This is a genomic window from Undibacterium sp. SXout7W (assembly GCF_049339385.1).
Taxonomy (GTDB): domain Bacteria; phylum Pseudomonadota; class Gammaproteobacteria; order Burkholderiales; family Burkholderiaceae_D; genus Undibacterium.
Genome location: NZ_JBMPPF010000006.1, coordinates 57,672 through 173,014, shown reverse-complemented (window position 1 = coordinate 173,014; position 115,343 = coordinate 57,672). Strand labels below are relative to the sequence as shown.

Genomic DNA, 115,343 nt, shown 5'->3' with positions numbered 1-115,343 from the left:
GTCGAATGTGACGATTTCCGTCGCGCAATGGCTGATTCCAGTGGACGTGACCTGACTCAGTTTGAACGCTGGTATAGCCAGGCAGGTACGCCGCGTGTGCAGGTGCAAACCACTTATGATGCCGCACAACAAACCTATGACATTCAGTTGACGCAGTCATGTCCGGCGACTCCGGGGCAGGCCGAGAAATTACCTTTCCATATTCCGGTAGCGATGGGATTGCTTGGGTCTGACGGACAGGATATTCCTTTGTATTCCGAAACGTATCCGACGAATGCAGGACAGACCAATCTGGTGTTGGAACTGACGGAAGTTGCTCAGACTTTCCGTTTTACGGGCGTTGCAACGAAGCCCGTGCCGTCGTTATTGCGTAATTTCTCTGCACCAGTCGTGCTGGAAATTGATTACACCGATGAAGAATTGGGTTTATTGCTGGCGAACGACAGTGATCCATTCAATCGCTGGGAAGCAGGTCAGCGACTGATGATGCGCCGACTGGTCAAACTGACAAAAGCAGTGCAGTCTGGTGAGCCACTCGAACTCGATACCATGCTGATCGAAGCCCTGCGTGCAACGCTGAATAACCAGCATCTCGATCCTTCATTCCGCGAACTGGTGTTAACTTTGCCGTCAGAAGCCATGATTGCCGAAGAGTTTGCGGTAGTTGATCCACAGGCGATTCATACCGCCCGCCAGTTTGTCCGCGCCACTCTGAGCCGCTATCTGCGAACTGACCTATTTCAGGCGTATGAGCATAATCTGACGCCAGGGCAGTACAGTCCCGATGCGCAATCCATGGCAAAACGTGGCCTCAAGAATCTGGCCTTGTCCTATTTGCTTGAGTCCTCAGATGAGCAGACTTTCTCTTTGGCTAAAGCACAATTTGACGAAGCAGAAAATATGACAGACAGGCTTGCTGCGCTGACGGCTTTAAGCAATTTCAGTGGCACCGAAGAGCAGCAGGCGGTGGCGTTGAAAGCTTTGCACAAGTTTTACAAGAAGTTCAAAAAAGAAGCATTGGTCATCGACAAGTGGTTTATGTTGCAGGCAACAGCACGGACAACCGATGTTGCAACAGTACGTGAACTGATGACGCATCCGGCATTTACGTTAAGCAACCCGAACCGTGCGCGTAGCCTGGCGTTTAATTTCTGCAATGCCAATCCTGCACGTTTCCATGCTGCAGACGGCAGCGGATATCTATTGTGGGCTGAACTGGTGATTGCGTTGAACAAAATAAACCCACAAGTAGCCGCACGCCTGGCGCGCAGCCTTGATCGCTGGAAGAAATACCCTGAGAGTTTGCAGATACCAATGAAAGCTGCGTTAGCAAAAGTGGCTGACACCCAAAAACTCTCAAAAGATGTGCTGGAAGTGGTGAGTAAAGCTTTGGCATCCTGATTAAAACCAACAGGATTAAGGCAAAACAGTCCTGGCGGCATGATGGCTTCTTGTTGTAAAGGTTTTGTATCAGCTACGTACAAGCCTGCACCGCCTTCGTCGTCATGCCTTGCCGGGGCAATTTTGTGTAAGTCCTAACCAAAAGGAAAATGATGAAACGTGTAAGTCTGACCCAATACCTGGTCGAAGAACAGCGTCTGAATAACTCAATACCGGCAGAATTGCGCCTGTTGATCGAAGTTGTCGCTCGTGCCTGCAAAACCATCAGTCACGCAGTAGGTAAAGGTGCTTTGGGTGAAGTTCTGGGAACTGCTGGCAGCGAAAATATTCAAGGCGAAGTACAAAAAAAGCTCGATATTTTATCGAATGAGATTTTGCTGGAAGCGAACGAATGGGGCGGTCACCTGGCTGCCATGGCGTCGGAAGAAATGGAAAGTATTCACCCTATCCCTAATCGCTATCCGATGGGCGAATATATGTTGTTGTTCGATCCACTGGATGGTTCCAGCAACATTGATGTGAATGTGTCTATCGGTACTATATTTTCTGTACTGAAAGCACCGGAAGGCATGGGAGTGCCAACGGAACAGGATTTCCTACAGCCGGGTAGCAAACAAGTTGCTGCCGGTTACGCCGTCTATGGCCCACAAACTGTGCTGGTACTGACAACAGGCAATGGCGTCAACTGTTTCACTCTTGACCGTGAGATGGGCTCATGGGTGCTGACTCAGCGCAATATGCAGATTCCTGAAGATACAAAAGAATTTGCGATTAACGCATCGAATACACGCCACTGGTATCCGCCGGTGACGCGTTATGTTGACGAGATGCTGGCTGGTAAAACCGGGCCGCGTGGTAAAGACTTTAATATGCGCTGGATTGCATCAATGGTGGCGGATGTGCATCGTATCCTGAACCGTGGCGGCATCTTTATGTATCCTGCGGATCAGCGTGAACCGGATAAAGCAGGTAAATTGCGTCTGATGTACGAAGCAAATCCTATGTCTTTCATCGTTGAGCAGGCTGGAGGCGCATCCACTGATGGCAAACAGCGCATGATGGATATTCAGCCAGAAAAACTGCATCAGCGTGTTGCTGTATTTATCGGCTCCAAAAATGAAGTGGAACGGGTAACGAAGTATCATCAGGAATAATGAAATCATCCCTCTTCCGTTGGCAATCGGAAGAGGGTGACTCAGAATCCTCGGTGATGACAATCAAGGATTGTTGACTTCACCAATCTGAATGCATTCGTTTGAATTGTGAATAAAACGCGAGGCGATTTGCTTCGCGTTTTTTTTGATCAGGACTGACGTAAAACCACCTGGCGGCGTGATGACTACTTGTCGCACAAGCGACGTATTCGTCACGTGTAAGTCCATGCAGCCTGCACCGCTATACCTTGCTGGAAATTGTATAGAAGTTTTTTTGATAAAAAATTAAGAGTAAATAAAGATGACTTTACTTCAACTCATATATTAATTAGATTAATTATGACGATATTCGATATTTGACATATCACTATAAGCAAGGCAATCTTGCTACTTACTTTAACTGACTGATTTTTTCGGAGCCGCATCATGCCAGAATACCGTTCACGTACCACTACTCATGGCCGCAATATGGCGGGCGCACGCGCATTATGGCGCGCAACTGGAATGAAAGATGGCGATTTCGATAAACCTATCGTTGCCGTTGTTAACTCCTTCACGCAGTTCGTTCCTGGCCATGTTCACTTGAAAGATCTTGGTCAGATGGTTGCGCGTGAAATTGAGGCGGCAGGCGGCGTGGCGAAAGAATTTAATACCATCGCGGTGGATGATGGCATCGCCATGGGACACGGCGGTATGTTGTATTCGTTGCCTTCACGTGAATTGATTGCTGATTCTGTTGAGTACATGGTCAACGCGCATTGTGCTGATGCAATGGTCTGCATTTCTAATTGCGACAAAATTACACCGGGAATGTTAATGGCCGCCATGCGCCTGAATATTCCTGTTGTGTTCGTCTCAGGCGGTCCTATGGAAGCAGGCAAAGTGCTTGAAACTTTGCATCCAAAACAGACTGGCGAACAAAAAATCATGAAAATCGATCTGGTCGATGCCATGATTAAAGCTGGTGATAGCAATGTCAGCGATGAAGAAATCGGACGCATCGAGCGCTCCGCATGTCCGACTTGCGGTTCCTGCTCAGGCATGTTTACTGCCAACTCCATGAATTGCCTGACGGAAGCACTGGGTTTGTCTCTGCCAGGTAATGGCACGATCCTGGCAACACATGCCGATCGTAAAGAACTGTTCTTACGCGCTGGTCGCCTGGTCGTAGAATTGGCGAAGCGTCACTACGAGCAGGACGATTATTCTATTTTGCCTCGTTCTATTGCCAATAAAGCGACCTTTGAAAATGCCATGGCACTGGACGTGTCTATGGGCGGTTCAACGAATACCGTTTTGCATTTGCTGGCAGCCGCTCATGAAGCTGGGGTTGATTTTACGATGGCGGATATTGATCGCATTTCACGCAAAGTACCTTGCCTGTGCAAAGTGGCGCCGATGACAGATAAATACCATATCGAAGACGTACACCGCGCTGGTGGCATTATTTCTATTCTCGGAGAATTGGCGCGTGCGGGTCTGTTGGATACGTCCCGCCCGACAATCCACAGCCTGACGATGGCGGATGCGATTGCTGCCAATGATATTGCCGTGACTGATGACGCTGCTATTCGCCAGTTATTCAGTGCGGCACCAGGTGGCGTGCCGACACAAACAGCATTTTCCCAAAACAAGCGTTTCGACAGTCTGGACACAGACCGTGTCGCTGGTTGTATCCGTGAGAAAGCGCATGCTTATTCGCAGGATGGTGGTTTGGCAGTGCTTTACGGCAATCTGGCAGAAAAAGGATGTATCGTTAAAACTGCAGGCGTTGACGAAAGTATTTTGAAATTCACAGGCAAGGCTCGTGTATTTGAAAGTCAGGATGCTGCTGTTGAAGCGATTCTGGGCGATACCGTTCACGAGGGCGATGTGGTGATCATTCGTTACGAAGGCCCTAAAGGCGGCCCAGGTATGCAGGAAATGCTATACCCAACGTCTTACATTAAATCTAAAGGTCTGGGCAAAGCCTGCGCTTTGTTTACTGATGGGCGTTTCTCTGGCGGATCCTCTGGGCTGGTGATCGGTCATGCATCGCCAGAAGCTGCTGAAGGTGGTGCAATTGGCTTGGTGGAAGAGGGCGATATCATTGAAATCGATATCCCAGCGCGTACTATCCATCTGAAACTCAGTGATGCAGATTTGGCAGCGCGCCGTGTAGCGATGGAAGCGAAAGGTGCCGATGCATGGCAGCCTGTCAATCGTGATCGCTTTGTATCGCAAGCATTGCAAGCGTATGCTGCGTTGGCGACTTCTGCTGATCGTGGCGCGGTCAGAGATATTTCTCAACTCAAGCGTAAGTAATTTTAATCGCTGTATCTATGACGAAAACGGCGGCTTGTGCCGCCGTTTTGTATGAGATAGGAAGTATTGAACATGAATACTTCATATCTCATATTTCATGTTTATTACTTATATTGTCTACATCGCTTATCTGGTTTGTACATCAGATTTGATCACTTTGCTTGCTTTTTTCAACAATGCCCCTATCTGAATGGCTTACATAAAGTGATGTCGGGCGATCTTGCCACGCATTCGCTGAAATAATGTCGATAATGTTGCCGTAGTCAAAATAGAGTGAGCGTTCGCTTCTTTGGCGATGATCATGGCAGGTCGTTTATACTGCTGGACTATCAAAGTGTCGATAGCGACGAAGTAAACATAGTATTGATGAATCATTGGCGCTGTATATGGGCGATGTTTTTGCCCATCAAGGAACATAGTCTCTTCGCGGAGTGAGTTCCCCTGGCGCGATGATTACTTTTAAACAGGATTTGTCGGATAAATTGAGCCGGGATATGGCTATCATATGGCAGTATTGTTCAGCCATATAGCGCCGGTATCTCTAGTCTGTCCGACAACAAAATTCGCGAGAACTGTATGTCAAGCAATCCTCAGCAGGCTGATCAGCAACCACTATTGGAATATGTTGATTCCTGTCATTTACCGACCACATGGGCTCATTTCCGTATGCACGCCTTTGTTGAGCCTGCCACAGGGAAAGAGCACATCGCCCTTACCTTGGGCGATGTGGCTGATGGCCAGCCCGTATTGGCGCGTATCCATTCAGAATGCCTGACAGGGGATGCCTTGTTTAGTCAGCGTTGCGATTGCGGTCCGCAGCTGGAAATGGCGTTGCAAAAAATTGCGCATGAAGGACGTGGTGTGCTGATGTATTTGCGCCAGGAAGGGCGTGGTATCGGCTTGTTAAACAAGGTTCGCGCTTACCACTTGCAGGATCTGGGCGCTGATACGGTAGAAGCCAATCAGCAACTGGGGTTTGCGGCGGATTTGCGCAATTATGGTTTATGTGACCCGATGCTTAAACATCTGGGGATCAGCGCTTTAAAACTGATGACGAATAACCCACGTAAAATCGCGGCAATGCAGGGATTAAATGTCACGATTGCTGAACATGTACCGCTCATTATTCAACGTAATCCGCACAATGACCGGTACCTGACCACCAAGGCGACTAAGCTTGGACATTTGATACAGACAGATCTGTAACGACAAGCCTGAGTGCGTAAAAAGTAGTGCCGGCACTCAGCGATTTTCCTCGCGATGTGCTTCAATTCGCTGCATTTAATTGGCACTCAGATGCACTCAGATGTAATCAGATATCGACCTGCGTATTCAGCTTGTCAAATTCAATCTGTACTTCTGCCAGCACCTCCGTCAGTGCGGCCTGATCCATACCCAGACTTTCCCATGAGAGTGCGCTGACTTCGGGTCGCACATCCTCATCATCATCGGATGCGGTCGCTTGCAGGGCATGTGCGATTCCGTTGGCTACATGGATGATGGTTGCCAGAAAGCCGAGTCCCGGCTCATCGGGTTGATGATGTCCGGCGATCGCTTTTTTCATTTGATCTGAAAAATTCCACTCTTCCGCCAACGCATTGCCGACTGCCGCGTGGTCAATCCCCAGCAAGCGGCGCTCTGCTTCAAACTGGGTACATTTTTGTTCCTGTGCGTAGGTGATCGCTGCTGCATATTGTGCGCTGTGATAAGTCACCAGAACCAACGTGCCGATGTCGTGCAATAAACCCGCAGTGAAAGCGACATCCTGATTCAGATTCAGACGACGTGCCAGAATCTTGGCTGCGATCGCCACGGCATTGGAATGACGCCAAAAATCTTTATGATTAAATCCAGGGCAATTATTTTCTGGAAAGCAACCCGTCAACGCAGCTGTGGTAATGATTTGTCGGACAGTCGTCAGACCCAACAGCGAAATCGCTTGTTGTATGGTCGTTACCTTGATCAACGTTGAGTAATAAGCAGAATTTGCATAGCGCAGAGTTTTTGCTGTCAATGCGCTGTCATGTGTGACCTTCAATGCCAGTTCGTGCGTATCAACATCGTCGTTATCAAGACTGTTCAGTAACTCCATCACTACGGCGGGTAACGTAGGTAAATCTTTGACGTCTTCAATAATTTGTTGAATGGCGATAGCGGTCATGTATTACTCCATGTTTTTTTGAAGTATTACTTAAATTGCATAAAAAAACTATCAGTATCAAGGAATGAGAAAGACAATATCGACGACGTATCTTTTTGCCGACGACATCGTGCTGTTGCGCCAAGAAATAGCGATAAAAAATTTCTGATGGGCAATGTCAGACTTTAGAATCCAGGCGTTTTTCGCTGATACTGATTTTGGCTCTCTCCAGCATATCGATGGCGGCAGGTCCTCGCATCAGTGTCACTGCGACAGCCAATGCATCGATGTATGTCAGATGAGCAAGGCGCGATGTCATCGGTGTATAAATGTCCGGATCTTCCTCTACGTCAACACCGATATGCACATCGGCCAGTTCTGCCAATGGTCCTCCGCTCGCGCAAAGCACTAGCACTTTTGCTCCGGCATTTTTCGCGAGTTGCACGCTGTTGATAATGTCGCGTGTACGACCTGTGCGCGAAAAGGCGACGACGACGCAATCACTATTTAACAGAGAGGCTGATTGCGCTTGCAAATGGGCGTCGCAGAATACGGTAGTCGGAATACCAAAGCGGAAAAATTTTAATTGCGCATCAATCGCCAGCGCACCGGAATAACCCAGTCCGTAACATTCGATGCGTCTGGCGCGCGCCAGCAGATTGACTGCGGCTTCAAAGCTGGCCGTGTCCGCATTATTGCGCGCTTCCATCAGTGCTGCGATGGTACGGTCGAATACTTTGGGGAGTACATCTTTAACCTGATCTGCCTGATTCACATCCAGATGCAGATAGGGAATACCTGTGGCCAGGCTTTTGGCAAAAGCGAGTTTGAAGGTTTTGAAACCATCAAATCCCATACTTTGCGCGAAACGGGCGACGGTTGGTTCACTGACATCGCATGCTTGCGCCAGAACCCGGATCGACATTTCCAGTGCGTCATGCGGCTTTTGTAAAAGAAATTCGGCCACCTGACGTTCTGCACGGCTTAACGCTGTACTGGCTGTTCTTATACGTGCCAGCAAACCTTTTTCAGAAGGTGTGGAGGGTTTGATGTCAGAAAAAGGATTTGCCATAGTGTGCATGTTTCTTCGCAGTTGTTCCGCTGTGAGTACCAATATCAGTACAAATATTAGTACTGATATTAGTACTGATATTTGTGATTAAGGGCACCAAAAAACATCAATGGTACAACCTGCCTGATGCAGTAAGGAAGCAACAGGTAAATTTTGTGCTGTTGCTGTGTCGAGTATTTTGCGCTTTTCTGTGCCAGTGATCACCAGCCAGATGCGCTCTGTGTTGAGCAAGCGTGGCAGCGATAAAGACATACGACTTTGACGGGTTTGCGGATGTAGCGCGGCAAGGCAGCTCAGATCGTCATGCTGGGTCGGCGCACCGGGAAATAAAGATGCGATGTGTCCGTCAGTCCCCATTCCCAATAACACTGCGCTGAACGCTGCCGGGAACTGTTCTGTCAGGCGAGCATGAATCGCCTCCGTCGCTATTTCCGGTGTACTGGCGGTATTTTTCAGCGATACCAGTTGCCACTGATGCGCTGGTGCCGACGTGGAAAGACAGCGGCGGAACAATCCCTCGTTACTTTGCGCATCCGCATCTGCCACCCAGCGCTCGTCGGTAGCGACCAGTTTTATCGGGTGTTGTAACGATGTTTTGCTCAATCGCTGATCCAGCCGTTGATAGATGGGTGCCGGCGTCGAGCCTCCCGCCAATGCAAAGCTGGTTTCTGCCGGCGCTTGTTGAATTACATCAAGCCATTGCTGGCTTAACGCTTCGCTCAGAGAAGAAAAATGATCGAATGTATGAAATTGCATGTTCATGATGATGTGATGATTAGCCTTCAACGAATTCTTCGCCCCAGGCGGCACCATGCTGTGCCAGCAAATAGCTAGACGCAGATGGTCCCCAGCTACCGGCAATATAAGATTTCAGACCTTCACTATCGTTTTGCCACGCGCTCATAATCGGGTCTATCCATGCCCATGCTGCGCTCAGTTCATCGTCGCGGACAAACAGTGTCAGATCACCATGCATCGCATCAAGCAGCAGGCGTTCATAGGATTCCACGCGGCGTGAATTCGATACTTCAGCAAAATCCAGATTCAGTGCCACATCTGACAGACGGATACCTTCGCCCGGTTCTTTTGCCTTCATATACAACTGCACACTTTCTTCCGGTTGCAGAGAAATGACCAGACGATTTGAACGCAGTGGTCCCTGGTTTTTACCAAAAATCGAATAAGGAATCGGTTTAAAGTTGATCGTAATTTCTGCACTACGGCTGGCCATACGTTTGCCTGTGCGCAGATAGAAAGGAACGCCAGCCCAGCGCCAGTTATCAATCTCGGCACGGATGGCGACAAATGTTTCGGTACGCGACGCTTGTGGCACGCCGGGTTCTGCCTGATAACCAATCACTGGCTTGCCATCAACGGCGCCAGCACGGTATTGACCGCGCACGGTTTTTTTACTGACTTCATCGGGTGTAAATTTATGCAGGGCGCGTAATACTTTTACTTTTTCATCGCGAATAGCATCTGGATTGGCATTCACAGGTGGCTCCATCGCCACAATCGAAACCAGTTGCAGTAAGTGATTTTGTACCATGTCGCGTAGCGCGCCAGTACGGTCATAAAAATCCCCTCGGGATTCCACACCGACCTGCTCGGAAATCGAAATATGGACATCTTGTATCCATTTACGATTCCACAAAGGTTCCAGAAACGAATTGGCAAAACGCAGTGCCAGCAGGTTTTGCACCATTTCTTTGCCGAGATAATGATCGATACGATAAATCTGATGCTCGTCCAGATAAGTGCGCAGGGAATGGTTGATTTCTTTGGCAGATTGCGCATCGCGACCTAATGGCTTTTCTACGACAACACGGGCATTGCCCTCAACCAGACCGTGTTTTGATAATTGCTCAACGACAGGAATAAAAATATCCGGGCCAGTGGCCAGATAGAACAGCGTGGCGTTTTGAGCCGAGGTGTGAATGGCGGCCTTCAGCTTTTCAAAATCTTCAGGAACGCGTGCGTCAATTTTGGCGTAATTTGTCAGCGTCAGGAACGCTTCCAGCTTTTCAGGCGTGCCGCCGCTGACTTTGGACGCGTATTGCGCCACGCTGTCGCTGACACGCTGGCGGTATTCATCATCTGTTAAACCTTCACGGGCCGCACCGATAAATTTGAAATGATCATCCAGCCTGCCGTTCACAAACGCGCTGTATAAAGCAGGGATGATTTTGCGCTTGGCAAGATCGCCAGTGCCGCCAAATAAAACAAATGTGGTCATGCTGACTCCGTGAAATATTCTGATTAGTCTGGTTGTGTTCTTTTGCTGGTATTAGCTGGTATTACATTGCATTACTAGAGCGGCAATACTATGTCTGCAATACTACGGCGGCATAACAGCGGCGGTGCTGCTGGTGAGGTGTTTGCTACCACTTCATTTGCTGATTTCATGCTGTAAAGAGAGCTGCCATTGCCGTATGGTGGCTCCGCATGTTGTCCGGTGTGATCCGCCCTGGCTTGCGCTTTGGCTTCTATGTGCAATGCCATTCACTCTGCGATTTCCGCCCCATCTGCCACATCGGTAGCATTGCTTTGCCTGTAACTTCTTCTGCAAAGTTACAGTGCACGCGACAATATGACATGTTCCAATTATGCCTGATTTTAATCAAAAATGTAGTTTCATTACGATAAATTTGATTGTTGTGATTAAAAAATAAGCTGAATAATAAAAATATGAAAGTTTGTTACAGAAAAAGAAGATTTATGCTATCTTTGCCGTCATCCCAGTATTTCGTTTATTCCTCTTATTGTGAGTATTCCGAGTATTCAGTTGCTCAGGCGCAGTCTCTGATCTGTGCAGGCATTTCCGGTAAGTGCTGTTGCTGACGACGCGTCGCATCATCAGCCTGCCGATGCAGAGTGCCCCAGATCAGCAGGCTGTACTGAAACGAAACCGCTTTCTTATATCGTGTGATTATTTTGCTCTTCGCGAGCAACAGGTGAGTTTATGACGACATCTCCTTCCTCTGCCCCAGTGGCGTTACATCCCGTCATTGATCAGGTGACGCAACGTATTGTGGAGCGCAGCCGTTCGTTGCGCAGTAACTATCTTGCCCAGCTTGAAAAAATGCGTGGCCGTGGTCCGCGCCGCGCCAGTTTGTCTTGTGCGAATCAGGCACATGCGAATGCGGCAATGGATAGCGGCACCAAAATCTGGCTGAATCAGGCGCAGAAGCCGAATATCGGCATTGTGACTGCTTACAACGATATGCTGTCGGCACATCAGCCTTATGAATCCTATCCGCAGCAGATTCGTGAAGCAGCGCTGCGTTTCGGCGCAACGGCACAGGTGGCAGGTGCAGTACCTGCTATGTGTGATGGGGTGACGCAAGGTCGGCCTGGCATGGAACTGTCGCTGTTTTCGCGTGATGTGATTGCACAGGCAACCGCTGTAGCGCTGTCGCATGATGCGTTTGATGCGACGGTATGTCTGGGCATTTGCGACAAGATCGTGCCGGGTTTGCTGATCGGTGCGCTCGCATTCGGTCATTTGCCCACCGTATTCATTCCCGCCGGACCGATGGGTTCTGGCTTGTCAAATAAAGAAAAAGCCGCTGTGCGCGAACGGTATGCGCAAGGCAAGGCGACCAAGGAAGAATTGCTGGCTGCCGAAAGCGCGGCTTACCACAGCGCCGGTACCTGCACGTTTTACGGCACCGCCAATAGTAATCAGATGTTACTGGAAGCCATGGGGCTGCATCTGCCTGGTGCCGCATTCGTGCATCCATCCGATCCTTTGCGTGGCGCATTGACCGATGCAGCGGTAGAGCGTGTGCTGCAACTCACGGAACAAAGTGGCAACTACAAGCCAATTGGTCAACTGGTCAATGAAAAAACCATCGTCAATGCCGTGATCGCGTTACTGGCCACCGGTGGCTCCACCAATCATACAATTCACTGGATCGCTGTGGCGCGCGCTGCTGGCATTCTGATTGACTGGCAGGATTTTGATGAGCTGTCTTCCGTTGTGCCTTTGCTGACCCGCGTGTATCCCAACGGTACTGCGGATGTGAATGCATTCGAAGCGGCGGGCGGCCCGACGTTTGTGATGCGTGAATTGCTGTCGGCCGGCCTCATGCATGGCGATGTGATGACGGTGTATGGCGATCAGGGCTTGCATAGCCACACCGGACGCCCTGTGCTGACCGAAGCAGGCCAGGTCGCATGGGAGGCATTGCCCGCCCTATCGACTGACACTGCGGTCATGCGCAATGTGACTGAGCCATTTGCTGCAACAGGTGGTCTGCGCTTGCTGCAAGGCAATCTGGGACGTGCGATTGTGAAAGCTTCTGCCGTACCGGAAGACGCATGGATCATTCAGGCTCCCGCCAAAGTATTTTCCTCGCAGGACGCACTGGTGAATGCCTATAAGGCTGGCGAGTTGAATCAAGACTTCGTGGCCGTCGTGATTTTCCAGGGGCCGCAGGCCAACGGCATGCCTGAGCTGCATCATTTCACGCCGGTGCTGGGCAGTCTGATGTCGGCTGGCTACAAGGTGGCGCTGGTGACCGATGGCCGCATGTCCGGCGCTTCCGGCAAAGTACCAGCAGCCTTGCATGTCAGTCCGGAAGTGGCGCAGGGTGGGCCATTGGGCAAAGTGCGCGATGGTGATCTGATTGAGCTGAATGTCCATACCGGTGAATTGCGCGCGTTGGTTGATGAGCACGAGTGGGCGCAGCGTGATGTGCAGGCATTGAACAAAGAAGAAGTTTTCGGCTTTGGCCGCGATTTGTTTGCTGCGCAGCGTCGCGTGGTAACAGCGCCGGAACATGGTGCATCAACACTTTTTATTGATTAATTGCTGAATGACTGAATGACTGAATAGATGAATGAATCGATTCAGTCATTGAGCCATTCGTCGATTCATTCGTCGATTCATTTATTGATGATGAGTAGAAACAACGAAGCAGAAGCAAATCGCAGCAGCAATTGAATAGCAGGATGAGTATCAGAAAACATTAAATCAGAAGAAATGATGATGACCGAAGCGACTGAATACAAGCAGAAACAGATGGCATGAGTGTGATGCAGGGCATGCTCTGATGTTGGCAACCCTGCTCACCATCACGCTCACTATCAAGCGCACAGGCAAACTCAACACCAACTTCGATCTGACTTGTAAGCGCAGCAGTCGCATCTCCCTTGTATATGAGAAACAACTAAAGAGACCAATATGAGACACACACAACAAAGCATCATCACCCAGCTGGAACAGATCCGTGTTTTGCCAATTCTGGTGACAGATGATGTCGATCAGGCGATACGCTGCGTCACGACGCTGGCGCAAAACGGTTTGCCAGCGGTAGAAATCACCTTGCGCACGCCAAACGCCATGACTGTCTTGCGTGAAGTCGTGAATGCCTGCCCGACAGTGACGGTCGGTGCTGGCACGATCCTGACGCAAGCTCAGCTGGATGCTGTTCGTGATACCGGAGCGGCATTTGGTATCAGCCCTGGTATTACGCCTGCATTGGCGAAAGCGGCTGCGGAGTCGGGCTTGCCTTATTTTCCGGGCGTCGGTGGCGCCAGCGATCTGATGTTGGCGTTGGAACATGGTTTTAACGTGGTCAAATTATTTCCATCTGACATTGTTGGTAGTACCAAAATGGCGAAGGCGCTCGGCGGCCCGTTCCCGGATGTGCGTTTTTGCCTGACCGGTGGCGTGACGGTGGAAGCTACTCCGGCTTTGCTGCAACAATCCAATGTGCTGTGCGTGGGCGGCTCCTGGATGTGTCCTGCATCGCTCATCAATGCGGGTGACTGGGCGGCCATCGGCAGCCTTGCCAGTGCCGCTGCGGCTGCTGGTAAGTAAAAATATACTGGGGGTAGTATATTTTTACCCGCCTTTAAATACGGCGAGAGTAATGCGAAAATTGAATATACTCCCTTAAATTTCACTAATTTTAGTAAATTAAAGCAAGATCATGGCTACTTCTGTTTCCCGTACTCCGCTCTGGGTGTTGTTGCAGCAACGCGCTACCAACATGCCCAGCCTGAAAGAATTGTTTCGCGCTGATCCGCAGCGGTTCACGCATTTTTCTGCGTCTGCCTGCGGTATTTTGCTCGATTATTCCAAGCAGCGAATGGATACCACGGCGAAACTGAATCTGCTGGCGCTGGCGCGTCAACAGGATGTCGAATCCCGCCGCGATGCCATGTTGCGTGGCGAAGCCATCAATCACACCGAAAACCGCGCAGTATTGCACACAGTCTTGCGCCTTCCCCGAGGTGAAGCATTTAATCTGAACGGTGAAAACATTGCCGCTGACGTGCATCAGGTGTTGGCGCAGATGCGAACGTTCAGCGATGCTGTGCGCGAAGGGCGCTGGTCAGGCTATACCGGCAAAGCCATCCGCACTATCGTGAATATCGGCATCGGCGGCTCCGATCTTGGCCCGCAGATGGCATGTATCGCGCTGGCTCCGTGGTCGCAGAAAAATCTCTCGCTGCATTTTGTCTCGAATGTCGATGGCCGCCACGTCGCCGACGCGTTGGCGAATGCCGACCCCGAAACCACTCTGTTTGTGGTGGCTTCCAAAACCTTCACCACGATGGAAACCCTGACCAATGCGCGCACCGCACGTGAGTGGATGCTCTCTCATGGTTGCCCCGTGGACCAGATTCGCCAGCATTTTGTAGCGCTGAGCACCAATGTGAAAGCGGCGGCAGAATTCGGTATCGCTGAAGAAAATGTGTTTCCGTTCTGGAACTGGGCGGGTGGACGCTATTCGATGTGGAGCGCGATCGGCCTCTCGATTGCGCTGTATGTCGGCGCAGATCGCTTCGAGGAAATGCTGGCGGGCGCACATGAAATGGATTTGCATTTTGCGCAGGCGCCCTTGGAACAGAATTTACCCGTGCTGATGGCGCTGATTGGCGTTTGGAATATTAATTTCATGGGCCTGCAAGCCTTATCCATCGCCCCCTACCACCAGCGCATGACACGCTTGCCAGCCTACCTGCAACAGCTGGAAATGGAGAGTAACGGTAAATCCGTGACGCGTGCAGGGCAGCGGGTGGATTACACCACGTCGCCGATTTTATTTGGCGAAGCGGGCACCAATGGTCAGCATGCGTATTTTCAATTGCTGCATCAGGGCGCAACCATTATCCCGACTGACTTTATCGTCGTGGCGGACGACGATGCCGGTTTGCCGGGACACAACCAAGCCTTGTTAGCGAACTGTTTTGCCCAATCCAAGGCAATGGCGTGGGGTAAAAATATCGACGAAGTCCGCGCCGAATTAGGAGATTTGCCAGAAAAGATGCTGGCGCCACGCGTGTTTGAAGGCAACCGCCCGACATCTACCGTGCTGCTGGATTCACTCACGCCGCGTTCTCTTGGCGCCTTGATTGCCCTGTACGAACACAAAGTGTTTGTGCAGTCCGTGATCTGGGACATCAATGCGTTTGATCAGTGGGGAGTGGAGCTGGGAAAATCATTGGCGCAGCAATTAATCAGCCTCGATCCTGCGGCAGTCAAGGAAGACTACGACAGCTCGACCAAAGGTTTGTTGCATGCCGTTAAGCGCAGTCATCAGATCAAGAAAGTTGCCTGACCATATCTGGTCGTGTAACAGCCACACCCAAAATAGCAACACGGAAATTGCATTAAAGAAATTCTAGCGCAACATCAGCATCTACCTGTATTTAGCAGCACTTATCAGTATCTGTCAGTGTTTGTCAGTGTCTGTCGGTGTTTGCATAGACGCTGATGGTCGCTCCATGATCAACAATGATGGTTGCGCTTGATATTGCAACAAGATATTTCATCAATCAAATACGATCCATCGCTTAAAATTTGTCAGCATGAATGCCCACTTGAATGCCTATCTCCTACTACCATCAAAAATGAACGACATCAGCGACGACAAAGACCAGAGCCTGCGGGAAGATATCCGCAGATTAGGCAGACTACTTGGCGATACCGTCAGAAATCAGCACGGAGACGAGATCTTCGATCTGATTGAACAGGTACGCCAGAATTCCATCCGGTTTCGTCGCGATGCTGACGAAGCGGCCAGAGCCGAGCTGGAAACAACACTCGACACGCTGACCAACGATCAGACCACGCAGGTCATTCGCGCCTTCAGTTATTTCTCCCATCTGGTGAATCTGGCAGAAGACCAACATCATATTCGTCGTACGCGCGCCCACCAGATTGCTGGTTCTGCGCCACGTCAGGGTAGTCTGGCGCACACCATCGAGGCCCTGTATAAGACCGGCCACAGCACGCAACAGTTACTGGATTTTTTTGAGACTGCGCAAGTGTTTCCGGTACTCACCGCGCACCCGACCGAGGTGCAGCGTAAGAGTATCCTGAATTGTCAGATGGTGATCACGCGCTTGCTCGACGAGCGCGACCGGATGCAATTAACACCAGAAGAGTCCGCTGCAAACGAAGAAGCACTGGCGCGTGCCGTGCTGACTCTGTGGCAGACACGGATGTTACGTACGTCTAAATTGTCGGTGTTGGATGAAGTGGAAAATGGTCTGAGCTTTTACGACTATACCTTCCTGCGCGAATTGCCTCATCTGTATGCAGGTCTGGAAGACTTGCTGGCAAGCAAAGATCCCGCTGTGGCAAACACAGAATTACCCAGTTTCATGAAAATGGGTAGCTGGATCGGCGGTGACCGCGACGGCAATCCGTTTGTGACCGCCAGTGTGCTGGAAAAAACACTGGCAATGCAGGCAACGCGTGCGTTTAAGTTTTATCTCGATGAGTTACACACTCTGGGTTCGCAGATTTCGATGGCGAATCTGTTGGTCAGTGTGTCTGATGAATTACTCGCACTGGCGCAACGTTCCCCCGATCATTCACCCCACCGTTCTGATGAACCTTATCGGTTGGCGATCAGCGGCATGTATGCCCGCCTGGCAGCAACTTCCAGACAATTGCTGGGTCTGGAGCCAGTCATACACGCCAGCGGCGACGCGCCAGCCTATCAGACTGCCGAAGAGTTCGCTGCCGAGCTCGATATTGTTCATCAGTCTTTGCTGACCAATGGTTCTGCGGCGATTACCCGTGGCCGTCTGCGTCATTTGCGCCGTGCCATCCGCGTGTTCGGCTTTTATCTGGCACCGGTGGATTTGCGCCAGAATTCTGATGTACATGAGCGTGTGGTCGCCGAATTATTGCAAGCAGTCAATCCTGAATTGCGTTACCTGGAACTGAACGAAGATCAGCGCATTGAGGTTCTGGTCAAAGAAATCAGCTCAGCGCGTCCGTTGGCATCACCTTATCTGACGTATTCTGAGGAAACCCAGTCTGAGTTGGCGATTTATCGTGCCGCAGCCACTGCGCAGCAGCGTTATGGCAAAGGGGCAGTACCGAATTGCATTATCTCGAAAACAGATGGTGTGTCCGATATGCTGGAACTGGCGCTCTTGCTGAAAGAGTCCGGTCTGTTGCATCCGGCGGAAGCGCGTCTGGATGTCAATATTATTCCTCTGTTTGAAACCATCGGCGATTTGCAAAACAGCGCACCCGTCATGGATCGCTTATTTGCTTTACCCGCCTATGCGAGATTGTTGAGCAGCCGTCATCATGCGCAAGAGGTCATGCTTGGTTACTCTGACAGTAACAAAGACGGTGGCTTCCTGACTTCTGGCTGGGAATTATATAAAGCAGAGCTGGACCTGATCGATATTTTTTCCAAACATCAGGTACGTTTGCGCTTATTCCACGGACGTGGCGGCTCGGTTGGACGTGGCGGTGGCCCTAGCTACCAGGCGATTCTGGCGCAGCCCGCAGGCGCGGTGCAGGGACAGATTCGTCTGACCGAACAAGGTGAAGTGATTACGGCCAAATACGGTAATCCAGAAGTCGGCCGTCGTAATCTGGAAGTATTGGCTGCTGCGACGATGGAAGCCAGTCTGCTGGCACATACGGAAGCTGCGCCACGCCCCGAGTTTTTGTCTGCGATGGAAGAACTGTCTGATCATGCGTTCAAGGCCTATCGTCATCTGGTTTATGAAACGGAAGGTTTTGAGCAATATTTCTGGGAATCGACCGTGATTTCAGAAATTGCCGGATTGAACATCGGCAGCCGTCCTGCTTCCCGTAAAAAATCTACTGCTATCGAAGATTTACGGGCGATCCCGTGGGTATTCAGCTGGTCGCAATGTCGTCTGATGTTACCGGGCTGGTTCGGTTTTGGCGCTGCTGTGCAGTCTTATTTGCAGGCGCATCCGGACAACGGTCTGGCAACATTGCAGGCCATGTTCAAGGAATGGTCTTTCTTCAGCACCGTTCTTTCCAATATGGAAATGGTGCTGGCCAAGAGTGATATCGGCATTGCCAGTCGCTATGCGCAACTGGTCAAAGATGATGCCTTGCGCCAGAGAATTTTCCCGAGGATTCAACAGGAGCATGAAACTACGATTGCTGTGTTGAAGGCTATTTCCGGTCAGGATGAACTGCTGGCAGCCAATCCTTTATTAAAGCGCTCGATCCGCAATCGCTTCCCTTATCTGTCGCCCTTGAATCACGTACAGGTGGAGTTGCTGGAGCGCTATCGTCAAGGTGACGAGGATGAACGTGTGCGCCGGGGTATTCATTTGTCGATCAATGGTATTGCGGCGGGATTACGTAATAGCGGCTGATCAGCGTATTACTTAAGACGAGTAGCACCTGGATGAAGGCATTGAATCTAGGTGCCAAACAAAAAGCCCTCTGTCCGTAAGGAAGAGGGCTTTTTTTCAGGGGAATAATTATTTTATCTGCCAGCTTAAAATAACAGTCCGCCCCCTTTTTTGAACAAGGCCATTTCCACGAAATTGGACATATGCTGGTTATTGCTGGAAGGCATAATCATCATTCCACCCAGATCAAGCAATCCTTTTTGCGCTGCCAATGCCTGTAAGCCGTCTTTACCGGATTTGGATAATTGAATCGCTTTCACCAGTGTTTTGGCGACAGCAAATCCTTCCAGAGTCAGAGAGGAGATATCCTCATCCCGAAATTTTTTCATCATATTGCTATGATCAATCTGAATTGGTGATTTTTTTGCCAGCGGATTGGGTACGACTTGTGAAAAGACCGTCCACTCCAGCGATTTTGCACCGGCGACTTCAGCCAGAGTATCAAGATTGATCAATGAAATACCTGCGACAAAGGTTTTTGGGGCATATTTGCGAAATTCTTTCAAAAACATGCCTGTACCCAGTGTGTCAGCGACAGTGATCACAACATTTGGATTGGCTTTGGCGAGGGCGTTGGATTCCTTGTCTATGCTGGCAGGGGAGTTACCAATATGAACGGTACCACTCAGAGTCATGTTGCGTTTGCGCAACTCTGTCGTAACGTATTGCACCAGATCCTGATTCAAGGCTGACTCCTGAACAGCGATGCCTACACTCTTGATTCCCAGTTTATCGAAGTAAGAAAAAATATATTGCATCTCTTGCTCAGGACTTGGACGCCAGAAAAGCACGTTCGAGCCATAGGATTTGACCGAGCCGATCAGCGGGGCAAACAATGTGTGACCACTCTGAGCAAATTTCGGTGCTGCGATGACCGCGTCCGTTACCGCAGCACCAATTCCACCGAGCAGATATTCGGCTTTGTCTTTCTCCAGCAATTCAGTCACTGCCTTGGCTGACTGCGCAGGGATTCCCTGATCATCGCGCGCCAGATATTTGATGCGTTTGCCGTTGATGCCGCCGCTGCTGTTAATGCTATCGAAATACGTCGTGATACCGGCAACATAATCGCGCCCTATACTGCCATTCGGGCCTGATAAATCGATTGCTTGCCCTACGACGATCGCATTACTCTCTGCCATGACATCGCACTGGAACACCAGTAAGAGTATAGGAAGTAATGTGCGAAAATATTTCAGAATAGTGGTAGTCATACTTAAGGGTAAAATTGTTGCGATGCAACAAGTCTGACACTCAAATATGACGAAGGAATGACGAAAGAACATTACCAGAGCATAGAAAGAACACAGGCAGAGCGTTGCCAGGACATCGAGGTACAACATTGAAATGCAGTACGGACAATATCAATCCTGATGTGATCGAATAGCGCTCTGATGTTGAGACAGAGTAACCAACGCAGAACAGAGATGACATCTGAACGGATACAGAAAATGACAGAGCAGATACTAGGGGTAGTAGGGTGGTCGGGGAGTGGGAAAACGACTTTGCTGGAATATCTTGTCAGAGGGCTGGTGACTTCTGGCAGGCGAGTCAATATGGTGAAGCATAGCCATCACGATATTATTACCGAGCCACCGCAGAAAGACAGTGCGCGCCTGCGCATGGCTGGTGCGTCCGAAGTGTTGCTGGCATCTCCCTATCGCTACGTGATTACCAGCGAATTACGGCAAGATATCGAACCACCTTTGACAACACTGATGAGCCGTCTGTCACCGGCGGATATCACGCTGGTTGAGGGGTATAAATGGGAGAGCATCCCGAAGCTGGAAGTGTATCGCCCATCAATGGCGCGGGACGCTATTTATGTCATGGACACACATATTGTTGCGGTTGCGTCAGATGTGATCGCACCGGACAATTTGCCATCGGAAGTGGTATGGCTGGACTTGAATCAGCCCGAAAACGTATTGAATTGGCTTATTAATGGATTGCAGCAAAATTTATTTTCAAAAAAAATAGAAAATCCCTAAAGAATTCCTCAGGATCAACCGTTAACAAAATTGTAGATAAGGGGAATTGTCATGGATGTTACCGGTATAGCAAATACAGCAACAACATTAGCTGATGTCGGCACCAGTCAGGCCGTCAGCATTGCTGTGTTAAAAAAAGCCAATGAAATAACTGCGGAAAGCGCGACTGCATTGATCGAAGCGGTCAGTGACAATAAATCCGTACCCAATCTGCCATCCCATCTTGGACGTAATATCAATACAACCGCTTGAATTTTCATTTCCATTTTAGGTAATCGCAATTACTCAGCGTCGCTTTTGACGATTGCCAGTAATTCAGTTCTAGTAGCATTCGGTTGAATATGACAATGCGATATGACATTGTTTCGATAAAAACTTGAACAAGTCAGACATTAAAAAACAGCGCACTCAGGTGTGCTGTTTTTTTTGGGGCAGAGTGGATTATTGGCTGATATTGTTTCTGTATCTGATGCTGCTCAAGCATGAAATAAGCTGATCAGCGATAATCTGGTCTTTATTTGTTACACGATTACAGGAGTCAATATGACATCAGCAACGTGGGGATGGTCAGATCGTCTGAGTCTCAGCTATACACCGATGGATGAAACGCACAAGGAGTTTGTCGAGTTATGTGCTGCGTTATCGGAAAACAATCCAGCGACATTTATTGAAAGGCTGGATCAGCTTATTGTTCACTCTGTTGCCCACTTTGAGCAAGAAAACCAATGGATGGCGGAAGGTAATTTCCCACCAGCCGGTTGCCATAAGCAAGAGCACGATTCCGTGCTGGAAATCATGCGCGAAGTCCGTCGCCGCGTCGAGGCAGGAGAAACAGATCTGGGTGAGCGTCTGGCAGAAGAATTGCCATTGTGGTTTGAGCACCATGTCGATACGATGGATAATATGCTCGCCCGTTTTATGGCAAATAATGCAGTGTCAAATAGCCCGGCTGAGGTTGTTGCGGGTTAATTTGCTATCTATCGTGTTTGAACTAGTTCAGAGGAAGCTCAGTCCGCCACGACTTGTATTCTGATATCCCCGATACTGACAACCTGACCAGCGCGAATTTTTGCTGTCTTGCGCAATTCTTGTTGTCCATCAACGCTGACATCGCCACTCGCGACAATGGCCTTGCCAGCACCACCACTTTCACATAAACCCACCAGTTTTAATAACTGGTTTAATTCAACGAATTCGCCTTCAAGGCTAAAGTTTACTTTTTGCATATTTTGTTCTTTCCTGCTGAATGACAAACTAAAAGGGGCGCAGCTTACACTAATTCGTTGCGATCTGGGCGCTTGCCTTGTCCAGCCATACGTCCAGATGAGCGATTAGATCACTTTGACTGAAGGAGCAACTTTCTTCCGTAAATAAGCTACCAGCTTCAAGCCTGTTCAATACATCTTCCATCACATTGCTATACCGCGTTGGTAATTTTCCGAGCAACTCAGTTTGCCCACGCCATACTTTACATAGCTCCTGCACTGACATCTGGTGAGCAGTGAAGGACTCGAGACTGTTGCGTAATTGTGAGAGCGACATAAAATAGAAAATAAAATTAGTATATAAATAACGAATGACTCAGTAATATCTGGCTTGGTTGCTAAATCCTATGGCTGAATCTTACTACTTAATCTTATTGCTGAATCTGGTCGTTGATATTGTACGTATATTATTCTGCTACATTCGTTAGTTGAATTCGCTGATCGACAATTTGCCCAAAAAAAGATTTCTCTGTGTAAGTTTTTGCTGTTTTGTTCGACTATCTGTTGTGGTACCGATTTTTCACCTTTATTTCCCCGTTATCGGGCTTATTTTTTCAGGAGATTGAAAATGAATAACAAAGCATTGATCGCAGTTGCCTTGGCAAGTCTGGTTGGTTCTTCCGCTGTGATGGCTGCCGAGCCAGCAAAAACAGAAAAATGTTTCGGTGTATCCAAAGCAGGTCAGAACGATTGCGCTACGAAGTCCGGTAGCCATTCTTGCGCTGGCCAGGCTAAAAAAGATAATGATCCAGCTGAGTGGAAAAAAGTACCCGCTGGTTCTTGCGAAAAAATGGGCGGTAAACTTGAAGCGCCCAAAGCTTCCTGAGTAATCACCTATCATCCTAAATGATGACATTGTTCTGTATTAGTCTGCATGGCGGATGTTGGCAGCAATGGTAGCTTCTTCAATGACAGCTTCTCAATATCCTGCGCTGATGCCGAAAGGTGCCGGCGTGGGTTTGCGTAGTCAGCACTATGTTGATTTTTTGCGGGCTCCTGTCGAAGTAGGATGGCTGGAAGTACATTCAGAAAATTATTTTGCTGACGGTGGTTATGACTTGCATGTACTAAAGCAATTACGTCGTGATTACCCTATCAGCTTGCATGGTGTTGGCCTTGGTCTGGGATCTGTTAAAGGCTACGATACCAAGCATGTTGCACATCTTAAACGCCTGGCGGAGACGATAGAACCCATCTTGATCTCCGAGCATTTATGTTGGGGCACGGTTGCAGGACAACATTTAAATGATTTGTTGCCATTGCCATTGACCTCCGAAACTTTAGAGCTTGTCTCTTCGCGCATCGACGATGTGCAACAAATTTTACAACGCCGGATATTGATCGAGAATGTGTCTAGTTATGTTCGTTGTGGACATGACGACATGACTGAGGCTGAGTTTTTGGCTGAACTGGTTTATCGTACCGATTGCGGCATTTTGCTTGATGTGAATAATCTGTATGTGAATCAAGTCAACCATCAGGAAGATGCATTAGCGGCACTAAGGTGTATTGCAGGATTACCCGCCGGCTCTGTCGGAGAAATGCATCTCGCCGGACATTTGCAGTCGGATCTCGTACTGATTGATCATCATGGTTGTCAGGTTGCTGATCCTGTTTGGGATTTATATCGCCATGCATGCCGTCACTTTGGCTCTCAGGTGCCAGTGCTCATTGAATGGGATACTGATATTCCTGAGTTGGATGTTCTGCTTGCCGAGGCGCGTAAAGCCGAATCTTACGCGGCTCAAGTGTTTTCGCAGTCATGAAGGGCTGATCGGCTTCGTCCTATGGATAAAATTTCACAATGGCAGCAACAATTTGCTGATGTCATGTCGTCGACAATGACGTCGAGCGACTTTGCCCCGCAACTGAAGCCTGCCAGCAATTTGTCAGATCGTCTCGCCCTGTATAGGGGAAATCAGAGTGCCATCTGGGGGGCAGCTCTGCAGCAAGCATATCCGGTCTTGTATCAGTTGGTCGGGCTGGAATTCTTTGAGCAAATGGCGCGCGCATACGGGCAGGCGCATCCTTCTCAATCTGGAAATTTACATTACTTTGGTAGCCATCTGGCGGAGTTTCTATCGAATAGTCATATTAAGGATGATTATCCTTATTTTGCAGAGGTTGCTCGTCTGGAGTGGGGCATGCATCTGGCGTATTACGCTGCCGATGCCTTACCGTTAACTTTGCCAGCTCTGATGGCTGTAGCAGCGGAGAGTGAGCACGATTTGCAGAAGGCCAGGTTGCTCTGGAATCCAGCTGCTGCTCTTTTTGAGTCCAGATATAGTGTTGTCGATATCTGGCACGCTCACCAGTCAGATGAGATTATTTTTCCTGAGACAATTGAGCAGCGTAATTACGGCATTATTTCCCGCCCTGAATGGCGAGTAAGACTTCAGTCAATCAGCAAAGCAGATCACCTTGCGCTGAATGCATTACAACATGGCTCTTTACTCGGTGATGCTCTTGACGTGGCATTGAGTGCGGATGCTGAATTCAATATTGCTCAAAGCCTTCAGACATGGTTTGCCGAAGGACTGTTTATCAGAGCGGAATTTTCACAGGATTAGATATTAACGTCTGCCAGTAACCTTATTCCGAAGATACCAATGATTCTGCCGATCATCTTCAACGCCTTCGCGAATGAAGGTGACATACAGAGTTTAGTGAAATGCATACGCTAGTGTAAGAAATGAATGTAGTTATCCGACCGATACATAGTCAATCTACGAGGAGAACAATATGAATGTATTTTTACGCCTTCACTCTTTCAGCATGCGTTTCGATCAATTGTTGAATGAGTGGGGCGGTAGCTTATTGAGTCTGGGTTTGCGCGGGTTTATTGGCTGGCAGTTTTTTAAAGCCGGGCAGCTTAAATTGTCAGACTGGTCTGCCACACTGTCCTTGTTTCGGGAAGAATATACTGTCCCTTTGTTGCCGCCGGAACTGGCCGCCTTTGCCGGGACAGGAGGAGAGGTGATTTTTTCAATACTATTGTTGATTGGTTTCTTCTCGCGTCCTGCCGCCTTGGGATTGCTGGCAGTGAATGTGATGGCAGTGATTTCGTATCCTCAGCTATGGCAGTTCGAATGTCCAGCCGCCATTAATGATCATTTTTATTGGGGAATACTGTTATTGGTGCTGATTGCTTTTGGTCCTGGCAGATTATCTTTAGACCATCTGCTCAAAAAAATGCATTGATCTGCCGTATAGCTACCAGTTGAGGTATTTTTTCAGAACGAATTTTATTCAGCGCTGATCTTTGTTGCAGATGCTGGTGACAGGTATTTATCCAGCATTGTCTTGAGATCAGCCCTGACGATGGGCTTGGAGAGATAGTCATCCATGCCGACCTCAATACAATGATCGCGCTCGTCCTGCATGGCATTTGCTGTGACTGCAATGATGGGGATATGATTCCCCGTGTCTTGCTCTTTTTGCCGTATCAGTCGTGTCGCCTCCAAACCACCCATCACCGGCATATGACAATCCATCAGGATTAATGCATATGAGTCTTGAGAAAGAATATCCAGCGCTTCCTGCCCGTTATTTGCCACCATAGTACGATAGCCAAATTTTTGAAGCATGCTGACAGCAACTTTCTGATTAATCAGATTATCTTCGACGACCAGTATCAAATTTTTGGTCTCATCAGCTTGTGCAGATGGGGTAGGTAGTGACGGTACTTGGGAGGGCTGAGGGTTTTCTATTGAAGCTATTGCCTCCTGATTTGTCTTGATTATCGAAGAAATATGTTCTGCTGCGGGCGTAGATATAAGGGCGGATGTTGCAAGCAATTCAAAGAGATTGGATTTCTTGATAGGTTGCTGCAAGACTCGATATAGATTTGGGATATTGTTTCTATTGACCACGTGAGCCGGGCTGCTTGCCAGTATGCATTGCAGATGCGGATGTGATTGCGTGATATTTTGAACGAATTCATGCGCGTCGCCATTACTCATATCTGCATCAACAATCACCAGCGGTATATCCTGCTTTTCAGTCAGGAGTTCGAGCGCTGCTTCTTTGGTATTGGCATTGACTGTTTGTATTTGCCATGAATGCAGATAACGACTCAGCAGACGATTCCAGCGTTCGCTGTTGGTCAAGATTAATACTTTTTTAAATGACGGAGTATCTGGCAGCATATTTGGTAGCGCTGCTTTCTCAGATACCGTCAATGCTGTAAGCGGAATGTCGAACCAGAAGCAAGAGCCTTTACCAACGGCACTATCGACACCGATCCGACCATGCATGAGTTCTACAAGTCGTTTGCAGATGGATAAACCTAATCCGGTTCCTCCAAAACGCCTTGTGATGGAATTATCAGCCTGTACGAAAGGTGCAAATAGAGTTTGTTGAACCTCAGGATCGATACCAATACCGGTGTCCCGTACTTCAAACCTGATATGCCACTTCCCCATTGTTTTACCCACGCCACTGACTTCCACTGAAATCTCTCCAGTGTTCGTAAATTTGATGGCGTTTCCGATCAGATTTAGTAATATCTGACGCACTCTTCCCGAGTCTGCGCTGAATATAGCCGGTAAATCTGGGTTGACATAACTCATCAATTTCAGATGTTTTCTGGCAGCGCGCTCAGACAGAATATCTACACAAGCTTCCGTCAATGTCAGCAAGTGACAATCGGTGTGCTCAATGTGCATTTTCTCGGCTTCGATTTTTGAAAAATCCAGAATGTCATTGATGATGGACATCAGCGCTGCTGCAGATTCTTCGACGGTATTGACCAGTTCAATTTGTCTGCTATCAAGAGGGGTATCTTTGAGCAAACTGTTCATGCCAATGATTCCATTCATCGGCGTGCGTATTTCGTGGCTCATCGTTGATAAAAATACGCTTTTAGCGTTATTTGCTTCTTCAGCACGTATTTTTGATAACTTCAGCTCTGTTTCAAAGCGATCACGGAGACGCATGAACCAGGTCAGTAATCCTGCGCAGACCAAAACAAAAATGGCTGCGGCAATTCCACTCCATTTCAGATTACGAGAATTCATTCGCCATTGATTTAATGCATAAGTCTCTGATAAGCCAATGACAGCGATCACTGGATAATGACGCGGGGAACGGAAGTGGATTGTATAAATATCAGGCTCAAAGACAGAGTCATTTTCTGAGAACCGGAATTGACCGAATTCTTTTTCGCTGTTGATGTCATCAAAAATCGGAAAGGTTTTGTAATTTTTACCGACAATGAAGTGTTCAGATTCTGTTGTACTGATAACGCTGCCCTGAAAATTAAACAAGCTGGCAAAGTTGATTTTTTGCCCCAGCATTTCTGTGTAATCTTCGAGGAAATAACGGGGATTGACGATAGCAAGCAAGATCAGCTTTTCGTCATGCATTTGTATTAGTTTTGCGAACGGTAGAGAGTGAGCCAAAGTGGGTGATTTGGATACACTTTTTCCATCCGGTCCCAGCTCATTGATGTCACGGATGAATAATGGGTACCCAGGTTCGAGCGTACTGTTTAATTCCCGGACAAAACCCATTTCTGTCATGTCGAGATGTTTGGCAATATTCTGACGATCTGAGCTAGCCAGCACATTGCCATTGATATCTAAAATGGAAACGGAACGCAAGTGGGTGGAATTAATCGTATTCGTCTTGAGAATTTCCCAGACTTCAGTGGCATTTTTTAAGCCGGAACTTTGATATTCCCAGTGATTTAGCGTTCCCGTGATCACATTTAGCGTATTGTCAGTTGAAGCCAGTGTGCGTGTGACATGGCTTTCGAGCATTTTGCTCAGCAACTCACCACGAGCATGAACTTCTTTGAGTACCAGAGCCTTATCACGGTTCAGTAAATAGACAGTACCTAACAGTATGCCCATGCTGAAGATGATCCCGATCAGCATCCAGAATGCGGATTTTCTGATCAGAACAATCAATTGGCTTTTCAGGGGCATGTAAGTGAAGTTGATTCAATCATTATTCTTTAATGACGATGGCATCGAGTTTGTGTTTGCGGGCAAATGTCAGCAAGCGGCCATCTTTTTTGGTGATATCGATAAACGCGTTGACTTTTTCAATCAACGATTTGTCACCAGGTGCAGTCGCATACGCATAATCAGTCAGATGAAACGGTTTTGGCGGTGCCACCAAACGTGCCCAATCGGTTGTTTCCAGCATACGGCGGCTATATGGAAAATCAGTCATAAAAGCATCTGCTCGTCCAGATTCTACCTCTTGTTCGCGCGTCATCGGCGGTTTGACTGAGAGTAACTTCGCTTGTTTAAGCGATTGCTGCATAATCGGTTCCATCAGCGTTCCCGCTTGTACTGCAATAACACGATCTGGCTTGTCAATATCCGCCCAGTTCTGGATCGCTGTACCCGCCTTGGTCGTAATGGCGTAGATGTCGCTTCTCAGATAAGGCTGACTAAATTGTAGTTTGGCACTACGTGCAGGCGTCACGCCCACTGCATGCATGGCGATGTCACACTGGTCATTGGTCAGATTATCGATCAACTGTGGAAATGAACTGTCGACGTATTTCAGTTTCACACCCAGATATTTTGCAAGTTCGCCCGACAAGTCAATGTCAATGCCTGATAAATTGCGGGTTTTTGGGTTGCGAAAGGTAATCCCGTAATAATCTGGCCAGATACAGACACGTATTTCTTTTGCATCCGTAATTCTTTGAAGCTGGTTGGGGGCCGCGACGGCATGAAGGGCCGTACCTGCGATGATGCATGCAAGAGAAATAACCGAGAATGTATTGGTGCGCATAGAGAACCTTTCTTTATCACTCAGCCAAGTGTAAATCAGATTACAGTCAAATAGCGGCAGGCTCGCTTCATAGAATCAATCATCATCACGCTTGTGACTTTTCTTAACAAAAATGATGCTGTTTTGCATATCATATGTTGCTGTATTTATTACTTAATTTGTTACTTTTTTTATATAAATTGAGAGTAAATTACTCATTGCCTCAACAGATGTGTTTAGCTTTTAAGAGGATTTACTCTAGATTGATATTAATTGCTATTCAGCTATAGGGTGTAATGACATACTAGCATTGGTTTTTGGAACGCTCGTGCCTTTTCATCTGGTCAAGATGCGGTTCTTATTTTAATAATAAATTTACGGGAGACAATAATGCGTCAATATCAAGTAGCGCTTGGTTTGCTGTCTGCGGCTGTGTTAACAGCATGCGGAGGTAATGGAAGTCCGGGGCCAACCATCGATTCCAGCGTAGCACGCGGCACGCTGGTCGCTAATCCGCCAGTGTTGGTACCAATTCCACAGGCAACGGGCCCAGCATTAACGAAATTAGATCCGGTTGTTTTTAAAGCGATGCTGGATGCAGCCAAGCCAGGTCTGACGCAAATTACGGGTGCTCCTAAGTGCGAAATCAGCACTTACTACATGAAATACACCACGGTTGGTGGTGCGAATGAGGCTACGGATGCAACTGGCGCTATTATGGTTCCTTCCGGAACTGATGCTGCGTGTACAGGACCTCGCCCAGTACTGTTGTATGCCCATGGCACAACGGTTGAGAAATCATTCAACATGGCAAATCTGCGCGATAACTCTGAGGCGAGCTTGGTAGCCGCGATGTATGCTGCGCAAGGATTTATCGTCGTTGCTTCTAATTTTGCGGGTTACGACACCTCGGCTTTGTCCTATCATCCTTACCTGAATGCAGAGCAGCAAGCGAACGATATGGTCGATTCTCTGCGTGCGGCACGTAAGGCATTCCCGAATATTGCTGCGCAGGATTCCGGCAAACTGGTGATCGCTGGTTATTCCCAAGGCGGCCATGTCGCGATGGCAACACAGCGTGCGATGCAGACAACGTATGCAAGTGAATTTAAAGTGACAGCGCTGGCAGGTATGTCGGGTCCTTATGCTATGTCTTTGTTGGGTGATGCTGTATTTGCGGGTAGTCCAAATGCTGGCGGTACGGTATTTTTGCCTATGATTACTACCAGCTGGCAAAAATCCTATGGCGGCTTGTATGCAAGTACCAATGAGGTGTACGAAGACAAATTCGCGACTGGAATTGAGGCATTGATTCCAGGTAGCCTGACTTTCACCGACTTGTTCACGACAGGCAAATTACCCGCTACCGCTTTGTTTGCCAAAGACTCCTTGCCAGGCCCATCCACACCAGCATTTGGCGCATTTTTTGGTGACGGTAATCTGATCAAAACCAGTTATCGCAATGCGTATCTGGCTGATGCACAGAAAAATCCTTGCAATGTCAATTCGGCTGATCCGCTCAATTGCGCACCTGCCAATGCGTTCCGTAAAGCAGGCGTTAAAAATGATTTGCGCAATTATGTGCCGACCGTACCAGTCATGTTGTGTGGCGGTAATGGTGATCCTACGGTGTTCTTTGCAAGCTCACAGGCGACGGCAGGGTACTTCCAAGCCAAAGGTTTGCCTGCAGCGGCATTGACCTTATTGGACGTGGACTCTACACCAACCAGCGCCGCAGACCCATTTGCGGCAGCAAAGGCCGGATTTGGTCAGGCAAAAGCCGCTGCGATCAATGCTGCCGTGGCAGCCAAACAAGATCCTGCAACAGCGGTCGCCAGTGTTTATCATGGCACATTGGTTCCTCCATTCTGTAATGCGGCGGCACGTGGTTTCTTCCAGCAAGTTCTGGCTAAATAAGAGGAGACCATATCATGAAAAAAATTCAATTTTCCGTCTGTGTGTTGTTTGCCCTTAGCTCGGCGTCTGTGTTGGCACAGGATAATACTTTCCGGGCTGGAATGATTAATCTGGGTCTTCATTCTCAATCCCCGGATTTAACCAGTAATGGGCCAGCATTTCTGACTCCGCAACCGGCGGGTGTGACGGTTGGTAATGCAACGACGATATTGTTTGGATTTACCCGCAAGCTGACAGATCATTTTGATCTTGATATCGTTATGGGTTTGCCACCTAAACATGACGTGTACGGTCGCGGTACGCTGGCAGCTTATGGAATCACTGCGAAAGTTAAGCAACGTGCACCAACTGCATTCATTAACTATAACTTTGGTGATGTGACGAACAAGTTTCGTCCATTTGTGGGTCTTGGTGTCAATTACACGCAATTTTTTGATGCAACGTCCACTCCTTTGGGTGATATCGCAACAGGTGGCCCGACTAAAATTCAGCTGAAGGAATCGTATGGTTTTGCCGCGCAAATCGGTGCCAGCTATAAATTTACTGATCGTTGGTCTATTGTTGGATCCGTTGCTACTGCTGAGGTAAAAAGTGATATGACGGCGACGACAGGCAGTATTGAGCGCAAGACGACGATTAACTTCCGTCCAGTGGTGCTGACACTGGGTATCGGTTATAGTTTTTAAATAAGTATGTAGAACGTTAAAACGGCCTCTTTGAAGAGGCCGTTTTTTTGGGGGGAATATATATGTTCTGACTGGGACTAATACTATTTATTGCTACCCGACATCATGATTCAGATCGATACCTGGTTTCTCCCACCTGCTTTTGCACGGTACAGTGCGGTGTCGGCGTTACTCATCAGCGTGGCAACATCCTCGCCTGGTTGGAGGGTGGCAACACCAAAAGAACCTGTGATATGCGGTAATGGTCGCAGGCTATCGATAAAAATTTTTGTTTTACTCAACCGTGTGCATAAGCGCTGCGCAACGCCGATCGCCGCTTTTTGCGATGTACCAGGCAAGATCACGATCATTTCTTCACCTCCAAACCGTGCGGCAAAATCGGTGGGGCGCAATCCTGCATTCAGTACTTTGGCCGCACTTTGCAGCGCATCGTCACCGCGTAAATGGCCATGTTCATCATTAAAGCGTTTGAAGTGATCCAGATCCACCATGACGATACTAAGCGGATTTCCAGTCGCATGCGCATGATCGACCATTCCGGGTAACTGATTGTTGAGCCATGCGCGGTTATGCAAACCTGTCAGCCCATCGACCATTGATAACTGGCGATAAAACTCGCCTACTTTCTGCCGGTTTCGGATTTGCGCATTGGCTGCCCGAATTCTGAAAGACAGTAATTGCAACAGGTTGCGCGCAACACCATTCGATTCGTCGATCAGCGTCCAGAGAGTTTCCGCTTCAATGACCAGCAACTCGCTGTCAGAGAGTGCCGAAATGGTGGCAGAGTGGATTTCTTCGTCCAGAACAGAAATCTCGCCAACGCATTCTCCCGGGAGATATTGAGTAATGGAGTTTTCCAGTAAATTATTGTTTTCGTTGATCTTGGTAATACCCAGAGATCCTTTTAAAACAATGAATAACCTGGCGCCTGAACTGTTTGCATCGAGGACTACTTGCCCAGTTCTGGCTTTGACGACATCACAGTCTTTGATGATGTGGGCAATGAGTTGTCGGTTATCGCTATTGATATCACGAAACAAATGAATGTCTTCAATCTGGTAGTCAGTGCTCTTGAAGTGAGTCAGGTGTTCCAAAATTGTTTTGTCCAGATACATGTAGGCGAAAATATATTTAAAGTACGATCTGATCCAGTGCTTCGAAACGCATTTCGGTTTCTCTGAAAATCGCCAGATACTCAGTTTCTGATAACGCAAGCGTATCCCATGCTACGCCTGACAGCAAGGGGACCAGATCATTTTCTTGTTGGCTTAAATCCAGTGCGTGCACAATTGCATTAGCAACGTGAATGACTGATGCCAGTGGATTGAGTCCCTCTTGTTCGGGATGGTGATGCCCGCGTATTGCGTCGCAGACAGCCTCCGAAAAATGCCACTGGTTTGCCAGTGCCACACCAGCGTCTACGTGATCCAGATGCAGAATTGCACGTTCTGCATCTATCAGTGGACAGTCCATGCGTTTTTGATAGCGATAGACTTCGCTGTAATGTTGCGGGTAGCAGTTGACCAATACCAGTCTGCCAATATCATGCAGTAATCCGGCGGTAAAGGCGAAATCATGTTTCATGTGCAGGGCGCGCGAAATCAATTCTCCGCAGATGGCAGTGGCGATACTGTGACGCCAGAAACCACGAAAATCAAATTCTGGGCAACGTGAGGCCGGAAATGACTTGCTTAGTATCGACATGCGGATCAGATTTTTGACACTTTTGACCCCCAGCATGGCGGTTGCCTGTTGCAATGTCACGACTTTAGAGTTGTTGCCATAATGAGATGAGTTAGCCAGTCGCAGCACCTTGGCAGCAATAGACTGATCCATCGCAATTTTTTCTGTAATGGCATCAAGGCTGCAATGATCGTTATCAAGATCGTTCAGCATTTCTTGCGCAACGGCGGGCAGCGTAGGCAAATCCCGTATTTGTTTGACGATATCTTCCAGCGGAACCTTCAGCTCACTCATCGCAGTCATTTGATCTCTCCCTGACGATATTGTTGAATATAGTTTTGTAGGTAGCTGGTGGGCGCATCGTACGGACCGTGACGGAAAATAACCTTGAGTCTTTCTATTTTCACTTGATGTTCTTGCTCCTGATCCGCTTCGGACGTGACTTCAGAATTGATTGAAAGCTGGTGAATATCATGTTGCTCAAGTGAATGTAGCATTTTATCTGTCAGCGTAGTTCCTGCGGGCAGCAGCACATGACCCAGCTTGTCCAGTACATCTTCAGCCAATACCATGCCTGATGTGGCTGTCGCCAGTGGCAGACGGCGGTAATGTTTGCTCATGATTTCCTCTTGGGTAATGTACGCTAAGCGCTTGATGGGGAACAGAAGAAAGATGAAATTCTCGCTGTTCCCAGCGTTCCTGTTCATAGTGTAATGATTTTTGAGGGAAATGAAATGGCTTTTGTGCAGTAGCTGTCTCCGGAATGGTAATTGAACGTAACAGTTGGTATCAGTGTATTTTTGTGTGAGTTTCTCTGATATATACTATCCCCAGTATCATGTCGTTGAATGAGATTGGCTTTTAAAACAAAGCGATAGCATCGATGATTAGCATATACTCCCCCTTAAATCAGAAAGATTGCAAATATATGCATGCTGCCAGGAAATTTTTCTTGCAACGTCCACGGTTGGCGTTGACTTTTTTTCTTGGCGTCGCCGTGGCGATTGTATTGCCAGGAAACTGGCATCTGGTGACGCGGGCGCTGATGGGCTGGAACGTCGGTGTCTGGTCTTATTTGCTGCTGATGGGGTGGCTGATGATGCGGGCTAATCATCACCGTGTAAGACAAATCGCCAGGCAAGAAGATGCCAGCGCGGTCACTGTTCTGGCATTGCTGTCTATCTCAGCCGTCATCAGTCTTGCGGCGATTGTGCACGAACTGGCAATGGTCAAAGGTGTGCCAACGGATCTGAGAATTTTAAAGTATCTGTTTACTGGTACAACCGTGCTTGGTTCCTGGGCCTTACTCGCTGTTATTTTCAGTTTTCATTACGCATTGCTTTTTTATAATGCGCCCGAAAACCAGCGCCCGCTTCATTTTCCTGATGATGAGCAAATGCCGGATTATTGGGATTTTTTATATTTTTCATTCACGATTGCTGTTGCGGCTCAGACATCCGACATTTCGGTCATGAGCAAGCAGATGCGTAAGACCGTGCTGGCGCAATCCATACTGAGCTTCTTTTTCAATGTCGCTGTGTTTGGATTTTCCATCAATATCGCCGCCAGTCTGGTCGGCAATTAAGACGGCTCACCAGCCTTCACGGCGATGCTCGCGCCACTCATGTTGATCCTCATATCTCCTGTCATACGGACGATAGTGGCGTGAATCCCTGGCTTCGCGCCAGGGGCGGCCAAAATTCTGTTCGACATAAACATGTTCCACATAGGGCCGTGCTGAATTGAGTACGATTGGTACTCCACCGAAACGCATGTCGATATTCAGGTAATACGGAAGCGCATTGCTGACTTGCCAGCCAGCGCCATTTGCCCAATACCATGTGCGATAGTCGGGCGAGTAGTAAATCTGTTGCGCAGGATAATAAATGTAGTTGTATTGACGGATAGGCTCACGTTGATACAACGGCGGATATTCTCTGCGCCATTCATGTTCGCGATCGTGTGCATTCGCAACGTCATGGATACCCGCCGCCAGGAACAGCAAAGCGATGGTATGTCTGATGGCTGGTTTCACTTTATATCTCCTTCAATTTGATGAAGATATAACGATCGGCTCTGCGACTACGCTGACACGGATATTGCCACGCTTGGTAACAACTGCAACCGGATGTTACCTGCCATTACTGGATTGGCATTATTGCTGTTATCTGGCAAAACGCGGAAATTTGTACCAGACAAACAGTGATTTCATGATAAAACGGTATCGCATTCATTTATTTTTTATAACATGGTACTTAACTATATTTGGGCAGGTTTTTTTCTGATCGGATTTGTCGCAGCGCTGGGGCAATGGTTGTTGCTTGGTGATGTCGATATATTTAAAAAAATAATAGACGGGACATTTGAATCCGCCCGCACCGGTGTAATGGATATCGCTTTGCCTTTAGCAGGTGTGATGACGCTCTGGCTAGGCATCATGAATATTGGTGAAAAGGCAGGAGCGATTCAATTTCTGGCACGGATGATTGCTCCTTTTTTTGCGCGCATATTTCCGGGAGTACCAGCAAATCATCCTGCCAATGGGCATATGGTCATGAATTTTTCAGCTAACTTGCTTGGGCTTGATAATGCAGCAACACCGTTTGGCCTGAAAGCGATGGAGAGTTTGCAGAACCTGAATCCGCGTAAAGAGGAGGCGAGCGACGCCCAGATTATGTTTCTGGTCCTGCACACATCGGGTTTAACCCTGATTCCATTGGCAATCATGGCGCAGAGAGCCGTGCTGGGGGCGCATGATCCATCTGATATTTTTATTCCCTGCCTGATTGCAACCTACGTCGCCACTGTCGTTGGTCTGATCGCCGTCGCTATATGTCAGCGTATTAATCTGTTGAATGCCGTTGTTGTGGGCTGGTTAGGGGGCGGTACGGCATTGATTGGCGGTATGGTCTGGTACATGAGTCATTATATGAGCCGTGCAGAGATAGAAACTTTCTCTAAAGTCAGTAGTAATTTATTGTTATTGACGATTATCGTTAGTTTTATCATCGCTGCAATGCGTCAGCGTGTGAATGTCTATGAGGCATTCATTGAGGGCGCAAAAGGGGGCGTACAGACATCGCTGACGATTATTCCTTATCTGGTAGGTATGCTGGTTGCGATCGGCGTCCTGCGTAATTCTGGCGTTCTTGGACTGGTCGTTTCTGCTTTTGACTGGTGTTTTGTTCAACTAGGAATGAATCACGATTTCACTCCGGCATTACCTACCGCATTAATGAAACCGCTGAGTGGCAGTGGCTCCCGGGCGATGATGGTCGATGCAATGAAGACTTATGGAGCGGATTCTTTTGTGGGGCGGCTGGCCTGTATTTTTCAGGGATCAGCAGATACGACGTTTTATATCGTTGCCCTGTATTTTGGTTCGGTAGGCGTACGCAAAACACGTTATGCGATTTCACTTGGCCTGTTGGCCGATTTTGCCGGAGTGATCGCGGCGATCTTTGTCGCATATTTATTTTTTCATTGATTTTATCGAAAATTATTTCAATCATTTTCGAATCAGAATCTCACATCAGAAACGACGCAACATTGTCCTGGCAATGTATAACGACGAAGGCTATGCGAGCTTGAGCGAGCCGTGTAGCACTGGGATTAATAACGTTACTGGGGTGATTTGGCGTCACTCCTGTAAATAAACTCAACTTGAGTCTGAGCCATTGAGAGGAGAGTCCCAATGGCTCATTCAAATTAGATTCAGTTCTTTGTACCGGAGGGGCTGATCCGTTGTTGCCACCAGTGTGCTTTGTCCTGTAATTGTCCGCAGTCCAGCGTGCTTAACACACGGTTCTGCATCAAGGCTTTACCATTGACCCAGACGTGGCTGACTTTATCTCGACTTGCGGCATAGACAATTTGCGAAATAGGATCGTAGAGCGGTTGCGTTTCCAGATCCGATAAATCAATCGCGATCACATCGGCTTGTTTTCCTGCTACCAGGCTACCGATTTGTTTATCCAGTCCCAGCGCCTTGGCACCTGACAAGGTTGCCATCGTGAGCGCCGCAGTGGCATTCAGCGCCGTCGGATTGGCAGATTGTGCTTTAGCGAGCAACGCCGCCATTCTCAAGTCACCCAACAAATCGAGTTTATTATTGCTGGCGGCACCATCAGTACCGATGCCAACGTTAATTCCTGCCGTTTGCATGTCGTGAATACGGGCGAAACCGGAGGCGAGTTTAAGATTGCTGGCGGGATTGTGTGCTACATGTACGCCTTGCTCCGCCATTAAGGTAATTTCCGCGTCGGTTGCATGTACAACGTGGGCTGCGATCAGATTAGAGCTCAGCAGCCCCAGATGATGCAGGCGCTGCAAAGGTCGCATACCGTATTGTTTCTGGCTGTCATTGACTTCATCGAGGGTTTCGTGAATATGGCAATGAATTCCCATAGCGTGCTGTTCAGACAAAGCGACAATTTTCTTGAACGTATCATCTGCTACGGTATAGGGGGCATGTGGCGCAAGACGAAAATCGATGCCGGGCTGACCTGCATAAGCAGATTTTGCCGCAATGGCTTTTTCCAGATATCCTGCGGCGTTGTCGGCATAACCGGTCGGGAATTCCAGAATGCTGCATCCGACCACAGTACGCATTCCGCTATGTAAACCGGCACGGGCAACGGCCTCATGGTGAAAATACATGTCGTTGACGGTCGTTGTTCCTCCACGGATCATTTCTGCCATGGCATATACGCTACCGTCGAAAACAAATTCGTCAGATACATGCTGCTTTTCTGCTGGCCAGATATGTAAATTGAGCCAGTCCATTAATGCCAGATCATCTGCCAGACCACGTAGCAGGCTCATCGCTGAGTGTGCATGTAAATTTACAAATCCCGGGAGCAGTGCATGACCGCTCAGTTCAATATGCTGCGCATCAGCGTACTGTTTCCTTGCATCTGCGGCAGGAAGAATGTCTAGAATTTTATCGCTTTGCATGACCAGGCAGTGGTCACGCAACACCACCGCATGCGGCTCTACGGGAATTAAAAAAGTAGGATACAGACAAGTAGCTTGGATCATCATCGCTTTCAGAAAATTTTTCTTCATTATAGCGGTCTCTGAATCTTATGTTGAATCTGGTAGGATGAAACCCTTTCCAGAAGGAGTATGTATGGCATATGTATTCGATGTTCCTTTGCCTGCATCAGTTCCGGTTATTGGGACTGATGAGGTGTTTCCCGTCCATAGAATTTATTGTGTTGGCAGAAATTACGCCGAGCATGCGAAAGAAATGGGTCACACAGGTCGCGAAGCACCATTTTTTTTCATGAAGCCAGCCGATGCCGTTCTGCCCGTATTACCCGGCATTGTTGGTGAAATGCCTTATCCTTCGATGACTGCTAATTTGCACCATGAAGTAGAGTTGGTTGTCGCGATTGGCAAAAATGGTAGCAATATTGCTGTCGCCGATGCTGCTCAATATGTCTGGGGTTATGCCGTTGGCCTGGATATGACACGACGCGATTTACAGCAACAGGCAAAAGAGCAGGGGCGACCATGGTGCACCGGAAAAGGTTTTGATTTTTCTGCACCGATTGCTCCAATTTATCCGGTAACAGGGATCAACGATATTGAGCACGCCACGATTCATCTTGATGTTAACGGGCAGCAGCGTCAGCATAGTGATATTGCTCAATTGATCTGGAGCGTGTCGGAAGTCATTGCGCATTTGTCGCAGTATTTTGTGTTAAAGGCCGGAGACTTGATATTTACTGGCACTCCCGCAGGTGTTGCTGCAGTAGTGCAAGGCGATGTATTAACTGCTGGCATTACCGGGTTGGGTGAATTAAAGCTAAAGCTGATTTAGAGCTGACTGCATACATGATTTAATAGGTGATACATGAAACTATATGGTTATTTTCGTAGCTCAGCATCGTACCGGGTGCGCATTGCTTTGAACTTAAAGGGACTTGATTATGAGCAAGTATCCGTGCATCTGGTCAAGAATGGTGGGGAGCAATTTGCTGATACATACCGCGCTTTAAATTCTGATGCCTTGGTTCCCGCTTTGGTCGATGAGCAGGGTGGGGAAGAAGTGACGCTGACGCAATCACTTGCGATGATTGAATATCTTGATGAAGTCTATCCAGAGTTTGCTTTGTTGCCATTACTTGCCGCAGACAGGGCGCATGTTCGTGCTCTCGCTTTGTCTATTGCATGTGAAATTCACCCGTTGAATAATCTTCGTGTTCTTAAATATTTAACCGGATCATTAGGTCTGAGCGAAGAACAAAAAAATACATGGTACAAACATTGGTGTGAGTCTGGTTTGGCTGCTGTTGAGACCAAACTGGCGAGTGATCCGCGAACAGGTCGATATTGCTTTGGTGATGAACCCGGTTTAGCGGACTGTTTTTTAATTCCGCAAATCGCGAATGCCCAGCGGTTTCAATGTGATTTGTCTGCTATGCCAGTCATGATGGGTATTTATGCTTCCTGTCTTCAATTGCCTGCGTTTATAAGAGCGCTGCCTGCCAATCAGGCAGACGCTGAATGACAAAAAAGGATGTCTTTGCGGACATCCTTTTTAAAATTTATGTAGAACTTGAATTGAAGTTGAATAAGGCTCGTATGTATTACGCCGACCTAAGATGGAGAAACGCTCAAGTTCTTAGTTAGGTTTTTCGTTGCCGGAGATTGATATGTTACTCAGTGTTTCATTCAATACAGAAATCAGCATTGATCTCGTCAGTTTAGATTTTGTGGTGTAGCCATCGATTGCCAATTCCTGACTGATTTGCTGCTCTGGTGCATATCCTGGTTGACCAGTACGTAATACAATGCGCAAATTCGTTAGCTTTAATTCATTGCGGATCAGCCCAACCAATTTTAGCCCTGCGTCCACAGTCTCCATCACCACATCAAGCAAAATTAACGCAATATCGGCATGTTGTTCCAGAATTAGTTGTGCTTCTTTTGCAGAATAAGCATGGAAAAACTCTAATGACCTGTTATGAATCTTGATACCATTAAGTGCTAACACTGTTGTTTCATGCACATTGCGATCATCATCTGCAATCAGAATTTTTAATGGGTGAGTCGCCAGTCCGGGATGAAAGCTCTCCGCCTCTTCATCAAGAAAATCAATGGAATCATCGCCAGCATCTGCGATTGAACATGTTAAAGATGAGAATGGTTTAAGTCCCGTCAATAAATGATGACGCTCATAAGCCACTGCATACGACGGTGCGTGATGGTATATCCCGACAGCAAAATTGCTGTTGCATGAGAATTCGGGACGTTTACTGTGTTGTATCATCAGTGTTCTCCCTGTTGCATCACACGATGCTTTCCTCCAGTTATCTTATGTGAAGCAGCTATCTTTATCAAGACTAATTGAGCGATTTGTTTTGTAAATAGATTCTCGTTGTAAAGTGCACTGTTTTTGCTCACAGAAGTGATTCCGTGAGGTATATTTTATATTCGCTGCACTTAAATAAAACAAATCAAATTCCAGTTTGATGGATTGTTATAAACTGAGTGCCTCAGAACCCGACCAGTGATGTCTCTGCCTCGCCATGCGAAGTTTGTTTTGCTGACCACGTTATTGCGATCGTCACCCACATTTTTATGTCATCCTCCTACTTACCCGTACTTCTCTCACTGATGCTGGCATCTTCAGTGCTGACGACGCTGGTATTAATGTATCTTCAATCGCTCAAAGTACATCTGCGTTCGGCTCGGTGCTGGATGCTTGCTTATGCATGTATTAGCCTCAGAAATTTGAGCGCTTTACTGGCAGTCATTAATTTGCCTTGGCTCGGTGCGTCAGTCGATTTTTTTCTGATCGCGTACGCTTGTTTTTTATGGTGTGGTATTCGTATTTTTAGCGGGCGCACAGTGTATGTCATGCCAGTCATGCTGACATTTGCAGTTTCTGTTATATGGGGGTTGATGGCATATGCAACGGAATTGCCTTTTGTATGGCGAGTGTTGCCGGCATATTTTTTTGGTGGATTTTTACTCATAGGTGCGGCAGCGACTATTTGGAAAACCCAAAGAAATACGGGATATCTTGGTTATCTATTGTTGGCGGGTTTGCTATTACTTAAAGGAATGCATGTACTGAATTATCCATTTTTACGCAATATCACCTGGTTTGCACCGATTGGGTTCGGTATCACCATTGTGCTTGATCTGGCGATAGGAATGATGTTATTGATCGCCGCTTTGCTACGGCAACAAAAAGAAGCCGAGCAGACCAGCGAACTGTTGCGTCAGGAAATTCAGGAGAGAAAGCTGGCAGAGCAGCTCTCCAGACAGCGTGAAAATCTGTTTGAAAAAGTGTTTCAGTTAGTTCCTGATGTGTTGTTGATTTGTCGTGAAAAAGATGGCTGTTTTCTCGAGGTAAATCGTCATTGGGAAAAAGTTACCGGTTACTCCAGAGCTGAATCTATCGGGCATTATTCTACGGATCTGCATTTGTGGTGCGAAGAAACCCAGCGGCGTGAGATGTTGGCGACGCTCAGAGCCAATGGGGAGGTGCATAATTTTCAAGCGGCATTTTTGCATAAACGAGGGCATCAATTTTATGTAGAAATTTCCGGTACACGTTTCGAAGTAGGGAGCGATTCCTATGTAATGTACGTGACACGTGATATCTCTGCTTTGCGTCAGTCTGAAAAAATTCAGCAACAAGTTAAAACGGCGCTGAATGAAAGAGAAAAATTATTATCCATCGTGTTTCAGCTCACTCCTGATACCTTGACTATTACCAAGCTGGCAACGGGTGAGTATATCGACGTTAATCGTAATTGGGAGCCATTAACAGGCTATACACGTGAAGAAGCGGTAGGGCATACGTCGACAGAGCTTAATTTGTGGGCGCACCCTGAGCAGCGAGCAGATCTGATTGCGCACATCAAGAATACTGGCGAAATCCGCGATGTTCCGGTCGCTTTTCACAGAAAAAATGGCGAAATTATTCAATGCCGGATATCAGGTTCTAAATTCGATTCAGATGATGAATCCTATCTGCTATTGACATCACGAAATATTGAGCATGAGTTGGCGACAGAGCGTGCACGTATGTTTGCTGAGCGTCTGCTGCGTGAGAGTGAGCAAAAATATTCTGCTTTGTTCCAGCTTTCACCGATACCTCTTGTTTTATTGGATGTGCGAGATCAGTCGATTGTTGAAGTGAATGATTTATGGCTGAAGCAGTTTTCCTACGTGCGAGAGGATGTCGTAGGTAAAAATTTCCTTCATATTAATTTCTGGGAGGATGGGGATCAGCCTGGTCAGATGCTACAGAGTCTTTTGGCTGATGTTGTACTGGATCAGGTGGAAGTTTTGGTAAAGGATAGCCTCGGTAAACGAGTTATTTGTATGATGTCTGCGCGCCTATTGACGATGAATCAGAATCGGATGTGTATTTTTTCTGTCATGGATGTCACCAGACAATATCAGGCGGAGCAAGAAATCAGAGAAATGACTGCTCAGTTGGAAGTTCGAGTCAAGCAGCGCACGTTGAAATTGGAGCAGGCAAATGCAGAGCTGGCGGAAGCGATGGATTCGCTTAAACATGCGCAGGACGAGTTAGTGCGGTCTGAAAAAATGGCGGCGTTAGGCTCTCTGGTGGCAGGTGTTGCTCATGAATTGAATACGCCCATCGGAAATAGTGTGACTGTTGCCAGCACCTTGCAGGATAAAACGCGGGAACTGTTACGAGATATCAGTGAAGGAAAATTACGCCGCTCGGTATTAGATCAGTATTTACAAAGTGCCTCAAACGGTACTGCTTTGTTGATGCGCACACTGGGGATTGCACGTGAACTGATTGGTAGTTTTAAGCAGGTTGCCGTTGATCAATCCAGTAATCAACGGCGACAATTTGACTTAAAACACGTTTTAGAAGAGGTCATTGTTACTTTAGCACCGATGTATAAAAAGGGCCCATATCAACTGACGACCGACTTCAGCGAAGGAATCTCGATGGACAGTTATCCCGGGCCACTGGGACAAATCATTACGAACTTTATGACCAATGCATTGACGCATGCGTTTGATGGACGCGATGCCGGAGAAATGCATTTGATTAGCTGCCTGATCGATCCTGATGCTGTACGCATTGTATTTTCCGATAATGGACTTGGTATTGATGAAAATGAGCAAAAGCGTGTTTTTGATCCATTTTTTACGACTAAATTAGGTCAGGGGGGGTCAGGATTAGGAATGAATATCGTCTACAATCTGGTCACCGGTGTGCTCGGTGGCGATATTCATCTTGATAGTAAGCCGGATGAAGGCACTCGATTTACATTGAATATTCCCCGTATTGCACCTGAGATCAAAACAGAGCTCAAGTCCGAGATACCATTTGAAGCCCGAACGGCTGCGAGTGATCCTGATAACAATCGTTAATTTTGCCAGAAGAAAATATTTTGGCTATTGCCAGTACATACTACCTTGATACGTATCTCAGATACTCCTGAGATATCTGCGAGAATTTCCGGGATTTTTGTAAGGCCGCCCAGAGATTGTCCTAATCATTGCGCTGGTAACGTATTGTTGCGATGCGGAACTCTGTTGTTGTGTTAATGTCAAAGCCCATTTCCGCTCTCTACAATCAACCTACCACCTACGTATGATGCCTTTGCCTAAGACCCGGTTTCACCTTACCGTTCTCTCCGTCGCCATTTTGGCTGCGATGAATTCTGCCGCTTTTGCTCAGCAAGCAGCAAGCGTTGAGTCAGTCCAGCCAGATCCTTCGGCGAAGGCCAGCAATACTCAGCAAAAGATTCAACGTGTCGAAGTTCAAGGCACTCGTAATTATGACGAGCGTCGCCAGGATACAGCAACTAAAATTGTCGTCACTCAGGAAGACATTATTCGTTATGGAGACACCACGGTAGGAGATGTTTTAAAGCGCTTGCCAGGGGTGACTATTGGTGGTGTTCAAGGACGTGGTGGCGAAATACGTATGCGCGGTCTTGGTGCTGGATACACGCAAATTTTACTGAATGGTGAGCCTAGTCCTCCAGGCTTTTCTTTGGACTCTATTTCACCGGATTTAATCGAACGAATCGAAGTCATGCGTGCTGCAACAGCAGATACCAGCACACAGGCGATTGCTGGCGGTATTAACATTGTTCTCAAAAAAACAGTACAAACCGCACAAAAAGAAATCAAAATTGGCGGTCAGATGGATGGAGGAAGATTCGGTACCAATATGAACGGACAAATTGCGGACAAACTAGGCCGCATGTCGTATTCACTATCGGGGAATCTGACACATGGGCAATATGAACGTCCTTCGGCAATGGACGAAATAGGTACAGATGCCAGTGGTAAAACTAACTTGTTGCGTCATACCGATATCGTTGGCTGGGGTACTTTCAACGCGATTGGATTTGCGCCGAGAGTGAACTGGAGCCTGGAGAATGGGGATACCGTCACGACTCAGAGCTTTATTAATGCCAACCGGTTTTCTGGATATAACAAAGAATCATCGATAACTTCTTTGGGCGTATTACCGGTCTATGTCAGCGATTTTCAACGTATTCAATCGGATTTCACTATGTTGAGAACGAATCTGAACTGGATACACAAACTCGCTGACAGCGCTAAATTAGATGTAAAGCTGGGTGTCAATTACAACAAGCGGAATTCCGATGTAAATTTCCTTGGCTATGACATTGGAAATACTCAGACGCTGGATCGAAAAGTCAGTTCGGGAGCCAGCGACAAGGGATTGACATTCAGCGGTAAATATTCTGCACCGTTTGTAGAAAATCATGCATTTGTTTTTGGCTGGGATGGCGCCTACAGTAAGCGCAACGAAAATCGCTTGCAGAATGACACGGTCACCAGCCTTGCCAGTGGTTTAAAGCCATTAAATCTGGATGAGACATTTGATGCCGATGTCACCAGGCTGGCGTTATTCGCTCAGGACGAGTGGAATATCACCAAGCAATGGTCACTGTATGCAGGCTTGCGCTGGGAGGGATTGGATACTCGCAGCGAAGGAAATACTTATAGCGAAGTACGTAATAAATCCAGTGTCTGGAGTCCCATATTGCAAACGCTATGGAAATTACCTGATAGTAAAAATGATCAGGTACGTCTGGGTCTGACACGTACCTACAAGGCTCCCGACACCAGTAAACTGATACCTCGTCGCTATATTTCGAATAATAACAGTGCCACTAACCCGGACACGATGGGTAACCCCAACCTGAAACCTGAACTTGCCTGGGGACTCGATGCTGCATTTGAACATTACCTGTCCGATGGCGGTATGTTGAGTGCCAGTGTTTATATGCGTCGCATTAACGACATTACTCGTACGCAGTTATCGAATGTCAATGGTACCTGGATCAGCATGCCTGTGAATGATGGGCAGGCAACCACCCGGGGAATTGAGTTGGAAGCAAAATTCCCGCTGCGCTCCGTGATGCAGAATGCACCGTCAATTGATTTCCGTGCAAATCTCTCGTTTAACTGGTCCAATCTTGAAACAGTACCTGGCCCAAACAACCGGATTGATTCTCAGACTCCTATCAGTGCAAATCTGGGCATGGACTATAAGCTTGATAAGTTACCGCTGACAGTAGGTGGAAATGTCAGTTTTCAGGATGGTGGCCCTGTTCGTATTTCCGTGGCACAGAGCAGTTACTCCGTACCAAAACGAGTGCTTGATGTTTATGCCTTATGGAAATTCACACAGAAGACAAACCTGCGCGTCTCGTTGGGCAATGCCTTACATCAGGATAATTTGTCGGCCAGCACATATTCGGATGCCAGTGGCTCATTACAGCAAACGACAACGACACCAACGACGACGACACTACGTATCTTATTCGAGCACAAACTTTAATAGCGGCTGAATATCTGGCGACAACGGATGTGAGTTCATTTTATCGTCTTGTTTTTATATTTTCTTTTGCGCCGACATTGATGTTATCGCCGGATAAGGTAAAAACTGGTATCGAGAAGTGCACCAGCAAATAGGGGCTTCTTCTAAAATGGATATATCTTTCCCATTTTCGGAGGAGGAGTCTTCAAACAGATTGCGGGATTTTCGTTGCTCTGGATGTAAACTTTTTCAAGTTATTGGAATTATTTAGGCTTGGGGCGACAGATCAGGGGCAAATATTCTGCTGGAACTGACGTCAGATTATTACCTTTGACTGTCATTTTTTCAGGTGCTTCTGCGTTTCCGCAGACCCATGTCACTGGTACAACAGGAGCATCTTCTACAACTGCCGGACGCAAACTAAGGATTTTTCCTTTGATGACACCATTGGCACGATTGCCAAATGTGATATGGATAACTCCATCCTGTACTGTGATAGCACTCACATAGTTATTCACGATTTTATCTGCAGCAGGAATGCCTGTGGCAGCATTATCAAGAGGGAACTTCTGATCGGATTGCCAGGCGAATGCAATCGGTTTTTTTGCGATATCAGCGAGTGGCAAAGCGATTTCTATTTGTTCTTTAACTAGTTTGATCAGATAAGAAGGGATAGCCATTGCAGCCAGAATAGCAATGACAGCAATGACAGCCATCATTTCCAATAAAGTGAAACCAGCGATTTTTTTCATGGTGTGTTGGTGAGCGGACATGTACTGACTATACCGGATAAGTTGTGTTGGTAACAATCAAACATCAGAAAAACATCAGAGAGAATCTGAAATGACATCTGCGGGTGTATCGTCGATAATGCCCCTCTTAAATAATATATGGGGTTGAAGTGCTCCAGAATAGAGAGTCCGTATGCCTGTTGTAAGCGTATCTGAAAATACGATGATGTTAGTCGTAGTCAGCTGGTGGTTGTTGCCATGAATGAATCGATTTCTGTTTTTGGATTCAGTACCTCATTGCTGGAATTATCGTCATTCATTTTGTCGGTTATCACAGTTTTCCTCAATATCAGGCAACGACATTGGGCTTGGTTATTTTCTATTCTCGCATCTGGCTTATACGCGGCAGTTTTTTTTGATGCTCGCCTCTATGGAGATATGGCACTGCAATTCGTATTTATTGGTGTGTCTATTTGGGGATGGTGGTTGTGGCTATCGGGTATCAAAGAGTCATCGGCATCTTCGCCACGATGGTTGACTATGGTGGAGCGCTGGGTCGTTGTTGTTGTTTGGATGGTGGTATTTGTGCCGCTTGCCTGGTTCCTGAAGTCGTATACAGATACGGATGTGCCTTATGTGGATGGCTTTCTGACTGCTGGTAGCCTGGTAGGGCAGGTGTTACTCTCTCGGAAAAAAATTGAAAACTGGCATGTCTGGATTATCGTCGACGTTATTTATGTTGGTTTGTATATGTATAAAAATCTGATGTTAACGGCCATACTGTATGCGATCTTTGTCGTGATGGCTGTAACGGGATTGAAGACCTGGAGTAAAGCATGCCAACAGTAAATCGTATTGCCATCCTTGGAGCAGAATCATCCGGTAAATCTGTTCTGGCTGAAGCGCTGGCGCAACGCTACAAAACGGTATGGGTACCGGAGTATTTACGTGAATTTGTTGACAGACACCAGCGCGCACCTAAAGAAGAAGAGCAGATTATGATCGCTCGGTCCCAGTTGGAGCGCGAGGCGGTGCTGACAGTTCAAGCCAATCAATGGTTGTTTTGCGATACCACGCCACTGATGACTGCAATGTATAGCCGACATTATTTCAAGCGTGTAGATACGGAACTGGCTGCTCTTGAGTCTTTACATAACTATGATTTTACGTTGGTGACTGCTCCTGATTTTCCTTGGACTGCCGATGGATTACAACGTGAGTCTGCAGCTGTTCGTGAACATATTCATCAAGAGTTGCTCCAGATGTTGGATGAGCGGGAAATTCCGTTCTTACTGGTAGAGGGGAGTCTGTCAAACAGAGTGGAGCAGGTACAGTTCGCCTTGGATTTTTTATTATTCTGATGTTATTTTGCCGCTTAACTATTTGCGTAGCATAGTAGCTTGGACTTACGCAAAATTGTTCCGTCAAGATGTGGTGACGAAGGCTTTATGGAATTGATAAGGATCCATAACACTACTGAAGTGACTTTGTAAATCGTGGTAGTGAGTACTTCGTATCAGTAAATATCTTCTTGGCACAAGATTGTGCTGAACGTCATCGGGTACGTATTAAAAAAAAAGCCTTTTGTTTCGTGTAAAAGAAACAAAAGGCTTTTTTGATAGCGTATTAATGTGGCGACTATTACTACTATTGCGCCTAACGCATTAGCTACTTTCCATTAAACTCTTCAGGTGGTCTGCCCGAGCTGGATGACGCAGTTTTTTCATCGCCTTGGCTTCGATCTGACGAATACGTTCGCGGGTTACTTCAAACTGTTTACCAACTTCTTCAAGAGTGAATTCGCTGGTGGTTTCCAATCCGAAGCGCATTCGCAAGACCTTAGCTTCGCGCGGGCTCAGTGAGTCCAGCGCTTCTTTGAGCTTTGTCTGTACTGACGCCTGCATCGCCGCTGCCATTGGCGACAGATTCATACTGTCCTCAATAAAATCACCTAATTGCGAGTCACCGTCGTCGCCGATAGGCACATCCAGTGACACTGGTTCTTTGGCAATTTTCAGAATTTCACGTACTTTACTTTCTGGCAATCCCATTTTTTCGGCAATCGCTGCAGGTTCGGGTTCGAGTCCACTTGCTTGCAATAATTGGCGTTTGACACGATTCATCTTATTGATGGTTTCTATCATGTGTACAGGCACGCGTATGGTACGCGCCTGATCCGCGATAGCGCGTGCAATTGCCTGCCTGATCCACCAGGTTGCATAGGTAGAGAACTTATAGCCGCGACGATATTCAAATTTGTCGACAGCTTTCAATAACCCGATATTGCCTTCCTGAATCAGATCCAGGAACTGCAGACCACGATTCACATATTTTTTTGCAATAGAAATGACCAGACGCAAGTTTGCTTCTGTCATTGCGCGTTTAGCTTCGCTGGCACGTTTTTCACCAGCAATCATCTGCTTGTTAATATCGCGCAGATCGCTCAACGGCAATGTCACGCACTGTTCCAGATCGATCAGTTTTTGTTGCAATTCTCTCGCTGCATGAATGTGACGCAGAATCAGCGTTGCATAGGGTTGTGTGCATTGTGACGCTTGCTCCAGCCATGCGGTGTTCGTTGCATTGATGCGGAAGTGTTCAACAAAAAATGCGCGTGGCATACCGCATTTGTTGACCAGTAAATCCATCATCTGCTTTTCAGCAGTACGCATTTCTTTCATCTGCTTGCGCAAGGTGTCACATAATTTTTCTGCTGTTTTGACAGTAAAGCGCATGCCTTGCAATTCGCGCGTGATGGCTTCCTGCGCGATATTGTAAGTGTTTGATTTATAGCCATCACTCACACGTGCTGCTTGCATTTGCTCGAAGTGCTTTTGTACGACAGCAAATTTCTGTAACACAGTTGCTTTTAACTGCTGTAATTGTTCATCGCTGATGCCACTGCCTTCTGCTACATCATCATCGCTGACATCGTCGTCGTCCAGATCGTCTGCATCAGTAGCAATGACCAGTGCGACATTGTCTGTATTCCGGTCAACGAGTCCGTCGATGATGTCATCAACACGGACTTCATCTTTAGCAATTTTTTCTGCAATGATGAGAATTTCCTGAACGGTACCCGGGCACGCGGAAATTGCTTGCACCATATCAATCAGACCGTCTTCGATACGTTTGGCAATTTCAATTTCACCACTACGCGTCAATAGTTCTACACCGCCCATTTCACGCATGTACATGCGCACAGGGTCGGTGGTGCGGCCGAAGTCAGAGTCTACCGTTGCTAATGCAGCTGCGGCAGCGGCTTCTTCTTCATCGTCTGTAACGGGCGTTGCAACATTGTCTGTCAACAGCATCATCGCAGCATCGGGAGCACGGTCATATACCGCGATACCCATGTCATTGAGTGTACTGATGACGTTTTGTATCATTTCCGGATCGGTAACTTCTTCCGGTAAATGATCATTAATTTCAGCGTGTGTCAGATAGCTGCGATCTTTGCCGATACGAATCAGTTTGGTCAGTTGCTTGCGATATTGCTCCAGTTGCTCTTCTGCGTTGGCAGAGTTGACTTCTGCACCTGTTTTTTTCGCTTTTGCTCTGGCCGCACGCTTCATTTCGGCGGATTCAGCGGCATTCAGTGCCTGAATTTCATCGTTTTCAAATTGAAATTCAGATGGTTTTCGGCCGCGCTTGGCTGGCTCTTTTGCGCCTGATAGCAGGTAATTGGACGTATCAATATCTGCGGTAGTGATATTGGCAGACGTTGTTGTAACAGCCGCGGCGATGGTTGTGGGTATCGTTGTCGATGTTGTGGGCGCGATGGACGCTGCGACTGCCTTGATGGCGTCGACAATGCCTTGATTGCGCGACGAGTCTGATGGCATCGTTGCTACAACTGGCGTGCCCAATGGCATCGTTTTTGCGGCGATTGATCCGACCGGTCTTGCTGGCGTTGCGTTGGCAGCTGTCACTGGTTTTAACGTGACTACAGGTGCCGCGGCAGCAAATTTACCTGAACCAATACGCGCTTCGCGTTTAATGGGCGCAGGCATATTGTTAACCGGCTGTTGATCTGCCAGTAACAATTTTTTAGCTACTTTCGGCGCTGTTTTTCTGATAATGACAGCACGTGGTTTCGGTGCTTCAATTGAGGACAGCGCTTCTAATCCGGCTTTTAAATCAGCGCGGATTTCGACTTTGGTTTCTGTCTTGATGGCTGGTTCTGCAGCTTCACCGCTCAGATGCAGATTTTCTGATGATGGCGCATCGGTACCAGCGAACTGAAACGGAGTGTCTTCAACATCTGGTGTTGCCATGACAGGCTCTGGCGTGTCGTCGTAGGGCAGCAGACTCATTGCTTCGATATCTTCTGCTGTCAGTGCGGCAACTGGCGTAATCGTTGTTTCTGCAGACACCGGTTGCAGACGCGAACGACGCTTGGTCACGACCGTGATGGGCGCTGCTGGGAGAGTTTCCTCAGTTTTTTCCGTTGCTGTGGGCGCAGGAGCAGCTTCTGCCGTTGTTTTCGGCAGTGACATAGCAGGTCTGTTCAGCTGGAGGGTTTTTTTACCTAGAGTGAGGGTAGAGCCTGTTTTTTCTACGGGAGGTTGAGTTGAATCAGTTGTGCTGTTTTTCATGTGACAAAATCAAGTACGACAACAAATGCTTGTCAATAGTGTATGGCAATGGCAGTAGCTGCTGACGATCATTAGTTGCAGATCAACGGCAGAAGCGGAAGAAAAAGCCCGCTGATCAAAGCGGGCAAATTCGTCTTGCTAAAACTGGGTCTCAAAATGAGACGAAAGGGCAGAATTATCCTCGGCTTAGGGCTTCTTGACAAGTTCGATCTGCAATGCGAGCAGTATTATTTTTGTTTACTTATGGCTGATTTTATCAATCAATCCGGAAAGCCTTGTCTGGCAAGGATATTTGGAAAAAAATTTCTGTAAATGATGATAACGATATTAATCGTTTTTCATGGAAAATAAATTGCTACCTGTATTTTTGTGCTGGTGACCGTAGCAAATTCTAGCAGGTTATTTTTGACAAGCTGTTAAGCTATTGTTTTTGGATTCGCTGATTGAGCACGTTATGAATGTATTGCGCGAAATTGTTGTCCTAATTGTTGTTCTTTTACGCATTCCCAAAAATTTTTCTGCATTGTTATTTTTGCTGCCTGTCATTGCCTTGGCGCAGACCGTACCTGATACGTTGGCGCAGCGTTTAAAAGCCTGCACGTCCTGTCATGGTCAGGAGGGGCGTGCTGCCAGCGATGGCTATTATCCGCGTATTGCTGGTAAGCCAGATGGGTATTTATATAACCAATTGAGAAATTTTCGTGATGGGAAACGTACTTATCCGCTGATGACGTACATGGTTGGGCATTTGTCGGATGCCTATCTGCAGGAAATAGCAGGATATTTTTCCCAGCAGCATCCACCTTATGCAGCACCGCAAAAACCAGAGGCCAGCCCGGATATGCTGGAACGAGGTCGCATTCTTGTACAGCGTGGTGACTCCTCCCAAAAATTGCCTGCCTGTGCTGGCTGTCATGGTGAAAAAATGACGGGAGTTGCTCCTTTTATTCCAGGCTTGCTAGGTTTGCCGCGCGATTACATCGTCGCCCAGCTAGGCGCATGGCAGACAGGCAGTCGTCATGCGGTTGCACCGGATTGCATGCAGCAGATTGCCAACAAGTTGACGGCTCAGGATGTCGGTGCTGTCTCGGCATGGTTGGCTGCGCAGCCAATACCTTCAGCGGCTGTGGCACCACATGCGCGCGATATTCCTCAATTTAAGTTACCAATCTCTTGTGGTAGCGTGTCTCATTAGGATCTGAGTGTGATGAAGAAAATTTTGCGGTATCTGGTTTCAGTCTTTGTCCTACTCATACTGGCAGTTGGCTTGTATGGCCAATGGTTGCTCGATGATCATCAATATGATGGCAACAAAATAACAAATATTGCTGTAGATGCGAGCATATTGGAGCAGGGGGCTTATCTGGTGCGTGCAGGTAACTGTATGGGATGCCATACCCAGCGTGGCGGCGCTGCATATGCTGGTGGAAGAATCATCCGTTCCGAGTTTGGTGATTTTGTATCGCCGAATATCACACCTGATATCAAGACAGGTATTGGTCGCTGGACAAGCGAAGATTTTTGGCAAGCGTTGCATAATGGGAAATCACCAGATGGAAAGTTGTTGTATCCTGCTTTCCCTTACCCGAATTACACTCAGGTTACGCGTCAGGATGCAGATCGGATGTTCGCTTATCTGAAAACGCTGACACCGGTATCGCAAGAAAATCAAAACCATCACCTGCATTTTCCATACGATCAGCGAGCCTTACTCGCGTTTTGGCGAGCCGCTTATTTTCGCCCGGGAGTATTTCAGGAACAATCTGAGCAGCGTGCGATGTGGAATAGGGGAGCCTATCTGGTGAATGGCCTCGGGCATTGTAGCGCTTGTCATAGTAGTCGTAATGCCTTAGGCGCAAATGCTGGATATCAGGATTTGTCTGGGGGAGAACTAGCGATGGTGAATTGGTATGCGCCATCCTTGTCGCAAAAAAATGAAGCGCATTTATTGCAATGGACATCCACACAATCACAATCTTTATTACAGAATGGTATTTCGGGTATCGCCAGCGTATCGGGCCCCATGGCCGAGGTTGTTGCTGAGAGTCTGCAATACTTGTCGGTATCCGATATAGCAGCAATCACTTCTTATCTGCAATCTATTCCAGTGCCTCAACAAGCACCAGAGGATATGCTGGATCGTAGCCTGTCCTCACAGGCCATTGGTAAGGAAACCATGGATAGAATCATGCTGCAGGGGAGTGCGCTGTACAAAACGCATTGTAGCGACTGTCATGGGGCAGGCGGTGATGGCGTTGCCTCCGTGTATCCGGCGCTGAAGGGTAATTATGCAGTACAGTCACATTCCGTGACTAATCCGGTCAGGATGGTGCTCGCTGGTGGTTTTCCGCCGTCTACAAGAGGCAATCCCAGGCCTTATGGCATGCCGCCATTTGGCCCTATGTTGACTGATAGCGAAGTTGCCGTGGTGCTGACATATATCCGTAACGCCTGGGGCAATCAGGGTAGTGTCATCACATCCGCAGAAGTTAATCGTTATCGAACTTCGCCGTTGGATTAAATCAGCGCAGGCTCCAATTCAGAGGCTTGCCTTGCTGGTCAGTGACAGTCGTCATTTCTTTAAACACTCTTGCTTGCAGGCTATCAGGTAAGCGAACCAGATCGACGCTATTGACCAACTTGTCACCATTCATAAATGCCCAGGTGAAAAATTTCAGGGTAGTGATGGTCTTTTCTGCATTGCTTGCTACTTGGGGGATCAGGATAAAAGTACCCATGGTAATCGGCCATGTTTTAGTACCCGGCTTATCCGTCAGCATTTCCTCAAAATTGGCCTGCGTCTTCCATCCACTATTCGATAGTGCCGCAGAAAATGATTCGGGGCTTGGTGAAATAAATTTGCCATCCCTGTTTTGTAATTGAACTGTATCGAGCTTGTCTTGAATGACATAGTTGTAATCAATATAGCTGATCGAATAAGGTGTTTTTTTGATAGCCGCCGCAATGCTGCTGCTGCCTTTCACCTGAGTCAGCTTGCTATGCCAGGTGAGGGTAAAATTTTTTCCATAACTCTGTTTCCACTCCGGACTGATTTTGCTCAGATAGTCGGTAAAGTTGTAAGTGGTACCAGAGCCGTCTTGTCGGACGATGACTTCAATAGGTTTGGCTGGCAAACGTAATTGAGGATTGATGGCAACGATTGCCGGATCATTCCATTGGCTGATTTTGTAACTGAAGATTCCTGCCAGTGTTTCCGCATTCAGGCGCAACTCGCCTGACTTAAGACCGGGGAGATTCACTACCGGAACGATGCCTGAAATGGCGGATGGAAATTGAATTAATTTGGATTTTTTCAACTCTGCCTGACTTAAAGCCGCATCGCTCGCACCAAAGTCAACGCTGTTTTCTTTGATTTTTTTAATTCCTGCTGATGAGCCAACCGCTTGATAATCAACGCGGTCAGTCACGGTTTTAGCATAGGCATCGGCCCATTTTTTATATAGTGGCGCAGCTGCGGACGATCCTGCTCCTTGAATTTCCATTGAGGACACGAATGGCGTAATGAGGGCGGTAAGAAGCAGAAATAATAGGGAGTGAATGCGGGTCATGGTGAAAAGCGAGAAAAACGCAGAAAAATGGCTGAAGATGCAGCAAAGAAACGGCGCGCATTATCTCACATTGCCTTTAAACGTTCTGATTGCGTGCTTTGGTAACACCTGCGTCATGTCATCAAGATAAGCTTTATAGTTGTTATTCGTAAATATATTGTTTATATTGTTTATATATTTTAAATTGGAGGTCCCTATGTCAACCGCAACAGTCAAAAAAGAGTCACCGGCAACTAAAGCACCGGTAGCGAAGAAAGTGGCCGCAGAAAAGAAAGTCACTACTACGGTCGTTAAAAAAACAGCCGCAGACAAGACAGAGGCTATTGCTAAAGCTGCTCCGGCAGAAGCTTCTGTACGCGTTAAAGCGCCGGTGAAGCCAGCGAATGATAAGGTCCCTTTTCCTAAATCTCCGGTTGAAACGGTAGATAAAGTGAAGAAATCAAAATTGATACGAGACAGCTTTACTATGCCTGAAGAAGAATATGCAATTCTGGGGTTGGTAAAGAAATCTTGTCTGAAAGCAGGCGTGGATGTGAAAAAAAGCCAGTTATTGCGTATCGGTCTGCTGTTATTGGGTGAAAAGGATGTGCCCGCTCTGAAAGCACTCATTGCCGACCTGTCGCCGTTAAAAGCGGGTCGCCCCAAAAAGGAAAAATAAGCTGTTTCATCACGAATAGTGATGCTTTGCATCCCCCACTTTTTCTCTGAAAGTGGGGGATGTTGTTTTTTTAACCTGTCATAAAACAGACATCTGCCTGTCATCTTGCTGAAGTAATCGTCATTTAATCTTCGTTCGTCGACCAAACGACATCTTGAGACATAACAAGGACGATGAATGCGATTACTCACGATACCAGCGGATGCTAATCCCAGTTTTTCCAAACTCAACCTGAGCCTGGCGACGACGCCTGAAGAAGTAAAGGAAGTACAGCGTCTACGTTACAAGGTATTCATTGAGAGCATGGGACTGTCTGCACTGTCGAATCCGGATGGCCTGGACAAAGACGAATTTGATGCATACTGCGATCATTTGATCGTACGCGATTCTAAAACCTTGAAAGTGGTAGGTACTTACCGGATTCTTGGGCCGAACGCCGCGCGTGAAATGGGGCGTTATTACTCTGAAACAGAATTTGATTTATCCCGTCTGCAAAATATCCGAGGCAGTATTGCAGAAGCAGGGCGCGCCTGTATTCACCCGGATTATCGTAGTGGTGCGGTGATTATGATGTTATGGGCTGGTTTGGCTGCTTATATGCGCCGTGAACGTTGCACTTACCTGATTGGCTGTGCCAGCATCAGCCTGACGGATGGTGGTCAGAATGCCGCCGCGATTTATCGTGGTCTGGTTGAAAAAGATTTTTGCCCGCGAGAATATCGTGTGACTCCACACGTACCATTCCCACTTGATGAGATTGATACCAGCAATGTGGAGGCACGTATTCCACCTCTGCTGAAAGGCTATTTGCGCGCTGGAGCCTGGGTTTGCGGTGATCCTGCGTGGGATCCTGATTTTCATAGCGCAGATCTGTTTGTCATGCTGCCATTGGCAAATCTGGATGACCGCTACGCTCGTCACTATGGCACTGGGGAGTAATGAATGTGAAGCCCGCTGATCAGTTCCTGAATCGCAAATTACATAAATCCGGGAAAAAGGAAGTGACCCGATTCCGGACGATATGGATTTCGGATTTACATTTGGGAACCAGCGGCTGCCAAGCAGCTAAGCTGCTGGAATTTTTACGGGCAACCGAATCGGAAACTTTGTATCTGGTGGGCGATATCATTGATGGCTGGCAATTAAAGCGCCGTTGGTATTGGGATCAGACGCACAATAACGTCGTGCAGACGGTATTGAAAAAAGCTAAAAAAGGGACGAATGTGATTTTCGTTCCCGGCAATCACGATGAATCGATACGCCAGTTTATCGATCTCGATTTTGGTGGTATCAAGGTCAGAGATGAACTGGTGCATACCACGGCGAATGGCAAGCGTATGTTGGTATTGCACGGCGATCGCTTCGATGGCGTGATTGCCTGCGCTAAGTGGCTGGCCTATGTCGGCGATAGCTTGTATACCGTAATTTTGAAGTTTAATCAGGTTTTTAATAACTGGCGCGCACGCGCGGGTTTGCCGTATTGGTCGCTATCGCAATATTTGAAATTAAAAGTAAAAAATGCGGTCAGTTACATTACGCAGTTTGAAGATGCACTCGCTGATGAGGCGCGCAGAAAAGGCGTTGACGGCATCATTTGCGGACATATTCACAAGCCAGAAATTCGTGATATCAACGGTATTCTTTACTGCAACGACGGTGATTGGGTAGAGAGTTTATCTGCTTTGGTGGAGGATGAGCAGGGAGAATTAAAGTTGGTCACCTGGCATGATATCGTTTATCAATCTCAGCATGCCCGTGACCGTCACGAGCTCGAAACAGAAGCAGATGCTGAATTAGAGGTCAGCGTTGTTACTGGATAATTTGTTGTCGATATGGCGATTGTGAGGCAGTGATTACGATATGGTGACTGATTAACAACCGTGTGTTTTGCTCCATATTTAGTACTTCGAGATGCTGTATAAATGAGCTAGTTGCGGCATCGGAGACGTTTTGAGGGCGAAGTTATTTCATTCAAATTTGGGCAGTAGTGACCTTGCCTTTTGATATCGGATTTCACTCATCAGTTGACCGCGCCTCTATCATCGACTTTCTATAACGCTACCATTTATCCTGGCAATGCATGAAGTGAAGAAGTACGGACGAATCATAACGTCGTTTGTACAGCTTGATGGTTCGTCCTGCCTAGTCTTGTTCTATTTAAAAATTGGCATGAAAATCATCCTTACCGGATGACCAGATCAGGAGGAATAATTGCCTTCAGGTAAGTGTTAAAGGTTTGTGCTTCATTCAATTTCTGAGTAATCCACCAAATATTACCTTTGCGCACACTGTATTCCTGCATAGGTGTATCCAGGCATTCTGCGACGACTTGCCCCAGATAAGGTTGATGCCCAATGATCAACACCGGTTCCCTGCTATTGGGCCAGTTGGCGGCCTGCAATATGGCGCTTGCCGTGGCATCTGGCCCTAATTCGGGTAAAAATTTGCACTTGCGACCATAGTTTTCCAATGCAGCCATAGTCTCTCTGGTGCGCACCGATGGACTTGCAAGTATCCGGCAACTGTCGGGTAGCGTGCTATCTAACCAATAGGCAATTTTGTTGGCTTGTTTGATACCTTTGCCGGTTAGCTTGCGAGCAAGGTCATCGGTATCCGCACTTGCTATTTCCGCTTCCGCGTGGCGCCAGAGTATTAAATCCATTATTCCTCTTCAGGTGCTGAAAGTGATCCCAGTTGTTGCATCAGATATTGTTGTGCGCAAAAACGAGGTTGTTTCAGGCGTGCCTTTTTGCGTTCGTACTGACCATCAGAGTCCAAGGTCCATGCATTCACGTTATCTTTGAGATAAGGATCCAAGCCTTCTGTAATCACGCGTTTTTTAAGTGACTTTTCCAGCACTGGGAAGGCGACTTCAATACGACGGAAAAGATTGCGATTCATCCAATCGGCGCTTGCCATATGAACGTCGTGCGCAAGGTCATTCCGGAAGTAATAAATACGGCTATGCTCAAGGAAACGTCCGATGATAGAACGTACACGAATATTTTCGGATAAGCCAGGAACTCCTGGGCGCAACGCGCAGGCACCGCGGATGATCAGATCAATTTTGACACCATCTGCTGAAGCGGCATACAACGCACGGATCACTGACTCATCTAGCAACGCATTCATCTTAGCGATGATACGTGCAGGACGCCCTTCGCGCGCAATGCGTGCTTCATTGCGAATCGCTTTAATAATTTGCGGTTGCAGTGCAAATGGCGCTAACCACAGATAATCGAGTTTTTTCGGTTTGGTCAGACCTGTCAGGTGAATGAACACCTCATTCACCTCTGCTGCAATACCCGGATGTGCCGTCAATAAACCGAAATCAGTATAAAAACGGGTTGTGGAGGGATGGTAATTCCCTGTTCCCATATGGGCATAATGGCGTAATAGACCGCCCTCTTCACGGCGAATCACTAACGCCAGTTTTGCGTGAGTTTTTAAACCGACGACGCCGTACACTACCTGTGCGCCGGCACGTTGAAGTTTATCGGCCCAATTAATATTCGCTTCTTCGTCAAAACGAGCCATCAGTTCTACGATCACCGTGACTTCTTTGCCCAGACGTGCTGCGGTAATCAGTGACTCCATCAGATCAGAATTCATCCCTGTTCTGTAAATGGTTTGTTTAATGGCAACGACACTAGGATCTTGCGATGCAGAGCGGATAAAATCAATGACTGTCTGAAATGGCTGGAATGGGTGATGCAACAGAATGTCTTGTTTGCGCAGTAATGTAAAAATATCTGCATGCGCATATTTAACTATCGCTTTTGCTGAGAACGGCGGAAACCGTAGCGATGGTTGTTTGATATGATCAACCAATTCACCCAGACGCACCATATTTACAGGGCCGTCAACTGGATAAAGACGATCACTATCCAGTGAGAATTGTTCTAGCAAAAAGCGGGACAAATCTTCCGGACAATTTTTTGCTACTTCAAGCCGGACGGCGGCACCAAATTGCCGTGTTTGTAATTCGCCTTGCAGTGCCTGGCGTAAATTTTTGACTTCTTCTTCGTCTACCCAAAGATCACTGTCGCGCGTTACACGGAACTGTGAGTAGTTGATCACATCACGACCATTAAACAGATCAGCGATATGCGAGTGTATGACGGATGACAATAAGCAAAATGATGTGCCACCATCAGAAAGTTCATCCGGCAAACGGATGATCCTTGGTAAAACGCGTGGTGCCTTCACAATGGCAATGCCAGTGCCACGACCAAATGCATCTTTTCCTGCTAATGAAACGATAAAATTCAGACTTTTATTGACTACCTGAGGAAACGGATGCGCGGGATCCAGTCCGATCGGTGTCAATAGTGGCCGAACTTCGCGATCAAAATATTCCTTGACCCATGCACGTTGAGCTTCATTGCGCTCGGAATGACGGAGAAGATGGATCCCTTTTTTTGACAATTGAGGAAGAATTTCCTGATTCAATAGCTCATATTGTCTTTGCGCCAATTCATGACACTCTTTACTGATACGCTTTAAAGTCGCCTGAAATGCAGGATGTTGAACCAGTTCGCCATCTACCGTGTTTTGTGCCAGCAGACTGGCTACACGGACTTCAAAAAATTCATCCAGATTACTGCCAACAATACACAGATAACGCAAACGCTCCAGCAAAGGAATGGTCTTATCTTCTGCTTGCGCGAGTACCCGCCAGTTAAAGGCGATTTGTGACATTTCTCTGTCAAGGAACATGACATTACGTGAAAATTCAGCGGTACTCACCTTCGATGAGTGTGCTTCAACCTTGCTATCAGAAAGTGAAGCAGTTTTTTGTTGATCGTTATTTTGCGCTGAAATGGTATCTTCTTGGTTTTGCATGATGCTCCGGATGTCATAAACGCTGTCATATATATGTAGTCTAATTCTATTCGCGTTTTATGACGGGTTTATGACGTAAAAAATGGTATAAATACTAATTATTTCATGAATTGGATTCTCCGTCATGATCTTGTCATAATTGGGTTGTAGAGTGCGGCACGTAGTAGTGAATACATGTAATTTAACTCTGAGGTGAACATGCAAATCAAACGTGTCGTAACATCCCTGATCGCCGCAGTCGGCGTTGCTGTCTCTTTCTCAGTCGCTCATGCTGCAGATATCACTGGCGCAGGCGCGACTTTCCCATACCCGATTTATGCTAAATGGGCCGAAGCCTACAAAAAATCTACGGGTAATGGTCTGAACTATCAATCCATCGGTTCCGGTGGTGGTATCAAGCAGATCAAAGCGAAAACAGTTGATTTCGGTGCATCTGATATGCCCTTGAAAGCAGAAGAACTGGATGCTGAAGGTTTGGTGCAGTTTCCTGCAATTATCGGTGGTGTGGTTCCGGTAGTAAATCTGGATGGAATCGCTCCAGGTAAAATGAAAATGACTGGCGATGTTCTGGCCGCTATTTTCATGGGCAAAATTACAAAATGGAATGCTGCAGAAATCGCTGCGATCAACCCAGGCATGAAACTGCCAGCAGAAGATATTACAGTTGTACATCGTTCTGATGGTTCTGGTACTACGTTCCTGTGGACTGATTATTTGAGCAAAGTAAATGCTGACTTCAAAACTGCTGTTGGTGCATCTACAGCAGTGAAGTGGCCAGTTGGTTTGGGCGGTAAAGGCAACGAAGGCGTTGCGGCTAACGTACAGCGTATCAAGAATTCCATTGGTTACGTGGAATACGCTTATGTTAAAAAGAACAAAATGACTTACACCTTATTGAAAAATGCTGATGGTCAGTTTGCTGAGCCAGATGATGAAAACTTCAAGGCAGCTGCAGCTGGTGCAGATTGGTCTAAAGCGCCAGGTATGTATCTGGTGCTGACGAATCAGCCAGGTAAAATCACATGGCCTGTGACAGGTGCTTCCTTCATCCTGATCCATAAGGCACAGGCTGACGCAGAAAAAGGCAAAGAAGTGTTGAAATTCTTTGACTGGGCTTTCAAAAACGGCGGTGCAATGGCAACAGAGTTGGAATATGTTTCCTTGCCAGCACCAGTAGTGAAATTGATTGAAGATGGCTGGAAAGCAAAAGTAAAAGACGCTTCTGGTAAAGCAATCTGGTAATACCTTGTTTTAAAAAATAGTTTTCGGCAGCAGAGTGTCGAAAATAATGTTGATTGAGGTAGCCCGGTAGAATAACTGGGCTACCTTCCGGTGGAAATGACACCTATGCCTACCCCAATGTCCTCCGTCACCATGACTTCACCAACTGCAATACCTACAGCTGCAAACCAATCATCTTCTCCATCTTCACAGATGAATAATGTGAATATGCTTGCTGTGATGCGCCGCCAGCGGTGGCAAGATTTCTTTTTTCATAAGCTGACCCTGAGTTTCGCGGCATTTGTTCTGGTCGTTTTACTCGGCATTATTGCTTCTTTGTTTTTGCGCGCAATGCCTGCGATGCAGGAGTTCGGCTTTAAATTTATTACGACGATCGAATGGGATCCGGTCAATGACAAGTACGGTGGCATGATTGCGATCGTCGGGACATTAGCTACGTCGATTATTGCTTTGCTCATCGCTTTCCCTGTTAGTTTTGGTATCGCATTATTTCTGACTGAAATTTGTCCGCCATGGCTTAAGCGCCCTCTAGGTACCGCAATTGAATTGTTGGCAGGTGTGCCAAGTATTATCTACGGCATGTGGGGGCTGTTTGTTTTTGCTCCTTTGTTCGCAGAATATGTGCAGCCAGCTCTGGCGTCCACCATCGGTAAGTTACCTGTCATTGGCGTGCTGTTTTCCGGCCCGATGATCGGTATTGGTATTTTGTCTGCCGGTGTGATTTTGGCGATTATGATTATCCCGTTTATTTCATCCGTCATGCGTGACGTATTTGAAGTAGTGCCGCCGGTATTGAAGGAGTCCGCTTACGGACTGGGTTGCACTAAATGGGAAGTTGTTCGCAAAATTGTATTGCCATATACCAAAATCGGTGTTGTGGGTGGCGTAATGCTGGGATTAGGTCGTGCCTTGGGTGAAACAATGGCGATTACTTTCGTGATTGGTAATGCTCACCAGTTGTCTTGGTCGCTGTTTGCTGCGGGTAATAGTATTGCCTCTACACTCGCGAATGAGTTTGCTGAAGCCGAGACAGTACTGCACACATCCTCACTATTTTTACTTGGTCTGATTCTGTTTGTGATTACCTTTGTTGTGTTGTCCGCTGCGAAATTATTGCTGCTGGGTTTGAGTAGAAAAGAAGGTGCTAAATAATGGAAAATTCAACAATGCAATCAGCAAGTAATCCAGTCTACCGCATGCGATTGCTCAGACATAAAATCGGCATCACCCTGTCTTCTTTGGCGATGGCGTTGGGTGTGTTTTTCCTGATGTGGATTTTGTTCACGCTGTTACTCAAAGGTTTTTCTGCGATTAGTATTTCGATGTTCACAGAATCAACCCCAGCTCCTGGTAGTGACGGCGGTGGTTTGATGAATGCGATTTTTGGTAGCTTTGTCATGGTTGCCTGTGCTGCATTAATTTCAACGCCGATTGGTATTCTTGCAGGAATTTATCTGGCTGAATATGGCGATAAAAGTTTGTTCGGCAGCGTGACTCGTTTCGTGACCGACATCATGTTGTCAGCACCATCGATTGTGATTGGCCTGTTTGTGTATGCAATTTATGTAGCGAATGTGAGACATTTCTCTGGTTGGGCTGGCAGCATTGCCATCTCTCTGATTGCTATCCCCGTGGTAGTACGCACTACTGACAACATGCTTGGTCTGGTTCCGGCAAGTTTGCGTGAAGCAGCATTTGCACTCGGTGCTCCGCGCTGGAAAGTTGCATTACTGGTCAGATTGCGTGCTGTAAAAGCAGGTGTTACTACGGGTATTTTGCTGGCAGTAGCGCGTATTTCAGGTGAAACAGCGCCGTTGTTGTTCACTGCACTCAATAACCAATTCTTTAACGGCAACATGAATAAGCCTATGGCTAACCTGCCAGTGGTGATTTATCAATTTGCGATGAGTCCTTATGATAACTGGCGCGATCTGGCGTGGGGCGGTGCTTTGCTGATCACGTTCAGTGTTCTGGGTCTGAATATTTTATCGCGTACTTTGTTTAACCAAAAAACACAGCATTAATCCGAATATCGATATGACTACTCCACAAGCGAATCCACAAAAGACAGCAATCGAGATCGACGGGCTGAATTTTTTCTACGGTGCTACCCGTAGCCTGCGCGATATCAAGTTGAATATTTACGATAAAAAAGTGACTGCTTTTATCGGTCCTTCCGGTTGCGGAAAATCTACTTTATTGCGTACGTTAAACCGTATGTATGATTTGTATCCAGGCCAACGCGCCGAAGGAAAAATCATGTACAACGGTAAAAACATTCTGGATGCTGATCAGGATATCAATCTGTTGCGCGCCAGAGTTGGCATGGTGTTCCAGAAGCCGACACCGTTTCCTATGTCTGTTTATGACAATATCGCTTTTGGTGTGCGCCTGTATGAGAATTTATCCAAAGGTGAGATGGATGAACGTGTTGAATGGGCACTGAAAAAAGCAGCGATCTGGACAGAAGTTAAAGATAAACTCAATAAGAGTGGCCTGAGTTTATCTGGTGGTCAGCAGCAGCGCCTGTGTATCGCACGTGGTGTTTCTGTTCGCCCGGAAGTACTGTTGCTGGATGAACCGACATCCGCCCTTGATCCTATTTCTACAGTGAAAATTGAAGAGCTGATCAATGAGTTGAAAGAAGACTACACGATCGCGATCGTTACCCATAATATGCAGCAGGCTGCGCGCTGCTCAGACTATACGGCCTATATGTATCTGGGTGAGTTGGTCGAGTTTGGCGAAACTGATCATATCTTCATGAACCCTGTGAAAAAAGAAACACAAGATTACATCACTGGCCGTTTTGGCTAACAAACGTTTTGTCCAAGATATTGCATGCCGTAAGGTATGCATGAAAATGGTGATCTGTTGATATTGTTATCAATGGTAGTTCACTTTACTTATTCAAGACGTTTTACACTTTTACGACAGCGAATTCAGGAGAAACATTGTGACTGGCGAACACTCTTCAAAACAATATGACATGGATCTGGAGACCATACGCTCCAAAGTTCTGTTGATGGGCGGATTGGTTGAGAGCCATTTCCACGATGCGATGTCATGTTTTCGGACTGGAAATGTCGAACAGGCAGAAGCCGTCATTTTATCGGATCTGGAAGTGAATCGTTTGGAAGTCAGTCTGGACGATATGTGTAGTCATCTGATTGTTAAGCGTCAGCCGGCTGCTAACGATTTACGTACGGTAGTGGCAACGGGTAAAGTAATTACTGATCTTGAACGCATCGGTGATGAATCAACCAAAATTGCACGTATCGCTCGTGACGCACATGCCAGCAAACATAATCTGGCAATGTTCAGCGGCTACGAAACTGTGCGTGTGCTCGCACATGGCGTAGCAGATATGTTGCATCAGGCTCTGGATGCATTTGCACGTCTGGATCAGACGAAAGCCGTTCAACTGATTGCGCAGGATGCTATCGTTGATAACGACTTCCGCTCCATTATGCGTAATCTGATCACTTTCATGATGGAAGATCCAAGCACTATTTCTTCTTCGCTGGATGCTTTGTGGGTAGCAAAAGCAATTGAGCGTATTGGTGATCATGCAAAAAATATTGCCGAACATACGATTTATATCGTTGAAGGCAGAGACATTCGTCACTCAGATTATGTCGCGACGAAACAGGAACAACAAAACTAATAACGATAATGGCTGCTGATACAACAATATTGATAGTAGAAGATGAGCCGGCAATTGTGGAGCTGGTCAGCTTCACGCTGCGCGCGGCAGGATGGAACACATTTGCAGTAAACAATACGGCAGAGGCTTGGGATTTTGTTCAGCGTCGTACTCCGCAACTTATTTTGCTTGACTGGATGTTGCCTGATCAGAGCGGCTTGCGTTTGTTATCTAAAATACGTTCTGACCGTCAGTTTAATGAAATTCCCGTCATCATGCTGACTGCAAAAAGCATGGAGGAAGACAAGATTGCCGGACTCGATCATGGGGCCGATGATTATGTGACCAAGCCTTTTTCCCCACGTGAGTTGACGGCGCGCATTAAAGCTTTATTGCGTCGTAAAAGCCCTGAGCACGCACAGACTGCATTAGCCGTTGGTTCTGTTGTATTAGATCCTGTCAGCTGTACAGTCAAAATTGATGATCAGAAAGTGGATATTGGTCACGCCGAATACAAATTATTGAAATTTTTTATGGCGCACCCCGAGCGCGTATTTTCTCGCAGTCAGTTGCTCGATAAAGTATGGGGCGACCATGTCGTGATCGAAGAGCGCACGGTTGATGTGCACGTGTTGCGCTTGCGTAAGGTACTGAAAACCTCAGAGTCGCTGATCAAGACGGTACGTAGTGTTGGTTACATGCTTTCAGAAAAATAATTCACATTCAAGCGGTTAGCGCACGAGTAGCCAGATGTTTTTCCCATCGCATCATTGATACTGCGCTATTGTGTGCTCCCGTCTCTTTTTGCACACCAAGATGTCAGATCTTATCTGCGCTTTCCTGTGTCTCTGGTGGTCGCCGTCTAATACTGCATGTTATCAGCTTAACATAACAAATATGCCATTATCGTATTGTTGTCATTCCGCAATTAATCAGGATTATTGATGTCTCCACGTCTTATTTTTTGGACTTCTGCACTGGTACGTGTCGCGCTGGTTGTACTTGCCACGGTGTTCGCCTGTTATATGTGGGGCATGGTTTATGGCCTGTTGCTTGGGTTTCTGGGAATGTGCGTTCTTTTCATCGTGCAACTCTCTTATCTGCAACGATTGTCCGAATGGTTAGATCATCCGGCGAGTGCTCGTTTGCCGGATGGTTGGGGAGCATGGACTGATATCTTTTCGCGTTTATACAAAATGCGACGCGGCGATGAAAAAAACCAGGCCGAACTGACGGAGTGGTTGGCACGCTTCAGACAAGCGATGACCTTATTGCCTGATGGTGTGGTGATTATGGATGATGTATTGTTCCTTGAATGGTGCAACCCTTCTGCTGAGCGTCATATGGGACTGAGCCTTGCACAGGATAAGGGGATGCGTGTCACCAATCTGGTAAGAAGCCCCGAATTTATTGATTACATCATTCTTGGTCGCTACGAAACGCCATTGACGCTGTCTTTCAGAGACAGAAAATTAATTGCCCATATTATTCCATTTGAAAATCGTAGACAGATTCTGGTCACACATGATGTGACTGAGTCGGAGCGCATTGACATGATGCGCAGAGACTTTATTGCAAATGCCTCTCATGAATTACGTACTCCTCTGACAGTCATTAACGGCTTTCTGGAGATCGCAGCGATGCAGCCAGATCTTGATATTGCAACCCGCAATGCTCACATTAAACTGATGACTGAGCAGGGCGAGCGCATGCAGCGTCTGGTTGACGATATGCTCACGCTAACTCGCCTTGAATCGGTAGATCATCCATTACGTCCAGATCGCATTAATATGCGCGGACTATTGGAGCAGATATTGCAAGAAGCAAATGCGTTGTCAGGTGGACGTCATGAAGTGACACTGGAATGCAATGGCCCCGATATTCGTGGTAGTACCGATGAAATTCGCAGCGCATTGACAAATCTGGTCACGAATGCAATTCGTTATACCCCTGAACATGGGAAGATACAACTGCGCTGGTTACCTGCTACCCAAGGACCTAAATTTATTGTTGAAGATAACGGTATTGGTATCAGTGCTGAACATATTTCCCGGTTGACCGAGCGTTTTTACCGTGTTGACAAGAGTCGTTCCAGAGAAACGCAGGGAACCGGACTCGGCTTGGCAATCGTCAAGCATGTATTGTTACGACATCACTCCCATTTGCATATCGAATCTACGCCGAATGTCGGTAGTAAATTCTGGGTGCAATTTCCCGCAAGCGCAGTAGTAGAGTAATGATTAAGAATTATCATCAAGCGTAGTAGATATATTAATACTTATTTAATATTTCAATAACATCAATAATGACAGGGATAAGCTGTCATATTGTTGTGTTGAAACAGAGTTGATTTGTTAATACTTGTTAAGATTAGCGGATTGACCGGATTCTGCGAAGAAAAATTCTGGCACTGTCTTGCCTTCACCTTTAAATACGTTACACTCAAAATTGATACAGCATGGATGCGTACGAATACCATGCGATACCTTCATTTTTGAGGAAATGTTCAATGGAAATGAACGTTTTGGTGCTGGATGATGCGCAAATCAATATCACCTTGCTTTGCCGTCTTTTAGATAAGTTAGATCGCTGTAAATCCATCAGTTTTCTTGAGCCTGAGGCTGCGCTTTCCTGGTGCGGTTCCAATGTGCCAGATCTGGTGATGGTGGACTATATGATGCCCAGTATGAACGGGGTTGATTTCATTCGCCTGTTTCGCCAGCAACCGCGCTGTCAGGATATTCCTGTGCTGATGATTACGGCCAATGACGAGCTCGAATTACGTTATGAAGCTCTGGATGTTGGTGCGAACGATTTTCTGATTAAACCTATCGATAAAATCGAATTCCTTGCGCGAACTAAGAATATGCTGGCACTGCGTCGCAGTCAGCGTTTTCTTGAAGATCGTGCCAGCTGGCTTGATTCTGAAGTAGAAAAAGCAACAGCAGAAATACGAGCGCGTGAACGGGAAACAATTTTACGTTTGTCCAAAGCCGCAGATTCGCGTGATCCTGAAACGGGGGCACATATTATTCGCATGGCCAATTATTCTCGCATTATTGCCAGCCAACTTGGTCTTTCTGAAGAGGATCAGCAGTTACTTCTGGAAGCAGCGCCGATGCATGATATCGGGAAGGTTGGTATTCCTGACCATATCTTGCTCAAGCCCGGCAAGCTGACTGACGATGAATTTACCATCATGAAAAAACACACTACGCTGGGTTACGACATTTTGGCGGGAAGTCAGTCTGAAATGCTGAATGCAGGTGCAGTGATTGCCTTGGCTCATCATGAAAAGTTTGATGGAAGTGGCTATCCGAAAGGGCTGGCAGGGGATGATATTCCTTTGTTTGCCAGAATCGTTGCAGTAGCCGATGTGTTTGATGCACTGACTTCTGAGCGCCCGTACAAGCTTGCCTGGGACACAGAAAAAGCAATCGCTTTTTTAAAAGAAGGTTCGGGCAAACACTTTGACCCTCGTTGTGTCGACGCGTTCATGGCACGCTGGGATGAGATCATCCAGATTAAATCCACTTATACAGAGGATGAGCAGCAAACGCACGCTGGTCTTGAATCATAATTCTGGCCACTTGTTATCTGTTGGCTTCAAATCACACACGCCATTTCCGGATCGCAGCAATACGCATATGTTTAGCACTTGGTTTGCTTTGCTCCGGTTGAGTTAATGCATTAAGTACCAATACGCTTCATTGCTTTCCATACATTTTATTACGTACGATGTTACCCAAGCCACCTTAAGGACGGTATATGAACATAGCCCAGATAGTGTTGAAAAATATTCCTGAGGATTTCCATTTGTTAGGTCAGTTACAGGGTATTGATCCTCAGTTGGTATTCGTTTTTGGTGATGTCGCACATTTTGCTGATACCTCGTTGGCGGCTGAACTCCGACAGTATTTTCCTGAGGCGCAGTGCGTTGGGTGCACTACTGCAGGTGAAATTTCTGCTACAGGTGTCACTAATCGCTCTACCGTCGTTACTGCGATTCGTTTTGCAGAGGCACACTTCAACGTTGTTACGGCACAGCTTGAAAGCATGGAAACGTCATTCGATGCTGGCGTTGCTTTAGCGCGTAAGCTAAAGAGCCCAACGTTAAAGTCAGTGCTTTTGTTTGGGCAAGGAGTGCATATCAACGGTACCGCCTTGATTGATGGCTTAGTGAGCGTGTTGGGGAATACGATTGCTGTAAGCGGCGGGCTTGCTGGAGACAATGGTGCTTTCAGTAAGACATTCACATTGTCAAATCAGGGCATATCAACGAACGATATTGTTGCTGTTGGTTTTGAAGGTAACAGCCTGATGTTTGCACATGGTAGTTTCGGTGGCTGGAAACCTTTTGGTCCAACTCGCAAGGTGACTCGCTGTGTCGGTAATATTCTTTACGAACTTGATGGCACTCCTGCACTTGACGTTTATAAGCGTTATCTTGGCGAATATGCCAAAGATTTGCCAGGGTCAGGGTTATTGTTTCCTTTTGAAATGCTGACAGATCTGCGCGAATCCTTAGGACAGATAAGAACTATTTTAGGTGTTAATGAGAACGATGGCAGCTTGATCATGGCCGGTGCGATTAATCCTGACGGATATTTGCGTCTGATGCATGCGCATACAAATGATCTTGTCAGTGGCGCAGAGACTGCTGCGCAGGCCGTGATGGATGACATCGGTGCGTTCTCAGGACAGGCGCTTGCCTTGCTGGTCAGCTGTGTAGGGCGTAAATTAGTGATGGGCGGCAGAGTTGATGATGAAGTCGAAGCTGTACAGGAAATGTTGGGCTCCAATACAATGCTCTGTGGTTTTTATTCTAATGGTGAAATTGCGCCAGCTTACAAATTACAGCAGTGCAATCTGCATAATCAGACGATGACCATCACTTATCTGGCAGAGAAAAATTAATGACACACAAGCTGTCTTTGCGCCAGTACAAAAGGCTCTTCGGCATCCAGAATGAGTCGCAGCTGCACGCTGTTCTGACTGAATTAGAGACATTGTCTGGTACGGGCACCCTGAGTCCTGCTGCTGGTGCAATGCTCAAAGGAATGCGAGAGTATTTCATACAAGTTGACGAGTCATATCAGCAGGCAGATCGCGATCTGGAACTGGGGAAGCGCAGCCTGGAATTGAGTTCGAATGAACTTAGTCAGGCCAATGAAACCTTGCGTCAGAACGCAGATCGCCGCAGCCAGGTATTGCTCACACTGAAGCGCACGGTCAGCCAGTTGCTCGCCCAGTTAGGGCAACAAAATGAAATACTGCAAGCAACGGAGACAGACGACAGTATTGAGCATGTCAGTCATGTTTTGTCGGGTCTTGTCAATGAATTGCTCAGTACGCGCAGTGAGCTGGAAAAAGCCTTGTCTGCAATTAAAAAGCAGCAATTTGCACTGGACCAGCACGGTATCGTGAGTATTACGGATGCTAACGGCATCATTATTTATGCCAATGATAAATTTTGTGAGATCAGTCAGTTTTCACGAGAGGAATTATTGGGACAAAACCATCGCGTGGTCAATTCAGGATTGCATTCCAAAGAATTTTTCGCGGCGATGTGGGGCGTCATTTTGCAGGGCAAGGTGTGGCATGGAGAAATTCGCAATCGTACAAAGGATGGTAGTTTTTACTGGACCAGTGCAACGATTGTCCCGTTTATGGATGCTGATAACAAGCCGTATCAGATTGTTTCCATCCGTACCGATATTACTGAGCAGTTGTTGCTGAGAGAGGAAATACAATCTAGCCAGCTGTTGTTGCAAAATATCATGAATACCCTTGGCGAAGGGGTCTACACTCTCGATGCCAATGGCGTATGTACTTTCGTCAATGCAGAAGCAGAAAAAATACTGGGCTGGACTCTGGCAGAACTGTCCGGAAAACATTTGCACGACATGATTCATTCAATTAAGCCTGATGGATCGTATGTTTCGTCGGGCAATTGCGAGTTGAATCATGCGATTCTGGAGGGACGCGTTTATCGCTCTGATCTTGAATATTTTCAGCATAAATCGGGGTACTTATTTCCAGTATCAATTGTGGCGTCTCCTATTATGGAAGGCGGTCAGATCGTCGGATCGGTGGCTGCTTTTCAGAATATTACGTCGCGTATCGCGGCAGATAATGCATTACGGGAAAGTGAAACCAAGCAAAGAATGCTGCTGGATAATGCAGCTGATGCCGTGTTTGTTGCTTCATCTAATGAGTCATGGACATATGTGAATGATCTTGCGGTCAGTATGCTTGGCTATACGCGTGATGAACTAATTGGCATGAATATGTATCAGTTGTTACCTCCGGAGCATAGGTCAGCTGCACGCGTGCAATTTTTACCGAATATTCTTAACAATAAGCTGGTGCGGGAAGAGATACGCTTATTGAAAAAAAATGGCGACGTCGTTGCAGTAGAAATGAATGCAGCATTATTGCCCGACGGCAGTTTCTATGGTTCGTGCCGCGATATTACTGAGCGCAAACATGCTGAGATTGCATTGATCAAGGCAAAAGAAGGCGCTGAAGCTGCGAATAAGGCCAAGAGTGAATTTCTCGCGACCATGAGCCACGAAATCAGAACACCGATGAACGGCATTATTGGGATGACTGAACTGGCTCTGGATACGTCTCTGGAGCCTGATCAGCGCGAGTATTTAGAATTGGTTAAATTGTCCGCGTATTCTTTACTTGGCATTATTAACGATATTCTGGACTTTTCTAAAATCGAATCCGGTAAGGTTGTTCTTGAAAAAATTGATTTTCCCCTGCGTGAACTGATCGCCGCAACTTTAAAGGCAATGTCCGTCCGCGCTGCTGAAAAAGGTATAGAGCTGGTCTATAAAATTGACCCCAAATTACCATCAATGTTGACTGGTGATCCAGGACGCTTGCGACAAGTTATTACTAATCTTGTTGGTAATGCCATCAAATTCAGTGAACATGGCGCTATTACGCTTGATGTGCAGATCGCGCATGCATCGGGTGAGGATATTGATATTTATTTTGCCGTTACCGACCGCGGGATTGGTATTCCACCAGAAAAACTTAACAGTATATTTGATGCTTTCAGTCAGGCGGATGCTTCTACCACCCGGCGCTATGGCGGTACCGGACTTGGATTGACCATTTCCTCGCGCCTGGTTCAAAGTATGCAGGGCATCTTGAAAGTCACCAGTGAAGTGGGTACAGGCAGTACGTTTTACTTCACTATACGCCTTGGGATAAGTCATCAACAACTCGCGGAACATATGCCTATCAGCCTGACAGGGCGTACGGTATTGATTGTTGATGACAACGCAGTCAACCGTCACTTTTTTTACGACACCGTTAAAAATTGGAAAATGATTCCAATATTGGCGGAATCCGCCACCATTGCTTTGGATTTGGTGGCTCAGGCAAAAAACAGACAGCAGCCCTATGATGTAATTTTGCTGGATGCATGTATGCCGGGTATGGATGGATTTGAGTTCGCCAGAATTGTCCGTGCAGATCATGAGTCTCAGGGACAGAAAATGATCATGCTGTCGTCCGCTGCATCGAGTGAAGATGCGATTCAATGTCGTGAGATTGGTATCGAAGAGTACGTCAGAAAGCCGGTTAGTCAGAATGAGTTGCAGTATGCGATCGAAACTGTTCTGGCTAATGACTTGAAGCATCTGACCGTTGGTAGTGCAGTATCAATCAATAACGTGATTGCGCTTGAAGACAGCATGCACATCCTCATTGTGGATGATAATGTTGTAAACCAGAAACTGGTTATATCATTACTGGCTAAGTGGGGGCATACCAGTGATGTCGCTCACAATGGTTTGATGGCCCTGGATAAATTGAAAACTAACTCCTACGATATTGTCCTGATGGATATGCAAATGCCTGGAATGGGCGGTGTTGAAGCGACACAGCATATCCGCGCTGCAGAAACGGATGGCCAACATATCCCGATTATTGCCATGACAGCCAACGCAATGCAGGGAGATTGGGAACGTTGCCTTGATGCCGGAATGGATTATTATGTATCTAAACCGATCAATTCAGAGCGCTTAAGAGAACTATTGCACCAATGCAAAAAAACATCGGATATGCACCCTGCATCAGGGGATAACATGGAAAATATCTTGTCAGTACAAACAACAATGTCACATCAGATGCTTGAATACGATTATGAGCAGGCTTTGCAAACTGCCGATCTGGAGATCGTTGGTATCATCGGTTATTCTTTTTTAGATGATTGCCCTAAACAATTGTCTTCATTGAATGAGGCGGTGCAAAACAATGATGCAGAGTTACTGCATCGCACGGCACATACAATCAAAGGTCTGGTGGGTAATTTCAATGCTCAGCCTGCGGAAGAGCTTGCAAAAGAACTTGAACATAAAGGTAAAAGTAATAATTTTGACCAGGTAGCTCAGCTCTCTCAGGATTTACAGCGTGAACTGGAGAGAATGAATGCTTCCCTTAGAAAATACCTCGCAGAGCACGGTTGATATGCCTATTTTGCTTGTTCATTTGCCTGATTTACGGCTCGAATAAACGAGTTCATTGCTGGCTTCATGAACTGAATCAGTGGCCACTCAATAGTCCACGATATAGTTCGCGCAACAATTTGCACAATAACTCGGCGAATAAGTTGCACCGGGGGCAATGCAGACAGTGTGATCTGATTTTTTTGAGAAAAAAGCGACGGAAATAAATTCTATCGCTTTTTTAATATCACTGATGCAGTGCCATTCTCAGTTCCATTATCTGGCAATGGGCAGCGTACGTTCGATTAACCAGGCCTTTGCCGTACCAGATACTCTTGCTGATAAACGTTTTAAAACCGTTGCATGGTAGTGATTCAGCCATGCAATTTCATCATCACGCAGTAATTCCGTCAAAATGCATCGAGTGTCGATGGGACATAAGGTCAGTGTTTCAAATTCCAGATACTCGCCGAATTCTGTCTGCAATGAGGGTGTATTCAGTAACAAGTTTTCTATTCTTACTCCCCATTGACCAGGCCGGTAAATACCAGGCTCGTTGGAGGTAATCATTCCTACTTCCATGGCGGTATGCGGCTCTGCCATTGCACCTGAAATTGATTGTGGTCCTTCATGTACATTAAGGAAGTAGCCTACTCCGTGACCGGTGCCGTGACCATAGTTGATACCTTCAGCCCAGATAGGCGCGCGTGCAATGCTGTCGAGCATGGGGGAGAATGTGCCACGCGGAAAACGCATTTGAGACAAATTGATCATGCCTTTTAATATCAGCGTGAAATCACGTTTTTGCTCGCTACTTACCTCGCCGATAGGCACTACACGGGTAATGTCTGTTGTGCCATTCAGATATTGTCCACCCGAGTCGATGAGCAACAGACCATTGCCTTCAATAATCGCGTGAGATTCCTTGGTCGCACGGTAATGTGGCATAGCACCATTGCCATTAAATCCGGCAATCGTACCAAAGCTAGGTGAAATGTAGTGCGGTTGGCGCGCCCGCGCCGCGCAAATCTGTTCATCGATCGTTATTTCGGTGATAGTTTCTTTGCCTGATACTGATTCCAGCCAGCTGAAAAACTCACACAATGCCGCGCCGTCTTGCTCCATGGCTTCCCGTACAAACTGAATTTCCTGTGGATGTTTGCGAGATTTGGCAAATACGGAAGGATTGATTGCCTCAATGACCTGCACCGAAGCCGGAACCGCCTGGCTAAATCCGTGAGTGATGCGTCGCGGATCTATCAGCAGTCTGGCCTCCGCCGGTAAATTCCTCAAAGCTGTTTGTGCATCCTGATATCTGACGATATTGATACCGTCAGAAGCAAGTACAGCTTGTAAGTTTGCATTGATCTTTGCAGGAGATACAAAGAGTGTCGCCTTGTTGAGACCAATGAGTGCATGACTGATAAACACGGGGTTATAGCTCACATCAGAGCCCCGCAAATTAAATATCCAGGCAATGTCATCCACCGTAGAGACAAAATGCCAGTCAGCACCTTTGCTACGCATCGCTTCACGTATCAGGCTCAGCTTATCCTGCCGACTGATGACGGCAAACGGTGGCAAATGCTCAACAATGGGGGCTTCTGGTAAATCAGGTCGATTCGGCCAGATATTCTGGAGTAAGTCGTTGCCGGTATCGAGCTGGATTTTTTTTGCATGTAAGGCTGTGGCCAACAAGCGTGCAGTTGCGAGCCCCAGTACCATCCCATCGACACCAACAGTCTGGCCTTGCTCTACATGTTGTGCCAGCCAGTCTATATGAGCGGTTGCCGCTGCCGAGGCAATTTTCATCATCTGTATTCCTGTCGGCGCCAATTCTTTTTCTGCCTGACTCCAATAACGGCTATCGACCCATAACCCAGCAAAATTGGCGGTGACAACCAGTGTGCCGGCAGAGCCGGTAAATCCAGAAAAATAACTTCTGCCTTCCCAGCGTTCCGGTAAGTATTCCGATAAATGTGGATCGGCGGATGGAATGATGTAGGCATGAATACCGTGTTTTTGCATTGCCTGACGCAATTGCAAAAGCCGTGCTGGTATAGGAGAGGTAATCGCTGTTGAGCTTTGTGGGCTATTCATGTAAATGCTTTCCGGATAAGAAAGAGGTTGAGACTTCACTTATGGCGAAATGTTCCGGAAAAACGATTTTTCAATTGCCTGCCGGAGCAATGTGGTGCCATTGCCAAACAGTGAAATACACAACGAAATGTGCAATAAGATACGTAAGAGGATTCAATGACCAAGCGGATTGGATATGTTGCTGACCATTAATATTGCCTGATATGGCGGCAGTATAATGCAAAGAAAATTGCTGAAACTCTTCTATGCCTATTTCGTCAATTTTTTAAAAAACGACGCATAACATAGGGGGCAGCTTCCGCCGGATTGGCATGTGAGTATTCCAGTTCAGGAGCCAGTTCGAACTCATAAGCCGCATACAGATCGAGCAAGCGTGGCTGATCAATACGAACCCCAAGCCGCAATTCTCCTGCACCTGCAGTTTGCGCAGCATGAATAACTGCTTCTAGTAAATGTTGTGACAGTGCCTCGCCACGAAATGCTGGTAATACGCCCATTCTGCACATTTCCCAGACATTGGCATGATCGTCCAGCGGCAGCCAGCGTACTGAGCCTGCTGGCTCATCGTCAATCAGAAGAATAAATCCTCCACCTTGCAACAAATCGTGGGTCACACGCTCGGTGGTTTCACCATGTCCGCTGGAGCTGGAGGCAACTTTATTCGCCCAGCAAGAACGGGTAAGATGCGCAATTAATTGCGCATCGTCAGTACTTGCTTCGCGTATGACAATGTCCATGAATATCAGCGAACCCGCATACCCGGTTGGGCACCCGGCCAGGCTTCCAGAATGTACAGGCCTGGATTGGCTTTTTCATCGGCGGCTGACGCAGCCAACACCATCCCTTCGGACATGCCAAACTTCATTTTGCGTGGTGCCAGATTGGCGACCATCACGGTGAATTTGCCGATCAATTGTTCTGGTTGGTAGGCCGATTTAATGCCTGAAAACACGTTGCGTGTCTTGCCTTCACCCACATCCAGCGTCAGGCGCAGCAGTTTGTCGGAACCTTCAACGTGTTCACAATTGACGATTTTGGCAATGCGCAAATCGATTTTAGCAAAGTCATCGATCTTGATTTCCTCTGCCAGCGGTTCGATCGTGCTGGCTGTTGCAGACGCGACTCCGGTATCTGCAATCGGGGCAGTAACTACTGTCGGTGCATCAAATAATTGATCGAAAATCGCAAGGTCAACACGTTGCATCAGGTGAGTGTACGGATGAATCGTGTGCTGATCAGGCATTGGTGTATTCACATCTGCCCATTGCAGTGGCGCCAGATTCAGCTGTGCTTCGACTTGTGTGGCGAGCTTTGGTAATACTGGTTTCAGGAAAATCGTCAGTATGCGGAAAGCCTCCAGCAGGCGACTGCAAACTTCTTGTAGTTTGGCATCGTTTTCCGGCTTTTTCGCCAGTTCCCAAGGTTTGTTCGCGTCGACATAAGCGTTCACCAGATCCGCTTGCTCCATTGCGGCGCGCAAGGCTTTGCCGTATTCACGCGCTTCAAACAAGGCCTGAATTTCTGGCGCTGCATTGCGCAGATTGGCGAGGAATGCATCGTCAGATGTGGCCCATGCGGTACTGATGACGCCGTTGAAACGCTTACTGATGAAGCCTGCTGCGCGAGATGCGATGTTGATGTATTTACCGATCAGATCAGAATTGATGCGAGCAACGAAATCATCCGGATTCATATCTAAATCTTCGACTTTCGCATTCAGTTTAGCCGCGAAGTAGTAGCGTAGCCATTCCGGATTCATACCGATTTCCAGATATCGCAACGGCGAGATACCGGTGCCGCGTGATTTCGACATTTTTTCACCGGAGACCGTGACGAAGCCGTGTGCATAGACATTGTCCGGCGTTTTGTAGCCTGAAAATTTCAGCATCGCTGGCCAAAACAGCGTGTGGAAATAGGTAATATCTTTGCCGATGAAGTGAATTTGTTCGGTGGTCGGGTCGGCCATGAAGGCGTCGAAATCACGTCCGGTTTTGCCGAAATAATTTTTCAGCGAAGCCAGATAGCCGACTGGGGCATCGAGCCAGACGTAAAAATATTTACCTGGCTGATCTGGAATCTCGATACCGAAATAAGGAGCATCGCGGCTGATATCCCAGTCACCCAGACCATCTTCGCCTTCCAGCCACTCTTTGCATTTATTCGCGACTTCAGATTGCAGGCGGTTGTCTTGCAAAGCCCAGCCGCGCAGGAAATCCACACATTTCTGATCTGATAATTTGAAGAAAAAGTGTTCTGACGATTTCATGACTGGCGTAGCACCCGTCAATACGGAGTAGGGATTGACGACTTCAGTCGGTGCATACACGGCGCTACAGACTTCGCATGAATCGCCATACTGATCTTTGGCGCCACATTTCGGGCACTCGCCTTTGATGTAGCGGTCCGGTAGGAACATGTTTTTGACCGGATCATAAAACTGTTCGATGGTTTTGCTCGTGATGAAACCGGCTGCTTTCAGTTTGCGGTAAATGTCTTGCGACAGCGCATGATTTTCCGGACCGTCAGTTGAATGCCAGTTGTCAAATTGAATATGGAAACCATCCAGGTATTGCTTGCGTCCAGCGGCGATCTGCGCCACGAATTCTTGCGGCGTGATGCCCGCTTTTTCTGCGGCGATCATGATCGGTGCGCCGTGCGCATCGTCTGCACCGACGAAATGCACTTCGTTACCCGACATTCGCTGATGCCTTACCCAGATGTCAGCCTGGATGTATTCCATGATATGGCCAAGGTGGAAGGGCGCGTTAGCGTAAGGGAGGGCGGTGGTAACGAACAGCTTACGGGTCATGTTGATGCACTTTTTGATTAACGGACAAGGGCATTATTTTAACAGCGAAAGCGTCTGCCCAAGCGAGTTTGGCAAGTTCTGCTGCGCTCCTCCGGCTTGGTTGTGCAAGAGAGTACAGCCAAACCAAAGAAAAAATATTTTATTGACAATACTATTGAAGCTGCTGCGGCAAATATTTGCTTGCTGTGGCTGAGATAAATGCTGCGGTATCAGGTTGGGGGGAGGGGGGGCGATGTGCCAACTGGTATTGACGGCTACTATACTATCCACGCACCTTGTTGATAGACTTCTTCATCACCAAGCCTGACAGATTCCGTGATCGCAAAGACATCCACATGATGGCGTCCTTCACCTCGCTTGATATGTGGTTTGGCATAACTTCCATGCTTGGCTCCCAGCGAGAGGTGGATGCCACACATACGTTCATAGGTGCCAATGTCGCGTACTGTGCGGTCTTTTGAAAATGCGCGGTTCATACCAAATCCTAATTCACGCACCCAGACAACACCGTCATCAGCACGGATATTGGTCAGCACCTGATCAAATTCGGGATTGGAGTCGATAGTGTCAACCACTTGTCCTTGTTCGACAATCAGGGTGATAGGCTTTTCTGGTCGGTTTACCGTAAAAGTGGTGTCGCCAAAAACGAAGATTCTCACTTTGCCGTTCACAGTCGCAAGATCTTTTGCTTCAGTAAATACCTCTCCGATCGGAAATTGTCCGCCGATATTTTTCATCTCACTATAATCGCCGACATTCAGTTTTGCCGGTTCAAAGACGCTGGAGAACACTAATTGCGCGCCTTCGCCGCTATCAATGACACCGCAACTTGCCTGATCAATTTTTTGCTTTAATGCTTTCCCCGTCCCGCGATAATAAACAGGATCATAGGCAAGAGAGTCAATGTAATAGCACGCTTCCTGGCCTTGCATCCGACCCAGATGGGGATGTTCTATGACCTTCAGCGCTTTCTTGAATAACTCCACCCGCAAACGATAGGCTTCCAGCCTGAAGTTGGTCGTTTGTACCAGAATAACCAGATCGGATGCCTGCAATGCTGCCAGTTTGCTCAAAATGGTTTGCTGATCGGTCTGCTCGAAATGAATGAACTCCGCCTTTGGAAGGCAGTGACGGTAAGCTTCGGTCAGAGCGGCTGCCAGTTCACAACCCTCATCGTAGACAACGACAGCAGCATGTTCGTCAGAATGTTCAAATGCAATGCGCAGAATATCGCCCAGATAATGTGCTGCTTTACTCACTTCTGTTGCCGCCAATTGATCGAATGTTATATGCCGATCAGGACTGGTGCTGTGATTGTCGATGGTGGTTGCGGTATTGGTGCCGTCAGATAGGGAGTGTGTCATAAAGGTGTCGAAGCGTACTCGTGAGAGTGTAAGGCAGGCGATATCATCGCAAACCGCCATTTTAACGAATATGTCGCCTTGCTATGCATATTTGGATGGCTTGCGCAGATTGACGAAGCACAAAGCATGTGCGGAAGATTCCTGACCAGCGCCGGGAAGTTGGCCGTATCTGTGTGATCGTATAGCCGTGTCAAATGCATGGCTATCTGAAATAAGCTGTCTTTTTGCGCTAGACTTGCGGCATTGAATGGAGAATCGAATGTCTATCACTGCTGAAGTTATCAAAAATACCCTGTCTCAGGTTATCGATCCGAACACACAAAAAGATTTTATTAGCACCAAATCGGCTAAAAACATCCAGATTGATGGCGCTGACATCAGCCTTGATATCGAACTTGCTTATCCAGCCAAAAGCCAGCTTGACCTGATCCGAAAAATGGTGATCGCTGCCTTGCGTGCGATTCCCGGTGTAGGCAATGTCAGTGTGAATGTCAGCGTCAAGATTGTGGCACATGCGGTACAGCGCGGTATTAAGCTGATGCCGAATGTGAAGAATATTATTGCTGTGGCATCGGGCAAAGGCGGCGTCGGTAAATCGACAACCGCTGTCAATCTGGCGCTGGCACTGGCTGCTGAAGGCGCTGCCGTGGGTATTCTGGATGCCGATATTTATGGCCCATCCCAGCCGATGATGATGGGGATCAATGGCCGTCCGGAGACTGTGGACGGTAAAACCATGGAGCCGTTGGAAAATCATGGTCTGCAAGTATCTTCTATCGGTTTCATGATTGATCCGGATGAGCCTATGGTTTGGCGCGGTCCCATTGTGACACAGGCATTGCAGCAACTACTGGAGCAGACAAACTGGCGCGACCTTGATTATCTGATTGTTGATATGCCACCGGGGACCGGTGATGTCCAATTGACCTTGTCGCAAAAAGTGCCAGTGACCGGCGCAGTTATCGTGACGACGCCACAAGATATTGCTTTGCTGGATGCGCGTAAAGGGCTGAAAATGTTTGAGAAGGTTGGCATCCCGATTCTGGGTATCGTTGAAAACATGAGTATCCATATCTGCTCAAATTGCGGACATGCAGAACATATCTTTGGTCAGGGTGGTGGTCAGAAGATGTGTGCTGACTATGGTGTTGATTTCCTGGGCGGGTTGCCATTGACGATGGCGATACGTGAGCAGGCAGATTCAGGACGTCCTACTGTAGTAGCTGATCCTGATGGGCAGATTGCCGGTTTGTATAAAGAAATTGCACGTAAGCTGGCGATTAAAGTAGCGGAGAAAGCGAAAGATATGACCAGTAAATTCCCGACAATCAGCATACAAAATACCTGAGGTTTAATTTGTCTATCGTGATGATGATTGATGTGGCAGGTTGATATGTCTGATATGGCTGAAAATCAGGCGGACTCTCGTTTCATGGCAATGGCACTGGCACTGGCAGCCCATGCCACGATAGAAACATCACCCAATCCCAAAGTCGGTTGCGTTCTTGTGCGAGATGGCGTGGTCATTGGGCAGGGCTGGACGCAGCCCGTTGGGCAGGCGCACGCTGAAGTGCAGGCTTTGCGGGATGCGGCTGCCAATGGCAAAGATGTACGTGGCGCAACGGCGTACGTCACACTGGAGCCATGTAGCCATTACGGAAGAACGCCACCTTGCGCGAATGCACTGATTGATGCCGGTATTGCAAGAGTGGTCGCTGCCATTGGTGATGCCAATCCGCAAGTATCGGGGCGTGGATTGGCGATGTTGACGGAAGCCGGTGTGCAGACGCAATGTGGAGAAGATCCGGTACTCGCAGCGCAAGCCAGAGAGATGAATATCGGATTCTTCAAGCGCATGGAGACTGGTCGGCCTTGGGTGCGGGTCAAGCTCGCTGCCAGTCTGGATGGTAAAACTGCACTCCCAAACGGACGCAGCCAATGGATTACCAGCGCTGCAGCGAGACAGGATGGTCATTGTTGGCGAGCGAAGGCCGATGCAATACTGACTGGTATAGGTACCGTGCTGGCAGATGATCCTCTGTTGAATGTCCGTGGCGTAGAAACTCCCCGGCAACCGCTGAAAGTGGTCGTGGATTCGCAGTTGCGACTTTCTCCGAAAGCTAAGCTGCTGAGTGAAGGAACGACGCTGGTTGTTTGTGCTGACATGAATAATGAAAAACGGCAATTGCTTGAAGCCGCTGGTGTTGAGGTTGTTTGTTTTGGAAGCGATAACGGGCAAGTCGATTTGCCTGCGCTGCTTCAGGAGCTAGGTCGTCGTCAGATGAATGAAGTTCATGTTGAGGCAGGAGCGAAATTAGCTGGGGCATTGATCACGAATCATTGTGCAGATGAACTGATTATCTATCTTGCTCCCAAATTGCTCGGAGCTGGAGCGGGTTTGTTGGATTTACCAGAATTGCAGGTAGTGGATGATGCCAGGAGGTTAAGCGTGCGTGAGTTGAGTCAGGTTGGAGATGATATCCGCATATTGGCACGTTTTATTTAAGATAGCCTGCTATGGGACGTATAAAAAATGTGGCAACTGACACGGGAGCTGCATGAGTGCTAGTAGCTGGATTGTGAATGTTGTAAACGGTAAATAAATGGTCAATAGCAAAATGAAAAAAGGATCGTTGATTGCTCAACGATCCTTTTCAATTTTGGTCGGAGTACAAGGATTCGAACCTTGGACCCCCTGGTCCCAAACCAGGTGCGCTACCGGACTGCGCCACACTCCGAAACTACATTTAACTTTTACTTTTCAAACAATAAACTGAACGAAAAGTCGATAACAATTTATATTATTTGAAATAAAAGGGACCGTCTCAGACGATCCCTTAAAATTTGGTCGGAGTACAAGGATTCGAACCTTGGACCCCCTGGTCCCAAACCAGGTGCGCTACCGGACTGCGCCACACTCCGAAGACCTGAATTCTATCTTTCGACAGGGGCGTTGTCAATAGATTTGTCATTTTTGCCTGATAGATAAGGCGAGTTAAAGGGTTTTAAGACTTTCAAAAAAACGTGCCTGTTGCGTCAGCGGATCGGTAAATGAGATCGATTTTGCCAGCAATTGTAGCGGGGCTGAAAAATCATCTCCTTTGCAGGGAAGTGCATCAGGGTAAAAACTATCATTCACGATCGGCGCGCCCAAACTGGCGAGGTGAAGGCGCAATTGATGTTTTTTTCCTGTTCGTGGACTTAATTGATAAACATTATATCGACCGCGTTTTTCGTAAATATCTATCAGTGTCTCGGAATTGACTTCACCAGGCGCTTCTTGCATCACAAAAAAACGATCGCCATCCACCATGCGACTGCGATAATAAAAAGGAAAATCCAGATGCGTGAGTGCTGGTGCGATGGCATGATATATTTTACGCATTGCATGGCGCTGAAACATCGCTTGGTAAAGACCCCGGCTGGTGGGATTGTGCGAAAACAGCATCACGCCGGCAGTTTCCCTGTCCAGTCTGTGAATAGGTACTAGATGTTGAAGTCCTGTTTTCTTTCGCAACCTGACCAGCAGCGTTTCTTGTAAAAAACGACCGCCTGGTGTGACAGGAAGAAAATGAGGTTTATCGACGACCAGAAGATGCTCATCCTGAAACAAAATGATTTCTTCAAACGGAATGACAGTTTCATGTTCCAGTTCACGGTAATAATAGATGCACATACCGCGCCGGACTTCACTATGCGCCGACAGTGCAATACCGTGTGCATCAACGACTTCGTTTCTGGCTAATCGTGATCGCCAGACGGATTCGGCGACATCAGGAAACTGGAGTAACAAAAAACTCAGCAGATTGTTCCAGCGGCCTTCAGGGAGCCAGCAGTAACTGGGCGCGATGCCGTCGCGGACAGGAAGTGGAGATGACATGGAAATAAGTGATTTTTATTCTCTGGACGAAACTTTCCTTACTCTGCAATACTATCACGATGAAAACACACACTGAGCTTCCGTTTCTTGCCAGCATTATCATGCAACGTCTGCCAATCAATAATCCGTGGCAAGCGTATCAATGGAAATTGCTGGAAATTATTCCTGACATGCCCGGCACATCGGTACGTTGCCTGATGGATGGTGACGGGGAGCAGCGCTGGTTGTTTCCTGGTTTTTCGACACAGTTGTTTGCCGATGAAGCACCGGGTTATTTTTTAAATATCAGCTCTCCTGTTCCTTGCTGGTTTGTCATGTGGAGGATAGAGGACGTGAATGGCGCAGACATTGCTGTGCCTAAGTCTTTATCCCTTTCATACAATGAGGCAGCCCGGCTGATGGATGGCGGTGAGCAAGTCGAGACAGTGCCGTTATCGGATGATATTGCCCGTTGGCTTGCCGAATATACGCAAGAGCATTTTCAGCCTGAGGAGAAGCGTCCGCGCAAACGACCTTCGTTTGAAGGCGGTGAGGCAGTGGATAAAATGGCAAGAGCTGAAACCGATCCTCTGCTCAGGGAGCGAAAGCATGGCGGCTGAAGATTTTTTTAAACGTTGGTCGAGGCCGAGTCCGGAAGCTGATCGTGATTCTGCCAGCGCACCTGCGTCTGTGCAAAGCACCGTTTCCGGAAATATTCCACCTGCTTCTGCGACACTACAAGCAACTGTGTCGCAAGCTGTGGTGCAAGGAGAGCATTCATCTGAAGTCGCTCCGATTCCGACTTTGGATGATGTGGAAAAGCTGGAAGTGAATTCTGATTTCTCCAGATTCATGGCGAAGGATGTAGATGAAACTGTCAAGCGCTCGGCAATGAAAAAACTGTTTTCCAATCCTCATTTCAATATCATGGATGGACTGGATATTTACATTGGTGATTACAGTCAGCCAGATCCTTTGCCTCTGGGGATGTTGGAAAAAATTCTGCATGCAGAAACTTTATTGAATCCTCTTCAGCATTTGGAAGCGCCATTACAAACATTATTGGACTCAGAACGGGAGCGGGCGCAACAGCAACCAAAAGAGGAGCAAGAAGAGGAGCCAAAACCGCAAGACATCCAGCCTGATCTTGAAAAAACAGTGCCACATCAGACAGAGCAAGATGTCGAAAAGTACCTGGAACAAAATCATCCCGATAAGAGTGGAACTGCGATGGAGGAAATGGCTACGCCAGAGTTGTGTACTCCCGACACGCCATATCACCAGTGCGCCATCAAGCCAGATACCTTCGATGTTGCTCAGGTGAATAAGCATGGGACATCCGCGCAGTCAGATCAATGTCAACTGCCAATATCTGCACATTCCGCAGATCAAATTAAAAACGAGACAATGCCAGAATGAGTGCCCACATCAAAATTTGTAGCTGCAATAAAACGATGCCACTGAACACAGCGGCTATACGCTCACTTGCAGAGGCAACAGGTGCCGAGCATCTTGAGTTGACAGATATGCTGTGTCGGCGTGAGGTTGGACAATATCTGCAAGCGATCAGTGGCGACGATGAAGTGATTGTCGCATGTACGCAAGAGCGAGCCTTGTTTTCTGAACTTGCCCAGCAGTCACATGCACAAATCAAGTTTGTGAATGTGCGGGAGAAGGCTGGATGGGGACGAGATGCGCAACAATCGTTGCCTAAAATGGCAGCATTGTTAGCCGAAGCAGCTTTGCCAGATCCAGAACCAGTACCTTCCGTCAGCTATCAGTCGCAAGGTAATTTGTTAATTATCGGGACGGCAGAATCAGCCTTGTCGTGGGCACAAAAACTGTCTTCACAGCTGGATGTCAGCGTCTTGCTGACTGATGGCTTGGTGCGCGAGGAACGTTTATCTGAGCGCCGTTTTCCAGTCTGGTCAGGTCATGCCATCAAGCTTGAAGGCTATCTTGGCGCGTTCAAAGCCCAATGGTCACAGGCGAATCCGATTGATCTGGAAGTTTGTACACGTTGCAATGCCTGTATTGAGGTCTGTCCGGAGTCTGCGATTAACTTCAGTTATCAGATTGATCCTGATAAGTGCCGCAAACATCTGGATTGTGTCAAAGCATGCGGTACAGTCGGTGCAATCGACTTTAATCGTCTGGCCACTGACAGAAAAACGGAGGCCGATCTGGTGCTGGATTTGTCCCGTCAGCCTTTGCTCAAGATGTCCGATGTGCCGCAAGGCTATTTTGCTCCTGGCGCTGATCTGGCCAGCCAGTTTGATGCGGTGTTGCAGTTGATACAAATGACGGGTGAATTTGAGAAGCCGAAATTTTTTGTCTACAAAGAAAAACTCTGCGCACATAGCCGTAGTGCAAAGTCTGGTTGTAATGCCTGTCTGGATGTCTGTTCTACCAGCGCAATTTCGGCGGCTGGCGACAAAATACAAGTAAATCCCTACCTATGTGCGGGATGTGGTGCCTGTACTACCGTTTGCCCCAGTGGTGCTCTGAGTTACGCTTATATGCGGCCCACCGATACTGGGTTGCATGTCCGTACACTGCTGTCTTCTTTTTCCAAAGCGGGTGGAAAAGCTGCTGCTTTGTTATTTCATAGCAAGGAAGCTGGTGACCGCTTGCTTCAACAGGCTGGCCAGAATGTCAGTCAAGGCGGTGCTGGTATTCCTGCGCGTGTTATTCCACTTGCTTTGCATCATACGGCGTCCGTCGGGCTGGATATCTGGCTGAGTGCCATTTGTTATGGCGCTACTAATATTGTCATTCTGATGACAGAGGAAGAAGCGCCGGAATATCGGCAGGCTATCAGACAGCAGATTGAGCTGGCGCAAACGATATTGCAAGGGCTGGGCTACGCAGGACAGCACGTATCCTTGCTGGAGACCAGTGCGCCTAACGAATTAAGTAAGGCGTTATATGGTTTGCACGCAGCGCAAACGCCTGCCATAACAGCGACCTTTCATCTCGCTCAGGAAAAGCGCACATCCCTGGATTTTGCGATTGACCATTTGCGCAAATGTGCTCCCGCTCCAGTGGACGAAATTTCATTGCCATCCGGAGCGCTGTACGGCACTGTGACAGTCAATAAGGACGCCTGTACGCTATGCATGTCCTGCGTGGGTGCTTGTCCTGCCGCCGCATTGAGTGATAATGCGACGATGCCGCAACTACGGTTTATCGAGAGAAATTGCGTACAGTGTGGTCTGTGCGAAGCTACTTGCCCGGAAAAGGCGATTACGCTTACACCACGCTTATTACTGACTGAGCAGGCCAGGCAATTGCGCGTATTAAACGAAGCACAGGCTTACCATTGTATTCGTTGCGACAAACCGTTTGCGACAGCGCAGATGATGAATGCTATGTTAAAAAAGCTCAGTGGACACGGTGCATTTGCTGCCAATCTTGATCGTATCCGTATGTGCTCTGATTGCCGCGTTGTCGATATGATGCAAGCCAATGAACTGAAGCGCCCTCAATAACCGACGCCTTTATTTTCTATTAAGAATATCTGGACGCACACTACGGCATACCCATTACTTATGACAACAACGTCGCAAACAATTAAATTTGAAACCGCAGATCAAGGAGAAGAAACCGCCAGAGCCGATTTATACGGTTTACTGGCTACCTTGTTTTATGCAGCGCCGTCTGCTGATTTATTGTCGGTTCTGACATCTGCCAATACCGATGGTGACGGTGTATTGGGAGATGCTTGGGCGGATCTGATTCAGTTGGCGCGGACCATGAATGCCACGCAGATCTACGATGAATATGAAAGCTTGTTTATAGGTACCGGAAAGCCGGAAATTCTGCTCTATGGTTCTTTCTATCTAAGTGGTTTTTTGATGGAAAAACCCCTTGCTGCCTTGCGTGCAGACCTGCATCAGTTAGGTCTGGAAAGGGCTGGTCATATGGCCGAAACTGAAGATCATATTGCCTCTTTGTGCGAAGTCATGCGTTACCTGATCGCTTCTGACGATATTTTGCAGGCGAATCTGACGGTGCAAAAACAGTTTTTCAGTGCGCATTTACAAGCTTGGGTGATGGAGCTGTGCGACGTCATTATCAATCATCCAAGGGCGAAATTTTATGCTGTACTCGCACAATTATCGAAAGCTTTTTTTGCGATCGAAATGCAAGCGTTTGATATGGAATAAGGCATGTAGTAAGTGTTTCTACTTATTTCATGCAATTGGTAAAAATATTTAACAATTGCATCAACGAAATCGTATACGCTAAACAATCTGCGCAAGTTTCTCGTAAGCAGTTTTTTGTAAAGTCAATAAAGTAATCAGGAGACATGGCTGTCAAAGCCAGTATTGCTTATTAAAACAAAAATAATGTTGCTTCATGTGTGCGTACATACCTCGTTCTTGAGTTGTCACCTGCATACATGAAATGCAACATTTGTTTTGAGCATGTACTCGTTTGTCTCCGTGAGTATTAGTCATTCATCGGAGAGCAAGCATGGAACAAAAAATAAAACGTCGTGGTTTGCTGGGCGGGCTTGGTGTGGCTGCTGCTGCCATTGTGACTTTTAAAGCGACCCCCGTTATTCAAAAGCAAATCAAGGAAGTCATTGCGACAGAGCCGGAAGGTGATGGCTATCGCTTGACTGAGCACATCAAGAAATACTACCGTACCACCACTATCTGATAGCGAGGCGAGCTATGCTATTAACACGCAAGGGCGATGCAGCATCGCGCACAAACAACCGTTTTTCGTCTGGCCTGGCCGACACGCTGGCGCGTGCGCTGCCCACGATGGATCGACGTGGATTTCTGAAACGCTCTGGTATCGGCGTTGGCGCAGGAATTGCGGCTTCGCAGCTGGGGCTGATTCAGAAAGCGCGCGCCTCTGGTGCGGCGGGCGAAAAATCCGGCAACAGCAAGATCGAAGTCCGGCGCACAGTTTGTACCCATTGTTCTGTCGGCTGTGCGGTAGATGCCGTAGTAGAAAACGGCGTCTGGGTGCGACAGGAGCCGGTATTTGATTCCCCCATCAATCTCGGTGCACATTGTGCCAAAGGTGCTGCACTGCGCGAGCACGGGCATGGTGAATATCGTCTCAAATATCCGATGAAGCTGGTGAATGGTAAATATCAGCGCATCAGTTGGGATCAGGCACTGACAGAAATTTCTAATAAGCTGCTGGAAATTAAGAAAACTTCCGGCCCGGATTCTACTTTCTTCGTCGGTTCATCCAAGCACAATAACGAACAGGCGATGCTGCTGCGTAAATTCGTTTCTTTTTACGGAACGAATAATACCGATCACCAGGCACGTATCTGCCACTCCACCACGGTTGCCGGGGTGGCGAACACCTGGGGCTATGGTGCAATGACCAATAGCTACAACGATATGCAAAATGCGAAAGCCGCTTTGTATATCGGTTCCAATGCCGCTGAGGCGCATCCGGTATCAATGCTGCATCTGTTGCACGCCAAAGAAAATGGTTGCAAGGTGATTGTTGTCGATCCGCGTTATACCCGCACTGCGGCAAAATCGAATCAATACATCCGCATTCGCTCAGGCTCTGATATTCCGTTCCTGTACGGCATGATGTATCACATCTTCAAGAACGGTTGGGAAGATAAGCAGTACATCCATGATCGTGTTTATGGCATGGAGAAAATCCGCGAAGAAGTATTGAAATGGACGCCTGAAAAAGTCGAAGAGGCTTGCGGCGTACCCGAAGCGCAGGTGTATCAGGCTGCGGAAACGATGGCCTTGAATCGTCCCTCGACCGTTGTATGGTGCATGGGGCAGACCCAGCACACGATAGGTAATGCGATCGTGCGTGCATCTTGTCTGCTGCAACTGGTGCTCGGTAATATCGGTAAATCCGGTGGTGGTACCAATATCTTCCGCGGCCATGACAACGTGCAGGGCGCAACTGACGTGGGTCCGAACCCTGATTCATTGCCAGGCTATTTCGGTCTGGCGGCGGGAGCCTGGAAACACTGGTGCAATGTCTGGGGTGTGGATTACGAATGGGTCAAGAAGCAGTTTGCGTCACAGGCCATGATGGAAAAATCTGGCACCACGGTATCGCGCTGGATCGATGCGGTGCTGGAAAAGAGTGAACTGATTGATCAGGAAAACAGCGTCAAGGCGATGGTATTCTGGGGTCATGCGCCGAACTCCCAGACCCGTGGTCTGGAAATGAAAAAAGCGTTTGATAAGCTCGACATGCTGGTCGTGATTGATCCTTATCCTTCGGCGACGGCAGCGATGGCAGCCATGAAAGTTGATGGACAGGAACTCAACCCCAAGCGTCAGGTGTATCTGCTTCCGGCTGCTACACAGTTCGAGACCTCCGGTTCGGTCACCGCGTCCAACCGTTCTATTCAATGGCGTGAAAAAGTCATCGAGCCGCTGTTTGAATCCCGTACTGACCACATGATCATGTATCAATTGGCAGAGAAGCTTGGTTTTGCCAAAGAACTGGTTGCCAAATTAAAAATGGTGCCAGGCAAGGGCGGCATGATGGAGCCGGAAACAGAATCGATCCTGCGTGAAATCAACCGTGGTAGTTGGACTATTGGTTACACCGGCCAGTCGCCGGAGCGCCTGAAGGCGCACATGCGCAATATGCATCTATTTGACGTAAAAACGCTCAAGTGCAAGGGCGGCAAGGATGCAGAAACTGGTTATGACATGACCGGTGATTATTTTGGCTTGCCGTGGCCTTGTTATGGAACGCCTGAGCTGAAGCACCCGGGGTCGCCAAATTTATACGACACCTCTAAACACGTGATGGATGGCGGCGGTAATTTCCGCGCCAATTTTGGGGTGGAGCGTGATGGCGTCAGCCTGCTGGCAGAAGATGGCTCGCACTCACTCGGCGCAGACATCACCACAGGTTATCCGGAATTTGATCACATTTTGTTGAAAAAACTGGGCTGGTGGGACGATCTGACGGAAGCGGAGAAAAAAGCTGCCGAAGGTAAAAATTGGAAGACGGATTTGTCCGGCGGCATTCAGCGTGTGGTTATGAAAGTGCATGGTTGTCACCCATTTGGTAACGCGAAAGCGCGCGCCGTGGTCTGGAATTTCCCTGATCCGGTTCCACAACATCGTGAGCCTTTGTTTGGCACCCGTCCTGACCTGGTAGCGAAGTATCCGACGCATGACGATAAAAAATCTTTCTGGCGTTTGCCAACCTTGTATAAATCTGTTCAACAGAAAAATGTTGAAGCCAAATTGTATGAGAAATTTCCTATCATTCTCACTTCCGGTCGTTTGGTGGAATACGAAGGTGGTGGCGAGGAAACTCGTTCCAATCCATGGCTGGCAGAGTTGCAGCAGGAAAATTTTGTTGAACTGAATCCGAAGGCGGCATCTGATCGTGGTATCCGGAATGGTGAATTTGTCATCGTCTCAACGCCGACCGGTGCGCGCATCAAGGTGCGAGCGCTGGTAACACCGCGTGTGGCCGAAGATACTGCATTTATTCCATTCCACTTCTCTGGATGGTGGCAGGGCAAGGATATGAAAGAGTTTTATCCTGAAGGTGCAATGCCGATTGTGCGTGGCGAAGCGGTGAATACCGCAACGACTTACGGCTATGACGTGGTGACGATGATGCAGGAAACCAAGACCACGATTTGTAATATCGAACGGTTCTCAGCGTAATTTCACAGGAGAAAAAAATGGCAAGAATGAAATTTATCTGTGATGCAGAGCGCTGTATCGAATGCAATAGCTGTGTGACGGCCTGCAAGAACGAACATGAAGTGCCGTGGGGCGTGAACCGTCGTCGTGTGGTAACGGTAAATGACGGTGTGATCGGTCAGGAAAAATCAATTTCCGTCGCCTGTATGCATTGCTCGGATGCTCCCTGCATGGCGGTGTGTCCGGTCGACTGCTTTTACCGCACCGATGAAGGCGTGGTATTGCACAACAAGGATATCTGCATCGGCTGCGGCTATTGTTCGTATGCTTGCCCGTTTGGTGCGCCACAGTTTCCGTCAAATGGCACATTTGGTCTGCGTGGGAAAATGGACAAATGCACATTCTGCTCTGGTGGACCAGAAGAAGACGGTTCCGAGAAAGAATTTGAAAAATACGGCCGTAATCGTCTGGCAGAAGGCAAGCTGCCTTTATGTGCCGAAATGTGTTCGACCAAAGCTTTGCTTGGCGGCGATGGCGACGTGATTTCTGAAATTTTCCGTAACCGTGTGGTCAAGCGTGGCAAAGGCAGTGAAGTCTGGGGTTGGGGAACTGCCTATGGTAAAGCGCCGCATGCTGACGCTAAACCTGAATTGCAGCCAGCAACGGAGAAATAATTATGAAAACGATTTCGTTCAGCGTGATGCTGATAGCTGCCTCGATACTGCTCTCCGGGTGTGGGGAGCGTGATCAGGCGATGACCACCAAGCGTGGATTGGTCGATGAAAAAGCGTGGAATGGTGCTCACAATGAGTTTGTTGCCAAAGGCTGGAACAAGGGCGACAAAACCAGTTGGGAAAATCAGGTGCGCGTTCGTGGTCAATACCAGAATGAGTATGTCAAAACCAACTAAAGACATGGAGTTGGCATGAAAGCTTTATTACTTGCCATGACACTGGCGTTGGCATCCCAGTTCAGCGTGGCGCAGCAGGCAGATGCAGGAAGTAAGGATGCACAAGGACAGCCTGCTCAGAACTTATCTGCGACGGCACCAGCGCCTTCAGCAATGCCTGCACCATCAACGGCGGCAATTCTGCCGGGAGTCGAGTCGGTCGATATCCTGAAGCAGAATCAGGCGGAGCGTAGTCAGACCCAGCCCGGTAATATGGCACCGGTTTTCCGCAGCGTGGCAGATGGTACAAAACACTATTCCAGTTTGCCTGCGCTGGAGGCTGGAGTATTAATACAGGGGAAGACGCAGTTCCCTGGCCAGAACCGCGCTACGACAGCCGGTGAAGCCTGGCGTCAGTATCGTAACGGGCCATTAACGATGATCGGTGGCACGCTGTTGCTGGTGGCATTGGCAGCGGTGGCTGCCATGTACTTTTTCCGTGGACAGATCAAATTGGACGGTCCGCGTACCGGCAGGCTGATTGAACGATTTACGCCGACCGAAAGAACCTTGCACTGGAGTATGGCAATCAGTTTTGTAACGTTGGCAGTGTCTGGCGGGATTATTTTATTTGGTAAGCATATTCTGTTGCCGTTTTTTGGTTTGACGCTATTTGGCTGGCTGGCTTTTCTTTGTAAGAACATCCACAATTTTGTCGGCCCGGTCTTTACCGTCTCGATCATTTTGTTTTTTATCCAGTTCGTGCGCGACAACCTGCCGGATGCGTCCGATATCAAATGGCTGAGCAAAATGGGCGGACTGATGAATGGTGAACATGTGAGTTCCCACCGCTTTAACGCCGGTGAAAAAATCGTTTTCTGGGGTGTAGTCGTGTCACTTGGCCTCGTGATCAGTGCATCAGGGTTCGTCCTGGATATGTTGATTCCTGGATTTGAGTACTCCAGAGCATATATGCAGATCGCCAGTGTGGTACATGTGATTGCAGCAGTATTAGCGGCGTCGGCAGTCATTGGACATATCTACCTTGGTACCGTCGGGATGGAGGGGGCTTATGAATCCATGCGCACCGGCTATGTAGATGATGTCTGGGCAAAAGAGCATCACGATTTGTGGTACGCCGATATTGAACAGGGCAACATTCCACGCGTGCGTAGTGGTCAGCAAAGCGCTTCTGAACCGATCGCCCATTCCGGTGCCAGCGTCTGATTTTTTGGAGAAAACGATGAATTTACCTCAAAACATGGCGCATTTAGTCAGCGCGGCGGCAACGGTATTGTTTGTTGTGAGCGGTGCCGTACAAGCAAAATTGCCAGAGCCCGGGCCTGAGGCGAAGGCAAAAGCGGAAGAAGCTAAGGCGAAGACTGCATGGTCAGATAAAGTGGCCGCATTTCAATTATGCAAGGCGCAGGATCGTGTTGCTGCTCATTATCAGAAAGAAAAAAGTATCAAGCCAGCGGCGGTGACGACACCTGCCTGTGCTGATCCTGGCCCCTATGTTGCTCCGGATGTTGCCGCTTCACCAGCGCAGAGTCCTGCTCCGACGCCGACACCGACACCGACTACAGGCACGTCAGCATCAGCAGCCGTTGCTTCTAAGAAGTAATATCGCAGCCATTAATTACATACTCCCCCTCAGTTTTACTATTTCTTCGCTGTCGTCCTTATAAATAAAGGGCTGGAAAATATACTCAAGGGGAGTATATTTAGACGTTTTTTGCCTTCTGACAGATACCTTATCATGCCTGATACATTGCATTTGCCAGAACTGAGTCACTCAACCATCGAATTCACCAGAGAAGTGCAGGTGACGGATGAGCGTGGCCGTACCAGTCTGATCTCGATTCCTGCAGAAAGACCATTGACGGTATATCTGGACAAGCACGAACTCGTCACGCTGATGACGATGGGGGGGAATCCGGAGGCGCTGGTGCTCGGTTATCTGCGGAATCAGCGCCTGATACGTGACATTCATCAAATTACAGCGGTACAGGTGGACTGGGAAGTCGGCGCGGCGGCAGTGACGACGCGGCATGGCGTTGCTGGCATTGAGGAACGGACGGCAAAACGGGTCGTGACCACGGGTTGCGGACAAGGCACGGTGTTTGGTGGTCTGATGGATGAAGTTGACCAGATTGTGTTGCCGGACCATGCGCGTATCCGGCAATCTGCTCTATACCGGATTATCGATACCATCCGCACTCAGCAATCTGTCTATAAAAAAGCGGGCTCAGTGCACGGCTGCGCATTGTTTTCCCAATACGGTGACTTATTGTATTTCGTCGAAGATGTCGGTCGCCATAATGCGGTGGATGCCATCGCTGGCAAGATGTGGCTGGATGGTATGGAAGGCGGCGATAAAATCTTTTACACAACCGGTCGACTGACTTCTGAAATGGTAATCAAAGGAGCGCAAATGGGCATCCCCATTCTGCTGTCACGTTCTGGTACTACAGAAATGGGGCATCAGGTTGCCGAACAGGTTGGCATGAGCTTGTTCTCCCGCTGTACAGGCAGGCATTTCTTGTTGCTGACCCATGCACAACGGATGGTGTTTGAACCGGACCTGTTCGCCGAAGTAATGACGGTCACCGAACAAGTCTGACCTTTTTTCCGGCAACCTTAGCGTCGGCTGCCGGTATCCCGATGAGAGCGAAAACGGTAGAATACCGCTTTTAACTTTTTCTGTATGCTCAGGTCGCTTGCTTCTGTTTCGCAGTCAGACCGCGCATTCCATCCCATGACAGTCCGTACCCGTTTTGCTCCCAGCCCAACCGGCTATCTCCACGTTGGTGGTGCCCGCACTGCTTTGTTCAGTTGGGCGTTTGCCCGTCATCATGGCGGTACCTTTGTACTACGTATCGAAGACACCGATCTGGAGCGCTCCACCCCGGAAGCGGTGCAGGCGATTTTAGATGGTATGAACTGGTTGGGATTGTCCCACGACGAAGGTCCTTTCTACCAGATGCAGCGCATGGATCGTTACCGTGTCGTATTGGCAGAGATGCTGGCAAATGGTACGGCCTACCACTGTTATTCTTCTCAGGAAGAAGTCGAGGCCATGCGCGAGCGTCAGCGTGCTGCCGGTGAAAAGCCGCGCTACGACGGCACCTGGCGTCCTGAAAGTGGCAAAACGCTGCCAGCGATTCCGGCTGACCGTAAGCCTGTGATTCGCTTTAAAAATCCTTTGGATGGCGATGTAACCTGGAACGATGTGGTGAAGGGACAGATCACCATTAACAACCGCGAACTCGACGATCTGGTCATCGCACGTCCGGATGGCACACCGACCTATAATTTTTGCGTTGCAGTCGATGACTGGGATATGCAGATCACTCATGTTATCCGTGGTGATGATCATGTCAACAACACCCCACGCCAGATCAACATCCTTAACGCTTTGGGTGCGACACTGCCACAGTATGGCCATGTGCCGATGATTCTCGGTACCGACGGACAGAAATTATCAAAGCGCCGCGATGCCGTCAGTGTCATGGATTACTTCGATAAAGGCTATCTGCCAGAAGCGATACTGAACTACCTGGCTCGTCTGGGCTGGAGTCATGGCGATGATGAAATTTTTTCGATGGAGCAGATGTGCAGCTGGTTTGATCTGACCCATTTATCGGGCGCAGCAGCACAATTCAATCCTGAAAAACTGGCATGGATTAATAATCACTACATCAAGGCTGCCGACAATCAGCGTCTGGCGGATCTGGTCCGCCCAGTCATGCTGAAAGACGGTGCTATTTTTGATGGTGCTCCAGAGTTACATACCGTGATCGGGCTGTTGAAAGAACGTGCCAATACAACGTTGGAACTTGGTCAGGCCGCCATGTTGTTTTATCACCAGCCTGCCGCTGATGCAGCGTTGTTGCAGCAACACGTGAATGAGGCAGTACTGCCGGCATTGCGTGAGTACGCGCATATCTGCAGCACCGTCGAGTGGAATAAGGCGGCACTGTCTGCTGCTCTGAAACAAGTATTGGCGTCGCATTCGCTCAAGATGCCGCAACTGGCAATGCCTTTGCGTTTGTTACTGACAGGACAATTGCAAACGCCTTCCATTGATGCTGTGATCGAATTGTTTGGCCGTACTACGGTATTACAACGTCTGTCTGTGATCGCAGAGTAAGAAAGCAGGGGAGCGGGGCTTTACTTCTTGGTCCCCATCCCATATAATCTCGTTTCTGTTCTGCACCGGGGGTATAGCTCAGCTGGGAGAGCGCTTGCATGGCATGCAAGAGGTCAGCGGTTCGATCCCGCTTACCTCCACCAAGAAATGTTGGTGCTTGGCAGAACATAAAACTTGTTGTCCCCATCGTCTAGAGGCCTAGGACATCACCCTTTCACGGTGAGTACAGGGGTTCGAATCCCCTTGGGGACGCCAATGAATTTTTTCATTGTGGACAACAAGTCAGGTCAGTAACAAGGACAGATCATTGTCCCCATCGTCTAGAGGCCTAGGACATCACCCTTTCACGGTGAGTACAGGGGTTCGAATCCCCTTGGGGACGCCAGTATGAATAAAAAAGGCTGCTTTTGCAGCCTTTTTTATTTTCTACAGTTTTTAGTAATTGCTATCTTCCTCATCTCGTCCGTTCACTATTCGTTGCCCCTCATCTTCCCCTATTTTGCATCTACAACTTCATAGGGATTCATTTTTTCCGGATGCAAAACGGTTTGCCAGAAAATCGACAAACGCTCTTACCCGGGCGGGAATAAAGCGATTGCTTGGGAGTAGTGCGTGTAGCGGATATGTCTCTGTTTCCCAGTCGGATAAAAAAGTGTTCAACCTTCCGCGTTGAACATCTGCCTGGATATCAATGCCGGATTTCAGAATAATTCCCGCACCTGCAATCGCCCATTCTCGTGCGAGCGCAGCGTCATCCATGCTGCGATCTCCTGTGACACTGACGACCTTTGTTTTGCCTTCTTTGCTGAATTTCCATACGCGGTATGGTCGTCCACTGCGTTCAAAGATCAGGCAATTATGCTGCGCCAGTTCTTCCGGGGTTTGGGGTGTCCCATGTTTGTGCAGATAAGAAGGTGCCGCACACAAAAAGGTTCTGGTATTCACCAGCAAGCGCGCGACCAATCCCGAGTCGCTCAGTTGTCCATAACGTAAGGCGACATCAACCTCATCACGTAGTACATCCAATGGCCGGTCGCCAATCGATAGTTTGAGTTGTACGCCTGGATGCATTTCCATAAATTCGCTCAGCCACGGGAGTAATACCGTGCGAGTTAAGTCAGACGGCGCGGCAACACGCAATGTGCCTATCAATCCTGCATGATTGGCTGATGCCTGTGACTCACCTTCATGCAGTAATTCAAATGCACGTTGAGCATAATCAAGCAGGATTTGCCCCTGCGCAGTGATGCGCAAGGCTCTGGTAGAGCGTTCGAACAGACGGCTTCCCAATTGTTTTTCGAGCCGTTTCAGTGTCGCGCTGGCAGCCGCTGGCGTGATGTTTAATGTGGCGGCGGCTGCTGATAATGATCCACCTTTAGCGGTCTGAATCAGTACATGCAGATCGCTGATATTTTCAATTTTCATTTGAAAGTAATAGTTTATTTTTGAACTTATCAAATATTTTTTGTGATTTTACAATGTTCACACGATTTACATTGTCACAAGGAGAAAAAATGAAAGCTGTCGGATACCATCACCCGCATCCCGTTGATCATGCGCTCGCCCTCGAAGATCTGGACTTACCTGATCCTGTTCCGTTAGCACGTGACCTGTTGGTCAGGGTCAGCGCCATATCTGTGAACCCTGTCGATACCAAAGTACGCGCAGCAAAATCACCGGATGCCGGGCAGATCAAGGTATTAGGCTGGGATGCGGTTGGTGTGGTCGAGCAAACGGGTTCGGACGTAACGCAATTTAAAGTGGGTGATCGTGTTTATTATGCGGGGGCAATCAACCGTGCAGGCGCTAATAGCGAATTGCATGTGGTCGATGAACGGATTGTTGCTTTAGCACCTGCTACATTGAATGATGCGTCAGCGGCGGCATTGCCACTGACGACTATTACCGCGTATGAATTGCTGTTTGAGCGCCTGCAAGTGCCTAAGCACGGTGGCGCCGGACAGACGTTACTGATCACTGGTGGCGCTGGTGGTGTCGGCTCTATATTGATACAACTGGCGCGTCAATTAACACAACTAAAGGTGATCGCCACTGCGTCGCGGCCGGAAACACGTCAATGGTGCCTTGATCTGGGCGCACATGCTGTGATTGATCACTCCCGACCCCTCAATGAAGAATTGCAGGCAATCGGGATTACGGAGATTGACCTGGTGGCCAGTTTGACGAATACGCAGCAGCATTTTCAGAGCATCATTACCAGCTTGAAGCCACAAGGAAGGCTCGGAGTCATTGATGACATGGGGGCGCTGGACGTGATGCAACTGAAACCGAAATCGATTTCTTTACATTGGGAGATGATGTTCACTCGCTCTATGTTCGAGACAGCGGATATGGCCGAGCAGGGGCGATTACTGGCTGAGGTGGCGGCGCTGATTGATACCGGAGCGATACGCACGACCGTGAATGCCCATTTTGGGCAGATGAATGCTGATAATCTACGTCGCGCGCATGCTCTGATTGAGAGTGGAAAAGCGCAGGGGAAAATTGTTCTTTCTGTTTCCTGATTTTGCTGGCGATCACCTGATCTACAACAAACTCTTTGTTGAAATATGCATACCTTATTGTTATAACTGATAGTGCCATACCCTACTTAGCAACAGGGTGTGGTACGCGCATAATCCTGATGAAGAACGATATGGTTAACGCCATATATGAAACAGGCAGGTCGGACGAGACAAAGCAAAGGTAAGCATAATGAAACAACGTCAGTTAGGGCAATTTAGCGTTTCCGCTATCGGCTTGGGTTGTATGAACCTCAGTCATGCGTATGGAATTCCACCCTCTGAACAACAGGCGGAGCAGCTGCTCCTGTCTGCGCTGGACATGGGCGTGACCTTGTTCGACACGGCTGCTCTTTATGGCTTTGGTACGAATGAAGAGTTGCTGGGCAAGGTTCTGGCGCCGCATCGTAGCCGTTTTACGCTGGCCAGTAAATGCGGAATTTTTCGTGAAGATGGCAAGCGCCTGGTCGATGGCAGGCCTGAGACGATCAAACGTACTTGTGAAGATAGCCTGCGACGTTTAAAAACAGATGTCATTGATTTGTATTACCTGCACCGTTGGGATAAAAAAATCCCTATCGAAGACAGCGTAGGGGCTTTATCCGAACTGGTCGCAGAAGGAAAGATAAAAACCATCGGCTTATCTGAAGTATCTGCGGATACTTTACGCAAGGCGCATGCGGTACATCCAGTCACTGCGCTGCAGACAGAATATTCCTTATGGACACGCAATCCGGAAATTGCGGTACTGGACGCTTGCAAACAGTTAGGTGTGACATTTGTTGCCTTCAGCCCGCTTGGTCGTGGTTTTTTGACAGCAAAAATGCATGACGTCATTCATCTGGATGACAAAGATATACGCCGTAGCATGCCGCGCTTCAGCGTCGATCATTTTGCCGCCAATGCGGGCTTGCTTGATGGCCTGACGCGCATCGCCCACGACGCCGGATGTACGCCTGCACAGTTATCACTGGCATGGTTACTGGCTAAAAGTGACAACATCATTCCCATCCCAGGTACGACCAGTCTGCAGCATCTGCAAGAAGACATGACAGCAGATCAGATCGACCTGACCCCACACTTAATCGAAGCGCTGGATCAGCTGATTAACCAGCATACGGTCATTGCCCCACGTTATAACGCGGCGACACAGAGCGAAATCGACACCGAAGAGTTTTAAGTTGTTGTGAACTGAGATAAACGATATCTGCCACGCAGATATCGCTGTCGCCTGCTGTCTGTCCACTTGGTGGCAGGCCTTCCGGAGGCAGAAGTAGACGGCGGGCGATCAGTTATGGCTGATCAGACCCGATTGCTGGATTTGACTATAAAAGGAGTTGTGCCAATGAAGCATCTCAATCCCCCAAGAGCAATCCCTGGAACCACCATCTTTGATGGCGAGCAGGCGCGTAAGGGATACGCACTGAATAAAATGTGTTTCAGCTTTAATTCTGAACAATGTCGCAAGGAGTTTCAGGCGGATGAAGAAGCCTATATGCGTAAATTTGGTTTGAATCCACAACAAAGTGATGCTATCCGTCATCGCAATGTGCTGGAATTGATCGCGGCCGGAGGCAATGCTTATTATCTGGCGAAATTTGCTGGTATTTTTGGTCTCGATATGCAGGATATCGGTGCGCAGCAAACTGGCATGAGCAAAGAGGAATTCAAGGCTAAACTCGTAGAGGCAGGGAAATAATCATGGCAAAAATTGTAGGTGGTATCGCAACTTCACACGTTCCTGCAATCGGTCGCGCGATTGCCAAAGGATTGCAGCAAGATCCATACTGGAAGCCATTTTTTGATGGTTTCCCACCAATACGCCAGTGGTTAAATGAAGTGAAGCCTGACGTGGCAGTCGTGCTGTATAACGATCACGGCCTGAATTTTTTCCTCGATAAAATGCCGACATTTTCTGTTGGTGCCGCAGCCGAATACCATAACGCTGATGAAGGCTGGGGTATTCCGGCATTAGCGCCCGCACGTGGCAATCTTGATTTGTCGTGGCACTTGATTGAATCTTTGGTCGAGAATGAATTTGATATCACTACTTGCCAGGAGATGTTGATTGATCACGCCGTGTCTTTGCCGATGGCATTATTGTGGCCGGAACATAAAGACAGTGGCGACTGGCCTGTGACCGTGGTGCCGGTTTGTATCAATACCGTGCAAGTACCTTTACCTTCAGCCAGTCGTTGCTACAAATTGGGTCAATCGATCGGCAAGGCGATTGAAGCATGGGAAAGCGATGCCCGCGTGGTGGTGATTGGCAGTGGCGGTTTGTCACATCAGCTCGATGGTGAGCGTGCAGGTTTTGTGAATAAAGAATTTGACCTGAAGTTCATGGAAAGTCTGATTTCTGATCCTGCCTGGGCTACGCAGTATTCTAATCATGAGTTGATAGAGCAGGTTGGCACTCAGGGCATAGAATTGCTGATGTGGCTGGCAACACGTGCGGCGCTACCTGGAAAAGTCAGCAAACTGAGTGCGAACTATCATATTCCTATTTCTAATACCGCAGCAGGCACATTGCTGATGGAAAACAGTTAAACAGAAAAAATTGATCTCCCCTGAAAGTTTCACTCCGGGTTGCTGACCGGGGTGAAACTTTTTTTGTCTTTATATCGAATGATGGGCATCACGGGGGCGCTATTTTCTGGTTCAAAACGCGGTGATGAAGCTCATCTGTTTTCATGTGTTGCCAAAAATATCTTTAGTAATTTCCTGAATCAATTCCAGCATGGCGCCCTGTGTCAGGGTGGTAATACGACCAGATGCAGTGGCCATACAGAGACGGCTGATCAGTTGAGGCTCTACGATAGGACGTATCAGGTACGCATCTGGGTTGATCGCGGTTGCTAATGCATACTTCGATAAAATCGCATGACCTTCGCCTTCGGCAACCAAATCAAGAATGGCAGAAACGCCATCAATTTCGAGATTGATTCTGGGCTTGCAGCCTATGGCCGCCATTTGTGATTCGATCAGTGTGCGGATAGCATTGGGCCGGTTGGGAATGACCAATGGCAATTGCGCTACATCTTTTAGCCTGATTTCCGTTGGTATCGCCTCTTTTTCGCGTTTGCTGACCAGATACAAGGCATCCTCGGCGAGCGGCGTGATGTCCAGATCGGCCGTGGCTGCCGGATTGTAGAGCAGTGCGATATCAAGACGCCCCGCCAGTAACCATTCCTGCATGGAAATAGATAAGCCTTCGCTGATCGATAATGTCGCATTTGGCAGCCTGTGCCGAAATTCACGTGTTAACGGTACCGTCATCATTTTCGATGCGCTTGGCGGCAGACCAACGGCTACACGCCCAGCCAATGCCCCTCTGACACGACCCAGATCTTCACGAGCGCGTGCGACCTGATGCAATATGCCGCGACCGTGTTCCAGCAACAGTTGTCCGGCTTCTGTTGTTGTCACACCACGGCCATTGCGGCATAAAAGATTCTGCCGCAACTCCACCTCCAGCTGCCGTATCTGGCGGCTGAGCGCCGGTTGCGCGATATTTAGCACGACAGATGCTTTGGTAAAACTGCCTAGCTCTGCGACGTGCACAAAGTACTCGAGTTGTTTAAGGTCCATTTTTCGTCATTAGTGAATATGGTGACGCTTATTATGCCAGTTTGCTATAACTGCTAGTACATGAATCGACTTATACATTGCGTTGTCGCAAACCATAATGTGATGCATGCAAACACCTATTCCTACACTATTCATGCGCGGCGGTACATCCCGCGGCCCCTTCTTCCTCGCGTCAGACCTGCCTTCTGATATCGCGACCAGAGATCGTGTGTTGTTGGCGGTCATGGGATCTCCCGATAAGCGTCAGATTGACGGTCTTGGCGGCGCTAATCCACTGACCAGCAAGGTTGGTATTGTGAGTCGCAGTAATACGCCTGGCGTTGCGCTGGATTTTTTGTTTGCACAGTTGCAACCAGAAAAAGACACTGTCGATACCACGCCTAATTGCGGCAACATGCTCGCGGGCGTCGTGCCATTTGCGCTGGAGCGTGGCTTGATTGAGGCGCAGGGTGATACCACGACGGTGCGCGTACTGACGTTGAATACCGACATGCAATGTGATGTCACGGTGCAGACACCAATGACATCCAATGGTCGTCAGGTACGGTATGACGGTGACGCCAGAATCGATGGTGTACCAGGCAGTTCTGCACCCATTACGATTAATTTCCTTGATACCGCCGGTTCTGTCTGTTCCGGCCTGCTGCCAACGGGCAATGTGGTCGATACCGTTACCGTAGAGGGCGAAGGGTTTGACTCTTTCATGTTATCGGTCACCTGCATTGATAACGGCATGCCGCTCGTGATTTTCCGTGCCACTGATGTTGGCCGTACGGGGTATGAATCTGTAGCGGAGATGAATGCCGATCTTGAGTTGAAGAAACGTATCGAGGCTTTGCGCATCAAGACCGGGCATCTGATGGGGCTGGGCGACGTCAGCAGCAAAAACTATCCAAAAATGACATTAATCGCCGCTCCGCGTGAAGGTGGCAGCATTTGTACCCGCAGTTTTATTCCTCATGTTTGTCATGATGCCATCGGCGTTCTGGCTGCCGTGACTGTTGGTACCGCGTGCGTCTTGAAAGGCTCTACCTGCGATGGCGTCGCTGTAATGTCGGCTGGAGATGTCACTACGGTATCAGTTGAGCATCCGACAGGTGAATTCAGTGTCGAACTAGGTATTGATCCGACGAATCCACAAAACGTCACACGGGCCGCCTTGCTAAGAACGGCACGGTTGATTATGCGCGGTGAAGTCATGGTGCCAGAGTTCGTCTGGAATGGTCAGAAGTAAAGCACAAAGGAACAGAGATATATCCTAAATAACGGAAATAACAGGAGTTAGTAGTTACAGTAGTCACAGTAGTAATAGAAGTAACGGTGATAAAGCAGTAATGGCAGTAGTAGAAGTCAACGTATTTAAAAAATACAGCAATACAAAAATACAAAAATATAAAAATAATTTTTATCGACGATAAAACACCACGACCGGAGACAACAAATGAGTAAAGAGCAGCACGTTGATGTACAGGCATTCCTGAATGAACATCCCTTTTCACGTTATCAATGGCTGATTTTTGGTCTCTGTTTTTTTATTGTGCTGCTGGATGGCTTTGATACTGCTGCTATCGGGTATATCGCACCATCTTTGATCAAGGAGTGGGGTGTCTCCAAACTGGCGCTGGGGCCAGTGCTCAGTGCCGCTTTATTTGGCTTGGCAGCGGGAGCAATATCGGCAGGACCGATGGCGGATCGCATTGGTCGTAAGCGTGTGCTGGTTGTCTCCGTACTGATGTTTGCCGTTGCTTCTCTGGCGTCGGCATTTGCTGGCGATTTATCACAGCTGACAGTGTTGCGCTTCATTACCGGAATTGGACTTGGCGCAGCGATGCCCAATGCAGTGACATTGATGAGTGAGTATTGCCCTGATCAGCGCCGTGCGATGCTGACGAATGCCATGTTTTCCGGCTTTCCTATGGGCGCCGCATTTGGTGGTTTTCTGGCGGCGTGGATTATTCCTCAATGGGGCTGGCGTGGTGTGCTGATGCTTGGTGGCGTTGTGCCATTGGTTTTGGTTGTGTTGCTGATGTTGTTTTTGCCGGAATCGGTTCGTTACATGGTTGCACGGGCACAGCCTGTCACGCGTATCAAGGCAGTACTGGGACGTATTTCTTCCAGCGCAGCAAATGCATCGTCTTTTTTTCTGACAGAAGTAAAGCAATCCGTGGCGGGTCAAAGTGGCATAGCCGTTGTCTTGTCACGCCCATATCGGGTTGGGTCTTTCATGTTGTGGTTTGCTTATTTCATGGGACTGGTCATTTTTTATGCCTTGATTAACTGGATGCCGATTCTGTTTAAAGATGCGGGTATCGCACCAAAAGACGCAACCATGATTTCTGCATTGTTCCCGTTGGGTGGCGTGGGTGCAATTTTCTTTGGTTGGTTAATGGACAGATTTAATGGCAACCGCATTATCGCTGCGGGTTACGTGCTGACAGCGCTGGCGATTTTTGCGATCGGTCAGGTTTCAGGCAACGTCGGTTTGCTGGTGCTGGTCGTGTTTGTGGCAGGTGCATTGATGAATACAGCACAATCTTCTATGCCGGCATTGGCGGCGAGTTATTACCCGACACAAGGCCGTGCCACAGGTGTGGCATGGATGCTGGGAATAGGTCGCTTTGGTGGTATTGCCGGTTCGTTTCTGGTGGCAGAACTGGCACGTCGCCAACTCAGTTTTGATGTGATTTTTGCCATATTGGCGATTCCCGGGCTCATTGCAGCGATCGCTCTGACCATCAAACAAGCAGTTCATCCAGAAAAAAAGGATGTTGAGAAAACTACCGTAAAAGAAGTCTTAGCGCATTGAGACTGACTTATTCAGCGTGATGAAAAAAACCTCTCTGTATTATTGAATTTATTAGGAACAGATATGACACAACCTCTGATCATTGACTGTCACGGTCACTATACGACAGCACCTAAAGCGCTGGAAAACTGGCGCAATCGTCAAATCGCCGGTATCAAAGATCCATCGATGATGCCAAAAGTCTCAGAGCTGAAAATCAGTGATGACGAGTTGCGTGAGTCGATCGAAACTAACCAGTTGCGTCTGATGCGTGAGCGCGGTTCAGACCTGACGATTTTCTCTCCTCGCGCCAGTTTCATGGCACATCATATTGGCGATTTCAATATTTCCAGCACTTGGGCGGCAATTTGTAACGAGCTTTGCTATCGTGTTTCGCAGCTGTTTCCAGATAATTTTATCGGTGCTGCGATGTTGCCACAATCACCTGGCGTTGATCCTGCTACTTGTATCCCAGAGCTAGAAAAATGTATCAAGGAATACGGCAATGTTGGTATTAACTTAAATCCAGATCCAAGTGGTGGTCACTGGACATCGCCACCGCTGAGCGATAAAGCCTGGTATCCGATCTATGAAAAAATGGTCGAATACGATATTCCTGCAATGATTCACGTGTCCACCAGTTGCAACAGCTGCTTCCACACAACTGGCGCCCACTACCTGAATGCAGATACGACAGCTTTCATGCAATGCCTGACATCCGATTTGTTCAGTGATTTTCCAACGCTGAAATTCCTGATTCCACACGGCGGTGGTGCTGTTCCTTACCACTGGGGACGTTTCCGCGGGTTGGCCCAGGAATTGAAAAAGCCATTGCTGCAGGACCATCTGCTGAACAATATTTTCTTTGATACCTGCGTCTATCACCAGCCAGGGATTGATTTACTCAACACCGTGATTCCAGTCAAAAACGTTTTGTTCGCGTCCGAAATGATCGGTGCGGTGCGTGGCATCGACCCGGAAACCGGCAATTACTACGATGACACTAAACGATATATCGAAGCATCCAAGATTCTGAGTGACGATGACCGCTTCCAGATTTATGAGGGTAATGCCCGTCGCGTATTCCCACGTCTTGATGCCGCACTGAAAGCCAAAGGCAAATAAGCCACTGCTTTCGTCATAAAGATAACTCACAAGTTAAAGGAAAAAGTAATGAGCACTCCAATCAATAATCTGGGCATTGTGAAGCGCAATATCGTGCGCGCTGACAAGGCTGCCGTTGAAAAACTGTCCCGCTTTGGCGTTGCGACGATCCACGAGGCGATGGGTCGTGTTGGTCTGATGAAGCCATACATGCGTCCTATTTACACCAATGCCCGCATGTGTGGCACTGCCGTAACGGTATTGCTGCAACCTGGCGATAACTGGATGATGCATGTTGCCGCAGAACAGATACAGCCTGGCGACGTTGTGGTAGCGGCTTGTACGACAGAAAACGAAGATGGCTTTTTTGGCGATCTGTTAGCCACATCGTTTCAGGCGCGTGGCGCGAAAGGTCTGATTATTGACGGTGGTGTACGCGATGTCAAAGATCTGACAGAAATGGCTTTTCCCGTATTCAGCCGTGCGATCAATGCCAAAGGAACTATCAAGGCGACACTGGGTTCAGTCAATGTGCCGGTTGTTTGTGCCGGTGCTCAGGTGAATCCGGGTGACGTCGTTATTGCAGATATCGATGGCGTGGTGGTGGTACCTGCCGCAGTAGCGCAACAAGTCGCTGATGCAGCAGAAGCGCGCGAAGCTAACGAGGGTAATAAACGCGAAATATTTGCGTCAGGCGTATTGGGACTGGATTACTACAAAATGCGTGAAGGCCTGGAAAAAGCAGGTTTGAAATACATTGATTAAATTCAGACCAGACTATTTATTTACTCTATTGGCGATCATCGCAACATGACTGAAAATACTTCTTTTATTAAAACGCAGGGTTGGCTGGATTTTTATCATAATCCATCCGTACCACGATTTGTTTTACCCGCTGGTGCGGTGGATGCACATTGCCATGTGTTTGGTCCAGGTGCTCAGTTTCCCTATGCACCAGAACGCAAATACACTCCTTGTGACGCTTCGAAAGAACAGTTGTTTGCATTACGCGATCATTTAGGGTTTGCAAAAAATGTGATTGTTCAGGCGACTTGTCATGGCAGTGATAATCGTGCTTTGGTCGATGCCTTGCAATCTTCTGACGGTAAAGCAAGAGGCGTCGCGACAGTTAATCGCAATGTCACCGATGCAGAATTACAAGCTATGCACGCTGCGGGTGTTCGCGGTACGCGCTTTAATTTTGTAAAGCGTCTGGCAGACTTCACTCCTCGTGAAGTGTTACTGGAAATTGCCAATCGCATTGCCCCGCTTGGCTGGCATGTCGTGGTGTATTTTGAAGCACAGGATTTGCCAGAGCTGTATGATTTCTTTACCGCTTTGCCAACAACGGTTGTCGTCGATCATATGGGGCGTCCCGATGTCAGCAAGCCCGTTGATGGGCCTGAGTTTGCCTTGTTTGTAAAAATGATGCGTGAACATCAGAATATCTGGAGTAAGGTCAGTTGCCCTGAACGTCTGAGTGCAACTGGACCAGCGGCATTGAATGGTGAACAGCATGCGTATCAGGATGTCGTGCCATTTGCGAAATATCTGGTCGAACAATTCCCAGACCGCGTACTGTGGGGGACAGATTGGCCGCATCCTAATCTGAAGGATCACATGCCAGATGATGGTTTGTTGGTCGACTATATTCCTCAGATCGCAACGACTGCCGAGTTGCAGCAAAAATTGTTGGTGGATAACCCGAATCGCTTGTACTGGAGTGTATAAATGGCATTGGATAAACCCTATCAGGATATTCCCGGAACGACGATTTTCGATGCAGAACAATCACGTCTTGGATATCACTTGAATCAGTTTTGTATGTCTCTGATGAAAGCCGAAAACCGCGCCCGCTTCAAAGCTGATGAACGAGCCTATCTTGACGAATGGCCGATGACAGAAGAGCAGAAGCAGGGTGTGTTGACGCGCGATCTGAATCGCTGTCTTGCGGCAGGTGGAAATATTTATTTTCTGGCTAAAATCGGTGCGACTGATGGCCGCTCGTTTCAATACATGGCAGCCAGCATGACTGGTATGACGCAGGAAGAATATGCCGCCATGATGCTGGCAGGCGGTCGTTCTGTCGAGGGTAATCGTGTGATCGGAGAGAGCAAGAATGACTAAGCAAGACAAACAACACGCGCATATCTCTGCCAGTGTGTACACCTCTCATGTGCCGGCGATTGGTGCTGCGCTGGATTTGGGCAAAAGCCAGGACGCATACTGGCAGCCATTGTTTCAGGGATACGAGCCGTCCAAGCAGTGGATGAAAGACAATAAGCCGGATGTGATTTTTTTGGTGTACAACGATCACGCAACCGCATTCAGTCTGGAAATGATTCCGACGTTTGCAATTGGTTGTGCTGCTGAATTTCAGCCTGCAGATGAAGGCTGGGGGCCACGTCCGGTACCCGTCGTGAAAGGCCACCCAGAGTTGGCGGCACATATCGCACAATCAGTGATCCAGCAAGACTTTGACCTGACGATCGTCAATAAAATGGATGTCGATCATGGCTTGACAGTTCCTTTATCTCTGATGTGTGGCCAGCCAGAAGAATGGCCTTGTCCTGTGATTCCTTTTGCGGTGAACGTGGTGCAGTATCCTGCGCCTTCTGGTCGCCGTTGCTTTGAATTGGGTAAAGCGATTCGCAAGGCAGTGGAATCATTTGATCGCCCACTGAATGTGCAGATCTGGGGAACCGGTGGTATGAGCCACCAGTTGCAAGGCGCACGTGCCGGTCTGATCAACAAGGAATTTGATAACGCGTTTCTGGATAAACTGATTGTCGATCCAGATGGTCTGGCAAATATGCCGCATATCGATTATGTCCGTGAAGCCGGTTCGGAAGGTATTGAACTGGTGATGTGGCTGATTGCGCGTGGCGCAATGTCAGACGTTGCTGGTGGAGAAGCACCTAAACTGGCACATCGTTTTTATCATGTACCTGCCTCAAATACTGCAGTAGGGCACCTGATCCTGGAGAATCAATAAATGAGCAAAACAATTAAAGTCGCCCTCGCTGGTGCAGGTGCTTTTGGTATTAAGCATCTTGATGGTATTAAAAATATTGAAGGCGTTGAAGTCGTTTCACTGATCAGCCGTGATCTTGAAAAAACAAAAGAGATCGCTGCCCGTTATGGTATCGCTCATGTGACAACTGAGCTGGAAGATGCTCTGGCATTGCCTGAAGTCGATGCAGTGATTTTGTGTACACCAACGCAAATGCACGCAGAACAGTCAATTGCCTGTCTGAAGGCAGGTAAACATGTGCAGGTAGAGATTCCTCTGGCAGACACACTGCAAGGTGCCGAAGAAGTGGTTGCACTAGCAAAGCAGACGGGTCTGGTGGCGATGTGTGGCCACACCCGCCGCTTTAATCCCAGCCATCAATACGTGCACCATAAAATTAAGGCAGGTGAGTTTAATATTCAGCAAATGGATGTGCAAACTTACTTTTTCCGCCGTACGAATATGAATGCGCTTGGCGAAGCGCGTAGCTGGACGGATCATTTGTTGTGGCACCATGCGGCTCACACAGTCGATTTATTCGCTTACCAATCAGGCGGTGACATTGTGCAGGCAAATGCCATACAAGGGCCGATTCATCCGGTGCTTGGTATTGCAATGGATATGTCGATCCAGCTCAAAAGCAGCACTGGTGCGATCTGTACCTTGTCTCTGAGCTTCAATAATGATGGCCCATTGGGTACTTTCTTCCGTTACATCGGTGATACGGCAACGTATATCGCTCGTTATGATGATTTATTTAACGGCAAGGAAGAAAAAATTGATGTCAGCAAGGTTGATGTCTCGATGAATGGCATTGAGTTACAAGACCGCGAATTTTTCGCTGCCATCAGAGACGGGCGTGAACCTAATTCAAGCGTTGCGAACGTCTTGCCATGCTATCGCGTGTTGCATCACTTAGAGCAGCAACTGAACGCAGCAGGCAACGTCGCAATATAACAGTCGTCCGCAGTTTTGGCATTGATGTGGATATGTCTGTTATGCCTCTTATTCAGGCAGGCATCTCCCGGTTTCTTGTACCAGTAATGTTTTCTGGTCATTACTGGCACAAGAAATAGACCAGCATTCAGTTGGATTGCCGTGTTCCTGAGTTAGTTGTTAATGCTGTGACCTGAATTCCACGTTGTACACAGAGTCCGAAAATAGTTGCCCGCGAGGGCGGCTTTGTCACGTCCTTTTTTTGTCAAGACCTCGTCGCGATGAAGGCTTAACAATTGAAGACTTAAACAGTGGCTATAGCGAGTATTCGAGTGCTTTCAGGTGGTGAAAAAGCGTGAATTGATCAGAAGAACACTAGTTCGCTGTGGTTCGCGTGAACGATCCGGTTTGTCGTCATTTGTATCAACGGTATTACACCATACCGTGCCTGGACGTTAGCAGTTTTGCTAATCAAAGGGTGTAATTGGTGAATCAGAAAGCGCATGAAGACTTTACGCAGATGTGGATAGTGCGCTTGAATTTATATAGAAAGTAGTCGGGGGAGATATGAAAACAAAAATTGTTTTAACTTTTGCAGCATTGGGATGTTCGGCATTGGCACAAGCGCAAAACAACGTCACGATCTACGGAACAGTAGACCAATACATAGGCTACATCAGCAGCAACAGCGGTGCCCACATCATCGGCCTCAATGACGGCACGCTGCTGCGCAGCCGCGTTGGTTTTCGCGGTGTAGAAGAACTCGGCAACGGCTACCAGGCCAAATTCAACCTCGAACAAGGCCTCAATGCCGATACCGGCAGCTCAGCGGACGCAGCCCACCTGTTCGACCGTCAAGCCTGGGTAGGCATCAACACCCCCGTCGGAGAATTTCGACTGGGTCGCCAAAACACAGAAATCCAGCAAATCGGCGGCGCCATCGACTACACCGAACGCACCACCTTCGGCTCCATCATCAACTCCTTCGGCGTCCCGTCCCGCTACGACAACGACATCTCCTACAAAACCCCCCGCATCTCCGGCTTCCAGGGCTCAGTCCACTACGCCCTGGCAGAACAGGCAGGAGGAGGCCTCAGCCAAAGCGCCATCTACCAACTCGCCCTCGACTACACAGCAGGCCCCTACCGCGCAGGCTATGCCGGCATCGTAGCCAAACCGGCACCGACAGGCAATATTCAGGAAAAAATCCAATACCACAACCTCTACGCCGACTACGACTACGGCCCAGGCAAAATCTACCTCGCCTACGTCCACAGCAACAACATCACCAGCAACGCCAATGGACTCACAGCAGGCAGCATCCTGAGCAACATCGCCAGCCCGAACAACCTCATTGCCGGCACAGACAAAAACGCCAACCGCTACTACAACATCTACCAGGTATCAGCAGACTACCGCCTGAGCCCACAATTACGCATAGGAGCGTTATACGGCGTCATCAAAGACACCAGTAACGGAGATGCCGGAGCACAAGGCGGTAACGTTGGAGCATTCTATGATTTGTCCAAGAGAACGACCTTATACAGCTTTGCGAGCGTGATGACGAATGACGCGAATGCGGGCTTCCGTTTCAGTGGATCAGCAGGCCCCTCAGCGAATCTGGCGGGAGCGGATGTGAATGGCAAGCGTCTGACGGGATTCCAGGCGGGTGTGGTTCATCGCTTCTGATCGCCTTCTGATCATTTCTGAGTGCATTTTTTTAAACCCACAAGTCTGTATGACGTCTTGTGGTTTTTTTTATTTGTCAGATCACTGCATTGTGTCTGACTGGGAGACTGTTGGATGAAAAAGCTGATCACCACGTTCGTGATGAATATGTTTTTGCTTATGGCACTTGTTGCGCTGCTGCCTGCGGTGGCAAGTGCAGAGGGGAATATCGTATTCGCCGGTATTTCTGAGGCAAGTGGTGCCGGCGCCATAGCCGGTAGTAGTTTTAAAAATGGTTATACCCTGGCCATTGATGAAATCAATGCGTCCGGGGGAATAGCCGGAAAAACTATTTTACTCAGGCAGTTCAATATCGATACCAACATTGATGCGGCGACCCGCGCAGCCAACAGTGCTGTCGCGCTCAAACCATTTGCGATCATCGGGCCGACTTTTTCTGGCATGACACTGGCGACGATGGCAGTCAGTGGCCCAGCGAATATCCCCCATTTTGTTGGTGGCGAAGCGGCATCGATTGCCAAAAAATATCCTGCCAATCTATTTCGTACTTCGCTGACGCAGGAAATGGCGATTCCAAGGCTGGCTGCCTTTGTGCAGCAGGCGTTTCAGCCAAAAAAAGTGACTCTGATCTATGTAGATAATGATTATGGGCGAGATGCCAAGGCAATTTTTATGCAGTCCGCCAAGCGTTATAGCATGTTGGTGGCGGACAATATGGTTGTACAGCCGGGGCAGACTGATTTTTCGCGCGTTGTAGATGATTTGAATAAGAACGATATTGATGCGCTGCTCATCTATACCAATGAAATGGAAGCTGCCGGACTGTTAAAAGAATTGCGTCTCAGACAGTTTAACAAACCAGTGGTTGGTGATGGCCCGTTGGTTTCGCAACAGGTGATTGATATGGCAGGGGCAGCGGCAGAGGGTGTTTATGCCCATACTGGTGTATCTGTTGATGCACCAGTCGAGCGTGTGCAAAGTTTTGACCGGCGTTATCGTGCCAAATACAATCTGTCACCTGATCACAATTCTCTGAAAGCCTATTTTGCGGTATATGCCATCAAATCTCTGGTTGACAGTGTTGGTGTAGTGGAAGGGCAGATGTTTATTAATGAGATGAAAAAAGCGCGCCTTGATCCACAAAAACAGACTAATTTGCCAGTCCGGGGAGCATACGATATTTACGGTACTTTATATCGTGAAAGTTATCTGGTGCAGGTACGCAATAAAAAACAACTGGTACTGGCGACGATTCCTATGGGCGATGGGCCAACGGTAGAGCTGGCGAATGGCAAGGAAGTCATACTCAATTCGCGTGAAGGTAGAAAACAGTTTTTTGCTCAGACTACCGAGGCAGCAAAGAAATAACACTCAAGCTTCATCGTCATGATTATGGTTTTCTTCGGCCTTCCTTCAATACTATTGGCGTACGTTGCAATATGTTGTCATATGCTATCTAAACCAGATGTTTGCTCAACCACAACAGGTCACTGAGGCTGAAGAACGAGGCAATGGTCGTGACCAGCAGCGCTGTCGCGGTAAAATTTTCTTTTCCATACACTTGGGCCAGAATCGGATAGATACCTAACATAGGCATGGCAGAAAGTAAGTTTGCTGCCATGCTGATCTTGTCAGAAAAGCGCAGGCGTATTTCGATCGCCCAAGTCAGCCATCTGACGGGTATTCCCAGAGCTGCTGCGCGGCGTAGTCCGCTGGAACAGGCTGCACTCACGCTAGGGCAATCGCTATTAATACGTCGCAGGAACGATCCCAGACTTCCAGGCAGAAGTTGCTTGTGGATGGGACTGAATGCCCGGAACAGCTTGTTGATATCAAGTGCGCATACAATCATTGCATTCAGTAATTGTCGGCGATCGCGGTAATAAGTGTTTAAGTGTTGGTCACAACCATTGCATCAGCGTATTGGCTGCTGCCTGTAATGCGGGCAGACATTTTGCCGTCGCTTCAGCTCTTGAGCTACCGGCAATCATCATCGAGATACTTAACGCACCGACCAATGCGCCCCGACGGTTTTTGAGTGGAACAGAAATTCCGCGCAAACCGATTTCGTATTGATTTTCTGTGACCCCAAAACCATCTTCGCGGATGTTCACCAATTCCTGAAACAGTTGTTTTTTATCGGTGATTGTCAGGTGCGTGTAGGCAATCAATTCTATTCTATCCAGATAGGCGAGCAAGCCCTCATCAGGCATTGCTGCGAGCAATACCCGTCCTGCCGTGGATGTGTAGGCCGGTAGCCGGGTTCCTGGCTCAAAGCCGGTATTTAGCAAGCGTGGTGCATTAACGCGGCTGATATACACCACATCATCCCCCTCCAGCACAGAGTAATTGGTCGATTCTTGTAACTGCAATGTCAATCGTTGCAGGAACGGAACGATAGCACGTGGCAAACGTGCAGAATCCAGATACGAGCGTCCGAGATTCAGAATTTTCGGCGTCAGCCAGAAATTCCGACCATCCGTGGCGACCAGACCAATATGCAGTAGTGTCAATAAATAGCGCCTGGCTGCGCTACGACTGATACAGACTTTTTCTGCCAGTTCACTGGCTGTCAATCTCGCTGATTCATCATTAAATGCCGTGATGACGTCAATCCCTTTGATCAGTCCCTCAATCAGATCGCGCTTGGCGACTTCTACTTCAACCAGTTCCGTACGCTTGACCATAAATTTCCTTTGATTTGTGCGCTAATCGCGCAGCATGAGCGATTGTCGCAGTAATCGAAGTTTTTGGCACTATTTTTTGTGGAGTCTCCTTCCTACACTACACAACATTATTTACCAGGGGATATCTATGACCGTACAAGAACATAATCCTGAACCCAGCAACCCGCTTGGCATAGATGGTATTGAATTTATCGAATACGCAACAGCCAGACCGATGATGTTGGGAGCGCTGTTGGAACAAATGGGCTTTGTTGCGACAGCGCGCCACCGTTCGCGGGAAGTCACTTTATACCGCCAGGGCAGCATGAATGTGATCGTGAATGCCGATCCTGCTGCTTTGCCACAATCTGAGACAGATCTACAATCGACCGTGATCAGCGCGATTGCATTACGCGTGCGTGATGCTGATGCTGCGTACCGCCATGCCATTCATATGGGCGCCTGGGCGATACAGACCCGTGCCGGCGTGATGGAACTGAATATCCCTGGCGTACATGGAGTCGGCGATTCAATTCTGTATTTCGTTGATCGTGTACGTGATTTCTCTATCTATGACGTTGATTTCAAACCGATTCCTCATGTTGACCCACATCCACCAGCATTAGCGGGCATGCATTTTTTTGGTGTAGTACA

The 115,343-nt window shown here is 47.9% G+C and carries 98 protein-coding genes and 5 tRNA genes (2 of these 103 cut by a window edge); 72 read left to right on the top strand and 31 right to left on the bottom strand.

The annotated features are described in order from the left end of the window. The 4 genes from pepN to ribA form a co-directional block, all read left to right on the top strand. Window positions 1-1,401 carry the 3' portion of an aminopeptidase N gene (gene pepN / locus ACO0LB_RS08310; protein WP_423048405.1) on the top strand. The gene continues 1,245 nt to the left of window position 1, outside the view, so only the last 1,401 of its 2,646 coding nucleotides appear in the window; its start codon lies beyond the left edge, outside the window; its stop codon occupies window positions 1,399-1,401. Window positions 1,402-1,553: 152 nt separating this feature from the next. Next, complete coding sequence (locus tag ACO0LB_RS08305) at window positions 1,554-2,555, top strand: class 1 fructose-bisphosphatase (protein WP_423048403.1); 1,002 nt, start codon at window positions 1,554-1,556, stop codon at window positions 2,553-2,555. 426 nt (window positions 2,556-2,981) lie between these two features. Beyond that, window positions 2,982-4,859: a dihydroxy-acid dehydratase gene (ilvD, locus tag ACO0LB_RS08300; protein ID WP_423048362.1), complete on the top strand. Its 1,878-nt coding sequence runs from the start codon at window positions 2,982-2,984 to the stop codon at window positions 4,857-4,859. A 576-nt stretch (window positions 4,860-5,435) separates the two neighbouring features. Continuing rightward, window positions 5,436-6,065 carry a GTP cyclohydrolase II gene (gene ribA, locus ACO0LB_RS08295; protein WP_423048360.1) on the top strand — a complete coding sequence of 210 codons (630 nt, stop codon included), beginning with the start codon at window positions 5,436-5,438 and terminating at the stop codon, window positions 6,063-6,065. Between the two features lie 106 nt (window positions 6,066-6,171). On the opposite strand, the gene ACO0LB_RS08290 is transcribed toward ribA, so the two are convergent. The 5 genes from ACO0LB_RS08290 to ACO0LB_RS08270 form a co-directional block, all read right to left on the bottom strand. Then, complete coding sequence (locus ACO0LB_RS08290) at window positions 6,172-7,020, bottom strand: HDOD domain-containing protein (RefSeq protein WP_423048358.1); 849 nt, start codon at window positions 7,018-7,020, stop codon at window positions 6,172-6,174. 157 nt (window positions 7,021-7,177) lie between these two features. After that, on the bottom strand, window positions 7,178-8,071 hold the full coding sequence (locus tag ACO0LB_RS08285; RefSeq protein WP_423048356.1) for an SIS domain-containing protein: 894 nt from the start codon (window positions 8,069-8,071) through the stop codon (window positions 7,178-7,180). An 87-nt stretch (window positions 8,072-8,158) separates the two neighbouring features. Beyond that, window positions 8,159-8,833 carry a 6-phosphogluconolactonase gene (locus ACO0LB_RS08280; protein WP_423048354.1) on the bottom strand — a complete coding sequence of 225 codons (675 nt, stop codon included), beginning with the start codon at window positions 8,831-8,833 and terminating at the stop codon, window positions 8,159-8,161. 13 nt (window positions 8,834-8,846) lie between these two features. After that, window positions 8,847-10,307: a glucose-6-phosphate dehydrogenase gene (gene zwf / locus ACO0LB_RS08275; protein WP_423048353.1), complete on the bottom strand. Its 1,461-nt coding sequence runs from the start codon at window positions 10,305-10,307 to the stop codon at window positions 8,847-8,849. 74 nt (window positions 10,308-10,381) lie between these two features. Then, window positions 10,382-10,573 (bottom strand): hypothetical protein, encoded by a 192-nt coding sequence (locus ACO0LB_RS08270; protein ID WP_423048351.1) that lies wholly within the window; start codon window positions 10,571-10,573, stop codon window positions 10,382-10,384. Window positions 10,574-11,033: 460 nt separating this feature from the next. On the opposite strand from ACO0LB_RS08270, the gene edd reads away from it, so the two are divergent. The 4 genes from edd to ppc all read left to right on the top strand — a co-directional run bounded on the left by edd (window position 11,034) and on the right by ppc (window position 18,694). Further along, on the top strand, window positions 11,034-12,884 hold the full coding sequence (edd, locus tag ACO0LB_RS08265) for a phosphogluconate dehydratase (protein WP_423048350.1): 1,851 nt from the start codon (window positions 11,034-11,036) through the stop codon (window positions 12,882-12,884). A 375-nt stretch (window positions 12,885-13,259) separates the two neighbouring features. Beyond that, window positions 13,260-13,898, top strand: coding sequence for a bifunctional 4-hydroxy-2-oxoglutarate aldolase/2-dehydro-3-deoxy-phosphogluconate aldolase (gene eda, locus ACO0LB_RS08260; RefSeq protein ID WP_423048348.1), 639 nt, complete (start codon window positions 13,260-13,262; stop codon window positions 13,896-13,898). 112 nt (window positions 13,899-14,010) lie between these two features. Continuing rightward, window positions 14,011-15,645 (top strand): glucose-6-phosphate isomerase, encoded by a 1,635-nt coding sequence (gene pgi, locus ACO0LB_RS08255; protein WP_423048346.1) that lies wholly within the window; start codon window positions 14,011-14,013, stop codon window positions 15,643-15,645. A gap of 262 nt (window positions 15,646-15,907) precedes the next feature. Continuing rightward, window positions 15,908-18,694 carry a phosphoenolpyruvate carboxylase gene (ppc, locus tag ACO0LB_RS08250; protein WP_423048344.1) on the top strand — a complete coding sequence of 929 codons (2,787 nt, stop codon included), beginning with the start codon at window positions 15,908-15,910 and terminating at the stop codon, window positions 18,692-18,694. Between the two features lie 125 nt (window positions 18,695-18,819). On the opposite strand, the gene ACO0LB_RS08245 is transcribed toward ppc, so the two are convergent. Next, on the bottom strand, window positions 18,820-19,947 hold the full coding sequence (locus ACO0LB_RS08245) for an ABC transporter substrate-binding protein (RefSeq protein ID WP_423048342.1): 1,128 nt from the start codon (window positions 19,945-19,947) through the stop codon (window positions 18,820-18,822). Window positions 19,948-20,184: 237 nt separating this feature from the next. Here ACO0LB_RS08245 and mobB point away from each other — a divergent pair, with 237 nt between their 5' ends. The 3 genes from mobB to ACO0LB_RS08230 all read left to right on the top strand — a co-directional run bounded on the left by mobB (window position 20,185) and on the right by ACO0LB_RS08230 (window position 21,693). Further along, window positions 20,185-20,724: a molybdopterin-guanine dinucleotide biosynthesis protein B gene (mobB, locus tag ACO0LB_RS08240; protein ID WP_423048340.1), complete on the top strand. Its 540-nt coding sequence runs from the start codon at window positions 20,185-20,187 to the stop codon at window positions 20,722-20,724. A 51-nt stretch (window positions 20,725-20,775) separates the two neighbouring features. Next, on the top strand, window positions 20,776-20,976 hold the full coding sequence (locus ACO0LB_RS08235; protein ID WP_423048338.1) for a YjfB family protein: 201 nt from the start codon (window positions 20,776-20,778) through the stop codon (window positions 20,974-20,976). Between the two features lie 291 nt (window positions 20,977-21,267). Continuing rightward, window positions 21,268-21,693, top strand: coding sequence for a hemerythrin domain-containing protein (locus ACO0LB_RS08230; protein ID WP_423048336.1), 426 nt, complete (start codon window positions 21,268-21,270; stop codon window positions 21,691-21,693). Window positions 21,694-21,731: 38 nt separating this feature from the next. On the opposite strand, the gene ACO0LB_RS08225 is transcribed toward ACO0LB_RS08230, so the two are convergent. Then, window positions 21,732-21,950, bottom strand: coding sequence for an RNA-binding S4 domain-containing protein (locus ACO0LB_RS08225; RefSeq protein WP_423048334.1), 219 nt, complete (start codon window positions 21,948-21,950; stop codon window positions 21,732-21,734). 607 nt (window positions 21,951-22,557) lie between these two features. Between ACO0LB_RS08225 and ACO0LB_RS08220 the strand changes: the two genes are divergently transcribed. The 4 genes from ACO0LB_RS08220 to ACO0LB_RS08205 all read left to right on the top strand — a co-directional run bounded on the left by ACO0LB_RS08220 (window position 22,558) and on the right by ACO0LB_RS08205 (window position 25,190). Next, window positions 22,558-22,815 carry a DUF2282 domain-containing protein gene (locus tag ACO0LB_RS08220; RefSeq protein WP_423048332.1) on the top strand — a complete coding sequence of 86 codons (258 nt, stop codon included), beginning with the start codon at window positions 22,558-22,560 and terminating at the stop codon, window positions 22,813-22,815. Between the two features lie 82 nt (window positions 22,816-22,897). Further along, window positions 22,898-23,755, top strand: coding sequence for a DUF692 domain-containing protein (locus ACO0LB_RS08215; protein ID WP_423048330.1), 858 nt, complete (start codon window positions 22,898-22,900; stop codon window positions 23,753-23,755). Between the two features lie 21 nt (window positions 23,756-23,776). Continuing rightward, on the top strand, window positions 23,777-24,559 hold the full coding sequence (locus ACO0LB_RS08210) for a putative DNA-binding domain-containing protein (protein WP_423048328.1): 783 nt from the start codon (window positions 23,777-23,779) through the stop codon (window positions 24,557-24,559). Between the two features lie 172 nt (window positions 24,560-24,731). Continuing rightward, window positions 24,732-25,190: a DoxX family protein gene (locus tag ACO0LB_RS08205; protein ID WP_423048326.1), complete on the top strand. Its 459-nt coding sequence runs from the start codon at window positions 24,732-24,734 to the stop codon at window positions 25,188-25,190. 44 nt (window positions 25,191-25,234) lie between these two features. Here the strand turns inward: ACO0LB_RS08205 and ACO0LB_RS08200 are convergent, their stop codons facing one another. Further along, the gene (locus tag ACO0LB_RS08200; RefSeq protein WP_423048324.1) at window positions 25,235-27,919 is read right to left on the bottom strand and encodes a response regulator; all 2,685 of its coding nucleotides are present in this window, start codon (window positions 27,917-27,919) and stop codon (window positions 25,235-25,237) included. 22 nt (window positions 27,920-27,941) lie between these two features. Further along, the gene (locus tag ACO0LB_RS08195) at window positions 27,942-28,742 is read right to left on the bottom strand and encodes an ABC transporter substrate-binding protein (protein ID WP_423048322.1); all 801 of its coding nucleotides are present in this window, start codon (window positions 28,740-28,742) and stop codon (window positions 27,942-27,944) included. 369 nt (window positions 28,743-29,111) lie between these two features. On the opposite strand from ACO0LB_RS08195, the gene ACO0LB_RS08190 reads away from it, so the two are divergent. Further along, a complete protein-coding gene (locus tag ACO0LB_RS08190) occupies window positions 29,112-30,638 on the top strand; it encodes an alpha/beta hydrolase (protein WP_423048320.1) in 1,527 nt (508 codons plus the stop codon). 14 nt (window positions 30,639-30,652) lie between these two features. Continuing rightward, window positions 30,653-31,324 (top strand): OmpW/AlkL family protein, encoded by a 672-nt coding sequence (locus ACO0LB_RS08185; protein WP_423048318.1) that lies wholly within the window; start codon window positions 30,653-30,655, stop codon window positions 31,322-31,324. 110 nt (window positions 31,325-31,434) lie between these two features. Here the strand turns inward: ACO0LB_RS08185 and ACO0LB_RS08180 are convergent, their stop codons facing one another. From ACO0LB_RS08180 to ACO0LB_RS08170, 3 genes are read right to left on the bottom strand one after another with little or no spacing between them, the layout of a single operon-like run. Continuing rightward, window positions 31,435-32,418 carry a diguanylate cyclase gene (locus tag ACO0LB_RS08180; RefSeq protein ID WP_423048316.1) on the bottom strand — a complete coding sequence of 328 codons (984 nt, stop codon included), beginning with the start codon at window positions 32,416-32,418 and terminating at the stop codon, window positions 31,435-31,437. A 37-nt stretch (window positions 32,419-32,455) separates the two neighbouring features. Then, window positions 32,456-33,310, bottom strand: a complete 855-nt coding sequence (locus tag ACO0LB_RS08175) for an HDOD domain-containing protein (protein ID WP_423048314.1) — start codon at window positions 33,308-33,310, stop codon at window positions 32,456-32,458. Then, a complete protein-coding gene (locus tag ACO0LB_RS08170) occupies window positions 33,307-33,627 on the bottom strand; it encodes a hypothetical protein (RefSeq protein WP_423048312.1) in 321 nt (106 codons plus the stop codon). Before ACO0LB_RS08170 ends, ACO0LB_RS08175 begins: the two co-directional genes overlap by 4 nt. Window positions 33,628-33,959: 332 nt before the next feature. On the opposite strand from ACO0LB_RS08170, the gene ACO0LB_RS08165 reads away from it, so the two are divergent. After that, window positions 33,960-34,592, top strand: coding sequence for a DUF1345 domain-containing protein (locus tag ACO0LB_RS08165; protein ID WP_423048310.1), 633 nt, complete (start codon window positions 33,960-33,962; stop codon window positions 34,590-34,592). Between the two features lie 6 nt (window positions 34,593-34,598). On the opposite strand, the gene ACO0LB_RS08160 is transcribed toward ACO0LB_RS08165, so the two are convergent. Then, window positions 34,599-35,042, bottom strand: a complete 444-nt coding sequence (locus tag ACO0LB_RS08160; RefSeq protein WP_423048308.1) for a hypothetical protein — start codon at window positions 35,040-35,042, stop codon at window positions 34,599-34,601. Between the two features lie 213 nt (window positions 35,043-35,255). Here ACO0LB_RS08160 and ACO0LB_RS08155 point away from each other — a divergent pair, with 213 nt between their 5' ends. Continuing rightward, complete coding sequence (locus ACO0LB_RS08155; protein WP_423048306.1) at window positions 35,256-36,494, top strand: nucleoside recognition domain-containing protein; 1,239 nt, start codon at window positions 35,256-35,258, stop codon at window positions 36,492-36,494. A 227-nt stretch (window positions 36,495-36,721) separates the two neighbouring features. Here the strand turns inward: ACO0LB_RS08155 and ACO0LB_RS08150 are convergent, their stop codons facing one another. After that, complete coding sequence (locus ACO0LB_RS08150) at window positions 36,722-38,074, bottom strand: TRZ/ATZ family hydrolase (RefSeq protein ID WP_423048304.1); 1,353 nt, start codon at window positions 38,072-38,074, stop codon at window positions 36,722-36,724. A 64-nt stretch (window positions 38,075-38,138) separates the two neighbouring features. Between ACO0LB_RS08150 and ACO0LB_RS08145 the strand changes: the two genes are divergently transcribed. After that, complete coding sequence (locus ACO0LB_RS08145; RefSeq protein WP_423048302.1) at window positions 38,139-38,834, top strand: fumarylacetoacetate hydrolase family protein; 696 nt, start codon at window positions 38,139-38,141, stop codon at window positions 38,832-38,834. A 33-nt stretch (window positions 38,835-38,867) separates the two neighbouring features. Further along, window positions 38,868-39,524 carry a maleylacetoacetate isomerase gene (maiA, locus tag ACO0LB_RS08140; RefSeq protein ID WP_423048300.1) on the top strand — a complete coding sequence of 219 codons (657 nt, stop codon included), beginning with the start codon at window positions 38,868-38,870 and terminating at the stop codon, window positions 39,522-39,524. 114 nt (window positions 39,525-39,638) lie between these two features. Here maiA and ACO0LB_RS08135 read toward each other — a convergent pair whose 3' ends face one another. After that, window positions 39,639-40,178, bottom strand: coding sequence for a response regulator (locus ACO0LB_RS08135; RefSeq protein ID WP_423048298.1), 540 nt, complete (start codon window positions 40,176-40,178; stop codon window positions 39,639-39,641). A gap of 419 nt (window positions 40,179-40,597) precedes the next feature. On the opposite strand from ACO0LB_RS08135, the gene ACO0LB_RS08130 reads away from it, so the two are divergent. Together ACO0LB_RS08130 and ACO0LB_RS08125 are read left to right on the top strand one after the other, a co-directional pair. Then, window positions 40,598-43,390 (top strand): PAS domain-containing sensor histidine kinase, encoded by a 2,793-nt coding sequence (locus tag ACO0LB_RS08130; protein WP_423048296.1) that lies wholly within the window; start codon window positions 40,598-40,600, stop codon window positions 43,388-43,390. A 223-nt stretch (window positions 43,391-43,613) separates the two neighbouring features. Continuing rightward, on the top strand, window positions 43,614-45,845 hold the full coding sequence (locus ACO0LB_RS08125; protein WP_423048294.1) for a TonB-dependent receptor plug domain-containing protein: 2,232 nt from the start codon (window positions 43,614-43,616) through the stop codon (window positions 45,843-45,845). 242 nt (window positions 45,846-46,087) lie between these two features. Here the strand turns inward: ACO0LB_RS08125 and ACO0LB_RS08120 are convergent, their stop codons facing one another. Beyond that, window positions 46,088-46,576, bottom strand: coding sequence for a pilin (locus tag ACO0LB_RS08120; protein WP_423048292.1), 489 nt, complete (start codon window positions 46,574-46,576; stop codon window positions 46,088-46,090). Window positions 46,577-46,813: 237 nt separating this feature from the next. Here ACO0LB_RS08120 and pnuC point away from each other — a divergent pair, with 237 nt between their 5' ends. Together pnuC and ACO0LB_RS08110 are read left to right on the top strand one after the other, a co-directional pair. Further along, on the top strand, window positions 46,814-47,404 hold the full coding sequence (gene pnuC, locus ACO0LB_RS08115) for a nicotinamide riboside transporter PnuC (RefSeq protein WP_423048290.1): 591 nt from the start codon (window positions 46,814-46,816) through the stop codon (window positions 47,402-47,404). Further along, entirely contained in the window at window positions 47,392-47,916 is a 525-nt protein-coding gene (locus ACO0LB_RS08110; RefSeq protein ID WP_423048288.1) for an AAA family ATPase, read from the top strand. Before pnuC ends, ACO0LB_RS08110 begins: the two co-directional genes overlap by 13 nt. 303 nt (window positions 47,917-48,219) lie before the next feature. Here the strand turns inward: ACO0LB_RS08110 and rpoD are convergent, their stop codons facing one another. Next, window positions 48,220-51,153 (bottom strand): RNA polymerase sigma factor RpoD, encoded by a 2,934-nt coding sequence (rpoD, locus tag ACO0LB_RS08105; protein ID WP_423048286.1) that lies wholly within the window; start codon window positions 51,151-51,153, stop codon window positions 48,220-48,222. A gap of 454 nt (window positions 51,154-51,607) precedes the next feature. Here rpoD and ACO0LB_RS08100 point away from each other — a divergent pair, with 454 nt between their 5' ends. After that, window positions 51,608-52,348: a c-type cytochrome gene (locus ACO0LB_RS08100; protein ID WP_423048284.1), complete on the top strand. Its 741-nt coding sequence runs from the start codon at window positions 51,608-51,610 to the stop codon at window positions 52,346-52,348. 12 nt (window positions 52,349-52,360) lie between these two features. Continuing rightward, a complete protein-coding gene (locus ACO0LB_RS08095; protein WP_423048401.1) occupies window positions 52,361-53,674 on the top strand; it encodes a c-type cytochrome in 1,314 nt (437 codons plus the stop codon). 1 nt (window position 53,675) lies between these two features. Here ACO0LB_RS08095 and pstS (ACO0LB_RS08090) read toward each other — a convergent pair whose 3' ends face one another. Then, the gene (gene pstS, locus ACO0LB_RS08090) at window positions 53,676-54,656 is read right to left on the bottom strand and encodes a phosphate ABC transporter substrate-binding protein PstS (protein ID WP_423048282.1); all 981 of its coding nucleotides are present in this window, start codon (window positions 54,654-54,656) and stop codon (window positions 53,676-53,678) included. A 262-nt stretch (window positions 54,657-54,918) separates the two neighbouring features. On the opposite strand from pstS (ACO0LB_RS08090), the gene ACO0LB_RS08085 reads away from it, so the two are divergent. From ACO0LB_RS08085 to ACO0LB_RS08075, 3 genes are all read left to right on the top strand, one after another. After that, window positions 54,919-55,380 (top strand): hypothetical protein, encoded by a 462-nt coding sequence (locus ACO0LB_RS08085; protein WP_423048280.1) that lies wholly within the window; start codon window positions 54,919-54,921, stop codon window positions 55,378-55,380. Between the two features lie 177 nt (window positions 55,381-55,557). Beyond that, window positions 55,558-56,319 carry a GNAT family N-acetyltransferase gene (locus tag ACO0LB_RS08080; RefSeq protein ID WP_423048278.1) on the top strand — a complete coding sequence of 254 codons (762 nt, stop codon included), beginning with the start codon at window positions 55,558-55,560 and terminating at the stop codon, window positions 56,317-56,319. Window positions 56,320-56,324: 5 nt separating this feature from the next. Next, a complete protein-coding gene (locus ACO0LB_RS08075) occupies window positions 56,325-57,200 on the top strand; it encodes a UDP-2,3-diacylglucosamine diphosphatase (RefSeq protein ID WP_423048399.1) in 876 nt (291 codons plus the stop codon). A 362-nt stretch (window positions 57,201-57,562) separates the two neighbouring features. Here ACO0LB_RS08075 and ACO0LB_RS08070 read toward each other — a convergent pair whose 3' ends face one another. Both ACO0LB_RS08070 and ppk1 read right to left on the bottom strand, forming a co-directional pair. Beyond that, window positions 57,563-58,042, bottom strand: coding sequence for a SixA phosphatase family protein (locus ACO0LB_RS08070; RefSeq protein ID WP_423048276.1), 480 nt, complete (start codon window positions 58,040-58,042; stop codon window positions 57,563-57,565). Next, on the bottom strand, window positions 58,042-60,225 hold the full coding sequence (gene ppk1, locus ACO0LB_RS08065; RefSeq protein WP_423048274.1) for a polyphosphate kinase 1: 2,184 nt from the start codon (window positions 60,223-60,225) through the stop codon (window positions 58,042-58,044). The genes ACO0LB_RS08070 and ppk1 overlap by 1 nt, the downstream gene beginning before the upstream one ends. Window positions 60,226-60,423: 198 nt before the next feature. On the opposite strand from ppk1, the gene pstS (ACO0LB_RS08060) reads away from it, so the two are divergent. The 10 genes from pstS (ACO0LB_RS08060) (at window position 60,424) to ACO0LB_RS08015 (ending at window position 73,602) form a co-directional block, all read left to right on the top strand. Beyond that, window positions 60,424-61,467 (top strand): phosphate ABC transporter substrate-binding protein PstS, encoded by a 1,044-nt coding sequence (gene pstS, locus ACO0LB_RS08060; protein ID WP_423048272.1) that lies wholly within the window; start codon window positions 60,424-60,426, stop codon window positions 61,465-61,467. A gap of 192 nt (window positions 61,468-61,659) precedes the next feature. Continuing rightward, window positions 61,660-62,619 (top strand): phosphate ABC transporter permease subunit PstC, encoded by a 960-nt coding sequence (gene pstC / locus ACO0LB_RS08055; protein ID WP_423048397.1) that lies wholly within the window; start codon window positions 61,660-61,662, stop codon window positions 62,617-62,619. Next, the gene (pstA, locus tag ACO0LB_RS08050) at window positions 62,619-63,491 is read left to right on the top strand and encodes a phosphate ABC transporter permease PstA (RefSeq protein ID WP_423048270.1); all 873 of its coding nucleotides are present in this window, start codon (window positions 62,619-62,621) and stop codon (window positions 63,489-63,491) included. The genes pstC and pstA overlap by 1 nt, the downstream gene beginning before the upstream one ends. Window positions 63,492-63,504: 13 nt before the next feature. Then, entirely contained in the window at window positions 63,505-64,284 is a 780-nt protein-coding gene (gene pstB, locus ACO0LB_RS08045) for a phosphate ABC transporter ATP-binding protein PstB (protein ID WP_423048268.1), read from the top strand. Between the two features lie 139 nt (window positions 64,285-64,423). Then, entirely contained in the window at window positions 64,424-65,134 is a 711-nt protein-coding gene (gene phoU, locus ACO0LB_RS08040; RefSeq protein ID WP_423048266.1) for a phosphate signaling complex protein PhoU, read from the top strand. Between the two features lie 8 nt (window positions 65,135-65,142). After that, window positions 65,143-65,829 (top strand): phosphate regulon transcriptional regulator PhoB, encoded by a 687-nt coding sequence (gene phoB, locus ACO0LB_RS08035; RefSeq protein ID WP_423048264.1) that lies wholly within the window; start codon window positions 65,143-65,145, stop codon window positions 65,827-65,829. Between the two features lie 228 nt (window positions 65,830-66,057). After that, window positions 66,058-67,350, top strand: a complete 1,293-nt coding sequence (gene phoR / locus ACO0LB_RS08030; RefSeq protein ID WP_423048262.1) for a phosphate regulon sensor histidine kinase PhoR — start codon at window positions 66,058-66,060, stop codon at window positions 67,348-67,350. 272 nt (window positions 67,351-67,622) lie between these two features. After that, a complete protein-coding gene (locus tag ACO0LB_RS08025; RefSeq protein ID WP_423048260.1) occupies window positions 67,623-68,693 on the top strand; it encodes an HD domain-containing phosphohydrolase in 1,071 nt (356 codons plus the stop codon). 188 nt (window positions 68,694-68,881) lie between these two features. Beyond that, window positions 68,882-70,030 (top strand): FIST signal transduction protein, encoded by a 1,149-nt coding sequence (locus tag ACO0LB_RS08020; protein WP_423048258.1) that lies wholly within the window; start codon window positions 68,882-68,884, stop codon window positions 70,028-70,030. Further along, window positions 70,030-73,602 carry a PAS domain S-box protein gene (locus ACO0LB_RS08015; protein ID WP_423048256.1) on the top strand — a complete coding sequence of 1,191 codons (3,573 nt, stop codon included), beginning with the start codon at window positions 70,030-70,032 and terminating at the stop codon, window positions 73,600-73,602. The genes ACO0LB_RS08020 and ACO0LB_RS08015 overlap by 1 nt, the downstream gene beginning before the upstream one ends. Before the next feature lie 255 nt (window positions 73,603-73,857). Here the strand turns inward: ACO0LB_RS08015 and ACO0LB_RS08010 are convergent, their stop codons facing one another. The 4 genes from ACO0LB_RS08010 to ACO0LB_RS07995 all read right to left on the bottom strand — a co-directional run bounded on the left by ACO0LB_RS08010 (window position 73,858) and on the right by ACO0LB_RS07995 (window position 79,854). Beyond that, window positions 73,858-75,681, bottom strand: a complete 1,824-nt coding sequence (locus tag ACO0LB_RS08010) for an aminopeptidase P family protein (protein WP_423048254.1) — start codon at window positions 75,679-75,681, stop codon at window positions 73,858-73,860. Between the two features lie 257 nt (window positions 75,682-75,938). Then, window positions 75,939-76,418: a GNAT family N-acetyltransferase gene (locus ACO0LB_RS08005; RefSeq protein WP_423048252.1), complete on the bottom strand. Its 480-nt coding sequence runs from the start codon at window positions 76,416-76,418 to the stop codon at window positions 75,939-75,941. Between the two features lie 5 nt (window positions 76,419-76,423). Beyond that, window positions 76,424-78,490 (bottom strand): methionine--tRNA ligase, encoded by a 2,067-nt coding sequence (gene metG, locus ACO0LB_RS08000; protein WP_423048250.1) that lies wholly within the window; start codon window positions 78,488-78,490, stop codon window positions 76,424-76,426. Between the two features lie 257 nt (window positions 78,491-78,747). Next, window positions 78,748-79,854: a hypothetical protein gene (locus tag ACO0LB_RS07995; protein ID WP_423048248.1), complete on the bottom strand. Its 1,107-nt coding sequence runs from the start codon at window positions 79,852-79,854 to the stop codon at window positions 78,748-78,750. Window positions 79,855-80,113: 259 nt separating this feature from the next. Between ACO0LB_RS07995 and apbC the strand changes: the two genes are divergently transcribed. Then, on the top strand, window positions 80,114-81,202 hold the full coding sequence (gene apbC, locus ACO0LB_RS07990) for an iron-sulfur cluster carrier protein ApbC (protein ID WP_423048246.1): 1,089 nt from the start codon (window positions 80,114-80,116) through the stop codon (window positions 81,200-81,202). Window positions 81,203-81,247: 45 nt separating this feature from the next. Beyond that, window positions 81,248-82,360: a bifunctional diaminohydroxyphosphoribosylaminopyrimidine deaminase/5-amino-6-(5-phosphoribosylamino)uracil reductase RibD gene (gene ribD, locus ACO0LB_RS07985; protein WP_423048244.1), complete on the top strand. Its 1,113-nt coding sequence runs from the start codon at window positions 81,248-81,250 to the stop codon at window positions 82,358-82,360. A 155-nt stretch (window positions 82,361-82,515) separates the two neighbouring features. Here ribD and ACO0LB_RS07980 read toward each other — a convergent pair. The 3 genes from ACO0LB_RS07980 to ACO0LB_RS07970 all read right to left on the bottom strand — a co-directional run bounded on the left by ACO0LB_RS07980 (window position 82,516) and on the right by ACO0LB_RS07970 (window position 83,734). After that, window positions 82,516-82,592: transfer RNA gene (locus tag ACO0LB_RS07980), tRNA-Pro, on the bottom strand. Between the two features lie 107 nt (window positions 82,593-82,699). Then, window positions 82,700-82,776 (bottom strand) — tRNA-Pro (locus ACO0LB_RS07975). 73 nt (window positions 82,777-82,849) lie between these two features. After that, window positions 82,850-83,734 carry a pseudouridine synthase gene (locus ACO0LB_RS07970; RefSeq protein WP_423048242.1) on the bottom strand — a complete coding sequence of 295 codons (885 nt, stop codon included), beginning with the start codon at window positions 83,732-83,734 and terminating at the stop codon, window positions 82,850-82,852. Between the two features lie 59 nt (window positions 83,735-83,793). Here ACO0LB_RS07970 and ACO0LB_RS07965 point away from each other — a divergent pair, with 59 nt between their 5' ends. The 15 genes from ACO0LB_RS07965 to ACO0LB_RS07895 all read left to right on the top strand — a co-directional run bounded on the left by ACO0LB_RS07965 (window position 83,794) and on the right by ACO0LB_RS07895 (window position 96,768). Next, window positions 83,794-84,333: a DUF3305 domain-containing protein gene (locus tag ACO0LB_RS07965; RefSeq protein ID WP_423048240.1), complete on the top strand. Its 540-nt coding sequence runs from the start codon at window positions 83,794-83,796 to the stop codon at window positions 84,331-84,333. Continuing rightward, window positions 84,323-85,132 carry a DUF3306 domain-containing protein gene (locus ACO0LB_RS07960; protein WP_423048238.1) on the top strand — a complete coding sequence of 270 codons (810 nt, stop codon included), beginning with the start codon at window positions 84,323-84,325 and terminating at the stop codon, window positions 85,130-85,132. Before ACO0LB_RS07965 ends, ACO0LB_RS07960 begins: the two co-directional genes overlap by 11 nt. 35 nt (window positions 85,133-85,167) lie before the next feature. Continuing rightward, complete coding sequence (locus ACO0LB_RS07955) at window positions 85,168-87,204, top strand: 4Fe-4S binding protein (RefSeq protein WP_423048236.1); 2,037 nt, start codon at window positions 85,168-85,170, stop codon at window positions 87,202-87,204. A gap of 60 nt (window positions 87,205-87,264) precedes the next feature. Then, window positions 87,265-87,882 (top strand): TorD/DmsD family molecular chaperone, encoded by a 618-nt coding sequence (locus ACO0LB_RS07950; protein ID WP_423048234.1) that lies wholly within the window; start codon window positions 87,265-87,267, stop codon window positions 87,880-87,882. 310 nt (window positions 87,883-88,192) lie between these two features. Then, window positions 88,193-88,381, top strand: coding sequence for a hypothetical protein (locus tag ACO0LB_RS07945; protein WP_423048232.1), 189 nt, complete (start codon window positions 88,193-88,195; stop codon window positions 88,379-88,381). Window positions 88,382-88,395: 14 nt separating this feature from the next. Then, on the top strand, window positions 88,396-91,362 hold the full coding sequence (locus tag ACO0LB_RS07940; protein WP_423048230.1) for a formate dehydrogenase subunit alpha: 2,967 nt from the start codon (window positions 88,396-88,398) through the stop codon (window positions 91,360-91,362). Between the two features lie 17 nt (window positions 91,363-91,379). Further along, a complete protein-coding gene (gene fdh3B / locus ACO0LB_RS07935) occupies window positions 91,380-92,015 on the top strand; it encodes a formate dehydrogenase FDH3 subunit beta (RefSeq protein ID WP_423048228.1) in 636 nt (211 codons plus the stop codon). Between the two features lie 2 nt (window positions 92,016-92,017). Next, complete coding sequence (locus ACO0LB_RS07930; RefSeq protein WP_423048226.1) at window positions 92,018-92,251, top strand: hypothetical protein; 234 nt, start codon at window positions 92,018-92,020, stop codon at window positions 92,249-92,251. Between the two features lie 15 nt (window positions 92,252-92,266). Beyond that, window positions 92,267-93,457, top strand: a complete 1,191-nt coding sequence (locus ACO0LB_RS07925) for a formate dehydrogenase subunit gamma (protein ID WP_423048224.1) — start codon at window positions 92,267-92,269, stop codon at window positions 93,455-93,457. A 16-nt stretch (window positions 93,458-93,473) separates the two neighbouring features. Then, a complete protein-coding gene (locus ACO0LB_RS07920; RefSeq protein ID WP_423048222.1) occupies window positions 93,474-93,854 on the top strand; it encodes a hypothetical protein in 381 nt (126 codons plus the stop codon). A 135-nt stretch (window positions 93,855-93,989) separates the two neighbouring features. Next, window positions 93,990-94,853 (top strand): formate dehydrogenase accessory sulfurtransferase FdhD, encoded by an 864-nt coding sequence (locus tag ACO0LB_RS07915; RefSeq protein ID WP_423048220.1) that lies wholly within the window; start codon window positions 93,990-93,992, stop codon window positions 94,851-94,853. Between the two features lie 135 nt (window positions 94,854-94,988). Continuing rightward, a complete protein-coding gene (gene gltX, locus ACO0LB_RS07910; RefSeq protein ID WP_423048218.1) occupies window positions 94,989-96,383 on the top strand; it encodes a glutamate--tRNA ligase in 1,395 nt (464 codons plus the stop codon). A 67-nt stretch (window positions 96,384-96,450) separates the two neighbouring features. Then, window positions 96,451-96,526 (top strand) — tRNA-Ala (locus ACO0LB_RS07905). A gap of 36 nt (window positions 96,527-96,562) precedes the next feature. Continuing rightward, window positions 96,563-96,638: transfer RNA gene (locus ACO0LB_RS07900), tRNA-Glu, on the top strand. Between the two features lie 54 nt (window positions 96,639-96,692). Beyond that, a tRNA-Glu gene (locus ACO0LB_RS07895) sits at window positions 96,693-96,768 on the top strand. A gap of 128 nt (window positions 96,769-96,896) precedes the next feature. On the opposite strand, the gene ACO0LB_RS07890 is transcribed toward ACO0LB_RS07895, so the two are convergent. Next, a complete protein-coding gene (locus ACO0LB_RS07890; protein WP_423048216.1) occupies window positions 96,897-97,808 on the bottom strand; it encodes a LysR substrate-binding domain-containing protein in 912 nt (303 codons plus the stop codon). A gap of 89 nt (window positions 97,809-97,897) precedes the next feature. On the opposite strand from ACO0LB_RS07890, the gene ACO0LB_RS07885 reads away from it, so the two are divergent. The 4 genes from ACO0LB_RS07885 (at window position 97,898) to ACO0LB_RS07870 (ending at window position 101,455) form a co-directional block, all read left to right on the top strand. After that, complete coding sequence (locus tag ACO0LB_RS07885; RefSeq protein ID WP_423048214.1) at window positions 97,898-98,908, top strand: zinc-binding alcohol dehydrogenase family protein; 1,011 nt, start codon at window positions 97,898-97,900, stop codon at window positions 98,906-98,908. 190 nt (window positions 98,909-99,098) lie between these two features. Beyond that, on the top strand, window positions 99,099-100,085 hold the full coding sequence (locus tag ACO0LB_RS07880) for an aldo/keto reductase (RefSeq protein ID WP_423048212.1): 987 nt from the start codon (window positions 99,099-99,101) through the stop codon (window positions 100,083-100,085). 165 nt (window positions 100,086-100,250) lie between these two features. Next, window positions 100,251-100,604 carry a protocatechuate 4,5-dioxygenase subunit alpha gene (locus ACO0LB_RS07875; protein ID WP_423048210.1) on the top strand — a complete coding sequence of 118 codons (354 nt, stop codon included), beginning with the start codon at window positions 100,251-100,253 and terminating at the stop codon, window positions 100,602-100,604. Window positions 100,605-100,606: 2 nt separating this feature from the next. Then, window positions 100,607-101,455 (top strand): class III extradiol dioxygenase family protein, encoded by an 849-nt coding sequence (locus ACO0LB_RS07870; protein WP_423048208.1) that lies wholly within the window; start codon window positions 100,607-100,609, stop codon window positions 101,453-101,455. A 141-nt stretch (window positions 101,456-101,596) separates the two neighbouring features. Here the strand turns inward: ACO0LB_RS07870 and ACO0LB_RS07865 are convergent, their stop codons facing one another. Then, complete coding sequence (locus ACO0LB_RS07865; RefSeq protein ID WP_423048206.1) at window positions 101,597-102,496, bottom strand: LysR substrate-binding domain-containing protein; 900 nt, start codon at window positions 102,494-102,496, stop codon at window positions 101,597-101,599. Between the two features lie 106 nt (window positions 102,497-102,602). On the opposite strand from ACO0LB_RS07865, the gene ACO0LB_RS07860 reads away from it, so the two are divergent. The 10 genes from ACO0LB_RS07860 (at window position 102,603) to ACO0LB_RS07815 (ending at window position 113,391) form a co-directional block, all read left to right on the top strand. Continuing rightward, complete coding sequence (locus tag ACO0LB_RS07860) at window positions 102,603-103,730, top strand: 4-oxalomesaconate tautomerase (protein ID WP_423048204.1); 1,128 nt, start codon at window positions 102,603-102,605, stop codon at window positions 103,728-103,730. Between the two features lie 207 nt (window positions 103,731-103,937). Further along, on the top strand, window positions 103,938-105,302 hold the full coding sequence (locus ACO0LB_RS07855) for an MFS transporter (protein ID WP_423048202.1): 1,365 nt from the start codon (window positions 103,938-103,940) through the stop codon (window positions 105,300-105,302). A gap of 75 nt (window positions 105,303-105,377) precedes the next feature. Then, entirely contained in the window at window positions 105,378-106,406 is a 1,029-nt protein-coding gene (locus tag ACO0LB_RS07850) for an amidohydrolase family protein (protein WP_423048395.1), read from the top strand. A gap of 48 nt (window positions 106,407-106,454) precedes the next feature. Next, window positions 106,455-107,150 carry a 4-carboxy-4-hydroxy-2-oxoadipate aldolase/oxaloacetate decarboxylase gene (ligK, locus tag ACO0LB_RS07845; RefSeq protein WP_423048200.1) on the top strand — a complete coding sequence of 232 codons (696 nt, stop codon included), beginning with the start codon at window positions 106,455-106,457 and terminating at the stop codon, window positions 107,148-107,150. A gap of 45 nt (window positions 107,151-107,195) precedes the next feature. Further along, window positions 107,196-108,116 carry an amidohydrolase family protein gene (locus ACO0LB_RS07840; RefSeq protein ID WP_423048198.1) on the top strand — a complete coding sequence of 307 codons (921 nt, stop codon included), beginning with the start codon at window positions 107,196-107,198 and terminating at the stop codon, window positions 108,114-108,116. Continuing rightward, window positions 108,117-108,512 (top strand): protocatechuate 4,5-dioxygenase subunit alpha, encoded by a 396-nt coding sequence (gene ligA / locus ACO0LB_RS07835; RefSeq protein ID WP_423048196.1) that lies wholly within the window; start codon window positions 108,117-108,119, stop codon window positions 108,510-108,512. Continuing rightward, window positions 108,505-109,380, top strand: coding sequence for a class III extradiol dioxygenase subunit beta (locus tag ACO0LB_RS07830; RefSeq protein WP_423048194.1), 876 nt, complete (start codon window positions 108,505-108,507; stop codon window positions 109,378-109,380). Before ligA ends, ACO0LB_RS07830 begins: the two co-directional genes overlap by 8 nt. Continuing rightward, window positions 109,381-110,355 carry a Gfo/Idh/MocA family oxidoreductase gene (locus tag ACO0LB_RS07825; protein ID WP_423048192.1) on the top strand — a complete coding sequence of 325 codons (975 nt, stop codon included), beginning with the start codon at window positions 109,381-109,383 and terminating at the stop codon, window positions 110,353-110,355. A 546-nt stretch (window positions 110,356-110,901) separates the two neighbouring features. Then, the gene (locus ACO0LB_RS07820) at window positions 110,902-112,023 is read left to right on the top strand and encodes a porin (RefSeq protein WP_423048190.1); all 1,122 of its coding nucleotides are present in this window, start codon (window positions 110,902-110,904) and stop codon (window positions 112,021-112,023) included. 114 nt (window positions 112,024-112,137) lie between these two features. Then, a complete protein-coding gene (locus tag ACO0LB_RS07815; RefSeq protein ID WP_423048188.1) occupies window positions 112,138-113,391 on the top strand; it encodes an ABC transporter substrate-binding protein in 1,254 nt (417 codons plus the stop codon). Between the two features lie 88 nt (window positions 113,392-113,479). Here ACO0LB_RS07815 and ACO0LB_RS07810 read toward each other — a convergent pair whose 3' ends face one another. Together ACO0LB_RS07810 and ACO0LB_RS07805 are read right to left on the bottom strand one after the other, a co-directional pair. Continuing rightward, entirely contained in the window at window positions 113,480-113,875 is a 396-nt protein-coding gene (locus tag ACO0LB_RS07810; RefSeq protein ID WP_423048186.1) for a hypothetical protein, read from the bottom strand. 49 nt (window positions 113,876-113,924) lie between these two features. After that, window positions 113,925-114,710: an IclR family transcriptional regulator domain-containing protein gene (locus ACO0LB_RS07805; protein WP_423048184.1), complete on the bottom strand. Its 786-nt coding sequence runs from the start codon at window positions 114,708-114,710 to the stop codon at window positions 113,925-113,927. A 127-nt stretch (window positions 114,711-114,837) separates the two neighbouring features. On the opposite strand from ACO0LB_RS07805, the gene ACO0LB_RS07800 reads away from it, so the two are divergent. Further along, window positions 114,838-115,343: the 5' portion of a 4-hydroxyphenylpyruvate dioxygenase gene (locus tag ACO0LB_RS07800; RefSeq protein WP_423048182.1), read on the top strand. It continues 376 nt past the right edge of the window; only the first 506 of its 882 coding nucleotides appear in the window; it begins with the start codon at window positions 114,838-114,840; its stop codon lies beyond the right edge, outside the window.

Bases quoted from the DNA above. Each gene is read 5' to 3' on its own strand.
- ACO0LB_RS08305 (WP_423048403.1), top strand. From the start codon at position 1,554: ATGAAACGTGTAAGTCTGACCCAATACCTGGTCGAAGAACAGCGTCTG.
- ilvD (WP_423048362.1), top strand. From the start codon at position 2,982: ATGCCAGAATACCGTTCACGTACCACTACTCATGGCCGCAATATGGCG.
- ribA (WP_423048360.1), top strand. From the start codon at position 5,436: ATGTCAAGCAATCCTCAGCAGGCTGATCAGCAACCACTATTGGAATAT.
- ACO0LB_RS08290 (WP_423048358.1), bottom strand. From the start codon at position 7,020: ATGACCGCTATCGCCATTCAACAAATTATTGAAGACGTCAAAGATTTA.
- ACO0LB_RS08285 (WP_423048356.1), bottom strand. From the start codon at position 8,071: ATGGCAAATCCTTTTTCTGACATCAAACCCTCCACACCTTCTGAAAAA.
- ACO0LB_RS08280 (WP_423048354.1), bottom strand. From the start codon at position 8,833: ATGAACATGCAATTTCATACATTCGATCATTTTTCTTCTCTGAGCGAA.
- zwf (WP_423048353.1), bottom strand. From the start codon at position 10,307: ATGACCACATTTGTTTTATTTGGCGGCACTGGCGATCTTGCCAAGCGC.
- ACO0LB_RS08270 (WP_423048351.1), bottom strand. From the start codon at position 10,573: ATGGCATTGCACATAGAAGCCAAAGCGCAAGCCAGGGCGGATCACACC.
- edd (WP_423048350.1), top strand. From the start codon at position 11,034: ATGACGACATCTCCTTCCTCTGCCCCAGTGGCGTTACATCCCGTCATT.
- eda (WP_423048348.1), top strand. From the start codon at position 13,260: ATGAGACACACACAACAAAGCATCATCACCCAGCTGGAACAGATCCGT.
- pgi (WP_423048346.1), top strand. From the start codon at position 14,011: ATGGCTACTTCTGTTTCCCGTACTCCGCTCTGGGTGTTGTTGCAGCAA.
- ACO0LB_RS08245 (WP_423048342.1), bottom strand. From the start codon at position 19,947: ATGACTACCACTATTCTGAAATATTTTCGCACATTACTTCCTATACTC.
- mobB (WP_423048340.1), top strand. From the start codon at position 20,185: ATGACAGAGCAGATACTAGGGGTAGTAGGGTGGTCGGGGAGTGGGAAA.
- ACO0LB_RS08235 (WP_423048338.1), top strand. From the start codon at position 20,776: ATGGATGTTACCGGTATAGCAAATACAGCAACAACATTAGCTGATGTC.
- ACO0LB_RS08230 (WP_423048336.1), top strand. From the start codon at position 21,268: ATGACATCAGCAACGTGGGGATGGTCAGATCGTCTGAGTCTCAGCTAT.
- ACO0LB_RS08225 (WP_423048334.1), bottom strand. From the start codon at position 21,950: ATGCAAAAAGTAAACTTTAGCCTTGAAGGCGAATTCGTTGAATTAAAC.
- ACO0LB_RS08220 (WP_423048332.1), top strand. From the start codon at position 22,558: ATGAATAACAAAGCATTGATCGCAGTTGCCTTGGCAAGTCTGGTTGGT.
- ACO0LB_RS08215 (WP_423048330.1), top strand. From the start codon at position 22,898: ATGACAGCTTCTCAATATCCTGCGCTGATGCCGAAAGGTGCCGGCGTG.
- ACO0LB_RS08210 (WP_423048328.1), top strand. From the start codon at position 23,777: ATGGATAAAATTTCACAATGGCAGCAACAATTTGCTGATGTCATGTCG.
- ACO0LB_RS08205 (WP_423048326.1), top strand. From the start codon at position 24,732: ATGAATGTATTTTTACGCCTTCACTCTTTCAGCATGCGTTTCGATCAA.
- ACO0LB_RS08200 (WP_423048324.1), bottom strand. From the start codon at position 27,919: ATGCCCCTGAAAAGCCAATTGATTGTTCTGATCAGAAAATCCGCATTC.
- ACO0LB_RS08195 (WP_423048322.1), bottom strand. From the start codon at position 28,742: ATGCGCACCAATACATTCTCGGTTATTTCTCTTGCATGCATCATCGCA.
- ACO0LB_RS08190 (WP_423048320.1), top strand. From the start codon at position 29,112: ATGCGTCAATATCAAGTAGCGCTTGGTTTGCTGTCTGCGGCTGTGTTA.
- ACO0LB_RS08185 (WP_423048318.1), top strand. From the start codon at position 30,653: ATGAAAAAAATTCAATTTTCCGTCTGTGTGTTGTTTGCCCTTAGCTCG.
- ACO0LB_RS08175 (WP_423048314.1), bottom strand. From the start codon at position 33,310: ATGACTGCGATGAGTGAGCTGAAGGTTCCGCTGGAAGATATCGTCAAA.
- ACO0LB_RS08170 (WP_423048312.1), bottom strand. From the start codon at position 33,627: ATGAGCAAACATTACCGCCGTCTGCCACTGGCGACAGCCACATCAGGC.
- ACO0LB_RS08155 (WP_423048306.1), top strand. From the start codon at position 35,256: ATGGTACTTAACTATATTTGGGCAGGTTTTTTTCTGATCGGATTTGTC.
- ACO0LB_RS08150 (WP_423048304.1), bottom strand. From the start codon at position 38,074: ATGAAGAAAAATTTTCTGAAAGCGATGATGATCCAAGCTACTTGTCTG.
- ACO0LB_RS08145 (WP_423048302.1), top strand. From the start codon at position 38,139: ATGGCATATGTATTCGATGTTCCTTTGCCTGCATCAGTTCCGGTTATT.
- maiA (WP_423048300.1), top strand. From the start codon at position 38,868: ATGAAACTATATGGTTATTTTCGTAGCTCAGCATCGTACCGGGTGCGC.
- ACO0LB_RS08130 (WP_423048296.1), top strand. From the start codon at position 40,598: ATGTCATCCTCCTACTTACCCGTACTTCTCTCACTGATGCTGGCATCT.
- ACO0LB_RS08125 (WP_423048294.1), top strand. From the start codon at position 43,614: ATGATGCCTTTGCCTAAGACCCGGTTTCACCTTACCGTTCTCTCCGTC.
- ACO0LB_RS08120 (WP_423048292.1), bottom strand. From the start codon at position 46,576: ATGAAAAAAATCGCTGGTTTCACTTTATTGGAAATGATGGCTGTCATT.
- pnuC (WP_423048290.1), top strand. From the start codon at position 46,814: ATGAATGAATCGATTTCTGTTTTTGGATTCAGTACCTCATTGCTGGAA.
- ACO0LB_RS08110 (WP_423048288.1), top strand. From the start codon at position 47,392: ATGCCAACAGTAAATCGTATTGCCATCCTTGGAGCAGAATCATCCGGT.
- rpoD (WP_423048286.1), bottom strand. From the start codon at position 51,153: ATGAAAAACAGCACAACTGATTCAACTCAACCTCCCGTAGAAAAAACA.
- ACO0LB_RS08100 (WP_423048284.1), top strand. From the start codon at position 51,608: ATGAATGTATTGCGCGAAATTGTTGTCCTAATTGTTGTTCTTTTACGC.
- ACO0LB_RS08095 (WP_423048401.1), top strand. From the start codon at position 52,361: ATGAAGAAAATTTTGCGGTATCTGGTTTCAGTCTTTGTCCTACTCATA.
- pstS (WP_423048282.1), bottom strand. From the start codon at position 54,656: ATGGAAATTCAAGGAGCAGGATCGTCCGCAGCTGCGCCACTATATAAA.
- ACO0LB_RS08085 (WP_423048280.1), top strand. From the start codon at position 54,919: ATGTCAACCGCAACAGTCAAAAAAGAGTCACCGGCAACTAAAGCACCG.
- ACO0LB_RS08080 (WP_423048278.1), top strand. From the start codon at position 55,558: ATGCGATTACTCACGATACCAGCGGATGCTAATCCCAGTTTTTCCAAA.
- ACO0LB_RS08070 (WP_423048276.1), bottom strand. From the start codon at position 58,042: ATGGATTTAATACTCTGGCGCCACGCGGAAGCGGAAATAGCAAGTGCG.
- ppk1 (WP_423048274.1), bottom strand. From the start codon at position 60,225: ATGCAAAACCAAGAAGATACCATTTCAGCGCAAAATAACGATCAACAA.
- pstS (WP_423048272.1), top strand. From the start codon at position 60,424: ATGCAAATCAAACGTGTCGTAACATCCCTGATCGCCGCAGTCGGCGTT.
- pstC (WP_423048397.1), top strand. From the start codon at position 61,660: ATGAATAATGTGAATATGCTTGCTGTGATGCGCCGCCAGCGGTGGCAA.
- pstA (WP_423048270.1), top strand. From the start codon at position 62,619: ATGGAAAATTCAACAATGCAATCAGCAAGTAATCCAGTCTACCGCATG.
- pstB (WP_423048268.1), top strand. From the start codon at position 63,505: ATGACTACTCCACAAGCGAATCCACAAAAGACAGCAATCGAGATCGAC.
- phoB (WP_423048264.1), top strand. From the start codon at position 65,143: ATGGCTGCTGATACAACAATATTGATAGTAGAAGATGAGCCGGCAATT.
- phoR (WP_423048262.1), top strand. From the start codon at position 66,058: ATGTCTCCACGTCTTATTTTTTGGACTTCTGCACTGGTACGTGTCGCG.
- ACO0LB_RS08025 (WP_423048260.1), top strand. From the start codon at position 67,623: ATGGAAATGAACGTTTTGGTGCTGGATGATGCGCAAATCAATATCACC.
- ACO0LB_RS08020 (WP_423048258.1), top strand. From the start codon at position 68,882: ATGAACATAGCCCAGATAGTGTTGAAAAATATTCCTGAGGATTTCCAT.
- ACO0LB_RS08015 (WP_423048256.1), top strand. From the start codon at position 70,030: ATGACACACAAGCTGTCTTTGCGCCAGTACAAAAGGCTCTTCGGCATC.
- ACO0LB_RS08010 (WP_423048254.1), bottom strand. From the start codon at position 75,681: ATGAATAGCCCACAAAGCTCAACAGCGATTACCTCTCCTATACCAGCA.
- ACO0LB_RS08005 (WP_423048252.1), bottom strand. From the start codon at position 76,418: ATGGACATTGTCATACGCGAAGCAAGTACTGACGATGCGCAATTAATT.
- metG (WP_423048250.1), bottom strand. From the start codon at position 78,490: ATGACCCGTAAGCTGTTCGTTACCACCGCCCTCCCTTACGCTAACGCG.
- ACO0LB_RS07995 (WP_423048248.1), bottom strand. From the start codon at position 79,854: ATGACACACTCCCTATCTGACGGCACCAATACCGCAACCACCATCGAC.
- apbC (WP_423048246.1), top strand. From the start codon at position 80,114: ATGTCTATCACTGCTGAAGTTATCAAAAATACCCTGTCTCAGGTTATC.
- ribD (WP_423048244.1), top strand. From the start codon at position 81,248: ATGTCTGATATGGCTGAAAATCAGGCGGACTCTCGTTTCATGGCAATG.
- ACO0LB_RS07970 (WP_423048242.1), bottom strand. From the start codon at position 83,734: ATGTCATCTCCACTTCCTGTCCGCGACGGCATCGCGCCCAGTTACTGC.
- ACO0LB_RS07965 (WP_423048240.1), top strand. From the start codon at position 83,794: ATGAAAACACACACTGAGCTTCCGTTTCTTGCCAGCATTATCATGCAA.
- ACO0LB_RS07960 (WP_423048238.1), top strand. From the start codon at position 84,323: ATGGCGGCTGAAGATTTTTTTAAACGTTGGTCGAGGCCGAGTCCGGAA.
- ACO0LB_RS07955 (WP_423048236.1), top strand. From the start codon at position 85,168: ATGCCACTGAACACAGCGGCTATACGCTCACTTGCAGAGGCAACAGGT.
- ACO0LB_RS07950 (WP_423048234.1), top strand. From the start codon at position 87,265: ATGACAACAACGTCGCAAACAATTAAATTTGAAACCGCAGATCAAGGA.
- ACO0LB_RS07945 (WP_423048232.1), top strand. From the start codon at position 88,193: ATGGAACAAAAAATAAAACGTCGTGGTTTGCTGGGCGGGCTTGGTGTG.
- ACO0LB_RS07940 (WP_423048230.1), top strand. From the start codon at position 88,396: ATGCTATTAACACGCAAGGGCGATGCAGCATCGCGCACAAACAACCGT.
- fdh3B (WP_423048228.1), top strand. From the start codon at position 91,380: ATGGCAAGAATGAAATTTATCTGTGATGCAGAGCGCTGTATCGAATGC.
- ACO0LB_RS07930 (WP_423048226.1), top strand. From the start codon at position 92,018: ATGAAAACGATTTCGTTCAGCGTGATGCTGATAGCTGCCTCGATACTG.
- ACO0LB_RS07925 (WP_423048224.1), top strand. From the start codon at position 92,267: ATGAAAGCTTTATTACTTGCCATGACACTGGCGTTGGCATCCCAGTTC.
- ACO0LB_RS07920 (WP_423048222.1), top strand. From the start codon at position 93,474: ATGAATTTACCTCAAAACATGGCGCATTTAGTCAGCGCGGCGGCAACG.
- ACO0LB_RS07915 (WP_423048220.1), top strand. From the start codon at position 93,990: ATGCCTGATACATTGCATTTGCCAGAACTGAGTCACTCAACCATCGAA.
- gltX (WP_423048218.1), top strand. From the start codon at position 94,989: ATGACAGTCCGTACCCGTTTTGCTCCCAGCCCAACCGGCTATCTCCAC.
- ACO0LB_RS07890 (WP_423048216.1), bottom strand. From the start codon at position 97,808: ATGAAAATTGAAAATATCAGCGATCTGCATGTACTGATTCAGACCGCT.
- ACO0LB_RS07885 (WP_423048214.1), top strand. From the start codon at position 97,898: ATGAAAGCTGTCGGATACCATCACCCGCATCCCGTTGATCATGCGCTC.
- ACO0LB_RS07880 (WP_423048212.1), top strand. From the start codon at position 99,099: ATGAAACAACGTCAGTTAGGGCAATTTAGCGTTTCCGCTATCGGCTTG.
- ACO0LB_RS07875 (WP_423048210.1), top strand. From the start codon at position 100,251: ATGAAGCATCTCAATCCCCCAAGAGCAATCCCTGGAACCACCATCTTT.
- ACO0LB_RS07870 (WP_423048208.1), top strand. From the start codon at position 100,607: ATGGCAAAAATTGTAGGTGGTATCGCAACTTCACACGTTCCTGCAATC.
- ACO0LB_RS07865 (WP_423048206.1), bottom strand. From the start codon at position 102,496: ATGGACCTTAAACAACTCGAGTACTTTGTGCACGTCGCAGAGCTAGGC.
- ACO0LB_RS07860 (WP_423048204.1), top strand. From the start codon at position 102,603: ATGCAAACACCTATTCCTACACTATTCATGCGCGGCGGTACATCCCGC.
- ACO0LB_RS07855 (WP_423048202.1), top strand. From the start codon at position 103,938: ATGAGTAAAGAGCAGCACGTTGATGTACAGGCATTCCTGAATGAACAT.
- ligK (WP_423048200.1), top strand. From the start codon at position 106,455: ATGAGCACTCCAATCAATAATCTGGGCATTGTGAAGCGCAATATCGTG.
- ACO0LB_RS07840 (WP_423048198.1), top strand. From the start codon at position 107,196: ATGACTGAAAATACTTCTTTTATTAAAACGCAGGGTTGGCTGGATTTT.
- ligA (WP_423048196.1), top strand. From the start codon at position 108,117: ATGGCATTGGATAAACCCTATCAGGATATTCCCGGAACGACGATTTTC.
- ACO0LB_RS07830 (WP_423048194.1), top strand. From the start codon at position 108,505: ATGACTAAGCAAGACAAACAACACGCGCATATCTCTGCCAGTGTGTAC.
- ACO0LB_RS07825 (WP_423048192.1), top strand. From the start codon at position 109,381: ATGAGCAAAACAATTAAAGTCGCCCTCGCTGGTGCAGGTGCTTTTGGT.
- ACO0LB_RS07820 (WP_423048190.1), top strand. From the start codon at position 110,902: ATGAAAACAAAAATTGTTTTAACTTTTGCAGCATTGGGATGTTCGGCA.
- ACO0LB_RS07815 (WP_423048188.1), top strand. From the start codon at position 112,138: ATGAAAAAGCTGATCACCACGTTCGTGATGAATATGTTTTTGCTTATG.
- ACO0LB_RS07810 (WP_423048186.1), bottom strand. From the start codon at position 113,875: ATGATTGTATGCGCACTTGATATCAACAAGCTGTTCCGGGCATTCAGT.
- ACO0LB_RS07805 (WP_423048184.1), bottom strand. From the start codon at position 114,710: ATGGTCAAGCGTACGGAACTGGTTGAAGTAGAAGTCGCCAAGCGCGAT.